Source organism: Natrinema versiforme (assembly GCF_005576615.1).
Taxonomy (GTDB): Archaea; Halobacteriota; Halobacteria; order Halobacteriales; family Natrialbaceae; genus Natrinema; species Natrinema versiforme_A.
The window spans coordinates 2,753,045-2,860,663 of the sequence record NZ_CP040330.1 but is presented as its reverse complement, the minus strand read 5'-3'; the positions used below and the strand labels follow the sequence as shown (position 1 = coordinate 2,860,663).

Annotated in this window: 128 protein-coding genes, 2 tRNA genes and 1 pseudogene (2 of these 131 only partly in view); 64 read left to right on the top strand and 67 right to left on the bottom strand. The window is 64.3% G+C overall.

Translation table 11 applies throughout. The features are described from left to right. A protein-coding gene (locus FEJ81_RS14150) for a Vms1/Ankzf1 family peptidyl-tRNA hydrolase (RefSeq protein WP_138245893.1) crosses the window boundary here: on the top strand, positions 1-402 show its 3' portion. 531 nt of this gene lie to the left of the window's left edge; the window shows 402 of its 933 coding nt (coding positions 532-933); its start codon lies off the left edge, out of view; its stop codon occupies positions 400-402. Between the two features lie 18 nt (positions 403-420). Here the strand turns inward: FEJ81_RS14150 and FEJ81_RS14145 are convergent, their stop codons facing one another. Both FEJ81_RS14145 and FEJ81_RS14140 read right to left on the bottom strand, forming a co-directional pair. Next, entirely contained in the window at positions 421-615 is a 195-nt protein-coding gene (locus tag FEJ81_RS14145) for a hypothetical protein (RefSeq protein ID WP_138245892.1), read from the bottom strand. 422 nt (positions 616-1,037) lie between these two features. After that, the gene (locus FEJ81_RS14140; protein WP_138245891.1) at positions 1,038-1,775 is read right to left on the bottom strand and encodes an NAD(P)/FAD-dependent oxidoreductase; all 738 of its coding nucleotides are present in this window, start codon (positions 1,773-1,775) and stop codon (positions 1,038-1,040) included. Between the two features lie 169 nt (positions 1,776-1,944). Here FEJ81_RS14140 and yqeC point away from each other — a divergent pair, with 169 nt between their 5' ends. The 4 genes from yqeC (at position 1,945) to trkA (ending at position 6,710) form a co-directional block, all read left to right on the top strand. Next, a complete protein-coding gene (gene yqeC / locus FEJ81_RS14135) occupies positions 1,945-2,664 on the top strand; it encodes a selenium cofactor biosynthesis protein YqeC (protein ID WP_138245890.1) in 720 nt (239 codons plus the stop codon). Positions 2,665-2,795: 131 nt separating this feature from the next. Further along, positions 2,796-4,577, top strand: coding sequence for an aldehyde ferredoxin oxidoreductase family protein (locus FEJ81_RS14130; RefSeq protein WP_138245889.1), 1,782 nt, complete (start codon positions 2,796-2,798; stop codon positions 4,575-4,577). A 114-nt stretch (positions 4,578-4,691) separates the two neighbouring features. Beyond that, on the top strand, positions 4,692-5,213 hold the full coding sequence (locus tag FEJ81_RS14125; RefSeq protein ID WP_138245888.1) for an SRPBCC family protein: 522 nt from the start codon (positions 4,692-4,694) through the stop codon (positions 5,211-5,213). 159 nt (positions 5,214-5,372) lie between these two features. After that, a complete protein-coding gene (gene trkA / locus FEJ81_RS14120; RefSeq protein WP_138245887.1) occupies positions 5,373-6,710 on the top strand; it encodes a Trk system potassium transporter TrkA in 1,338 nt (445 codons plus the stop codon). Here the strand turns inward: trkA and FEJ81_RS14115 are convergent. Next, the gene (locus FEJ81_RS14115; RefSeq protein WP_138245886.1) at positions 6,705-7,835 is read right to left on the bottom strand and encodes an NAD(P)/FAD-dependent oxidoreductase; all 1,131 of its coding nucleotides are present in this window, start codon (positions 7,833-7,835) and stop codon (positions 6,705-6,707) included. The genes trkA and FEJ81_RS14115 overlap by 6 nt on opposite strands. Before the next feature lie 143 nt (positions 7,836-7,978). Here FEJ81_RS14115 and FEJ81_RS14110 point away from each other — a divergent pair, with 143 nt between their 5' ends. The 10 genes from FEJ81_RS14110 to FEJ81_RS14070 all read left to right on the top strand — a co-directional run bounded on the left by FEJ81_RS14110 (position 7,979) and on the right by FEJ81_RS14070 (position 15,130). Further along, positions 7,979-8,704: a plastocyanin/azurin family copper-binding protein gene (locus tag FEJ81_RS14110; protein WP_138245885.1), complete on the top strand. Its 726-nt coding sequence runs from the start codon at positions 7,979-7,981 to the stop codon at positions 8,702-8,704. A gap of 115 nt (positions 8,705-8,819) precedes the next feature. Continuing rightward, complete coding sequence (locus FEJ81_RS14105; RefSeq protein WP_138245884.1) at positions 8,820-9,605, top strand: prephenate dehydrogenase/arogenate dehydrogenase family protein; 786 nt, start codon at positions 8,820-8,822, stop codon at positions 9,603-9,605. Next, positions 9,602-11,191, top strand: a complete 1,590-nt coding sequence (locus FEJ81_RS14100; RefSeq protein ID WP_138245883.1) for a small ribosomal subunit Rsm22 family protein — start codon at positions 9,602-9,604, stop codon at positions 11,189-11,191. Before FEJ81_RS14105 ends, FEJ81_RS14100 begins: the two co-directional genes overlap by 4 nt. A gap of 69 nt (positions 11,192-11,260) precedes the next feature. Then, positions 11,261-12,049, top strand: coding sequence for a 5'/3'-nucleotidase SurE (surE, locus tag FEJ81_RS14095; protein ID WP_138245882.1), 789 nt, complete (start codon positions 11,261-11,263; stop codon positions 12,047-12,049). 316 nt (positions 12,050-12,365) lie between these two features. Next, on the top strand, positions 12,366-12,761 hold the full coding sequence (locus tag FEJ81_RS14090) for a helix-turn-helix transcriptional regulator (RefSeq protein WP_138245881.1): 396 nt from the start codon (positions 12,366-12,368) through the stop codon (positions 12,759-12,761). 252 nt (positions 12,762-13,013) lie between these two features. Beyond that, positions 13,014-13,193: a hypothetical protein gene (locus FEJ81_RS14085; RefSeq protein ID WP_138245880.1), complete on the top strand. Its 180-nt coding sequence runs from the start codon at positions 13,014-13,016 to the stop codon at positions 13,191-13,193. A 99-nt stretch (positions 13,194-13,292) separates the two neighbouring features. Continuing rightward, positions 13,293-13,484 (top strand): hypothetical protein, encoded by a 192-nt coding sequence (locus FEJ81_RS14080; protein ID WP_138245879.1) that lies wholly within the window; start codon positions 13,293-13,295, stop codon positions 13,482-13,484. Positions 13,485-13,663: 179 nt separating this feature from the next. Continuing rightward, positions 13,664-13,792 carry a hypothetical protein gene (locus FEJ81_RS24225; protein ID WP_267877913.1) on the top strand — a complete coding sequence of 43 codons (129 nt, stop codon included), beginning with the start codon at positions 13,664-13,666 and terminating at the stop codon, positions 13,790-13,792. Between the two features lie 323 nt (positions 13,793-14,115). Further along, entirely contained in the window at positions 14,116-14,547 is a 432-nt protein-coding gene (locus FEJ81_RS14075; RefSeq protein ID WP_138245878.1) for an SWIM zinc finger family protein, read from the top strand. Between the two features lie 130 nt (positions 14,548-14,677). Beyond that, positions 14,678-15,130 carry a ribbon-helix-helix domain-containing protein gene (locus FEJ81_RS14070; RefSeq protein WP_138246797.1) on the top strand — a complete coding sequence of 151 codons (453 nt, stop codon included), beginning with the start codon at positions 14,678-14,680 and terminating at the stop codon, positions 15,128-15,130. Between the two features lie 32 nt (positions 15,131-15,162). Here the strand turns inward: FEJ81_RS14070 and FEJ81_RS14065 are convergent, their stop codons facing one another. From FEJ81_RS14065 to FEJ81_RS14020, 10 genes are all read right to left on the bottom strand, one after another. Further along, a complete protein-coding gene (locus tag FEJ81_RS14065) occupies positions 15,163-16,062 on the bottom strand; it encodes a DUF2971 domain-containing protein (protein WP_138245877.1) in 900 nt (299 codons plus the stop codon). Between the two features lie 89 nt (positions 16,063-16,151). Next, positions 16,152-16,805 carry a hypothetical protein gene (locus FEJ81_RS14060; protein ID WP_138245876.1) on the bottom strand — a complete coding sequence of 218 codons (654 nt, stop codon included), beginning with the start codon at positions 16,803-16,805 and terminating at the stop codon, positions 16,152-16,154. Positions 16,806-16,808: 3 nt separating this feature from the next. Continuing rightward, the gene (locus FEJ81_RS14055) at positions 16,809-17,804 is read right to left on the bottom strand and encodes a hypothetical protein (RefSeq protein ID WP_138245875.1); all 996 of its coding nucleotides are present in this window, start codon (positions 17,802-17,804) and stop codon (positions 16,809-16,811) included. A gap of 2 nt (positions 17,805-17,806) precedes the next feature. Next, positions 17,807-18,283: a hypothetical protein gene (locus FEJ81_RS14050; protein ID WP_138245874.1), complete on the bottom strand. Its 477-nt coding sequence runs from the start codon at positions 18,281-18,283 to the stop codon at positions 17,807-17,809. Beyond that, complete coding sequence (locus FEJ81_RS14045) at positions 18,280-18,495, bottom strand: hypothetical protein (RefSeq protein WP_138245873.1); 216 nt, start codon at positions 18,493-18,495, stop codon at positions 18,280-18,282. The genes FEJ81_RS14050 and FEJ81_RS14045 overlap by 4 nt, the downstream gene beginning before the upstream one ends. 1 nt (position 18,496) lies before the next feature. Then, positions 18,497-19,276 (bottom strand): phage tail protein, encoded by a 780-nt coding sequence (locus FEJ81_RS14040; RefSeq protein ID WP_175416430.1) that lies wholly within the window; start codon positions 19,274-19,276, stop codon positions 18,497-18,499. A 77-nt stretch (positions 19,277-19,353) separates the two neighbouring features. Further along, positions 19,354-19,584 (bottom strand): hypothetical protein, encoded by a 231-nt coding sequence (locus FEJ81_RS14035; protein ID WP_138245872.1) that lies wholly within the window; start codon positions 19,582-19,584, stop codon positions 19,354-19,356. Between the two features lie 6 nt (positions 19,585-19,590). Then, positions 19,591-20,328, bottom strand: a complete 738-nt coding sequence (locus tag FEJ81_RS14030; protein ID WP_138245871.1) for a hypothetical protein — start codon at positions 20,326-20,328, stop codon at positions 19,591-19,593. Beyond that, positions 20,328-20,819 (bottom strand): hypothetical protein, encoded by a 492-nt coding sequence (locus FEJ81_RS14025; protein ID WP_138245870.1) that lies wholly within the window; start codon positions 20,817-20,819, stop codon positions 20,328-20,330. The genes FEJ81_RS14030 and FEJ81_RS14025 overlap by 1 nt, the downstream gene beginning before the upstream one ends. Next, positions 20,820-21,095: a hypothetical protein gene (locus tag FEJ81_RS14020; protein WP_006429449.1), complete on the bottom strand. Its 276-nt coding sequence runs from the start codon at positions 21,093-21,095 to the stop codon at positions 20,820-20,822. Positions 21,096-21,308: 213 nt separating this feature from the next. Between FEJ81_RS14020 and FEJ81_RS14015 the strand changes: the two genes are divergently transcribed. After that, positions 21,309-21,872: a hypothetical protein gene (locus FEJ81_RS14015; protein WP_138245869.1), complete on the top strand. Its 564-nt coding sequence runs from the start codon at positions 21,309-21,311 to the stop codon at positions 21,870-21,872. A gap of 238 nt (positions 21,873-22,110) precedes the next feature. On the opposite strand, the gene FEJ81_RS14005 is transcribed toward FEJ81_RS14015, so the two are convergent. Genes FEJ81_RS14005 through FEJ81_RS13980 form a run of 6 tightly spaced genes read right to left on the bottom strand, consistent with a single transcriptional unit; the run spans position 22,111 to position 25,730 of the window. Then, positions 22,111-22,896 carry an ATP-binding protein gene (locus tag FEJ81_RS14005; protein WP_138245867.1) on the bottom strand — a complete coding sequence of 262 codons (786 nt, stop codon included), beginning with the start codon at positions 22,894-22,896 and terminating at the stop codon, positions 22,111-22,113. Then, positions 22,893-23,480, bottom strand: a complete 588-nt coding sequence (locus FEJ81_RS14000) for a hypothetical protein (RefSeq protein ID WP_138245866.1) — start codon at positions 23,478-23,480, stop codon at positions 22,893-22,895. The genes FEJ81_RS14005 and FEJ81_RS14000 overlap by 4 nt, the downstream gene beginning before the upstream one ends. Beyond that, on the bottom strand, positions 23,477-24,004 hold the full coding sequence (locus tag FEJ81_RS13995; RefSeq protein WP_138245865.1) for a hypothetical protein: 528 nt from the start codon (positions 24,002-24,004) through the stop codon (positions 23,477-23,479). The genes FEJ81_RS14000 and FEJ81_RS13995 overlap by 4 nt, the downstream gene beginning before the upstream one ends. Beyond that, positions 23,988-24,647, bottom strand: a complete 660-nt coding sequence (locus tag FEJ81_RS13990; protein WP_138245864.1) for a hypothetical protein — start codon at positions 24,645-24,647, stop codon at positions 23,988-23,990. The genes FEJ81_RS13995 and FEJ81_RS13990 overlap by 17 nt, the downstream gene beginning before the upstream one ends. A 4-nt stretch (positions 24,648-24,651) precedes the next feature. Then, positions 24,652-25,407: a hypothetical protein gene (locus tag FEJ81_RS13985; RefSeq protein WP_138245863.1), complete on the bottom strand. Its 756-nt coding sequence runs from the start codon at positions 25,405-25,407 to the stop codon at positions 24,652-24,654. Continuing rightward, the gene (locus tag FEJ81_RS13980) at positions 25,407-25,730 is read right to left on the bottom strand and encodes a hypothetical protein (protein WP_138245862.1); all 324 of its coding nucleotides are present in this window, start codon (positions 25,728-25,730) and stop codon (positions 25,407-25,409) included. Before FEJ81_RS13980 ends, FEJ81_RS13985 begins: the two co-directional genes overlap by 1 nt. Positions 25,731-26,106: 376 nt before the next feature. On the opposite strand from FEJ81_RS13980, the gene FEJ81_RS13970 reads away from it, so the two are divergent. Next, a complete protein-coding gene (locus tag FEJ81_RS13970) occupies positions 26,107-26,874 on the top strand; it encodes a hypothetical protein (RefSeq protein ID WP_138245860.1) in 768 nt (255 codons plus the stop codon). Here FEJ81_RS13970 and FEJ81_RS13965 read toward each other — a convergent pair. After that, entirely contained in the window at positions 26,871-27,332 is a 462-nt protein-coding gene (locus FEJ81_RS13965; protein WP_138246795.1) for a PadR family transcriptional regulator, read from the bottom strand. The genes FEJ81_RS13970 and FEJ81_RS13965 overlap by 4 nt on opposite strands. 187 nt (positions 27,333-27,519) lie before the next feature. After that, positions 27,520-28,671, bottom strand: coding sequence for a restriction endonuclease (locus FEJ81_RS13960; RefSeq protein ID WP_138245859.1), 1,152 nt, complete (start codon positions 28,669-28,671; stop codon positions 27,520-27,522). 172 nt (positions 28,672-28,843) lie between these two features. Here FEJ81_RS13960 and FEJ81_RS13955 point away from each other — a divergent pair, with 172 nt between their 5' ends. Continuing rightward, positions 28,844-29,101, top strand: coding sequence for a hypothetical protein (locus FEJ81_RS13955; protein WP_138245858.1), 258 nt, complete (start codon positions 28,844-28,846; stop codon positions 29,099-29,101). 144 nt (positions 29,102-29,245) lie between these two features. Beyond that, entirely contained in the window at positions 29,246-29,833 is a 588-nt protein-coding gene (locus tag FEJ81_RS13950; protein ID WP_138245857.1) for a tyrosine-type recombinase/integrase, read from the top strand. 24 nt (positions 29,834-29,857) lie between these two features. Here the strand turns inward: FEJ81_RS13950 and FEJ81_RS23270 are convergent, their stop codons facing one another. Further along, positions 29,858-30,454, bottom strand: coding sequence for a hypothetical protein (locus FEJ81_RS23270; protein WP_175416429.1), 597 nt, complete (start codon positions 30,452-30,454; stop codon positions 29,858-29,860). Positions 30,455-30,746: 292 nt separating this feature from the next. Between FEJ81_RS23270 and FEJ81_RS13940 the strand changes: the two genes are divergently transcribed. Next, positions 30,747-30,947 carry a hypothetical protein gene (locus FEJ81_RS13940; protein WP_229504717.1) on the top strand — a complete coding sequence of 67 codons (201 nt, stop codon included), beginning with the start codon at positions 30,747-30,749 and terminating at the stop codon, positions 30,945-30,947. A gap of 6 nt (positions 30,948-30,953) precedes the next feature. On the opposite strand, the gene FEJ81_RS13935 is transcribed toward FEJ81_RS13940, so the two are convergent. After that, positions 30,954-31,532, bottom strand: a complete 579-nt coding sequence (locus FEJ81_RS13935) for a hypothetical protein (RefSeq protein WP_138245855.1) — start codon at positions 31,530-31,532, stop codon at positions 30,954-30,956. Between the two features lie 344 nt (positions 31,533-31,876). Here FEJ81_RS13935 and FEJ81_RS13930 point away from each other — a divergent pair, with 344 nt between their 5' ends. Then, positions 31,877-32,497, top strand: coding sequence for a hypothetical protein (locus FEJ81_RS13930; RefSeq protein WP_138245854.1), 621 nt, complete (start codon positions 31,877-31,879; stop codon positions 32,495-32,497). Positions 32,498-32,810: 313 nt separating this feature from the next. Here the strand turns inward: FEJ81_RS13930 and FEJ81_RS13920 are convergent, their stop codons facing one another. Then, the gene (locus tag FEJ81_RS13920; protein ID WP_138245852.1) at positions 32,811-33,122 is read right to left on the bottom strand and encodes a helix-turn-helix domain-containing protein; all 312 of its coding nucleotides are present in this window, start codon (positions 33,120-33,122) and stop codon (positions 32,811-32,813) included. Between the two features lie 210 nt (positions 33,123-33,332). Here FEJ81_RS13920 and FEJ81_RS23265 point away from each other — a divergent pair, with 210 nt between their 5' ends. The 4 genes from FEJ81_RS23265 to FEJ81_RS13895 are packed head-to-tail and all read left to right on the top strand — an operon-like array spanning position 33,333 to position 35,437. Continuing rightward, positions 33,333-33,914, top strand: a complete 582-nt coding sequence (locus FEJ81_RS23265; protein ID WP_175416428.1) for a helix-turn-helix transcriptional regulator — start codon at positions 33,333-33,335, stop codon at positions 33,912-33,914. Then, positions 33,911-34,231, top strand: coding sequence for a hypothetical protein (locus FEJ81_RS13905; protein WP_138245851.1), 321 nt, complete (start codon positions 33,911-33,913; stop codon positions 34,229-34,231). The genes FEJ81_RS23265 and FEJ81_RS13905 overlap by 4 nt, the downstream gene beginning before the upstream one ends. Then, a complete protein-coding gene (locus FEJ81_RS13900; RefSeq protein WP_229504716.1) occupies positions 34,218-34,433 on the top strand; it encodes a hypothetical protein in 216 nt (71 codons plus the stop codon). The genes FEJ81_RS13905 and FEJ81_RS13900 overlap by 14 nt, the downstream gene beginning before the upstream one ends. Further along, on the top strand, positions 34,430-35,437 hold the full coding sequence (locus FEJ81_RS13895) for a tyrosine-type recombinase/integrase (protein WP_138245850.1): 1,008 nt from the start codon (positions 34,430-34,432) through the stop codon (positions 35,435-35,437). Before FEJ81_RS13900 ends, FEJ81_RS13895 begins: the two co-directional genes overlap by 4 nt. A 114-nt stretch (positions 35,438-35,551) precedes the next feature. Here FEJ81_RS13895 and FEJ81_RS13890 read toward each other — a convergent pair. Next, positions 35,552-35,623, bottom strand: a tRNA-Ala gene (locus FEJ81_RS13890). Between the two features lie 266 nt (positions 35,624-35,889). Here FEJ81_RS13890 and FEJ81_RS13885 point away from each other — a divergent pair. The 3 genes from FEJ81_RS13885 to FEJ81_RS13875 all read left to right on the top strand — a co-directional run bounded on the left by FEJ81_RS13885 (position 35,890) and on the right by FEJ81_RS13875 (position 38,065). Then, positions 35,890-36,573 (top strand): class I SAM-dependent methyltransferase, encoded by a 684-nt coding sequence (locus FEJ81_RS13885; RefSeq protein WP_138245849.1) that lies wholly within the window; start codon positions 35,890-35,892, stop codon positions 36,571-36,573. A gap of 308 nt (positions 36,574-36,881) precedes the next feature. Next, a complete protein-coding gene (locus FEJ81_RS13880; RefSeq protein WP_138245848.1) occupies positions 36,882-37,826 on the top strand; it encodes a WD40/YVTN/BNR-like repeat-containing protein in 945 nt (314 codons plus the stop codon). Between the two features lie 168 nt (positions 37,827-37,994). Further along, positions 37,995-38,065: transfer RNA gene (locus FEJ81_RS13875), tRNA-Gly, on the top strand. 177 nt (positions 38,066-38,242) lie between these two features. Here FEJ81_RS13875 and FEJ81_RS13870 read toward each other — a convergent pair. From FEJ81_RS13870 to FEJ81_RS13860, 3 genes are all read right to left on the bottom strand, one after another. Next, complete coding sequence (locus tag FEJ81_RS13870) at positions 38,243-39,013, bottom strand: ABC transporter permease (RefSeq protein ID WP_138245847.1); 771 nt, start codon at positions 39,011-39,013, stop codon at positions 38,243-38,245. Then, a complete protein-coding gene (locus FEJ81_RS13865; RefSeq protein ID WP_138245846.1) occupies positions 39,010-40,098 on the bottom strand; it encodes an ABC transporter ATP-binding protein in 1,089 nt (362 codons plus the stop codon). Before FEJ81_RS13865 ends, FEJ81_RS13870 begins: the two co-directional genes overlap by 4 nt. Before the next feature lie 114 nt (positions 40,099-40,212). Next, complete coding sequence (locus FEJ81_RS13860) at positions 40,213-40,758, bottom strand: hypothetical protein (RefSeq protein ID WP_138245845.1); 546 nt, start codon at positions 40,756-40,758, stop codon at positions 40,213-40,215. A 119-nt stretch (positions 40,759-40,877) separates the two neighbouring features. On the opposite strand from FEJ81_RS13860, the gene FEJ81_RS13855 reads away from it, so the two are divergent. After that, complete coding sequence (locus tag FEJ81_RS13855; RefSeq protein WP_138245844.1) at positions 40,878-41,456, top strand: GNAT family N-acetyltransferase; 579 nt, start codon at positions 40,878-40,880, stop codon at positions 41,454-41,456. A gap of 61 nt (positions 41,457-41,517) precedes the next feature. Here the strand turns inward: FEJ81_RS13855 and FEJ81_RS13850 are convergent, their stop codons facing one another. Then, entirely contained in the window at positions 41,518-42,375 is an 858-nt protein-coding gene (locus tag FEJ81_RS13850; RefSeq protein ID WP_138245843.1) for a hypothetical protein, read from the bottom strand. Beyond that, positions 42,365-43,756 carry an outer membrane protein assembly factor BamB family protein gene (locus tag FEJ81_RS13845; protein ID WP_138245842.1) on the bottom strand — a complete coding sequence of 464 codons (1,392 nt, stop codon included), beginning with the start codon at positions 43,754-43,756 and terminating at the stop codon, positions 42,365-42,367. The genes FEJ81_RS13850 and FEJ81_RS13845 overlap by 11 nt, the downstream gene beginning before the upstream one ends. 123 nt (positions 43,757-43,879) lie before the next feature. Here FEJ81_RS13845 and fen point away from each other — a divergent pair, with 123 nt between their 5' ends. Both fen and FEJ81_RS24415 read left to right on the top strand, forming a co-directional pair. Then, positions 43,880-44,857 (top strand): flap endonuclease-1, encoded by a 978-nt coding sequence (gene fen, locus FEJ81_RS13840; RefSeq protein ID WP_138245841.1) that lies wholly within the window; start codon positions 43,880-43,882, stop codon positions 44,855-44,857. 113 nt (positions 44,858-44,970) lie between these two features. Then, positions 44,971-45,989, top strand: a pseudogene (locus FEJ81_RS24415) (zinc-dependent alcohol dehydrogenase family protein). Between the two features lie 55 nt (positions 45,990-46,044). Here FEJ81_RS24415 and FEJ81_RS13830 read toward each other — a convergent pair. The 3 genes from FEJ81_RS13830 to FEJ81_RS13825 form a co-directional block, all read right to left on the bottom strand. After that, positions 46,045-47,193, bottom strand: a complete 1,149-nt coding sequence (locus FEJ81_RS13830) for an NAD(P)/FAD-dependent oxidoreductase (protein ID WP_138245840.1) — start codon at positions 47,191-47,193, stop codon at positions 46,045-46,047. A gap of 144 nt (positions 47,194-47,337) precedes the next feature. Further along, positions 47,338-47,475, bottom strand: coding sequence for a hypothetical protein (locus tag FEJ81_RS23260; RefSeq protein WP_175416427.1), 138 nt, complete (start codon positions 47,473-47,475; stop codon positions 47,338-47,340). A gap of 101 nt (positions 47,476-47,576) precedes the next feature. Further along, positions 47,577-47,798: a hypothetical protein gene (locus FEJ81_RS13825; RefSeq protein WP_138245839.1), complete on the bottom strand. Its 222-nt coding sequence runs from the start codon at positions 47,796-47,798 to the stop codon at positions 47,577-47,579. 150 nt (positions 47,799-47,948) lie between these two features. On the opposite strand from FEJ81_RS13825, the gene FEJ81_RS13820 reads away from it, so the two are divergent. The 5 genes from FEJ81_RS13820 (at position 47,949) to FEJ81_RS13800 (ending at position 52,590) form a co-directional block, all read left to right on the top strand. Continuing rightward, positions 47,949-48,503: a GMP synthase subunit A gene (locus FEJ81_RS13820; RefSeq protein ID WP_138245838.1), complete on the top strand. Its 555-nt coding sequence runs from the start codon at positions 47,949-47,951 to the stop codon at positions 48,501-48,503. Between the two features lie 127 nt (positions 48,504-48,630). Continuing rightward, positions 48,631-49,128, top strand: coding sequence for a YciE/YciF ferroxidase family protein (locus tag FEJ81_RS13815; protein ID WP_138245837.1), 498 nt, complete (start codon positions 48,631-48,633; stop codon positions 49,126-49,128). Between the two features lie 125 nt (positions 49,129-49,253). Then, positions 49,254-49,760, top strand: a complete 507-nt coding sequence (locus FEJ81_RS13810; RefSeq protein ID WP_138245836.1) for an LUD domain-containing protein — start codon at positions 49,254-49,256, stop codon at positions 49,758-49,760. Position 49,761: 1 nt separating this feature from the next. Beyond that, positions 49,762-52,086 (top strand): LUD domain-containing protein, encoded by a 2,325-nt coding sequence (locus FEJ81_RS13805; protein ID WP_138245835.1) that lies wholly within the window; start codon positions 49,762-49,764, stop codon positions 52,084-52,086. A 78-nt stretch (positions 52,087-52,164) separates the two neighbouring features. Further along, a complete protein-coding gene (locus tag FEJ81_RS13800; RefSeq protein ID WP_138245834.1) occupies positions 52,165-52,590 on the top strand; it encodes a hypothetical protein in 426 nt (141 codons plus the stop codon). 70 nt (positions 52,591-52,660) lie between these two features. Here the strand turns inward: FEJ81_RS13800 and FEJ81_RS13795 are convergent, their stop codons facing one another. The 10 genes from FEJ81_RS13795 to surE (FEJ81_RS13755) form a co-directional block, all read right to left on the bottom strand. After that, entirely contained in the window at positions 52,661-52,918 is a 258-nt protein-coding gene (locus tag FEJ81_RS13795) for a DUF3194 domain-containing protein (protein ID WP_138245833.1), read from the bottom strand. Next, the gene (locus tag FEJ81_RS13790; RefSeq protein ID WP_138245832.1) at positions 52,919-53,317 is read right to left on the bottom strand and encodes a prefoldin subunit beta; all 399 of its coding nucleotides are present in this window, start codon (positions 53,315-53,317) and stop codon (positions 52,919-52,921) included. An 83-nt stretch (positions 53,318-53,400) separates the two neighbouring features. After that, positions 53,401-53,949, bottom strand: a complete 549-nt coding sequence (locus FEJ81_RS13785; RefSeq protein WP_138245831.1) for a DUF2243 domain-containing protein — start codon at positions 53,947-53,949, stop codon at positions 53,401-53,403. 122 nt (positions 53,950-54,071) lie between these two features. Next, the gene (locus FEJ81_RS13780) at positions 54,072-54,338 is read right to left on the bottom strand and encodes a KEOPS complex subunit Pcc1 (RefSeq protein WP_138245830.1); all 267 of its coding nucleotides are present in this window, start codon (positions 54,336-54,338) and stop codon (positions 54,072-54,074) included. Positions 54,339-54,344: 6 nt separating this feature from the next. Beyond that, a complete protein-coding gene (locus FEJ81_RS13775) occupies positions 54,345-54,479 on the bottom strand; it encodes a DNA-directed RNA polymerase subunit P (protein WP_006181151.1) in 135 nt (44 codons plus the stop codon). 19 nt (positions 54,480-54,498) lie between these two features. Then, positions 54,499-54,762, bottom strand: a complete 264-nt coding sequence (locus FEJ81_RS13770) for an eL43 family ribosomal protein (protein ID WP_006429482.1) — start codon at positions 54,760-54,762, stop codon at positions 54,499-54,501. 83 nt (positions 54,763-54,845) lie between these two features. Beyond that, positions 54,846-55,052, bottom strand: coding sequence for a hypothetical protein (locus FEJ81_RS13765; protein ID WP_138245829.1), 207 nt, complete (start codon positions 55,050-55,052; stop codon positions 54,846-54,848). Positions 55,053-55,211: 159 nt separating this feature from the next. Further along, the gene (locus FEJ81_RS13760) at positions 55,212-55,961 is read right to left on the bottom strand and encodes a DUF2103 domain-containing protein (protein WP_138245828.1); all 750 of its coding nucleotides are present in this window, start codon (positions 55,959-55,961) and stop codon (positions 55,212-55,214) included. Between the two features lie 132 nt (positions 55,962-56,093). After that, positions 56,094-56,219: a hypothetical protein gene (locus tag FEJ81_RS24220; protein ID WP_267877912.1), complete on the bottom strand. Its 126-nt coding sequence runs from the start codon at positions 56,217-56,219 to the stop codon at positions 56,094-56,096. Positions 56,220-56,362: 143 nt separating this feature from the next. After that, positions 56,363-57,199, bottom strand: a complete 837-nt coding sequence (surE, locus tag FEJ81_RS13755) for a 5'/3'-nucleotidase SurE (protein ID WP_138245827.1) — start codon at positions 57,197-57,199, stop codon at positions 56,363-56,365. A gap of 120 nt (positions 57,200-57,319) precedes the next feature. Between surE (FEJ81_RS13755) and FEJ81_RS13750 the strand changes: the two genes are divergently transcribed. Continuing rightward, positions 57,320-57,838 carry a hypothetical protein gene (locus FEJ81_RS13750; protein ID WP_138245826.1) on the top strand — a complete coding sequence of 173 codons (519 nt, stop codon included), beginning with the start codon at positions 57,320-57,322 and terminating at the stop codon, positions 57,836-57,838. Between the two features lie 22 nt (positions 57,839-57,860). Here FEJ81_RS13750 and FEJ81_RS13745 read toward each other — a convergent pair whose 3' ends face one another. The 5 genes from FEJ81_RS13745 to FEJ81_RS13725 all read right to left on the bottom strand — a co-directional run bounded on the left by FEJ81_RS13745 (position 57,861) and on the right by FEJ81_RS13725 (position 61,902). Beyond that, positions 57,861-58,187 (bottom strand): hypothetical protein, encoded by a 327-nt coding sequence (locus FEJ81_RS13745; protein ID WP_138245825.1) that lies wholly within the window; start codon positions 58,185-58,187, stop codon positions 57,861-57,863. A gap of 46 nt (positions 58,188-58,233) precedes the next feature. Continuing rightward, positions 58,234-58,530 (bottom strand): hypothetical protein, encoded by a 297-nt coding sequence (locus tag FEJ81_RS13740; protein WP_138245824.1) that lies wholly within the window; start codon positions 58,528-58,530, stop codon positions 58,234-58,236. 145 nt (positions 58,531-58,675) lie between these two features. Further along, entirely contained in the window at positions 58,676-60,055 is a 1,380-nt protein-coding gene (gene truD, locus FEJ81_RS13735; RefSeq protein WP_138245823.1) for a tRNA pseudouridine(13) synthase TruD, read from the bottom strand. 90 nt (positions 60,056-60,145) lie between these two features. Beyond that, entirely contained in the window at positions 60,146-60,919 is a 774-nt protein-coding gene (locus FEJ81_RS13730) for an ABC transporter permease (RefSeq protein WP_138245822.1), read from the bottom strand. Next, positions 60,916-61,902 carry an ABC transporter ATP-binding protein gene (locus FEJ81_RS13725; RefSeq protein WP_138245821.1) on the bottom strand — a complete coding sequence of 329 codons (987 nt, stop codon included), beginning with the start codon at positions 61,900-61,902 and terminating at the stop codon, positions 60,916-60,918. Before FEJ81_RS13725 ends, FEJ81_RS13730 begins: the two co-directional genes overlap by 4 nt. A gap of 223 nt (positions 61,903-62,125) precedes the next feature. On the opposite strand from FEJ81_RS13725, the gene FEJ81_RS13720 reads away from it, so the two are divergent. The 4 genes from FEJ81_RS13720 to FEJ81_RS13710 all read left to right on the top strand — a co-directional run bounded on the left by FEJ81_RS13720 (position 62,126) and on the right by FEJ81_RS13710 (position 64,865). Next, on the top strand, positions 62,126-63,079 hold the full coding sequence (locus FEJ81_RS13720) for a TIGR03557 family F420-dependent LLM class oxidoreductase (protein ID WP_138245820.1): 954 nt from the start codon (positions 62,126-62,128) through the stop codon (positions 63,077-63,079). Continuing rightward, on the top strand, positions 63,079-63,255 hold the full coding sequence (locus FEJ81_RS23255; RefSeq protein ID WP_175416425.1) for a hypothetical protein: 177 nt from the start codon (positions 63,079-63,081) through the stop codon (positions 63,253-63,255). The genes FEJ81_RS13720 and FEJ81_RS23255 overlap by 1 nt, the downstream gene beginning before the upstream one ends. 58 nt (positions 63,256-63,313) lie before the next feature. Beyond that, on the top strand, positions 63,314-64,330 hold the full coding sequence (locus FEJ81_RS13715) for an aldo/keto reductase (RefSeq protein ID WP_138245819.1): 1,017 nt from the start codon (positions 63,314-63,316) through the stop codon (positions 64,328-64,330). Between the two features lie 112 nt (positions 64,331-64,442). Next, positions 64,443-64,865 (top strand): sterol desaturase, encoded by a 423-nt coding sequence (locus FEJ81_RS13710; protein WP_138245818.1) that lies wholly within the window; start codon positions 64,443-64,445, stop codon positions 64,863-64,865. Positions 64,866-64,926: 61 nt separating this feature from the next. On the opposite strand, the gene FEJ81_RS13705 is transcribed toward FEJ81_RS13710, so the two are convergent. Beyond that, the gene (locus FEJ81_RS13705) at positions 64,927-66,123 is read right to left on the bottom strand and encodes a M24 family metallopeptidase (RefSeq protein WP_138245817.1); all 1,197 of its coding nucleotides are present in this window, start codon (positions 66,121-66,123) and stop codon (positions 64,927-64,929) included. 100 nt (positions 66,124-66,223) lie between these two features. Here FEJ81_RS13705 and FEJ81_RS13700 point away from each other — a divergent pair, with 100 nt between their 5' ends. Both FEJ81_RS13700 and aroA read left to right on the top strand, forming a co-directional pair. Continuing rightward, the gene (locus FEJ81_RS13700) at positions 66,224-67,363 is read left to right on the top strand and encodes a LolA family protein (protein ID WP_138245816.1); all 1,140 of its coding nucleotides are present in this window, start codon (positions 66,224-66,226) and stop codon (positions 67,361-67,363) included. Positions 67,364-67,518: 155 nt separating this feature from the next. After that, complete coding sequence (gene aroA, locus FEJ81_RS13695) at positions 67,519-68,823, top strand: 3-phosphoshikimate 1-carboxyvinyltransferase (RefSeq protein WP_138245815.1); 1,305 nt, start codon at positions 67,519-67,521, stop codon at positions 68,821-68,823. 1 nt (position 68,824) lies between these two features. Here the strand turns inward: aroA and FEJ81_RS13690 are convergent, their stop codons facing one another. Further along, positions 68,825-69,805: a hypothetical protein gene (locus FEJ81_RS13690; protein WP_138245814.1), complete on the bottom strand. Its 981-nt coding sequence runs from the start codon at positions 69,803-69,805 to the stop codon at positions 68,825-68,827. 312 nt (positions 69,806-70,117) lie between these two features. Here FEJ81_RS13690 and FEJ81_RS13685 point away from each other — a divergent pair, with 312 nt between their 5' ends. Next, positions 70,118-71,260 carry a thiolase family protein gene (locus FEJ81_RS13685; protein WP_138245813.1) on the top strand — a complete coding sequence of 381 codons (1,143 nt, stop codon included), beginning with the start codon at positions 70,118-70,120 and terminating at the stop codon, positions 71,258-71,260. Positions 71,261-71,690: 430 nt separating this feature from the next. On the opposite strand, the gene FEJ81_RS13680 is transcribed toward FEJ81_RS13685, so the two are convergent. Both FEJ81_RS13680 and FEJ81_RS13675 read right to left on the bottom strand, forming a co-directional pair. Then, on the bottom strand, positions 71,691-72,266 hold the full coding sequence (locus FEJ81_RS13680; protein WP_138245812.1) for a DoxX family protein: 576 nt from the start codon (positions 72,264-72,266) through the stop codon (positions 71,691-71,693). Positions 72,267-72,439: 173 nt separating this feature from the next. Beyond that, positions 72,440-73,612, bottom strand: a complete 1,173-nt coding sequence (locus tag FEJ81_RS13675; protein WP_138245811.1) for an MFS transporter — start codon at positions 73,610-73,612, stop codon at positions 72,440-72,442. A 279-nt stretch (positions 73,613-73,891) separates the two neighbouring features. Here FEJ81_RS13675 and aroC point away from each other — a divergent pair, with 279 nt between their 5' ends. Both aroC and FEJ81_RS13665 read left to right on the top strand, forming a co-directional pair. Continuing rightward, a complete protein-coding gene (gene aroC, locus FEJ81_RS13670) occupies positions 73,892-75,043 on the top strand; it encodes a chorismate synthase (RefSeq protein WP_138245810.1) in 1,152 nt (383 codons plus the stop codon). 220 nt (positions 75,044-75,263) lie between these two features. Beyond that, positions 75,264-77,741, top strand: a complete 2,478-nt coding sequence (locus tag FEJ81_RS13665) for a PAS domain-containing sensor histidine kinase (RefSeq protein ID WP_138245809.1) — start codon at positions 75,264-75,266, stop codon at positions 77,739-77,741. A gap of 248 nt (positions 77,742-77,989) precedes the next feature. Here FEJ81_RS13665 and FEJ81_RS13660 read toward each other — a convergent pair whose 3' ends face one another. Continuing rightward, entirely contained in the window at positions 77,990-78,646 is a 657-nt protein-coding gene (locus FEJ81_RS13660) for a lactate utilization protein (protein ID WP_138245808.1), read from the bottom strand. Between the two features lie 201 nt (positions 78,647-78,847). Between FEJ81_RS13660 and FEJ81_RS13655 the strand changes: the two genes are divergently transcribed. The 3 genes from FEJ81_RS13655 to FEJ81_RS13645 all read left to right on the top strand — a co-directional run bounded on the left by FEJ81_RS13655 (position 78,848) and on the right by FEJ81_RS13645 (position 82,708). Continuing rightward, the gene (locus FEJ81_RS13655; protein ID WP_138245807.1) at positions 78,848-79,624 is read left to right on the top strand and encodes a PHP domain-containing protein; all 777 of its coding nucleotides are present in this window, start codon (positions 78,848-78,850) and stop codon (positions 79,622-79,624) included. Positions 79,625-79,864: 240 nt separating this feature from the next. Next, a complete protein-coding gene (locus tag FEJ81_RS13650) occupies positions 79,865-81,769 on the top strand; it encodes a 2-oxoacid:acceptor oxidoreductase subunit alpha (protein WP_138245806.1) in 1,905 nt (634 codons plus the stop codon). 3 nt (positions 81,770-81,772) lie between these two features. Next, positions 81,773-82,708 (top strand): thiamine pyrophosphate-dependent enzyme, encoded by a 936-nt coding sequence (locus FEJ81_RS13645; protein ID WP_138245805.1) that lies wholly within the window; start codon positions 81,773-81,775, stop codon positions 82,706-82,708. Positions 82,709-82,828: 120 nt separating this feature from the next. On the opposite strand, the gene FEJ81_RS13640 is transcribed toward FEJ81_RS13645, so the two are convergent. Together FEJ81_RS13640 and FEJ81_RS13635 are read right to left on the bottom strand one after the other, a co-directional pair. Then, positions 82,829-83,998, bottom strand: a complete 1,170-nt coding sequence (locus tag FEJ81_RS13640) for a LolA family protein (protein WP_138245804.1) — start codon at positions 83,996-83,998, stop codon at positions 82,829-82,831. A 73-nt stretch (positions 83,999-84,071) separates the two neighbouring features. After that, the gene (locus FEJ81_RS13635) at positions 84,072-84,386 is read right to left on the bottom strand and encodes a hypothetical protein (protein ID WP_138245803.1); all 315 of its coding nucleotides are present in this window, start codon (positions 84,384-84,386) and stop codon (positions 84,072-84,074) included. A gap of 154 nt (positions 84,387-84,540) precedes the next feature. On the opposite strand from FEJ81_RS13635, the gene lrpA1 reads away from it, so the two are divergent. The 5 genes from lrpA1 (at position 84,541) to FEJ81_RS13610 (ending at position 88,475) form a co-directional block, all read left to right on the top strand. Then, a complete protein-coding gene (gene lrpA1, locus FEJ81_RS13630; protein WP_138245802.1) occupies positions 84,541-84,969 on the top strand; it encodes an HTH-type transcriptional regulator LrpA1 in 429 nt (142 codons plus the stop codon). 73 nt (positions 84,970-85,042) lie between these two features. Then, a complete protein-coding gene (locus FEJ81_RS13625; protein ID WP_138245801.1) occupies positions 85,043-85,522 on the top strand; it encodes an SRPBCC family protein in 480 nt (159 codons plus the stop codon). Between the two features lie 90 nt (positions 85,523-85,612). Further along, positions 85,613-86,203: a nitrous oxide reductase accessory protein NosL gene (locus FEJ81_RS13620; RefSeq protein WP_138245800.1), complete on the top strand. Its 591-nt coding sequence runs from the start codon at positions 85,613-85,615 to the stop codon at positions 86,201-86,203. 56 nt (positions 86,204-86,259) lie between these two features. Beyond that, the gene (locus tag FEJ81_RS13615) at positions 86,260-87,162 is read left to right on the top strand and encodes a DMT family transporter (RefSeq protein ID WP_175416424.1); all 903 of its coding nucleotides are present in this window, start codon (positions 86,260-86,262) and stop codon (positions 87,160-87,162) included. Between the two features lie 197 nt (positions 87,163-87,359). Then, positions 87,360-88,475, top strand: coding sequence for a CobW family GTP-binding protein (locus tag FEJ81_RS13610; RefSeq protein ID WP_138245798.1), 1,116 nt, complete (start codon positions 87,360-87,362; stop codon positions 88,473-88,475). A 183-nt stretch (positions 88,476-88,658) separates the two neighbouring features. On the opposite strand, the gene FEJ81_RS23250 is transcribed toward FEJ81_RS13610, so the two are convergent. Beyond that, positions 88,659-88,817: a hypothetical protein gene (locus FEJ81_RS23250; RefSeq protein WP_175416423.1), complete on the bottom strand. Its 159-nt coding sequence runs from the start codon at positions 88,815-88,817 to the stop codon at positions 88,659-88,661. Between the two features lie 151 nt (positions 88,818-88,968). Here FEJ81_RS23250 and FEJ81_RS23245 point away from each other — a divergent pair, with 151 nt between their 5' ends. Then, on the top strand, positions 88,969-89,136 hold the full coding sequence (locus FEJ81_RS23245; RefSeq protein WP_175416422.1) for a hypothetical protein: 168 nt from the start codon (positions 88,969-88,971) through the stop codon (positions 89,134-89,136). A gap of 53 nt (positions 89,137-89,189) precedes the next feature. On the opposite strand, the gene FEJ81_RS13600 is transcribed toward FEJ81_RS23245, so the two are convergent. Further along, the gene (locus FEJ81_RS13600) at positions 89,190-90,350 is read right to left on the bottom strand and encodes a glutathione-independent formaldehyde dehydrogenase (RefSeq protein ID WP_138246793.1); all 1,161 of its coding nucleotides are present in this window, start codon (positions 90,348-90,350) and stop codon (positions 89,190-89,192) included. Positions 90,351-90,549: 199 nt separating this feature from the next. Between FEJ81_RS13600 and FEJ81_RS13595 the strand changes: the two genes are divergently transcribed. Then, positions 90,550-90,969 carry a GlcG/HbpS family heme-binding protein gene (locus tag FEJ81_RS13595; protein ID WP_138245796.1) on the top strand — a complete coding sequence of 140 codons (420 nt, stop codon included), beginning with the start codon at positions 90,550-90,552 and terminating at the stop codon, positions 90,967-90,969. 63 nt (positions 90,970-91,032) lie between these two features. Here the strand turns inward: FEJ81_RS13595 and FEJ81_RS13590 are convergent, their stop codons facing one another. Genes FEJ81_RS13590 through FEJ81_RS13580 form a run of 3 tightly spaced genes read right to left on the bottom strand, consistent with a single transcriptional unit; the run spans position 91,033 to position 95,076 of the window. Further along, positions 91,033-92,433: a cupredoxin domain-containing protein gene (locus FEJ81_RS13590; protein ID WP_138245795.1), complete on the bottom strand. Its 1,401-nt coding sequence runs from the start codon at positions 92,431-92,433 to the stop codon at positions 91,033-91,035. 24 nt (positions 92,434-92,457) lie between these two features. Beyond that, the gene (locus FEJ81_RS13585; protein WP_138245794.1) at positions 92,458-94,167 is read right to left on the bottom strand and encodes a pyrroloquinoline quinone-dependent dehydrogenase; all 1,710 of its coding nucleotides are present in this window, start codon (positions 94,165-94,167) and stop codon (positions 92,458-92,460) included. A gap of 6 nt (positions 94,168-94,173) precedes the next feature. After that, complete coding sequence (locus FEJ81_RS13580) at positions 94,174-95,076, bottom strand: hypothetical protein (protein ID WP_229504713.1); 903 nt, start codon at positions 95,074-95,076, stop codon at positions 94,174-94,176. 322 nt (positions 95,077-95,398) lie between these two features. On the opposite strand from FEJ81_RS13580, the gene FEJ81_RS13575 reads away from it, so the two are divergent. The 3 genes from FEJ81_RS13575 (at position 95,399) to FEJ81_RS13565 (ending at position 98,513) form a co-directional block, all read left to right on the top strand. After that, entirely contained in the window at positions 95,399-96,253 is an 855-nt protein-coding gene (locus FEJ81_RS13575; protein ID WP_138245793.1) for a hypothetical protein, read from the top strand. A gap of 99 nt (positions 96,254-96,352) precedes the next feature. Then, complete coding sequence (locus FEJ81_RS13570) at positions 96,353-96,991, top strand: molybdenum cofactor guanylyltransferase (RefSeq protein ID WP_138245792.1); 639 nt, start codon at positions 96,353-96,355, stop codon at positions 96,989-96,991. Between the two features lie 307 nt (positions 96,992-97,298). After that, entirely contained in the window at positions 97,299-98,513 is a 1,215-nt protein-coding gene (locus FEJ81_RS13565; RefSeq protein WP_138245791.1) for an inorganic phosphate transporter, read from the top strand. A 1-nt stretch (position 98,514) separates the two neighbouring features. Here the strand turns inward: FEJ81_RS13565 and FEJ81_RS13560 are convergent, their stop codons facing one another. Next, positions 98,515-98,847: a hypothetical protein gene (locus tag FEJ81_RS13560; protein ID WP_138245790.1), complete on the bottom strand. Its 333-nt coding sequence runs from the start codon at positions 98,845-98,847 to the stop codon at positions 98,515-98,517. A gap of 387 nt (positions 98,848-99,234) precedes the next feature. Between FEJ81_RS13560 and FEJ81_RS13550 the strand changes: the two genes are divergently transcribed. Then, entirely contained in the window at positions 99,235-100,182 is a 948-nt protein-coding gene (locus FEJ81_RS13550; RefSeq protein WP_138245789.1) for a 2-dehydropantoate 2-reductase, read from the top strand. Positions 100,183-100,244: 62 nt separating this feature from the next. Continuing rightward, positions 100,245-101,471 carry an iron-containing alcohol dehydrogenase family protein gene (locus FEJ81_RS13545; RefSeq protein WP_138245788.1) on the top strand — a complete coding sequence of 409 codons (1,227 nt, stop codon included), beginning with the start codon at positions 100,245-100,247 and terminating at the stop codon, positions 101,469-101,471. A gap of 10 nt (positions 101,472-101,481) precedes the next feature. On the opposite strand, the gene FEJ81_RS13540 is transcribed toward FEJ81_RS13545, so the two are convergent. From FEJ81_RS13540 to FEJ81_RS13520, 5 genes are all read right to left on the bottom strand, one after another. Beyond that, positions 101,482-101,958 (bottom strand): hypothetical protein, encoded by a 477-nt coding sequence (locus tag FEJ81_RS13540; RefSeq protein WP_138245787.1) that lies wholly within the window; start codon positions 101,956-101,958, stop codon positions 101,482-101,484. Between the two features lie 89 nt (positions 101,959-102,047). Continuing rightward, positions 102,048-102,794, bottom strand: coding sequence for a 7-cyano-7-deazaguanine synthase QueC (gene queC, locus FEJ81_RS13535; protein WP_138245786.1), 747 nt, complete (start codon positions 102,792-102,794; stop codon positions 102,048-102,050). Between the two features lie 15 nt (positions 102,795-102,809). Continuing rightward, positions 102,810-103,613 carry a 7-carboxy-7-deazaguanine synthase QueE gene (locus FEJ81_RS13530; RefSeq protein WP_138245785.1) on the bottom strand — a complete coding sequence of 268 codons (804 nt, stop codon included), beginning with the start codon at positions 103,611-103,613 and terminating at the stop codon, positions 102,810-102,812. Position 103,614: 1 nt separating this feature from the next. After that, the gene (locus FEJ81_RS13525) at positions 103,615-104,094 is read right to left on the bottom strand and encodes a 6-pyruvoyl trahydropterin synthase family protein (protein WP_138245784.1); all 480 of its coding nucleotides are present in this window, start codon (positions 104,092-104,094) and stop codon (positions 103,615-103,617) included. 219 nt (positions 104,095-104,313) lie between these two features. Continuing rightward, complete coding sequence (locus FEJ81_RS13520; RefSeq protein WP_138245783.1) at positions 104,314-104,670, bottom strand: winged helix-turn-helix domain-containing protein; 357 nt, start codon at positions 104,668-104,670, stop codon at positions 104,314-104,316. 164 nt (positions 104,671-104,834) lie between these two features. On the opposite strand from FEJ81_RS13520, the gene FEJ81_RS13515 reads away from it, so the two are divergent. Next, positions 104,835-105,518, top strand: coding sequence for a competence/damage-inducible protein A (locus tag FEJ81_RS13515; protein WP_138245782.1), 684 nt, complete (start codon positions 104,835-104,837; stop codon positions 105,516-105,518). Between the two features lie 13 nt (positions 105,519-105,531). Here the strand turns inward: FEJ81_RS13515 and FEJ81_RS23240 are convergent, their stop codons facing one another. Further along, a complete protein-coding gene (locus tag FEJ81_RS23240; RefSeq protein WP_175416421.1) occupies positions 105,532-105,672 on the bottom strand; it encodes a hypothetical protein in 141 nt (46 codons plus the stop codon). Between the two features lie 157 nt (positions 105,673-105,829). On the opposite strand from FEJ81_RS23240, the gene FEJ81_RS13510 reads away from it, so the two are divergent. Next, positions 105,830-106,975: an ATP-NAD kinase family protein gene (locus tag FEJ81_RS13510; RefSeq protein WP_138245781.1), complete on the top strand. Its 1,146-nt coding sequence runs from the start codon at positions 105,830-105,832 to the stop codon at positions 106,973-106,975. Positions 106,976-107,130: 155 nt separating this feature from the next. Beyond that, on the top strand, positions 107,131-107,619 hold the start of the coding sequence (locus FEJ81_RS13505; protein ID WP_138245780.1) for a phosphate uptake regulator PhoU. 543 nt of this gene lie beyond the right edge of the window; 489 of the gene's 1,032 nt are visible here — the first part of the coding sequence; it begins with the start codon at positions 107,131-107,133; the stop codon falls past the right edge of the window.

The window sequence follows — 107,619 nt, the reverse complement described above, 5'->3', positions numbered from 1 at the left end:
CCGACCGGCCGCCACGCGATCGCGCTCGTCCGGACCGACCTGTTCGCCCTCGGAGTCTACGAGGGCGCGGACCGCGTCGACTACCGCGGATTCGAGAGCGATGTCAAGGGCAGCCACTCGAAAGGCGGCTTCTCTCAGGCTCGATTCGAGCGGATTCGCGACGGCCAGATCGACGACCACCTCGAGCGCTGCCGGGAGGCCCTCGCCGGGTACGAACCCGGCGGCGAGGCCGCCGACACGCCGCTTTCTCTCGTCGGCCAGCGCGGCATCGTCGACGCGCTCGTCGAGGAATCGGCCCTCGAGCCGACCGCGACGGCCGCCGTCGACGCGACCGGCGACCCGAAGCCGGCGCTCGAGGACGCCGTTCGATCGTTCTGGACGACGGAGTTGCGGGTGTTGTAAGCCCGTTTCGACTGGTTGTCAGTAACTGCCGTCGTCGGCAAAACAGCGACCGCACCGGTTCGCGTCGCCGTCGCTGACTGCCTGCTCGACGGGAATCACGCGGAGGTGTTCGTGAGCGATGTGAGCGGTCGCTCCGCAGGTCGTCTGGAAGTCGGACCGGCCCGATTCGTGCTTGTGGATCTTGTTCGTCGTCTCGTTCAGAACACCGTTCATGATGTATGTTGTCATTGGCCACCAACATAATTGCATCGTCCGTTGCGCAGTGGGTCCGACAGGAGATCGAACCGTTTCAGAGGGAGAACGGTCCGGGTGACCGTATCGGTACGAAACGAGCTGTTTCCGGTCTCGAAACGATGCGGTTCGAACTGGGGATCGACCGGGTACGGGGCGATTCCGATACGTTTTCGGCTCCGGACGCCGAAGGTACGACCGAGTATGTCTGACTTCGAATCCATCACGTGCGAGCAGTGTGGTGGCGATTTCAAGGCATATCCGGACGCCAACGCGGCCCAGCGCGGGTTCTGTAGCCCCGCGTGCGCCCTCGAGGCGAACTAACCGAGAGACCGGCCGATCGGAAGCCGTTTTTTGTGCTGACCGCGTGAGACCGAGCGTCGGCCGCGAAAGCGGCGAGTGGCTCAGTCCTGCTCGACGCTCGGATGCATCGTCGGCTCCTCGTCGAGCGGCTCCGCGAACGCCTCGAGCATCGTCTCTCTCGCCTGCTCGTCGCGCTTTCGCCGTTCCTCGGCATCGATCTCTTCACAGCCGGGCGGCACCTCGCGGCCGCGACCGGTGAAGTAGCCCTCGGGGGCGACCCAGTCGTGGTAGAAGTTCGCGTCCGAATCGTGGACGACCGCGAGGCCGACCTTCGCGCCGTGACCGGCGGCGACGATGGTCTGGTGGGGCTCGTCCGCGACCCGGCCTGCGGCGTAGACGCCGTCGACGGCCGTCCGCCCGCCGTTATCGACGTTGACGAAGTGTTTGCTCCCGCGTTTGGTTCGACCGACATCCAGCGGGACGAGGTAGTCGCTGTCCGACCACGAGGCCGCGATGAGCCGTCGGGCGTCGAGGGGTTCCCCGCCATCGGTCTCGAGGACGAAGCCCTCCTCGAGATCGCTCTCGACGACCGGTTCGGCGCGCGTCACGCGGCCGAGTTCGAACTCGACGCCCGCGTTCCGGGCCTGTTCGCGGGTCAGTTGTAAGTACCGGCGGGCGTCGATCCCGTCCGGGAAGCCGGGATAGTTCTCGAGGCTGGCGTTGCGCGCAAGGATGGATTCCCCGCCGTCGACGACGAGGGTGTCCAGTCCGGCGCGGGCGGTGAAGATCGATGCGGCGAGGCCGGCGACGCCGCCGCCGACGATACAGACGTCTCGCATGACCGCCCGTTGACTGGCCCGGGTATAGAATGTTATCGTCTGTCGCGGTCCCGAACCGGTTCGATCACTCCTTTGCGTACCGGTCCTCGGAGCCGTCCATCTCGCTGCCAACCACCGTCTTCCGTTCCGGGGAGTAAACCGTTATGGCGAGCCGTGCGGTGTGTTCGGTATGGACGTTGTCGAGGCCCTCGAGGCGCGGCGCGATATGACCTGTTTTGTCGGGGCTGGCGGCAAGAAGACGACGATGGCGACGCTCGCGTCGGTCCTCGAGCGCGCGGTCGTCACCGCCACCGTTCGCATTCCCATCTTCGACGACTGGGTCGAGCGGGTCGCGGTCACGGACGACCCGGTCGCGGCCGTCGAGGGGACCGCCGACTGGCCGCTCGGCGTCGTTCCGGAGCGGGAACGCGAGGACCGCTATCTGGGGTACGACCGCGCGACGGTCGATGCCCTCGCCGACCTCGACGTGCCCGTGCTCGCCAAAGCCGACGGCGCGCGGATGCGGCGGTTCAAAGCCCCGAACGAGCGGGAGCCACAACTGCCCTCGAGTGCGAAGACGGTCGTTCCGATCGCGAGCGCGCACGTCGTCGGAGAGCCGCTGACCGAAGAGCGAGTGCACCGGGTCGATCGGGTCGCGGCCCTGACCGGGCTGGAGCCGGGCGACGAGATCCGGCCGGCCGACGTGGCGACCGTCCTCGCCAGCGATCGCGGCGGCCGCAAGGACGTTCCGGACGGCGCGACGGTGATCCCGCTCCTCAACATGGTTGACGACGAGGCGCTCGCGGCGACCGCGCGGCGGGTCGCCGCCGAGATCCACGAGCGGGCGGACGTTCCGCGGGTCGTCCTCGCGGAGATGCGCGCCGACCGCCCGCTCGTGGACATCGTTTAGCACTGGGTGTCACTCTCCCGTCGTCCGCGAGTCGGAGAGACCACCGGGCACAGTCACACGCACGATTGCCCCTCGAGGAGGCCGACAGATGCCGTGATAACGCTTTTTCCCGTCCGCGGTGATCGTCCACCGTGGCACTCGCTACTCCCGACCGACTCCTCCGGGTCGATCTCTCGGCGGAGTCGGTCGAACGCGTCCCCGTCCCGGAGCCGTGGCTCCGCCGGTACGTCGGCGGGAAGGGGCTGGGCGCTCGATACCTCTACGCGGAACTCGAGGCGGGGACCGATCCGCTCGGGCCGGCGAACGCCCTCCTGTTCATGCTCGGCCCGCTCTCGGGCTACCTGCCCGGCGAGTCGCGATACGCCGCCATCACGAAATCGCCGCTGACCGGCGGCTTCCTCGATTCCTATGCCGGCGGCTCGTTTCCGGACGCGCTCGTCGGCGCGCTCGGTCCCAGTATCGGACTGCTCGTCACGGGGCGGGCGGACGAACCCGTCCGTCTCGTCGTCGAGGACGGGACGGCGACCGTCGAACCCGCCGACGCGTGGGGCGAGGACACCCTCGAGACGGCCGCGGCGTTCCCCGACGCGTCGGTCGCCTGCATCGGCCCGGCGGGCGAACGGCGGGTCGCCTCCGCGACGATCGCCTCCGACGAGGGGGACCACCACGCGGGCAGGGGCGGTGCCGGCGCCGTGATGGGCTCGAAGCGGTTGAAGGCCGTCGTCGCGCGGGGGGAGCCGCCCGAGGGACTTGCGGACCTGCGCGAGGCGTACGCCGAGCGGTACCGCGACGCCGAGACCGGACGGTGGCTCGAGGCGAGCGGGACGGCCGAAACCGTCGATTTCGCGAACGAGATCGGCGCGCTCTCGACCCGCGGCTGGGAGGACGGCCGGTTCGAGGGAACCGACGGGATCGGCATCGCTGCGGTCAGGGAGCGAATGACCGGGCGAGAGTACGACGGCGGCGACAGTAATGACGACAGCGCCGGCGAGCCCGGCGGCTTCCGCGTCGAGACCGACGACGGCGACTACGTCCCGCGCGGGGCCACCGCGATGTCGCTGGGCGCGGGGCTTGGCATCGACGAGTTCGACGCCGTCGCGGAACTCGGCCGCACCTGCGACCGGCTCGGCATCGACCTCATCAGCGCCGGCAGCGCGGTCGCGTGGGCGATCAAGGCCGCCGACGCGGACCTGCTCGAGCGCTCGATCTCCTTCGGCGACCCCGACGCTGCTCGGGAGTTGCTCGAGGAAATCGCCGCGCGGGACACGCCGGTCGGCGACGCGCTCGCAGACGGCGTCGACGCGGCGGCGGAACGGTTCGGCGGGGACGACCTCGTCCCGACGGTCAAGGCGATGGCGCTGCCGGCGTACGATCCGCGCGGCGCACGGAGCATGGCGCTCGCGTACGCCACCAGCGACCGCGGGGCCTGTCACCGCCGAGCCCGCCCGATCGAGCGGGAGGCGTTCGACGGGCGGTGGAGTCCCGACCGCGCGGCGGCGGCCGTCATCGAGGAGCAGAACCGGCGCTCGGCCCTCTGGTGTCTCATCGCGGACGATTTCGTCGGCGAGGCGTTCGACGACCTCGGCGCGGAGTGGTTGGACGCGGTCGGACTCGAGACGGCGGGCGGCCCCCTGACTGTCGGAGAACGGGTCTGGACCCTGACTCGCCTGTTCAACGTCCGGGAGGGGCTGGGGCGGGCAGCTGACGAACTGCCCGCACCTCTCCGCGAGCCCCTCGAGTCGGGGCCCAACGCCGGATCGGCCGTCGACGACGAGTGGTTCGAGACGGCCCGCGAGCGCTACTATCGGAAGCGAGGCTGGGGACCCGACGGCCGGCCGACTCGAGCGACCGTCGAGCGCTTCGGACTCGCCGACGCGGTCGCGGACGACTCGCTCCTCGCGGACCCGCGCTGAGGGCGGCCGAGTTCGCAGACCCGACCTGAGCGGCCGAGCGACTCGAGCGGGGCCCGTGGCGGAGCCGATTGATAGTATGCCAATCCTTACTTTCGGACCCGTCGTACGACCGGTGTGGACAGAATTCTCCTCAGCACGCTCGCCCACCGGTCGCCGGAGGAGGTTTTCCCGTACGTGCGATCCTTTACCGACTACCCGCGGTACACGGACCACCTCAAGGAGGTTCGAGTCGACGGGGACGGCGGAGCCGGCTCCGTCTACGACCTCGAGTTGGCGTGGTGGAAGCTGAGCTACACCGCTCGCTCGAGAGTGACCGATATCTCGGCCCCCGAATCGCTCACGTGGGAACTGGTCAACGACCTCGACGCCCGCGGCCAGTGGCGCGTCGAACCGGAGCCGGAATCCGCGCCGGCCCACGCGGAGACGGCCAGTCGGATCTACTTCGAGGCGCGCTACGATCCCCACTCGGCGAACGAAGACGCCATCTCGCTCCCGCGGTTCGTCTCGCTCGACTGGGTTGTCAAGAAGGTCGAACCCAAACTGCTCGGCGAGGCCCGATCCGTCGTCGAACGGCTCGTCGCGGACATCGAGGGGCGGCCGCGGGACGTGGAATTGACGGTTCACGAGATGCCGTAGCGCTCGCGCCGCGCGGAGGCCGTCGGCGGCGGCCGCTGTTCTCGTCTCGCAACCGGTTCGCTGGCAGGGCAAACCCACTTACTGCTCGGCGGCCGACACTGCTGATATGAGCGGACGCTGCACCGGTTCGAGTCCTCGCTACCCGCGGGTGAGACGCTGATGCGCGTCCTCGTCGTCGGTGCGGGCGAGGTGGGTTCGAACATCGCCGAGAGCCTCGACGACGACCACCACGTCGTCGTGATCGATACGGATCCCGATCGCATCGATTCGATCACCTACTCTCACGACGTGTTGGCGATTCGGGGCGACGGCACCTCGATCGAGACGCTGCGGGAGGCCGGCATCGAGAACGCGGATATGGTGATCGCGAGCACCGACGTCGATGAGACGAACATCGTCATCTGTGGCGCAGCGAAGGCCGTCGGCGGTCCGTTCACGATCGCACGCGTGAAGAAGACGACCCTCCTGCGGACGTGGGAGCAGTCGACGGGCGCGTTCGGCGTCGACTTCATGGTCAGTACGAACTTACAGACCGCCGAGACGATCGTCAGAATCGCCGGCCTGCCCAACGCTCACGACGTCGAGGCCTTCGCCGGCGGACTCGTCCAGATGGCCGAGTTCGAGGTTGAACCCGACAGCCCCGTCGCCGGCGAGACGGTCTCCGAGGCCGACCGGTTCGAGTCGCTGACCTTCGCCGCGTTGCTGCGCGAGGACGACGTCATCATTCCGCGGGGCGACACGGTCATCACGGCTGGCGACGCCGTCGTCGTCATCGGGTCCAGGGAGAGCGTCCGCGCCTTCGCGAGTTCGCTGACACCCGAACCGACCCTCGAGGACGCCCACGAGGTCGTCATCGTCGGCGGGACCGACATCGGCTATCAGACGGCGCGGCTCTTCGAGGCGGAGGGTCTCGAGCCGCGACTGGTCGAACGCGACCCGGACCGGGCGCGGGAACTGGCCGAGCAACTGCCGGGGACGCTTGTCTTAGAGAGCGACGCGACGGACATCGACTTCCTCGTCCGGGAACACGTCGACGAGTCAGATATCGTCGTCTCCGCCCTCGAGAGCGACGAGAAGAACCTGCTCGTCTCCCTGTTGGCGAAGCGGATCGGCGTCGAGCGCACGATCGGACTCGTCGAGTCCGGCGAGTACGTCGACCTCTTCGAGACGGTCGGAATCGACGTCGGCGTCAACCCTCGGCTCGTCACTTCCGAGGAGATTACACGATTCACGCGCAAGCGCCGCGCGGAAAACGTCGCCATGCTCGAGTCCGACCGCGCGGAGGTCCTCGAGATCGAGATCGGCGAGGACAGCGCGCTCTTCGAGGCGCGGATTCAGGACGCGATCGCCGACCTGCCGGACGGCGTCGTCGTCGGCGCGATCAGCCGCGACGGCGACCTGATTACGCCCCGCGGCGAGACGGTCGTCCGAGGGGGCGACCACGTGGTCCTCTTCGTCGATACCGCCGTGTTAGACGAGATCACATCGGCGTTATGAGCCGCAGCCGTCGGCTCCGCGCCCGTGCTCGATCCGCTCGCCGACCTCGAGCCCGTTCCGGAGCGCCGCGTGGAGCCGCCCCTCGCCGGCGACCCAGTCGCCGAGACAGTATAGGCCCTCGCGTTCGGCGCGGCGCAGCGGGTCGTCGTCGACGCCGTCTTCGGGTAAGGCGTACCGCCAGCCCTGCTGGTCGGCCCAGTCCGGGTCCCGCAGGCGCTCGTCCCCGATGAGGTCGGCGGTCAGGTCCGCGAGTCGCTCGCGGTTCTCGGCCGGCGACTCGTCGTAGTGTTCGACCGACCACTCGTGGTTTGCCTGCACGACCAGCAGTGACTCGCCGTCGGGAACGTGGCCGGGCTTGCACTCCTCGCGGCCGATCCAGCCCACCGCGTGGGCCTTGTCCGTGTTGACCAGCGCGTAGTAGGGTCGCTCGAGTTCGAACGGATAGTGGAAAATCTCGGTCCAGATCGTCCGGAAGGGGACCGCCTCGACGGCGTCGACCAGATCGTCGCGCACGTCAGCGTCCCACTCGGCCGACCGCAGCAGGTCGGCGGTCTGGGGTGCCGGCGGGTTCAGGAGGAGCACGTCGAAGGGGCCCCACCGGGTTCCGTCGGCGTCCTCGAGGTGCCAGACGCCGTCCGCGTCTCCGTGTCCGCCTGCGACTCCGCGCCTGCCCGCGTCTCCGCTCCCCTTCTCGCTCTCGCCGCCGTCACTCCGGACCACCGTTTCGATCCGCGTCTCTCGGTGAATCGTTGCGTCGGTGCGCGCGAACAGCCGTTTCGCGATCTGTGTCAGTCCCTGTCGGTAGGTCCACTTGTGCCTGTCGCGGTCGTCGCCCTCTGACACCGCACCGTCGCCGTCGAACGTCGAGACCGGGTCCGTCACGTCGACCAACCCCTCGGTGTCCAGCGTCTCGGTCAGTAACTCGACTACACGCTCGTCGTCGGACGTGACGTAGTTCGCGCCGTAGTCGTAGACGACGTCGTCGTGCCGCCGCGTCGCGGCCCGACCGCACAGGCCGCGGGACTTCTCGAGGACCGTGATCTCCGTTTCGGCGGGCGTTTCCTCGAGGGCGTACGTCGCCGCCGCGGCGGCCGCACCTGCGCCGACGATTCCGATTCGGGTCATGGGTGTGTCTCGGGCACGGTCCTGTAAGAATCCGGGCACGGAACACGTCGATTGCCGGTTGTGCCGATAGCGATCGCCGGAACGGTTCAGGAACTGTGACAGTCGCGAACGCTTTTCTTCGGGAACGTGATCATCACGAGAAAATGGACACCTCGAATCCGACGCGGCGGCGACTACTGGCGTCCGGCGGTAGCGGTCTCGCAGTCGGCCTCGCGGGCTGTCTCGGCGGGAGCGACGATACCGCCGAGGAGAACGAGGACGACCCCGGAGACGAGACTCCCGACGTGGGCAACGAGAGCGACGACGGAGACGACACTCACGAGCACGACCACGACACCGATCACGAAATCGGGCAGCCAGTGTCCGAAATCACGGTCGAGATGACCACGAACGACGCGGGCAAGCACTTCGTCCCGCACGTCGTTCACGTCGAACCGGGTGGCACCGTCGAGTGGGTGTTGAAACGCGGATCCCACGACACCACCGCGTACCATCCGGACGTGTACAACGGCCAGCAGCGCATCCCCGACGAGGCCGAGCCGTGGGCGAGCGATCACCTGAGCGATGACGGCGATACGTTCACGCGGACGTTCGATATCGAGGGCGTCTACGACTACGTCTGTGCGCCCCACGAACGGGACGGCATGGTCGGCACCGTCGTCGTCGGCTGGCCGGACCCCGAGGGCCAACCCGGGCTGGAACCGCCGGCCGACGACCGCCCCGACGCCGCCGTCGAGGGACTCGAGCGGTACAACGAACAGGTACGCGAGGTGCTCGAGGCGGGGCCGGACGGGCAGAGTGGCGACGGCCACGGCGACGGGGGCGGTCACGATCACGACCACAGCGGCGGCAGCGATCACGGTCACTGAGTCGCCGGTTCGGGATCCGAACGCGAGCCGCCGCCGTGACCGTTCGACCGCAGTGACGGTCTCGCGAGCCGTCGGATCGAACGGCTTTTGCGACGCCGGCGGGTAAGAGCGGGCGATGGACGTACTGATCGTCGGCGCGGGGTCGATGGGGACGTGGTTCGGGGACGCGATCGATGCCCGGGTCGCGTTCGCCGATGTCGACCGGGACGCGGCGATAGCCGCGGCCGAGCGGGCCGAGGGCGACGTCGCCGACCTCGAGGGCGAGACGACGTACGACGTCGTCTGTCTCGCCGTGCCGATGACACACGTACGCGATGCGATCGCCGCGCAGGCCGACCGAGCCGAGCGGGCGATCGTCGATGTCTCGGGCGTGATGGAGCCCGCGATCGCGGCCATGGAGCAGGCCGCACCGGACCGCGAGCGAGTGAGCCTCCACCCGCTTTTCGCGCCCGAGCGGGCACCCGGCTCGATCGCCGTCGTCCGGGACCGGGCGGGGCCGGTGACCGACGACCTGCTCGCCGCGCTCGCTGAGCGGGGCAACGAGTTGCTCGAGACGACGGTGACGGAACACGACGAGGCGATGGAGACGGTCCAAGCGGCGACCCACGCCGCGGTTCTGTCCTTCGCGCTGGCGGCGGAGTCGGTCCCGGACGGGTTCGAGACCCCGATCTACGAAGGGTTGGAACGGCTCGCTGAACAGGTGACCGCGGGCACGCCGCGAGTTTACGCCGACATTCAGGCGACCTTCGACGGCGCGGACGCGGTCGCCGACGCCGCGAGCGAGATCGCGGCCGCCGACGCCGACGACCTCGAGGCGCTGTACCGGGAGGCGGCAGCGAACTGGCACGGCGACGGAGCGGGGAGCGACGAGCGGCGCGATACCGGGGGTGAACCAACGTGAGTGAGCAACGAGAGGCGATCCGATCGAACGCGAAGTATCTGCGCAACGTCCGGCCGATCGATCCCGAGGAGATCTGCGAGTACGTCGAGGGGACTCCGCACCCGGCGGTCGTCCGGCAGCACCTCCGCGAGGACGCCGCGCTGCTGGGGTTGATCGAGCGAGACGATGGCACGTTCGTCCCCGTCGACGACGAACCCGTCTCCCCGCGGCGCGGGCCGGTCGAGCGGTTCCCCGCCGAGTACGAGCGTCGGCTCGAGGACCTGCTCGTCGAGCGCTACGGCCCCGACTGGGAGGAGGGCGTCTCCGGGGACCTGCTCCGGTCGACGATCCGCCGGTTCAAGGCCGACTACCTCGACGGCCGGCCGGTCGAGTACGACGAGGACGTCGCGGCCGGCTACGCGATCTATCACCTGCCGGGTTACTACGCGGCGATCCAGTACGCGTTAGACGACCTCGCGGACCGGGGGCTGCTGGGCCGCAATCTCCGGGTCCTCGACATCGGTGCCGGCGTCGGCGGCCCCGCGCTCGGCCTCTGTGACTACCTCCCCGACGACGCCTTGCTCGAGTACCACGCCGTCGAGCCGAGCGCGGCCGCGGACGTACTCGAGGACCTGCTCGCGGAGACGGGGCGGAACGTCCACACGACGATTCACCGGGAGACCGCGGAGGCGTTCGATCCGAGCGAGGCCGTCAACGGCGGTGGCAGTGATGGCGACGATTCCGGCGAGGAGTTCGATCCCACCGCCCCCGACGACGGCTTCGATCTGATCTTCGCCTGTAACGTGCTGAGCGAACTCGAGGATCCGACCGCCGTCGCGCGGTCATATCTCGAGACGCTCGCGCCCAAGGGGACGTTCCTCGCGATGGCACCCGCCGACAAGAACACGAGCGTGCAGTTGCGCGCAGTCGAACGCGAACTCGAGGATGAACGGCTCTGGAAGCGGACGGCGGTAGCGTTCGACAACGAGAGCGGCGGCGACGCGGAGCAATACCGCCGCGGTCAAGTCACCGCCTACGGCCCCACCGTCCGTCTCTGGCCCGGCGAACGGCCCTCGGATCGGGGCTGGTCGTTCGACGTGCGGCCGGCGTTGGCCGTCCCGGAATTCCAGCGCCGACTCGACGAGGCCGCGCCGGCCGACGACGAGGACCACGCGCCCGGCGAGTTCGTCAACGTCGACGTGCAGTTTTCCTACTCCCAGCTCCGTCTCGACGGCCGCCGCCGGATCGACATGGCCCTCGAGACGAACGAGTGGGCGAAGATGGACGAGATGGAACGCCACGTCACCGAGCGGATCGACCTCGTCGCGGCGAAGCTCAGCCGCTCGCTCTCCGACGGCGGGAACGGCGGGGGCGGGAGCGACGGTCGCGGCGGGCGATCAAACCCGCTGTTCAAGATCAGCGACGGCAGCGAGGAGATCGACCACTACGCGGTCCTCACGAGGGAAACCGCGCTCAACCGCCCGCTGCTCGAGGCCGAGTACGGCGATATCTGTTCGTTCGAGGGGATCCTCGCGCTCTGGAACGACGACGAGGAAGCCTACAACTTGGTCGTCGACGAGGAGACGATCGTCGACCGGCTCGGCTGAGATCGGCGACCGACGGCGATCCGTCGCGGAAGCGGTGGGCTTTTCGCGCCGCCGCCCGACCGCCGTGACATGAGCGACGACCTCGAGATCCTGTTGACCAACGACGACGGGATCGACAGCACCGGTATCAGGGCGCTGTACGACGCCCTCTCCGAGCACGCCAACGTGACCGTCGTCGCCCCGGCCGACGACCGAAGTGCCTGCGGCCGGTCGCTCTCCCACGAAGTCGACGTCGACGAGCGCGAACTGGGCTACGCGGTCCACGGCACGCCCGCCGACTGCGTCGTCGCCGGCCTCGCCGAACTCGGCCCCTATCCCGACTTGGTCGTCGCGGGCTGTAACAAGGGCGCGAACCTCGGGGAGTACGTCCTCGGGCGATCGGGAACGATCAGCGCGGCCGTCGAGGCCGCCTTCTTCGACGTCCCCGCGATCGCGACGTCGCTGTACGTTCCCGTCGACGACACGCCCTTCGAGGACGTCGAACTGACGGCCGACGAGTACGCGGAAGCGACCCGCGTGACCTCGTATCTCGCCGAGCGCGCGCTCGAGGAGGGCGTCTTCGAGCACGCCGCGTACCTCAACGTCAACGTCCCGCTGCCCGACGGGGAGCCCGCGCCGATCGAGATCACGCGCCCCTCGAAGCGCTACGAGATGGATGCCGAGCGCGAGGGTGCCCACGTCACCCTTCAGGACCGCGTCTGGGACGATATGGACCCCGAGTCGCTCCCCGACCCCGAGGGGACCGACCGCCGCGCCGTCGTCGAGGGCCGCATCAGCGTCTCGCCGCTGACCGCCCCGCACACGACGAACCACCACGAGGCGCTCGACGCGCTCGCCGACTCCTACCGGAGCCGCTGAGACCGTGTCCGCTCGAGTCATGACCGGTCGTGAGTCGTCGGTCGTTTCGGGACTCGAGGCGCGGAAACCATCGATTACCGCGGTATCGGACACGTGGTACGTGTGCTCGATCGGCCGGGTGCGGTTGTCGGCGAGCCTGTCGGTCGCTGAAAGTGATAACTGACTTGCGGGTCGCAAGGCGGTTGCTATTCGACAACGGCACCGTCACGATAGTCACAACGTAACCAACGGAGCGCAACCATGTCATATATGGAACATAAAATCAAGGTAGGTGGGCGTTCAAGCTGTGATAGTCCCAACGGAGCGTGATCAATAGATGGTATTCAATACACTCTGGACTCGCCTCTCGTCTCTCTGGACCGGGTCGTCCGACGAGTCCCCATCGGACGAGTCCGAGACAACAGCGGCCGAGGAACCGACCGAGGAAACCGACGACGAAACGTTAAGCTACGCCGAAGACATCGAATACGGCGTCGACGAACGCGAACTGCCGGACGAGGACAAGGTTCTCAGACTGCTCGTCAAACGCGGCGGCCGCGTCGATCAATCGACCGTCCGCGAGGAGACCGGCTGGTCCCAGGATCGTCTCGCGGACGTCATCGACCGCATGGAAGACGACGACCAAGTCAGTGCGATTACCGTCGGTCGCAAGCGCGTGATCTGCCGACGCGGTTTCGAACCCAAGGGCTACCGCGGCCATCTCAACGAATAACGTTCCCGTTATCCGACCTGCGAACGGCGACGACGATTCTACGCCGAGACTGTTTCGACTCGAGCGGCGGCGGGATCGACCGAACTGGGGACTCAGTGGTGTTCAGTCCGGTCGTTCTCGAGCGGGTATGGTTCTGGTTTCTCTCCGGGCGCTTCGGCGTTACAGTCGGGCGACGATTCGCGGCCGACCGCTACCCGGCCATCTCCCGGCCCAGCTTTTTGGGCGGCGTCGGCGTAGGTGGGGCCGATTCCGATGGATCTCACGATCGAGGACGCGCAGGTCGTGGTCGACTACGAGGGAACCGACTACTCGTTCGAGGTCGTCGGCGAGACCGAACTCGCGTACGACGACACGAGCGGCCCGGAGTCGACGGTTCCTGACGCGGTCCTCGAGGAACTCGAGACTCGCGGGTACATCGTTTACCGCGATTGAACGCGTCGCTGCCTCGGTCAGCGTCGTGGTTGTTCTCCGCAATGAACTTCATCCAAGTGGAAAGGTTCATTCCGTAGTTTTGCTACCTTTCCACTGGGGATGGCACACAAAGATGACGTAACACGGGTGCTTGCAGCATGTACCGCGTGTGGATCGATCTATGCGGCTCGACAGTGGCCCGACGGCGAGATACGAGTCATCGGCCAAGAAAGTTGCTCGTGTGGCTCGACCGATTTCGAACTCGTCGAAGACTCCGACGACGATTCGGAGGTGGGACCCGACGAGGGGTGAGTATCCGCTTTCCGCCGTTCGCTCGAGCATTGCCCCTCCATCGGTCGGCGGGTGATCGGTGCGTTGCGACCTGCCTCGAGTAGCGCGTCTCTAGCCGATCGATCAGCCCGTTCGTGGTCGCGACTGTCCGCCTCACGGGACCATCATGTTTAAGCGACCGAGTTGCGAAGACAGCACTCATGCCTTCAGACGAATTCCTCGACGGGGAATCGCTCACCGGACGCCAAGCAGGACTCATCTTCGTCGGTTTCCTCAGTTTCATCGTCCTCTCCGGTGTCGCGCTGTATCTCTTCAGAGGCCTCTTCTGAGACCGACTCGAGCGGCGGTTTGTAACTGCCTCTGACTGTCCTGTTTAGCGTGGCGTTTCTCTGCTCGAGGCTCGAGAAGTTTTGGAGCCTCAAACACAGTGCTGTCGGCTCCGTGGGAACCGAGTGATAGAGAAGTGGACTCGCCGGGCGGGCAACTGTAATCCGCGGTCGTAATCAATCGCAGTACAGCGGAGGTGTCGGAGCGTGACCCGGTACTGCCCGCACTGCGGTGGTCGGATGGTCACCGAAACCTCGACCGGCGGCCTCCCCCGTCGCGTTTGTGAGAACGGTCCGCACGATCTTCAGGAGGTGTCCCACGGCCGATGAGCGCCTTCCCAGAGCCGACCGACGGTGAGGACATCGACTTCCTCGAGGAACGGGACGCAGACACCGAGTCGTGGGCTCGAGCGGATCCACGCGAGGCACTGATCGAGTCGTTCGGTCGGTTCGGCTACAAGGTCACGCTCAGAGACGGCGAGAGCGTCCACTACTGTGCGCTCGGCCTCGAGGACGGCGAGTACATCGGTCGATGCGACTGCAAGGGGTGGGAGTACCACGACGGCCCGTGCGCCCATCTCTGCACGCTCCGGAAGGCTGCCTTCCTCGAACTGATAGACGTGAAGTTGACCGACGGCACTCCCGACGACGAACACGAGATGCGCCACGCGACCAACGAGGCGCTCGAGGGCGAGCCACATGATGGGGCGATCGAGAAGACACGACGCCACGAGCGGGAGGCAGAGGTGCGGCCATGACGCGCACGCACACCCGCGCGATAGCCGCCTCCGTAGGCATCCCCTCCCCCCTTGCATACGAACTGCACAACCCGACGCCGCCCCCGTATTCACGGGATATGCAAATCGGGGTGAGCCACTGATGGGGCGGATGGATCACGACCCCTCGAGCCGCGTCTCGTTCGGCTGTCCTGACGAACTGCTCGAGACGCTCGACGAGATCGCCGACCGCGAGGATAAGAATCGGAGTGAAAAGCTTCGCGAGCTAGTCCAGAAAGAAGTCGAAGCGAAGGGCGATCTCAACGCGCCCCAACCGGTGCTGCCCGACGATGAGCGACTCGCCGAGGCGTACCGGATGCTCCACGAGCGAGCGTCTGCCCGCCACAAGAGCAAACGACGTGTGAAACTCGAGACCGCGAAGAACAAGCTCTACGACAACAGCACGCCGAAGAGTGCCGTCCTCGACGAGATCATCAAGCCCCTCGAGAGCGAAGGCTACGTCTCGGTGTGGGCAGGGAATCAGCACGTCTGGGTGATCGTCCCGCCGATGCGGTACACCGACGGTAAAGATATTGTTGAATCTGAGGAAAAGATAATCGTATAATAGATTCTGTTATCATTTATGTTTCATAGCCCCTATCTTTTAGGATCATGAACATCGGCCACAGATGGTTGAACTAAATCAGAAGATATCCCTGATGAACCAACTTCGTCAACCACCTCACATACAGTTTTGTAGAACCACTCTCCTGCTCCAGGTGCGACTCTTATTTCATCTATTAACGTAGATAGATTGACTTCAAGTTCTCTTTTCCAGCCTTCTGGTGTTTTTGTGAAATCAACACAAACAGGCACACCAGATTTCTGAGTGAAGGCAGGATATTTCTCTTTTTCTCCGTCAATACGAATGTTGTACTCTCGGTCTTCGTACTCTTTTATAGGAAAATAGGATAGATCCGGCTGTAATATCCGGAATTCTCTCTCATACTTGAAGCTACCTCTTTTAACAAAATTAATAGCAGCAAATTCGTCAAGTATTTCGCTTCCAATTCCCTTAAGCTCGGTGCGCTCTTCACCAGACAGCGTTTCAAATGATTTGAAATAATCAATATATCTCACAGGTCTTGCGAACAGCAACTTATCTTGGTTTTTAAAAGAAGGGATAAAATTATCAACGCTAGATATTATTGCGATCCCCTTATCACCATACTTCTGCCACATAGCCTCTGACTCATTACTATTCAGGTGCCAACAATTAGCGTACGAGCATTTTCGGGCATGGTCATTTATTTCAGAATAAACTTTCTCGAAGCGTTCCGGAGGGATATTAGCCATCCTCGCATCTTTTTTCCTAATTTCAGTCAACGAATGCGGGATGGATCCCTCGTACGGATCGGGAAATTTTGAGACTTTTCTAAAGAATAATTCCTCCGTTCTCAAAAGCTTCGTAAATGCTGGAAAAGACAGATATCTCCAAGCACGTTCGTTCTGTTCTATACCACCCCACCAGTGGCGTTCGCTTTCTTGAATGGGCACATGTAGATCCCATGAGATATAGGTTCAAAAACCATTGGAAACCAAGTTTCGTCAAAGAGTGTTTTTCTGCTGTGCAACGCGCTCGAATATCATCCGAGATGTACTCCCACATCGCTGGCAAGACCGTTCGTCACCTGTGATTCCTCGAAGACGAGGACGACTTCGGCCCGCGTCGAATCGATGACCGTCCGCCGGTACTGATACCAGACGTAGTCGAGCCCGCTGTAGTCCTCTGCTTCGACGAGCAGGGCGAAGTTCTCGTACTCGTTGCGGAGCAGGTTTATCTGGAACTCGCCGTTGTCGTCGACCTTCCCGGCGGTCGGCAGACCGTCCTGCGCGATGACCCATTTCCCGTTGGTGATCCGTTCGCCCTTCGGGTTGATCGCAACGCCCTGAACCCGTCGGAAGTACGCGCTCGGGATGTACGCGGCTGTTGGAGACTCGATTCCGCCGGCGACGCCGTCGAACGTGGTGCTCGAGGACTTCGACGCTGCCGCGACGCCTTCCGGTTGGACGCCTTCGACATCCTGTACCGGAGTTACGAACTGACCCAGTCGATGCTCGAGGTTGTGGTCGGTCGTCGCGGCTGCCCCTTCGACCGTGACGCCGCCACGATCGACGAGCGACCGACTCGAAAGGGTGACGCCACCAGCGACGGTCGATCCGCTCGAGCGGTCCGTCACGTCCTTGGTGCCGAAGCCGTCGGAATCGCTCTGTTTGCTGGTGGTTGCGTAGGAGGCCATCGCTTACTCGTACCGCAGTGCAGCCGAGATCGTCTTGTCGGTGCCTGCTCCGGACTGGCGAAGCGCGCGGTAGGTTTCACCGCTGTGGTCGATCGTGTCGCCGTGGGCACCGCCCTCGTTGATGTCGTTCCCGATGATCGCCTTGATGTAGGCGACGGGGATGCTCTGGCTCGAGGTCTGGTACATGACTCCTCGGCGGAAGAAGTAGGTGTCATCCGCCGAATCGGGATTGACGACACACCACTCGGGTCGATCGAATCCGGCCGCACTGTACGGGTAGCTGGTGTTGTTGTTGGCCCGACCGTAGTAGACCTGAAAGCTCGCGAGGGCCGTTTCGCTTCCTCTGCTGGTGCTCGACTGGGCGTAGGCCGCGAACGGCTGGTTGCCGTCGGCCCAGAACTTGTCTTGGATGTACTCAGCCGTGTAGTACCCGCAACGCCCGTTTTGGCCGTCTTTCGTGTTCCACGCACCGAAGTTGATCCAGTTGTTCGTCACGGACCCGAAGTAGGTCACGTCCGTCTCTTGGAGGGTTCCGATACCGTCGCCCGTCTCGAGGACGTAGACTTGGGTCGAGCCGTTCGCGTTCCCGTGGGTCCAATTGTATTCGCCAGTGTCGGTGTTATACGTCGTGAACGAGGCTGACGCGTTGTTTCCGACATCGCCGCTCCATGGGTCAGCGCTCCGAACGTCGGTGTTGCCGGCGGGAACGTTATTCTCGGTGTCCCAGTCCGATGAGTGAACAACTCGGATACCGCCCGCGTTGGCGTTGTTGTAGTCGTCTTCGTGGCGAGCATACCTCGAGTTCTGGAGGAACAGCCCGACGTACAGCCCGCTCGAGGAGTGCTGTAGAACGCGCCCGTTGTCGACGTAGTTGGTCGAACTGCCGTCGTTCGTGACGGCGGGATCTGCGTCGGACCACTCGCTGAGAGCGGTCGCGGCCGATGCGATACCGTCGATGAGGTCGGGGAGTTTCCCCGTCGTTTCTTCGATTGTCGTCATTTTCACTTGTACGCTTTAACCTTCACAGTCGTGTCTGCTGTCTCGCTACTCTGTTTCCGAATCCACGCGGCTGACGCTCCGAGCCCACCTTCCGGACCCGCATGATACGGAGCGTCTGAGGGCTCGAGAGGGATCTTTCGATAGTCGCCTTCCGACCGGAATGCGACATAGATCGGCTCGTCGAATCCCCAGACGGTGACCGAGGTCGCCGGGAATCCCCATTTGAGACGATTCTCTTCGGCCGTCGTTACCGGAAGCGGATCTTCTGTCACGAAATACGCGGCCTCCTGGCTGTCCTCCGCTTCGGGGTTGAGCGCCTCGACCGCGTTCTCGCCGCGGTGTTCGAGGAGCAACGCGAGCAGTAGCCGCTCGGTGTCGCTCTCGACGAGGTCCTCGCCCCACGACGAGACTCCGACGCCGTAGTCCTCGAGGACGCGCTCGATGGGGCTGTTCGGGCCGACAGTCGACGAGCCGATCACGGTGCATCCCCCTCCTGCTCGCCGCCGTCGGTCGCGACAGTCTTGACATCGCGCCGGAGATCGCGCACGGCGGCCGTGTGCTCTTGGATTGCCTCGAGCCACTTGCTACGCTCTTCCCGGCGCTCGTTACGTTCCTCGCGGTAGAGACGCCACATGAGTCCGAACGCAACGGCAGGGAAGCCGAAGTTGTTGAGCAGGGCGACGGGCTCCATCTTAGATCAGCCCTCCAGCGAAGTCGGTTGCCCCGTCGACGAGATCGCCGCCAGCGTCGGCTGCGCCGTCGATGACATCTCCTCCGGCATCCGTTGCGCCATCGACCACGTCACCACCAGTGTCGGTGGCCTCGTCGGCCGCATTCCCGCCAGCGCTCAGGAAGCCATCGAGTAGATCACCACCAGTGTCGGCCGCACCGTCGGCTGCGTCGCCACCGGTATCGACGATACCACCGAAGAGGTCACCGCCAGCGTCGATCGCGTCGCCGACCGCATCGCTGGCACCGTCCGCGACATCGGTCGACCCTCCCCAGATATCGCCGAGTGCACCGGTCGATCCACTCCACACATCGCCGACAGCATTGCCAATCCCGCCGGCTGCGTCTGTTGAGCCACTCCAGATATCACCAATCGCACCACCGAGACCGCCGGCTGCGTCGGTTGAACCACCCCAGATATCGCCGATCGCGCCGCCGATTCCACCGGCTGCATCGCCAGCCCCACCGGCTGCGTTGGTCGTCCCGTCGACGATGTTGCCAAGCGAGTCGCCGATTCCGTCGACGGTCTGACCGGGGGCACTCATCATCTGCAGGACCCGGTACATCATGTAGCCGATGACGATCGCGCCGATCACCATCGCGATGTTGAAGCCGCGGCTATTCTGGGCGGCTTCACTCATGCTGTCCGAGATATCGCTCGCGGCCTCTGCAGCAGGCTCCGCGACATCTCCAGCCTTGTCGGCCGCCTCGCCAGCGGCCATCGCTGCAGCAGGTCCCGCCATCGGTCAGCTCACCTCCGTGCCGATTCCATCAGGAGGGCCCGCGACGGTCACGCCAACGAGCCCCTGCGTGTGTCCGTTCATGATCGAATTGTGACGAAGACCAGCAGCACCGCCTGCAGCGCCAGCAGGCCGATCATGATGTCGTCCTGCGTCCACTGCGTGCCGTAGACAAGCCGCGCTGTCGGGCTCTCCGGGGGCTGCTGGGGTTGGTTCTGGTTCTCCGGACTCGAGGTCGCAGTCGACGCCGACGTAGCCGTCGTCATCGCTAACTCTCCGGGTTCGGTACCGTCGGATAAGCCGCCCTGCACGGGGGATCACCCCCGGACTCCGATCATGTCCTGCTTGACCGCCGCGCCCAGGCCCTCGATTCGGGCCTCGGTCTGGAACCGCGGCAGCGACAGCAGGGCATTACGGGCTCGAGGCGTCCCGTTGGCTCGCTCGGGAGCCTCGAACGCGACCGTATACGGAGCGTCAACGACGACCTGTAGCTTGAACTTCCGCGGGAGGTACGGCTGCAGCGGAGTTCGGTCGAAGCCGAACTGGATCTCCTGCTGAGCCTGATCGCGAGTGTGCAGGATCGCCGTCTGTGCCTCCTTGAGCGTCTGATTGACCTTACCGCCTGCTCCCGGTGCGGTCTTCCGAATCTCGACCGACGCCGGATTCCGAGGCACGTAGAAGACGTCGAGGTCCGTCTCCGTCCCGCTCGAGGTGTAGTCGAAGGAGTTGTCGTCGTAGTCAACGCTGTCGGGCTGCACGACGTTCCCGTCCTCCCATAGCAGGAAATCCTGCGTCGACGGGCTCTCGATCAGATTATGACCGAGTTCGAACGTCTCCTGCTCGTCGGCGGTCCCGTTGGTCGTGAAGTGTTCGTGTGCCGGGAGAACGAGTCGCAGCTCGCTGTCGGGATCGTCGCGAAGCTGAAGCGGCCGACCGAGTTTGATCTCGGCGACGACGCTCGCTTCGCCGGGCGTGCCCGGCTGGGTGTCGAACTCGCGGAGGGTGATACTTCCGGGGACCCAGTCGGCCGCCTTTAGTTTGTTCTTGATCGTCATTACTCGAGGTCCACCTCCGCGAGCGCGGCTTCCTCGAAGTAGATCTCGCTCTGGGCGTGGTCGATCTGCTCGGAGGAATCGACGAGGATGTACGCTTCGTCGATGTCCCGCACCTCGAGCTTCTCGCCCTTGAGCTGGTGCTTGACGGCGTCGACCTTCCGATCGTCCTGCTGATCGGAGACACTGTTCTTGATGTAGCTCGCGATCGTGGCCTTGGGATCCGAGACGACCTGGATGCTCTCGTCGGTCGGAGCCTTGTAGCCGAGCGCGACTCGAGTGTTCGCCGGAAGCGGATTTCCGTTCGAGTCGTTGAACTTGCCGTAAATCGGGAGACCGGATTTGTCACCGACACTGACGGCGTTCCGGATGAGTACTCCGATACCGTCTTTGGGACTGATTGTGAGGACCGGCGTTAGCTGATCGGTGATGTTCGTCTCCGTCGAGATGTATTTCGAGGTATCACCGAGCGCAGCGTACAGCGAGAGGCTCATCTACGCCAGCACCTCGTTGATCATTCCCTGGGCGTTGAAGCGCTCGGCCGCCTCGCGAACGACAAACGCGCCCGAGCCGAGGGTGAACGCTCGGTTGCTAACGACCATCTCGCCGAGGGCCATCCCGCCGATGCCGAAGATTTCGGACGGGAGCATCGTGCCGGTTGCCGTGTCGACGAGGTACGGGGCAAGGTAGCCGCCCGCGACCATGCCGACATCCATCCACACGTCGCTGTCAGTCAGGGCCTGCGTGGCCTGATCGAAATTCATCGCCATGCGGTTCTGATCAACCGGCTGAATTCGGATATAAGAGCGCGTTAAATACTCAGTCAGCAGACGCGTGTAGTGTCGTCCTGCGTCGTTCTGCGGCGTCTCGCCGTTTCAGTCACAATCGATACCGATCTTGCTTTCTCTATTGGACTTCTATTCTTTAGGAAGAAAGTCTGATAAATCCCAACATCTACAATTGTGAGATACTAATATCACATAATGAATTGGATTCCCGTGGTTGGTCTGGTATTAGGAATAGTAGGGTCCGGTCTTGTTATACTACCCACCTTTCCATCACTCAAACCGTGCTTTGTCAACCAAGAAAAAATTGAAGTACTGAAATCTGGAAGGGTGAAATTATCTAGACAAGGCCAACTAACCGTGGAAGATCCCTCTTTCGAACTAATTTACAAAATTATAGAGAAAGAGTTGGGTAGAGAACTATTGCAAAATAATGACACTAGTTGTCAAGGTTTTCATACTTCTGAAATCAATTTTAGTCTTGAGGGAGGAGAAGATCTGGCTGATAGAGGATCAATAGTATATGCGATTGATTCAGCAGGAGTAGAGGCGCTGAAGGCCGAAGAGTTGAAGAATCCAATCACTGAAGGAGAATCAGAAAAAGTTGGCCCAATACAGGTTATTGACATCTGGATAAATGAAGAGGCTAATAGGTTAGAGGAGGATCCAATCCAGCGGTGGCGTGGCATTGGCTTCTTTCTTATAGTTTTATCAACATTTGTACAATCTGAATTTGTATCGTCCTTAATTCCGGTATTATAATTGCTCACGAGCTTATAATTCACAATTATGTGCGTGAGTATTAGGTTCGCTATCCACTAAGTGGTTTGATAGAACTATCACGGTTGTCCTCGAGGCTCTGTTCGAACTCGGCCATCAGGATTCCGGCCACTTCGGTTCGCGAAAGGTCGTGACCGCGACGCTCTTCGAGATGCTCTTTAATCCGTTCGAACTGATCGGCTTTGCTCCCGCGGAGTGAAACATCAATGCGCATCGTGTGTTAGTCGAAGGGGTGTTTGATCCGGACTCGATCGCTGCCGTAGTGCGTACTCTTGAGCGTCCATTCGCGTGAATCGATACGTCTGAGGGTGGTGTCATCCGAGTAAATCCACTCGGAGCCGATCGTGTTGCCCGCATCATCGCTGAATCGCCGGAGTGTGAGCGGTTCGCCGTCAACGAGCAGTTCACCGGGGAGCGTTCGCGGACACGTTTCGGCGTCGGCCTTGTGGACATCAGCCGGATACTCGACGATTCCGCGGACCTTGTCGAGGTCGTTCCCTGAGCCGAACCCGCCGAGCATTGACGCCTGACACTGCGAAGCGATGTCTTCATCGAGCTTCGCGAAGCGCTGGGTGACCCACGCAACGCCCATCCCATCGCCGTGCCAGGTCGTCGCGAGCGTATCGAACTCGTCGGGGTAGCCGTCCCGTTGGGGAGCGAGGCGGTGGGCCTCGTCCAGCCCCAAGAACGTGCGTTCCTCGAGCTGGGCAAGCGCGGCGATGGCGGTCGCGATCGCCTCGCGCCAGGCGTCATCGGTCATGCCATCGCGGGCGAGTTGGAGGCTGCTGTTGTCCTCGAAGATCCGTTGCCACTCAGCCCGCGAGAGATCGTCAGTTCCCACTCGGAGCGGGAGTCGCTGCAGGAGTCCCGACTCGACCAGGCCGGTGTACTCGTCCTTGTAGTCGACAAGGACTGTCCGGTCGTACTCCGGCGCGTTCCGCTCGGTGTACGCCTGTAAGCCGTACGATTTGCCCCAGTTCGTTCGGGCACCGAACGCGAGGTTCATCTGTCCTCCGAGTCGACGGCGTCGGTTACGTCGCGGATCCCCTGCTCGGCCATCTCGAGGCCGCCAGCGAGTGCCTCCTCGAGGACGGCTTGCTGTCGCTCATTCGGCCACTCGACGACGGCCTCACGGAACGTCTCGAGGTCGTCGACATCGAATCGGGTCCGGACGTGAGCCGTGGCGAGTTCGTCGACGCCGCCCTCGACACCTTGCTCGCGGTAGCGGTCAGCCCACGTCTCTTTGGTCGTCTGCCATTCCTCGTCCGTGAGGTCGGCGTACTGGGCGGCTTCCTCGGCGTTGTCGATGTCGATCGCTTCCTCGACGTACCAGGCGGGGAGCGAATCATCGATCATCGCGAGTGCCATCGAGCGGATTTGCTCGACGCGGTCGTCGACGGACGGGAGTCCCTTGAGGGGTTCAATGTCGTCATCGTCGACGGCCTGCTGGAGATCGGCGACGGCTTCCATGATCCGACGCTCGCGGTGAGCGACGATCGAGAGGAAGGCTTCGGCCTGCTTACTCTGGAAGAACTTCGTCGCGAGGGCCTTCCGGGGGTCGCCGCCGGTCGCGATCTCGCGGAGGTTCATGCCTCTACCTCCGCGGTGGCTCCGCTCATGGAGTCGATCGCCCCGTCGAGCATCTCCGTGTCCTCGACGAGGACCATCACGGCGAACAGCGAGGTCATCGCGACGAGCCCCTGACCGGGTCCAAGTTCCGAGCTGCCGCTCAGGTTCTCCCGGTACCACTGGTCCATGTACTCGTCGAGGTCGAGTTCCTTCGCGAGGTCGGCGTACTCGTCGATCACCGCCGATCGGTCGTCAACGCCCGAGCCCATTCGATCCTGGCTGATCGCCGCTCCGGCACCGAGGGCCCGGCAGTAGACGTGGCCGACCGTCTTCCGGTCGCCGGTACTGGTACTGTCGTCGGTGTCGTCCTGCTCCTCTGCCGGGTCGTCGACGTCTACCTCCTCGTCGGGGTCCTCGGCGTCGGCTTCCGCGACCTGTTCGGCGATTTCCGGATCGATATCTGCGTACGCGTCTTCCTCGAGGGACTCCTCGGGCTCGGGATCGTCCTCGCGATCTCCGTCTCGGTCGTCAGTCAACGAGACCACCCCCGGCCTCGCGGTCGATGCCGTTGCCGCTCGAGTCGTCCTCGTCGGGCGTCGGCTCGGCCGAGTCGGCGTCGATCGTGTTCGACCGGCGACGGCGCCACAAGAGGATCAGGAGTGCCACGGCGACGGCCGCCCCGATCAGGACGGCAGTGGTCCGTAGACTCGGCCCACCGATCGAGGCGCTGCTCGAGGGGGTAGAGCCACTGCTTGGGGCCCCTTGAGCGGCCCCTTTTTGCTGGTCATCTGCCTGCTCGTCTGGGTCCCACGGGTCGGTGCTGTCTGCGGGTTTCACTTGCTCGTCTCCCTGGTCGTCGTTGCTCTCGTCAGGGGTGTCGCTGCTCGAGGGGCTGCTTTGGCCCCCTTCGTCGCTGCTTTCTGCCTGCTCGTCTGGCCGGTCGTTGCTGCTCTCGGTCCCTTCGGGTTGCTGCTCGTCACTGCTCTCGACCCCCTCGCTGTCTGCGCCTTCGCTGCTAGTCGGGGCCCCTTCCCAGGCCCCTTCGTCCCTTGCTCGCTGGTGGTCGTCGCCGCTCATCGCATTGATGTGGCTCCTGACCGCCTCCTTCGAGGCAAAAGGAGGTTGCTCGTCGTTCCATTCATCGTCGTGTTTGTCGCACCCCTCGACGGGGCAGAAATAGCCTGTCATGGTGTTACCAGTCGATGTCGTCTTTCGTCAGTTCGCGCTGACCCAGCTCGCGGAACGCCGTCGCCGGCTTCCCGAGAAGGTCGTTCAGTTCGTTAATCGCGGCCGCGGCCTCTTTCGCCTCCGCGACGGCGATCTGGTAGCGTCGCCAAGCCAGATTCTTCGCGCCGTAGAGTTCGCCCGGTGGGTCGTCTGCTCGAGCGTCGCCGACGAGTGCCTCAACGTCTTCCTCATCGAAGCCGCACGACTCGACGAGGAACTCACAGGCCTCGTCCTCGCCGTCCTCGCAGTGGTCGCGAGCGTGGCCGCACTGCTCGTCCTGCGCCCCCTCGAGATCGGCGAGGCGATCGTCGACGTTGGTCTCGGCGTCGAGCCGATCACCGCGTTCGTCGCGGGTCGCTCGCTCGGCTACCTCGCGGTGTTCGTCGACGCTGAGCGTATGGTCGTAGTACGCGAGCCAGTCGTCGACGCCCTCCTCGAGCATCAGGCCCTTCACGCTCCTGGCATGGGGCATCGAGGTTCGGGAGAAATCGATCGACTCGCGTTCGTGGTCGGTCAGCTCGGCCTGGCCGCCGCGGCCACCGCGTTCGGAGCGCCCCGCCGCGGCCTCGATCGTCGCCGTCTCGAGGACGTGGTCGGGAGCGCTCGAGGAGATCGCGACAGTCTTGAGCCGGCGATCATCGTCACTGCAGAGGTGGTCGGTGTACTTCTCGCGGAACCGATCGGCCCCCGCTTTCGATCCGAACCCGATCCGTTCCGTCATCAGTAGGACCCGGTGATGTAGCGGGCGAGCCGGCAGTTCTTGAGCGTCCGCGAGTGCCCGTCGTAACCGTTTTCCGGGTCGGTCTGTTGGAGTGACGAGCGCTCGAGGACATCCTCGAGGTCGGGCGTGACGTGCCAGGACTTCTGTCCGGTCGGTGTATCGACCCAGACGACTGGCCACCCGTCGTGCCAGTACCAGCCCGCGGTGTTCGGGCCCCACGTGAGCCGGATCGCTCTCGCGAAGGCGATCGCGAGGAGATTCCGGTCGTGGTAGACCTCGTCGATAGGCTTCTCGTCAGTCGGTGGCGGATTGTCTGCACCCATGCTTCGATGGGACTCGAGAGCGGGTGATAGCGGTCGGGAATATCATAGTCTCGTACTGGTGAGACCAATGTTTAAACAGACTCAGAACGTTTTACGAAACGAGCGCCATGCCTATCCACAAGTTGGTTCAAGTTGGTAGAACGTCGGGCGGTGTTGTGCTCCCGAAGAGTGAACTTCGGGCACTCGGTTGCGTTGATGAGGATGGAAATGTGAAAGATCAACCAGTTCGGGTGACTCGAACAGAAGATCGAACATGGAAAATATCACTAATTGACTCAAGTGATTTCCCTAAAGACATGTGAATGAAATCATCTTATAATATCCCATAACCGATTCTTTTACATGTATACTATAATGACTCTCTGTAAGTACTCTCATGCCAGGTGGTATTTCAATAGGATTCAATCTAATCACAATAACTCTATTTATACTTCCTGGGATAGCTGGAGTGAAATACGGATTATTGATTGCAGATCGTGCAGATTGGCTTAATCGGACAGATACTATTGCTTTGAGCTTCGGCGTAAGTCTCCTTTCAGCCACAATCGCTTACTTCTTATATAGTGGTATCTCGGTAGATATCTTGACCTATACTGACCTCTTGCCTATCTTGGATACTCCATTAAATACACTTTCTGTGTATTTCCACCTCATGATCATTTCACTTCTGATTGGGAATGTGCTAGGAATGTTTGAATTCGGTGGAGAGACCATCGCTAGCCGCCAAGGACTTTGGTATGAGTTCTTTTCAAGGATTGAATCTGAATCTGAATCTGAGAAATATCAGGTCCGCGTTCGCATGCAATCTGGTGATGAGCTTTGGGGAAGGGTTGAGGATAAGGGTGAAATCAGTCTAGACCGAGATATTCTTTTAGAAGAACCTCGTCGCATTATTCGAGAAGAAAACGGAACAATCTCTGAGAATTATAACTACACGGGCTATGCATACCTTCACAACCAAGGGATCTCTCACGTAGAATTTGACAGTATATCCGATGCGGACAGGGCAGAAGCGATAAAGCAACAGAATGACAACTCAGACTCCAAGTCAACGGAGGAAGACGACCAGGAGATGAAAGAGTTAAAATTCATCGCAACATCCACCGAGTCGAGTGAAGAAAAAGAGGATAACAACCCGGATTAAGCCGCTTTCCCAACAGGGATATCAAGAACGCTATTTTCAGCCATTCCTGGATACTCCGCATAAACATACTCCAGTAAGTCCCAGAGATCCATTGAGTTATATTCTTCTTTCAGATCTTTCAAATTATCTAATATTTCTGGGAAAGCTTCCTCTGGTAACGCCCTTGCCTGTCTGAGCGTTCTCTCCCCTTTCTCTGTCAAACGATATACTTGCTTATCGTTTCCTTTGGCTGTCGTTTGATCAACCCGTTCTATGAACCCTTCCTCTTCTAATTTATCTATATCGTCGTAGAGGTCCTTGGAGAAAGGGCCATACTGGCCGGGATTGTACTCGTAAATCTCTCTATCGAGATGCTCCTTCTGCGCAAGGAAAACCAGTTTCATGTATCTGGTAATCCCCTCAATTGGCTCTCCACCATCTGCTTCTAAGAGCACCAGTGGAAGGAGCTTCGAGTTCATCATGTTATTCTATAACTTCAGGCTATAGTATTCTTTTGGTGTATAGTGCTGTCCGCGAAGCCGGTCCTCGAGGACATTTTGAACCGAAGGACGGCTAGTATGTGCGCCCTCTGCCCGATCATTCATGTTCTGTAGACTCAAAACTGGAGATCGAGGACACACGGATTCAGTTCAGTACAGTGGTAGCTCAGGCCGACTCCTTGATTTCGCTAACAATCTCGTCATTGAGGCGGTGACTTTCGACAAGATCGGTTTGGAGAAGCATCTCAACTAAATCAGCAGCTGCGAACAACCGAACCGGATAGGTGGTCGAATTCTCTTTTTGGGCGCTGTGAGTGAAGTGGGATGTAGTAAAAAACAATCCAATCTCACCGTCATCGATTCTAGAGGCCAATCTGCTGAGTTCTTTCCCAGAAATACTGCTGGCCGTGTTTTTTGCCTGAGCCTTGAAATCGACTGTTGTTGCAGTTCCACTCAGATGGGTATCTGCGAGGAGATCGATACTGCCTGTGAGATCTACGCCTCTGTCACCGCTTGGGGGAGTCAACTCTACATTAGTGAATGTGGGGAGTTGTTCGAGAAGGAATTTGAGGAGATACTCGAGTTGGACCCCCTTATTCGGACCATCGAGACGGTCTCGGATATCATCGAGCAGTTCTTTCTCGTGTCCGTTTGGGTATTGAGTCTCCTTTGCGCGGATGCTGTCTTTGTATATGGAGTACCGTTGAATTCGTCCATCCGACACCCACTGGTTCCAAGCGTCAGGCCCGCCGGTATCGACACCGGTTCGCGCCTTTCGATGAATCCATTCCAGACTAATGGCATCGGTATCGAGAATCGCAAGCTCAATCAGATAGTTGACGGCTGTTTCGCCCTCATCTTTGTGACGTTCGATTCGGAGGTCAGTAATCACGCACACTCCACGGAAGGTGACTTCACCTGATTCTGGCTGTTCGAATAATAACACTGGTGGTGCGTCTGCACGCTTGCCCTGAGCGTAGGTTTCCGTATAGTCTATTTTGACCCAGCCGTTACCCGTGGGTGCGTCTGGATCGGGACGGTGCCTTGCTTTAGCGTCGCCCCAGTAATGAGCAATCCCATCAGACATGTTGATGACGTCCTCCCATGGGTTTTGAGTTTGAGAGGAACTGGAATCGGAGTAGAAGACTAAGAACTCGCGTTCACCGGTGTTCGGATTGTTAATCGAGCGGATGCCGCCTGAATTTCTTATTCCCGTCTCGATTGGTCCGTTTAGCCATGTCTGGAATTCATCTTTCGCTGGATCCATCGAACTCCGGTATGTCTCATTGACGACGTACTTGTCGCCATAACTGGTCATAGAACATAGATTCTGCTAGGGGTGTTTTGCTCTTGTCGTTCATCGACTATCTCTCTTCACTTCGTATGTAACCTCACTGCGTTTCTGTGTCCGAGAATCAGGTCTTTGTGGTTCCAGAAATCTGCGAAGGAATTATCATAACCGATAACATGTTTTTGCTCTTCAGAGAAAGATGTACCAGATGCGATCAAGAATAACAGTACAACTCCCTGAGGAACTGTATCAGAAACTGAACGAAGAGGCTGAAGAGCATGACAAGTCTCTCTCTGCATATGTACGAATGATTTTGGACGCTCGTCATTCTTTGAGATTGTCAGAAGACCCACTCAGTACCTCTTCTAAGGAGAATACGGGAGATCTAAACAACATGGATGATGTCGTTCAGCGAATTGAGGAACTTGAAAATAGAGTAGCTGACCTGGAGAGTTAACGATATCGTCGTCTGTCCCGCTTCAACGCCATGTCCGAGAATTCGATGAGAGTCGGACAGAATCGGCCCGATTTCCCTCTTGAGCACCACCGAAAAAACTAGATTCCCCGCGGTTCTTGTCCGGGATGCAGGCAACCCGGACGCATGAATCTCCAACAGCACGAGAACCGCGACGACATGAAGGTCTGGCTCAGCCAGAACGAAGTAGAACAGTTGCTCGAGGCAGCCGACGATACCCAGCAGCGGATCGCGTTCGCACTCGGAGCGCGGTGCGGACTCCGCTCACACGAGGTCCTCGATGTTGCACCGGAGGACGTCGTCGACACCGACGCTGGAACGATGCTCCGCGTCTGGCACGGGAAAGGTGACAAGTTCCGAGAGACGCCGGTCCCGCGCGATCTCGCGACGACCATCCGAACGGTCGACGACGTGCGCGACGCACCGACCAGCTCGTCGCTCGTCGAGATCACGAGTACGCGCTCACTCCGGCGGTGGGTTCGATCGTCTGCCGACCAACTGTACGACGAGACGGGAGACGCCGGCTGGGATCACCTCGGGTTCCACGATCTCCGTCGGACCTGGGCGACTGCACTCGCCTCAGACGATGTCGATCCGCTCTTGGTCTGTGACTGGGGCGGCTGGAACGACCTCGAGACCTTTCTCGAGCATTATAGAGGGAGTTACAGCCCTGAGGCTCAAGAACGTGAGCGAGCTAAGGTCAATTGGCTATAACTAAAATCAGTAGAAGTTGACAGCCTACTTGAACTGACCCTTATTATCTCGTTGCTGCTTGTCCTCGTTCTTTTCTATTCCGTCACCCAGAATCGCACCTAACACTGCACCACCAATTGCACCACCTGGTCCGAAGGCGGCACCAATCGCACCTCCAGCGATCGCTCCGCCTATTGCACCCCCTCCGGTCGCGTCACCCCCATCGTCAGAGTCTCTCAACTCAATTTCTCTTCCTCCATCAGTTTGGGGGGACCTTGGAGTCATATCCTCCACTTCATCGCCAACCATGTTAAGTTGTCGGGAAACTCTCCACTGAAGTCCTGCAATTACACCGACAACGACCAAGATAACGTGATTTATTGTAAACGAAACGGTACCGACAGTTTGTGCTAGTAATCCTGCAACGACATTAATCGCTGCAGCGATTTGGGATCCAAAATAGATCCCGCCAAGGAATGTAGACGTTCCAATAACACCTCTCTGCCATTCTGGACGGTCTGTGAGGAAACGGTAACACCATGCAGTAATTCGTTTTAGCCCGGCTGGAACATCACTTAGCTCTGCACTTTCTATTTCAGGCTCATCGTCCTGACTACTGCTTTTTGGCTGCTCAGGTTCCATACTTATTCAATGTTTATTCTTCTCAGTGAGTTACCATACCCATCGTTTATTCGTTACGGTGACTATTCTACTAGTCGAAAGTAGGCTGAGAGAATAATCGATACATCAATCACCTCATTGTTCACTGAGGTCACGAGTACGCGGTCACTCTGGTGGTGAGTGCCATCAGCGACCGCCCAGCGGTACGACAAGATGGGAAACGCGGGATGGGATCAATTCGGGTACCACGATCTTCGTCGCGAGTCTGTCGAAGGTCGAAGCCGACGCTCGAGAAACCTTACAGGACGAGGGCGTGAAGGTCATCACCGACAAGGACCTCAGAATCCAGCTTCGAACGTGGGACTACCACAAGCAGAACGTCGCGCTGCAGGGGATGGTTCACTTCCTCGAACATATTGAGGAGAATCCGACGGCAACGCGACGGCTGCTACGGTTCGTCGAAGATATCGATCCGAATAATTCGGCGCTCGCTCATCTCGATGATGAAAATTAACTCTCGCTAATTACTCCCAGAACTTAATCTTGCCTTCGCGGTTCTCGGAGTTATTTCGTATTCAGTTTCTGAACCCAGCATACTGATTGATATCACCTTCTCTTCTTCAATTACGTATTCGTATAAATCCTCTACTAATCCCATTGTATGTAGATGCACAAAATCCGCATAAGTGCCGTCCCCTCGCTTTATTTTCCTAAATAGTCTATCCTCATCTGGTTTTTTCCTTTCTACGTTAATACTGAAGTCTACATCGTAGAGTTCTCCTCTTTCATTTGTGCACACGTAGTATGCCACACCAAGAGATTCCATAAACAACTTGTCGGGATCTTTTCGGTCAACGGGTGAATCCTCAATTCCTAGGTAGATTAATGCAAGAGTTGCCGCAATGTGGTCAACTTCTTGCTTGAGTAAGTCATCGAATATTAATTCTCTATCCTTTTCACCAAGATTATCCATTAGAAAAGACATATCGTCAAAGCCTTGTTTCACTTTTTCTCTTATTCGATATTTTGCGTCTCTTTCTGCACTTCGTGTCAGGTCAGAACCACCACTTAATACCTCTCGATCTCTGGCTGTAAGCATACCCGTATTTCGGCGACTGCTCCCATTATCTTTATCTGTCATCGGTATCAGTCCAGATGTCTGTACCTATACAGACGAAGACTTATTATATAAACGCACCTATTAGCAGTTAGATCAGATGTAACTCAAGAAAGGACAACCTAAACAGGTTGAGTCGCCCTGCGCAGCACCCAACCGGCTGCCACACAGGACGGGTGCCGCCCAGGTCGTAGAAATTACCTTACGGACCGGGTTTACAGAACCGCAAGGTAATCTATTGCGAGTGGGGCTTGTATCTCACCCAATATAGATTTTGCCCTCGCGGTAGATCCGCAAGCGACTGGAATGGTCGCAGATTCAGAGAAATGGGTCGGCAACACGTAAAACGAGTGATCCGCTTCCTGAAAGGAAGCAAAGACTGTAGTGAAGAGATGATCGCGATTGCATATCGGTTCCTTCGTAATGGAATCGGTCCCGCTCATGAGGGGATCAAATCCAGTGATACTGAGACAGAACTCAACTTATCACTGACTTATGATCCAAAAACCTCACTAGATCATCTACAAGAAATCGGACTCGTAGAGTCTGATCCAGAAGTAGCTGATGATCTACGTACTTTCGTTATCGCAGAATGGTTAGGAACCGATGGCGAAATCATCAATGGAGAGGTAGAAGATACAGCAGAAGACGCCCTTGAGGCACTTATCGACCATATGCACGCTACTGATACCGGCGATTCGGCCGCAGTTGCAGATGGTGGAGTGACTCATCGAAGTGTTCTCAAAGACGAGTTCGGAATCAACCCAGCAAGAATCGAAAATCGACTCCGAACAGGTGATCCGGTGAAAACATTGCGGACCGCTGTTCCAGCGATCCAAGACCATCCAGGTCTCTCTACTCGAGGAGACTACGGGATGATAACTTTCCGGTATGAGGCGTACCGCTATACACTCACAAGTGAAGCGGTCAATCTCTATCGGCTATAGGCGCTGAGAACCAGCGATCTATCTTATTCTTGCAATATTTTAGGAGACGGGTCTGGCCGATTTTCGGCATCAAGCTCGCCATCGAGGTACCCCTGTCCTTCGCCGGTGATTTCGTACATGTTGCTATCCTCGAAGATCGGAGCGACTAGTCCGACCTGAGAAAGCATCAGACATCGCTCTTCGACCCGCCCACGTGACGCAGTGAGTTTGACAACTTGAGACATATGCCGTGGTGTCGACCACGAATCCTCCGAGAGATGCTCGAGAATCCGTTCATCAAGCGTACACATCCAGCAGGCGGGCTTTCGGCTCATTAGGGTTGGGTGGTTCCACTGGCGCTCGGTCCATCACTCGAGTCGCCGCCGTTGAGGTAGGTCTCGTTTTCGGCGTCGTACTCCTCATCGAGATAGGCTTCCCCAATATCGGAGATATCGTAGACGCCGTTCCCGATCGGGATCAAGAGTCGGTGATCCGCCAGTTTCTGGCACCTTCGAGAAACTGATGACTGACTAATTCGAACCCCATCACGTTCCGTTAATTTACCTACTGGTGTTGGCCCTTCGTTACGAATGATTTCGAGAATCCGGTCATCCCAGATTGTCATCCAAGTACCCGACTGCCTCATTAAATCCTAATACAGGATGGGGGAACCTATTTCCCAGTATTTACCCATATCTCTATCTTGGATTGCTTTTCGAGTCTGCGATGCATTTATGCATATTGGATACAAAGGTGGAGTTGCGGAGTTACCAACTCGGATGAAGATGACTCTTGTTGGTATGTGAGATTGGGCGGCGTTGGAGCGCCGCCCGGAAGGTAACTCCGGTGATCCGGAATGAATCTCGGAACTTCCGTGGGGCATACACCCCACGCACGGCAAGAGGCATCGCCAGCCAAAAGGTCTGACGCTCGCTGCGCCTGCGGCGCTCGAGCGGACGGCTACGACGCTCGGAGCAACGAACCGGTCTGTCGCTCCTGTGCGCACCTCCGAGCTGACGGTGGCCCTGCATCGGGCTCGCCTGAAGGTCGGCAGCAAGCGAACGAACTCGCTGAGGACTACGAAGCCGAGCCCGAGCTGGTCGCCGACGGCGGTATCGCGTGGGGCGACCTCTCCGGCTTCCAGCGGGACATCCTCGAGGCGATCGCTGGACTCGAGTCAGTCGGAAAGGACCCCTACGGGCTCGCGATCAAAGACGACCTTCAGGAGTACTACGGCGAGATCGGTCACAGCCGGCTGTACCAGAACCTCGATAGACTGATCGATGACGATCTCCTCGAGCGCGACGAACTCGACGGTCGGACGAACAGCTACACGCTGACGGCCGACGCCGAGGCGATGCTTGGGGAGAGCGTTCACCGACGCGCGGACGCCTGCGGGATCGAGATCGCCGCGACCGACGGAGGTGAGGAGGCGTGATCGAAGTCACGGCACTCTCCGACGAGGAGATCGAGGCCGTTGTCAACACCCGCAGGTTCCAGAAGATGCTCGCCTACCGGCGACTCTCTGACGGGATCGACGTGCTCGAGGACGAAGACCAGATCTTCGAGTCGATGGTCGCCTCGATCACAAAGCAGCATTCGCAGGTCCGCTCGGAGGAAAGCACGCGCGAGTTCTTCCGCCTGTTCCGCGACGAAGTCGCGACGTTCACCGAAGGACTCGCCGACGAGGAACACGCCGCCGATCGAAGCGACCTCGAGGACCTGATCGTCGAGGACGGTGATGGCGATGCGTGACGACCCCGAGACGGTCACCTGCAAGACCTGCGGCGCGACCGCACGGCGAACCACCTGGGGTTCGACAGACACGACCTGTTACCGCTGTAGCGAGTGTCATGCCGGCGGTCACATCGTCTACACCGATGACGGAAGAGAGCTCCGGCGCGGTGGCGTCTTCTGCCAACTCCAGAACTACGCGACACGGAGGGTGACGGCATGAGCGACGGCCTCGAGCCGATCTCGCCCCGTGAGGCGGTCGACCTCTACGTCTCGCACCGCGAACTCGAGATCAGCGCGAAGACGCTGCAGAACCACAAGTACCGGCTGAATGCCTTCGTCGAGTGGTGCAACGAGGTTGGAATAGACAACCTCAACGATCTCACCGGTCGGGATCTCCACCGCTATCGGGTGTGGCGACAACAGGACGTGAACATCGTCACGCTCCGCGGGCAGCTCGCGACGTTGCGCGTCTTCCTCGAGTTCTGCGCCTCGATTGATGCCGTCGAACCGGGAATGCGCGAGCGAGTGAAGCTTCCGGATGTCGACCGCGGTGACGAAGCGCGCGACGAGATGCTCGACGCCGATCGCGCCCACAAGATCATCGGCTACCTCGAGCGGTACAAGCGCGCGAGCCGCGAGCACGTCATCATGGCGATCCTCTGGCACACGGGGATCCGCCTCGGGAGCCTTCGAGCGGTCGACCTCGAGGACTACGAACCCGAGGACCAGTGCTTCTGGCTCCGACATAGGCCGGATACCGACACACCGCTCAAGAATCAGGAGCCGGCCGAGCGGGCGATCGCGCTCGACGATTACTACTGCGATGTCCTCGACGAGTACATCCGCTTCCACCGCCACGATATCGTGGATGACCACGGCCGCGAGCCGCTGGTAACGAGCGATCAGGGCCGGCTGAGTTCCGGCCAGATCCGGTCTGAAGTGTACCGACTCACACAGCCCTGCATGATCGAGGGGTGTCCCCACGACCGCGATCCGAACGACTGCGAAGCCACGGAGTACGGGCACTACTACGACTGCCCAAGCAGTCTCTCGCCGCACACGATCCGGCGCGGCGCGATCACGTACCAGCTCCGCGAGGACATCCCCGAGAAAATCGTCAGCGACCGCTGTGACGTTTCCTCGGAAGTTCTCGATCGCCACTACGACCGCCGTACAGACCGTGAGAAGATGGAACAGCGACGCGACTTCATCGAAGGCCTATAACAGGAACATGACTCTCAAGCAAGCCGCTGTCAGCACTGTCGTATCGATAGCCGTCAGAACACCCTTAGGGAACGGAATTCAGCAAGTAGAACGTCTGAAACGCAAAATTTCGAGTGGACTCGCCGGGATTTGAACCCGGGGCCTCTCCCATGCCAAGGGAGTGATCTACCCCTGATCTACGAGCCCTCGTACGCATCCCACAGTTCCCGTCGGGAGTAGATAAACCCCTCGAATCCCTCGAGCCCCCGTCACGGTCTCACATTCACACGGTCACGTCCCGGCGCCCGATGGAGCATTGGGGGCCCTGTGGCTGCCGACTCACGCCCGATGAAGCGCATCGACCCCGATACCCCACAGTAGCGACACACTACAGCCGCTCGCCGGGGGACCCCGAGTGGAAATCCGAGCGGCTTTGCGAACGCTTTTTCCGGATACCCCGACGAAATCCGACGATGGCCGGGGATCAGGAGCGAGCACACAGCCGAGACGACGTGCGCGACACCTACGACCGGATCGCGACACACTTCGCGTCCACGCGGGAGTACGCGTGGCCCGAGGTCGAATCCTTCGTCGCGAGCGCGGCCGACCACGGAGCCGGCGGCGTCGGACTCGATCTCGGCTGTGGCAACTGCCGGCACGCCGAACTCCTCGCCGCCGACTGCGAGTCCGTCGTCGGCCTCGACGTCAGCCGCGGGCTACTCGAGACGGGGCGAAACCGTGCCCTCGAGCGCGAGTTCGATGTCGAACTGGTACAGGGCGACGCGGCGAGGCTTCCGGTGGCCGACGACGCGATCGACATCGCGGTCTACGTCGCGACGCTGCACCACCTGCCGACGCGAGCGGCCCGCCGGGCAAGTCTGGACGAACTCGCGCGGGTGCTCTCGCCCGACGGCCGCGCGCTGGTCAGCGCGTGGTCGACCGCCCACGACCGGTTCGAGGAGCCCGAGGGCTTCGACACGACGGTCGAGTGGACCCTCCCCGGCGGCGAACCGGTCGACCGCTTCTACCACATCTACGCGCCCGACGAATTCGAGGCCGATCTCGAGAACAGCGACCTCGAGCTCCGCGAGTGGGAACTCTCGAGCGGCAACTGTTACGCGACGGTGGCGGGACACGGCCGATCGCGGAGTCGGTAGCCCATCGGATCGCGATCGGGACGAGTTCCGCGCGCGGCGTCGAGAACTCGCTCGAGGGGCCCTCCGCTATACCGTTTCGATACCAGTGCCGTCGAAACCCACGAAGTGTGTAGATTTCCCGTGGTAGCCAGAGCCAATCTCCACCGGAAACCGTTTTTCGCGGGTTGGCCCAGTTACGCGCCGAATATCCGGCCGAGTGGCAGTCACTGAGAACGAAATAAAATGGAATGAAAGGTCCGGAATGGACTGGAATGGTCTGAAGAACATCCGGCTTTTATGATCGTCTCGCTGCCAGCCCCGGATACGCTATGACGCGTCTCACCCGACGTTCGGCACTGAAGGCCGCAGGCGCATCGCTTGCCGCAGCTACCGTTCCCGCGACGGTTTCCGCCGCCGAGTCCGACTGGACGGTCGTCGAGACCCCGGTCGACAGCACGATCCACGACGTCGCCTACACGGCGACGAATCCGCACGCGGTCGCGGGCTCCGGACTGGTCATCGAACGCACCGCCGGCGGCTGGGAGGTCGTCCTGCAGGGCGGTCCCACCGGCAACGGCAACGACCTCTACGGCGTCGACACCACCGACGACGGCGAGCGCCTCTGGCTCGTCGGCTCGAGCGGTGCGATCGGCGAGTACGACGTGACGACCGGCAACCTCGTCGACCGCTCGGCGCCCAACGACTTCACGGCGAACTTCAACGACATCGCCGTCACCGGCCCCGCGGGCGAAGCGGACGTGTACGTGGCCGACGACTCCGGCTCCGTCCACTACAGCTTCGACAACGGCAAAGAGGGCACGTGGAACTACGAGGTCCCCGGCAGCGGCTCCGGACTGAAGGCGATCGAGTTCTACGACGCCCGCTCGGGCCACGTCGTCGACACCAACGGAAAGGTGTTCGCCACCGACGACGGCGTCACGTGGAACCCGATCGGCATCGAGGACGCCGGGGTCACCTACTACGGCCTCGACAGCGACGCCGCGGACGACGTCCGTGTCAGCGGCGGTAACGCCTCCGTGTTCACGTACAACGGGAGCCAGTGGGTCCCCGAGAGCCTCGGTGACGCCGCCCTCTTCGACATCGAGACCGACGCCGGCACCGGCTACACCGTCGGCAGCGGTGGCGCGGTCTTCGAACTCGAGGACGGCAAGTGGACCCGGAACGAGACGCCGGTCGGCGAGAACCTCCGAGCCGTCGCCACCGGCCCCGTCGACATCGCCGTCGGCTCCTCGGGTGCCCTGCTCGAGCGATAGGCGTCCCGACTTGCCGATTCCATTGTGGAGCGCGCTCGTGACCACCATCCGCTGGCTGATGCGACACCGTTTTTTCGCGTAACCCGGTCCTCGATGCGGGCTAATCGCTAGCCGTGACTCGAGCGGAAAAGGAAGAGCCTTAAACGTGGGACGAAAACCGGGAGATGCGCGCGGATGGTCTAGTGGTAGGACCTGAGCCTTCCAAGCTCATGGCCCGGGTTCAAATCCCGGTCCGCGCACTTTTCGACGAACGAACGTGAGGAGAAAATGCGCGATAGAGGGATTTGAATTACGGAAGACGCAGTGCGTGAGCGGAGCGGACGTGACCGTCTTCAGATGGTTCAAATCCCGGTCCGTGCACGTTTCGACGAACGGCTGTTGAAGTTCCCGAAACCAACCTTCTCGAGCACCCGCTCTCACACCGCTTCGACGCGCTCGAACAGCGATGCACCGATCGCGACCATCACGACCGACGAGAACCCGAGCGCGCCGAGATCGACCAGGACGGAGAACGACGACGTGCCGACCAGCACCGCCCGCAGGCCGTCGACCCCGTAGGTCAGCGGGTTCGCGTACGCCAGATATCGCACCGAACTCGGCAGTCCCTCGAGCGGGTACAGCGCGCCGGAGAGGAAAAAGAGCGGGAAGATGACGAACTGGACGATCAGGCCGAACCCTTCGCTGTCGCTGAACTGGGACGCGAGCGCGATCCCGAAGCCGACGAAGGTGATCGCGAGCAGCGCGAGGAAGACGACCGCGAGGGGTACCGAGAGCAGGCTCACCGGCGCGAACCCGAGCGGGATCGAGAGCAGGAGGATGAGTAGCGCTTGGACGAGCGCCGTCGTCGAGCCGCCCGCGATCCGGCCGAGGACGATGGACGTACGGCTGACGGGTGCGACGAGAATCTCCTTGAGAAAGCCGACCTCCTGATCCGCGAGGATCGAGAGCCCGGCGAAGGAGGCCCCGAACAGCATGGTGAAACCGACGATACCGGGGACGAGGTACTGGAGGTAGTCCACGTCTTCGGGGAGGCCGGGGATCGCCGCGCCCTGAAACCCGAAGCCCATGAAGACGAGGAACAGCAGCGGCATCGCGAGCGAGCCGACGATCCGCGACGGCGTCCGGAGGAACCGTTTGGTGTCGCGCAGCCAGAGCCCATAGATGGCCTGCCAGTCGACGACGTTCACGGCTGCTCCTCCGTCGAGACCGTACTCGAGCGATCGGCGTCCGAACTCGAACCCGAGTCACCGGCTCCCATCGCCGCGCTCGAGCCGTTCGCGGCCGATCTGGTGCCCTCGCTGCCGGTGCCGAACTCGAGGCCGGTCCCGCTCCGCTCGTCGCTGGCCGAGTGATCGGTCAGGTCGAGGAAGACGTTCTCGAGGGTCGGCTCGCGCAGGTCGACCGCCGAGATCCGAGCGCCTGCGTCGTCGGCGAGACGGACGAGGTCGGCGATCCGCGCGTCGCCGTCGTCGACCGTGACGTGGACGCCGGTGTCGACGACGGCGTGTTCGCGAATCCACGGCTGTTCGGGGAGTCGCTCGAGCAGTGCGGCGGGAACGTCGTCCGCGAACTCGAGGGCGACGACGTCGCCGCCCAGCGAGTCTTTGAGCGCCGTCGGCGAGTCCATCGCGACGATGTCGCCCTCGTCGACGATCGCGACGCGGTCACAGAGACGTTCGGCCTCCTCAATGTAGTGGGTCGTCAGGACGATCGAGACGCCGGCCTCCGCGTTCAGCCGCTCGATGTACGCCCACATGTCCCGGCGGGTGCGTGCGTCGAGACCGACGGTCGGCTCGTCGAGGAAGAGGACCGCGGGCTCGTGCAACAGCCCGCGGCCGATCTCGAGGCGACGTTTCATGCCGCCCGAGTAGGTGCCGACGGGGTCGTCCCGCTCGGCCTCGAGGCCGACGAGCGCGAGCACCTCGTCGATGCGGTCGTCCCGTTCGGTCGCGTGCTGGCCGTACAGCCGCGAGTGAAAGGCGAGGTTTTCCGCGCCGGTGAGTTCCTCGTCGAGCGCTGGTTCCTGAAAGACGATTCCCAGACTGGATCGGACGGCTCCCTTTTCGGCGCGGATATCGCGGCCGTTGACGGTCGCGGTTCCCGCGCTCGGTGGCAACAGCGTCACCAGCATGTTGATGAGCGTGGATTTGCCGGCCCCGTTCGGTCCGAGCAGGCCGAACAGTTCGCCCTGCGCGACCGTAAACGAGAGGTCGTCGACGGCGGTCACGCCGTCGAATTCCTTGGTTAGTCCGTCGACGCGTATCGCGTTCATGGTGTCATCTCGTATACTGACTGAACGGTCAATCAATAAACAGTCGTCGGTTCTGGTTGGATTTTCGAAACGAAAACGATAGCAGACTCGGAACGGCGCTGCGGAGGGTCCGCGCTAAAACGGCGTTTCGGCCGTCCGGTCGTGGAGATCCACGGTCACCGCGAAGACGGCCCCGAGGACGGTTCCGAACAGCAGGTGGCCGAACAGGCTCCCCGCGGCGGCCGTCGTGAGCGGTTCGGCCCCGCTACCGCCGACCGCGTCCAGCCAGACGGGGAGGACGATGAGGGGGAGGACCGTCCAGACGAGCAGCCCGAAGACGAACCCGGCGGCGGTCGTTCGGAAGACGATCCCGGTTCGGGAGAGCGCATCCGTCTCGACATCGGTTCGAAGGGCACCGAGGATCGGCGGGCGCGTGACCAGCACCCCGAAGACGATTCCGAGGACGACCCCGTGTGCGACGTGGACTGCCCAACCCACGGGGCTGACGGGATCGAGCCCGTAGATCGACGGGATCGCGGCCGAGAGGACGTCCGGGTCGAGCAGCCACATGACGATGCCGAACGCGACCGCACCGATCGCACCGCCGAGCGCGCCGCCGACGAGCCATCCGGTGTTGCCGCTGAGTCCGGTCGTAGCCACGGTGTTGGATTCGCTACTCATCGTGTCATCGATACCACAAACGAGTCCAAAAGTGTTCGTTCCGTCGGTTTTCCGGCATCTCAGGGCTGACGGAACGTCCCGATCCGTGCATTGTAGTGGCTCGCTCGCCAAGCGCTCCCGTGGAGTACGAACTGCTCGAGTGGCCGCCCGACGGCCCCAAACTCCGACTCGATCACGAACGGTTCAGCTACGCCGGGAAGTTCGTCATGACGAACACGGGGAAAGCGGTGGCTCGAGCCGAGGACGGCCGGATCGTCGCGGCCGTCGCGTTCAACGAGGACCGCACCGACGGCGACACGCTGTGGCTGCGTTACGTGACCGTCGACCGCGAGCGCCGCGGCGAGGGGATCGGCCCGCGGCTCTGTCGACTGGTCCGCGATCGGGCCCTCGAGCGCGGCTACGACCGGCTCCGGATCGCCGTCAACAACCCCTTCGCCTACGAGGCGCTCTACCGGACCGGCTTCGCCTACACCGGCGAGACGACGGGCATCGCCGAACTGATCCTCGAGTATCCGAGCCCGGACTCGGACCCGGGGACGGATGCGGACGCAACCCCGGATGCCGACGCGGACTGGACCCCGCGCGAGCGGTATCAGGCGGGACTCGAGGAGTACCGCGCTCGCGACCTCTCGGCGGACGAGGAGGCGTTCCTCGAGTCGCGGCTCGGCAGTGAGCCGCCGGAGACTGGCGGTGAGTGAACGGACGGCGAGGCCGTATCGACGACGGGTCGCGACACAACGGAGTCCCCAGCCGACAACCCTACTGCGGCCCCGCCGAGTGGAGCGCGGCGACCGCGACGGCGTGGACTGTTCCCGCGACGGTCACGCTGACGACGGTCGCCAGCACGGCTCCAACGGGCGACGACGCGAGCCGCGAGACGCCGGTCAGTGCGTATCCGACGGAGCCGAGCCCGACCAATATCACCAGAATCGTGCCGGGACTTGCGACCGCGTACTCGAGGCTCTCGCGTGCGGCCGCGACCAGATCGTCGCCGTCGATCACGATGGCCGCGGGAGCGACGAAGAGCGCGACGAAAACGGGAGCGATCAGGAGTAGCGCCACGAACGCGAGCCCGATGCCGAACCCGGTCCACGCGCCGGCCAGGACTACCGTGCCGAGCGAGACGCCGTCGACGACCGCGACGAACGCGACGAGTCGGGCGACCCGATCGAGCGGCGGGACAACCCCGTTCGTGTCCGCGGCCGCCAGCCAGAGACACCAGGCGAACGCGACCGCCGTCGCGGCGCTGAGCAGCGCCTGCCAGCCGATGAAGGCGACGAGAAACCGGGGTTTCATCCCGGACAGGATCGCGGAACTGATTTCGACCGTCGGCTCGAGCCGCGGGACAAGCGGCAGCGAAAGCTGGACGAGGCCACGGTCGGGGAACGGCGCGAGGCCAACGGGGTACGGCGACGCGAGCCTAGCGACCGTACTTGCGGCACCGAGCGCACCGGCGACGGCGAAGGGGACGAGCAGCGACGGCCGTCCGCGGAGCAGGGCGACCGCGGTCGCGAGAATCGACCCGAGACCGGGACCGGCCCCGAGGCTCGAGACGACCGGCTCCGACCCCGTCTCGCCCCCGTTCACCGCGTCGGAATCGGAGTCGTCAGTCGCCATCGTCACCCAGCCCGTAGAGCATCAGCGTCGTTCCGATGACGATTCGATCGCCGGCGACGACCGCCGGTGTCAGGGCGGCGCGTTCGGTTTCGCCGCCGCCTGAGGTCCCGACCGTTTCCGTGAACGTCCACAGTCGTTCCCCGTCCGCCGTCGCGAGGGCGTGGAGACCCGCACGGCTGGGGACGAGCAGGAGGTCGCCGGCGACCGTCGGCGGTGGGCCCCCTTCCGTCAGGATGCTGCCGGGCGCGTCGTCGATGGTCTCCGTCCACCGAACGCCGCCGTCCGCGCGGTCGATGGCCGCGACGCCGATCGGGTCAGCCCCCTCGTCGGCTTCGATCACGCCGACGTGGTAGACGGTCGTCTCGTCAACGGCGAACCCGACGTGTGCGTCGCGCTCGAGCGGGCGAGTCCAGCCGCGACCTCCCGACGCCGCGTCGAGTTCGCGGATCCGAACCGCCCGGCTCGAGTCCGATTCCGTCCATCCGACGGTGTAGACCGTCCCGTCGCGTGCCGCCATACTGTCGCCGGCCTCGACCCGCCACTCGGGGGTCCGCCCCTCGCCGACGGTCCACTCGAGAGTGCCGTCCGCGAGGTCGAGTCCGACGAGCACCGGTCCGCCGAGGACGCGCCCTTTCACGACGACGGTCCCGGTCGCGGTGTCGACGACGTGGTCGATGGGAACGAGCGAGTACTCGTCGTCGGGGTTGGCGGCCGCGAGTCCGTATCGCCAGCGTTCGCCACCATCGTCGGGCGTGACGGCCGAAACGGTTCCCTGCGGATGGAGGCTAACGACGGTCCCGTCCGCGACGACCGGTGTGCCGGACTGCGCCGCGTCCGCACCGAACCCGCCGGGCGGCGCCGTACTAACGCCCTCGCCGTCGATCCACCAGCGCGCCCGGTCCTCGCCGATCCCCGAGACGGTCTCGGGCCAGCCGTCGGGTTCGGCGGCGTAGCCGGCGACCGCGTTCCCGTACGGGACGAGCAACACGCCGTCCCGGTAGACCGTCGTCGAGGCGAACGCCATCGGGCCGGCACCCCGACCGAAGCCGCCGTAGGTATTGGCGACATCTCCGTCGCCGGTCTCGGCATCGACGACGAACAGCCCGTTTGCGTACTGGCAGTAGACGGTCCCGTTCGCGACGACCGGCGGGAGCCACCCGGACGCGCTGACCGAGCGCGACCAAGCGATCTCGACGCCGTCCCGTGGCAGGTCAGCGTCCGAGACGTACCGCGTTCGGCCCGGATCGCGGCCGTACATTCGCCAGTCGGTCTCGCTCGCGGCGGGCGTCCGGTCCGCGCCGAGACAGCCCGCGCCCGCGCCGAGCAGCGTTCCGACGCCGGCGAGCACTGCCCGACGACCCGGGCTCGAGGCGGTATCCATGCTATCAGTTAGTGTATATTCATTTCATCCCCGGAATAAAACTTCGTATCGACGCCGATCGACTCGGTACGCGGGCGGGTCGAAGCCAACGATTCAAATCCCGGTCCGCCCAAATGGCTGCCAATGGGAAACGCCGCACTTCGGGATATCGCCGTCATCGAGGAGATTCCCTTCGACGACATCGAGGGGACCGTCGCCGTCGACGCGCACAACTGGCTCTACCGCTATCTGACGACGACGGTCAAGTGGACCGACAGCGCGACGTACACGACCGGGGACGGAACCGAGGTCGCCAACCTCGTCGGGATCGTCCAGGGGCTGCCCAAGTTCTTCGAACACGACATCACGCCGGTGATGGTCTTCGACGGCGGCCCCTCCGAACTGAAAGACGACGAGATCGAGTCCCGCCGCGAACAGCGCCGGAGCTACGAGGCGCAACTCGAGACCGCCCGCGAGGAGGGCGACGCGGTCGCCATCGCGCAACTCGAGTCCCGAACGCAGCGGCTGACGCCGACGATCCAGGAGACGAGCCGCGAACTGCTGCGACTGCTTGACGTACCCATCGTCGAAGCGCCGGCGGAGGGCGAGGCCCAGGCCGCCCACATGGTCAAACGGGGCGACGCCGACTACGTGGGGTCGGAAGACTACGACGCCCTCCTCTTTGGCTCCCCGCTGACCCTGCGCCAACTGACGAGCAAGGGCGATCCCGAACTGATGGATCTCGAGGCCAGCCTCGCCCACCACGACCTGACCCTCGAGCAGCTGATCGACGCGGCGATCCTCATCGGGACGGACTTCAACGAGGGCGTTTCCGGAATCGGACCGAAGACGGCGATTTCGGCGATCACCGAACACGGCGACCTCTGGAGCGTCCTCGAGGCGCGTGGCGATCACGTCGAGTACGGCGACCGCGTTCGCCAACTGTTCCGCGATCCCGACGTGACCGACGACTACGAGTTCGACGCGAGCGTCGATCCGGACCTCGAGGCCGCGAGGGCCTACGTCACCGACGAGTGGGGCGTCGACGCCGGCGAGGTCGAACGCGGCTTCGAGCGCATCGAGGAGAGCGTCACGCAGACGGGGCTGGATCGGTGGACGTGACGCCGACGCTCGCGGCCGCTCGGTGCCGGACAGCCGATTGCCGGTAGCGCTGGGAGCCAGCAAAACGGTCGCCGGGCGGCAGACCGAAGTCCGGCAGGGCCATTGCTCCGGTGATGAAACTCTACGAAGTTCAGGAAGCCACGAGTGACTACGAGGGGATCGTCCGAACCGACCGCGACCGGCCGACGCCAGACGACGACGAGGCGCTCGTCAGGATTCACGCGGCCTCGCTCAACTACCGGGATCTGGCGATCGCGAACGATCAACTCGCCTATCCGGGCGCGGCGTTGCCGGTCGTCCCGCTCTCGGACGGTGCCGGCGAGGTCGTCGCGGTCGGCGAGGACGTCGATCGACTTTCGGAAGGCGACCGGGTCGCGACGCCGTTCGCTCCCGACTGGATCGAGGGGGAGGGGACACGAGAGAAAATGGCGCGGACGACGGGCGGGAACGTCGACGGCGCGCTGGCCGAATACGCGACGTTTTCCGCGGAGAGCCTCGCGGTACTTCCCGAGCACTTCTCCTACGAACAGGGCGCGACGCTGTCGTGTGCCGGCTGACCGCGTGGCGTGCCCTCGTCGAGGACGGCGACCTCACCGCCGGCGAGAGCGTCCTCGCGCTCGGAACCGGCGGCGTCTCGACGTTCGCGCTCCAGTTCGCGACGATGCAGGGGGCCGAGGTCATCGTCACCTCCTCGAGCGACGACAAACTCGAGCGCGCTCGCGACCTCGGCGCGTCGCGGACGATCAACTACGAGGCAACTCCGGAGTGGGGCGAGGCCGTCCGAGAGCGGACCGACGGCGGCGTCGATCACGTCATCGAAGTCGGCGGCCCGGGAACGCTCGAGCGGTCCCTCGAGGCCGCGGCGGTCAACGGCCACGTCCATCTCATCGGCGTGCTCGCCGGGCAGGACGGGCAGGTGCATCCAGGACTGATGCTCCAGAAGGCGCTCACCGTCGAGGGCGTGATGGGCGTCGGCAGCCGCGCGATGTTCGACCGGATGAACCGCGCGATGGCCGCGACCGACATGGAACCCGTCATCGACCGCGTCTTCGACTTCGACGAGGTTCGAGAGGCCTACCGCTACGTCGAAGCCGGCGACCATCAGGGGAAGGTCGTCATCTCGCTCGAGTGAGGACGGCTCGATCGCGACGGCGTCCCGCGAGCGGACCGCCGCGGAACGTCTCCGCTCACCGGTCGCGCTGGAACCGCTCCGGGACGAGGTCCCGATAGGCGAACCCCGCCGCGGTTTCGGCGTCGCTGACCGCGGAGAGATACCCCAACCCGACCGTCGTTTTCAGGCCGTTCGCTGCTCGGCCCGTGAGGACGCGGTCGCCGACCGTCGCGACCGCGTCGTCGCCCACGCTGACGACCCAGCCGGGCGACTCGAAGGTGAACGCCTCGAGAGCGGCGTCGACCTCGATCCCGTCGCCGTCCGTAGCGAGGGTGGTGATACTCTCCGCGACCGTCCGCGCTTCCCGCACGGCGGCCTGTGCGCTCGCCGGCACGGGCTCCCCGTCGGCGCCAACCGCGCGGACCGCGTCCCCGAGCGCGAACGTCCGGTCGTCGAGCCGGAGGTCGCTCCGGACCGTCGGCCGCTCGCCCTCGAGCGCGTCCGCGCCCCGAATCCCGCCGGTCCAGACGAACCGGTCGTAGAGGACCCGGTCGCCCGACTCGAGGTGGACGTGCGTCTCGTCGGCTCGCCGGACGGCCGCGTCGGTCCGCACCTCGACCCCCTGCTCCTCGAGTGCGGTCCGAACCGCGCGCTGGAAGGGGTCCGAGAACCCCGGTGCGACGTGCTCGCATTGCTCGAGGACCGTAATCGTCGCGTCGGCCCGTTCCTCGCGAGCGAGCGCCGCGAGTTCTCCCGCGACCTGCACTCCGGAGAGGCCGGCCCCGCCGACGACGAGCCGCGGGTCGTCGCCGCGGAACGTCTCGAGCGCGCCCGACCGAATCCGATTCGCGTGCGAGAGCCGCTTGAGCGGCGTCGAGTGCTCCCGGACGCCCTCGAGCCCGTAGTAGGCGGTCCGCGCGCCCAGACAGATCGCCGCCGCGTCGTAGGAGAGCGCGCCGGTCGAGAGGGACACGACCCGCTCGTCGCGGTCGATTTCCTCGACGCGAGCGACGCGGACGGCGGCCCGCTCGAGCACCTCGGGCAGCGGGACTGTGATCGCCGCGGCCAGTTCCGGCCGGCGGATCACCCGGTGGAGTTCGTGCTGAACGAGGTGGTCCGGCGACCGGTCGACCAGCGTGATGTCGACCGTCTCGGGGAGGTCTTCCTCGAGCAACCGCGTCAGGGTCAGCCCCGCGTAGCCCGCACCGAGAACGACGACGTGCATGGGTAGGCGTAGGGACTCGAGTCGCATAGTGACCGGTGGACGATCGACCCGATCGAAACGATATCTAGAGACCCGGCTCGAGTCGACGATTCGGTCCTACCGAAGCGGGAAAACGAGTGCGAACGACAGCCAGTGCTCGCGGCGCTACAGGGCGGAGAAGACGAGCCACGGCACGACGAACATCGCCAGCGTCAGCACGGCGAGGATCAGTCCGTAGCCGATACCCGTTCCCACGACAGTGAGCCACGTCGGATGGTCGAATTCGCTCAGATCGACAGCCATGTCTCTGTCATCCGGTGACGAACGCATAAACGTACCGGAACGCCGACTCACGGGTTACATCGGCGGAATCGATGGGCCTCGAGCAGCCCGTCGTAACCCGACTACCGGTAGATGTTCTGATACCGCTCGCGGTACTCTCTGAGGGCGAGTCTGGCCTTGCGTCGCGAGGTGAAGCCAAAGCCCACCGCCTCGCACGACTCGTCGTCACACTCCCATCGGAACGTCTCGGACTCGGGATCCCTCGAGACCGAGGCGTCCGTCTCGCACAGCGGACAGGTCCATCCCCACCGCATATCGCCGGCATCGATACTCGGGCGAGTCATACTCTATGCCGGGATTGTACTGTGCACTGAAAAGGCCGCGCCTCGAGTCGTTCATCGCTTATGACGGGGCAGCGATAGCGTTCCGCCTCGCGTGCGAGCCGAGCGCGGTTTTCGGACCGTTTTTACCGAGTGAGCCGCTACGAGCACGCAATGACGAAGATCGTCGTGGTGGACAACCACGGACAGTTCACCCACTTGGAACGCCGAGCGCTTCGCGACCTCGGCGTCGACACGGAACTGATCGACAACGACACGCCGCCAGAAGCCGCCGACGCCGACGGTGTCGTCCTCTCGGGCGGTCCCGACATGGATCGGATCGGCGCGTCGGCCGAGTACCTCGAGGCCGATATCCCGGTCCTCGGCATCTGTCTGGGGATGCAACTGATCGCCGAGGAACTCGGCGGGAGCGTCGGCAGCGGCGACTACGGCGGCTACGCGGACGTCACCGTCGACATCGTCGACGACGACGACCCGCTGACCGGCACCCTGCACCCCGAGACCCGCGTCTGGGCGAGCCACGCCGACGAGGTCACGGAACTGCCGGACGGCTTCGAACTGACCGCGAGAAGCGACGTGTGTGACGTCGAAGCGATGAGCGACACCGACCGCGACCTCTACGGTGTCCAGTGGCACCCCGAGGTCGCCCACACCGAGGAGGGCGACGAGATTTTCGAGAACTTCGTCGCGATCTGCGAATCGCGATAGTCCCGGTCCCGCCACACCGCTATCATACGTGCTCGTGTGGGTTCGGACGATTGCGGCGACCGGCGACCGTCTCATCTGCAAGCCACCTGTTTATTGAAATCAGCGCTGTCGACTCACACGAGCGCCTATGACTATCGACTCAACCGAAGACCTCTTCGTAGACGGACTGAAACACGCGTATTACACCGAACAGCAACTCGTCGAAGCCCTCGACGAACTCGAGCAAACTGCCTCGAGCGAGGAACTCAAGTCGGGCTTCGCCGAGCACCGCGAGGAGACGCAAAATCACGTCGAGCGCATCGAAGACGTGTTCGAGCAACTCGACGCCGACGCGGAGGCCGAGACGGATCCGGTCGTCGACGGGATGATCGAGGCCCACGAGGAGTTCATGGACAAGGATCCCAGTCAGGAGGCCATCGACCGGTTCAACATCGCCGCCGGCCAGAAGTCCGAACACTACGAGATCGCCGTCTACGGGAACCTCATCCCGATGGCGGATCAGCTCGGCATGGACGACGTCGCGGACACCTTAGAGGAGACGCTCCGAGAGGAGCAGGACGAACTCGACAGCCTCTCGGAGATGGGCGAGGAGTTCGATTACGGCGAACTGTCGGTCTCGGAGTGAAAGCAGCCCGGCATTCAGTTTCTTTTTCGCCACCTGAGAGATCGAACACGCACTCGAGCAGCGCGGCTCACCACGGCCCCGATTGACCGTCAGTCTCTTGCCCGTCCGCCGGGATGTGGGTGACGATGACAGTTGACACTATCGGCCGGTTCGAACGCGCACTCGAGGGACTCGAAGTAGAATTCGAGCGCGTCGCGGCCGCCGACGCGAGCGAGCGGATCGACGCGGTCGCCGACGCGCCGGCCGTCGGCGCAGCGCTTCCCTACGAGGGCGTTTCGCTCCCCGAAGCGGTGACGATCGAGCCGACGACCGCCGAACTCGAGGCGGCACGAACGGGCGTCACTCCCGTCGGGTTCGCAATCGCGGAGTACGGCAGCGTCGCCGTGGAGTCGACGGCCGACGGCGCGGAACCGATCGCCCTCTACCCGGATCGTCACGTCGCGGTTGTCCCGGAGAGCGATGTCGTCCCGAATCTCAGCGCCGGTTTCGACCGGCTCGCGGACGGGTTCGACGCGGGCCGGGACAGCGTCGTCTTCGCGACCGGGCGGAGCGCGACGGCGGACATGGGCGACCTCGTCCACGGCGTCCACGGGCCCGGCGAGGTCCACGTGATCGTTCTGGAGGACCGATAGGATGGCCCAACGAACGCGATCCGAGCGGGCCGAGCGGATCCGGCACCTGCTCGAGACCGAGGGGCCGGCGATCCACGCCCAGGCGAGCGCCTCGAACGACCGCCGGAAGGAGACCTACGGCGGAACCGACGACCTCGAGGCACTGCGAACCGACGCGCGGGCGATCAAGGAAGACGCTATCGAGCGACTGCCGGAGTTGATCGAGACGGTCCGGGCGGCCGTCGAAGCCAACGGCGGCACCGTCTACGTGGCGGACGACGCCGCGGACGCGAACGCGTACGTGGCAGACGTGGTCCGGAACGAGGCCGACGCGGCCGATACGGCCGACGCGAGCGGGACGACAGGCGACGCCGACGCGCCGTCGGTCGTCAAATCCAAATCGATGACGACCGAGGAGATCGATCTCAACGAGGGACTCGAGGCCGCGGGGATCGACGTCACCGAGACCGATCTCGGCGAGTGGGTGTTGCAAGTCGCCGACGACACGCCCTCCCACATCGTCGGCCCGGCGATGCACCTCGATCGCGGGCAGATCGCCGACCTGTTCAACGAGCGGTTCGACCCCGACGAGCCGTTCGATACCGCTGAGGAACTCACGCGGTTCGCTCGCGACCATCTCGGCGAGATCATCACCGAGGCCGACGTGGGGATTACGGGTGCGAACTTCGTCGTCGCCGAGAGCGGGACGATCACGCTCATCACGAACGAGGGCAACGCCCGCAAGTGCGCGGTCACGCCCGACACCCACGTCGCGATCGCGGGCGTGGAGAAACTGATCCCGACGCTGTCGGACCTCGAGCCCTTCGTCGACCTGATCGCCAAGAGTGCGACGGGCCAGCCGATCTCGCAGTACGTGACGATGCTGTCCCCGCCGACCGACTCGCCGACGCTGGATTTCGAGTCGCCGGACGAGCCGATCACGGGCGACGGTAACGGAGCGGCCGACGGACCCGGGAACTCGGACCGCGATTTCCACCTCGTCTTGCTGGACAACGGCCGCACGGACATGCGCGAGGACGATCAGCTCCGGGAGACGCTGTACTGCATCCGCTGTGGAGCCTGCTCGAACTCGTGTGCGAACTTCCAGTCGGTCGGCGGCCACGGGTTCGGCGGCGAGACCTATTCGGGCGGCATCGCGACCGGCTGGGAGGCCGGCGTCCACGGACAGGACTCGGCGGCCGAGTTCAACGACCTCTGTACCGGCTGTACGCGCTGCGTCGACGCCTGTCCGGTGAAGATCGACATCCCGTGGATCAACACCGTCGTCCGGGACCGGATCAACCGCAGCGGCGACGCGGAGTCGTACGACTTCCTCGTCGACGGGCTCACGCCCGACGAGGAAGCAGGCGGGATCGACCCCGGAAAACGCTTCTTCGGCAACATCGGCACCGTCGCGAAGGCCGCCAGCGCGACCGCGCCCGTCTCGAACTGGCTCGCCGACGCCGGCCCCGTCCGCGCGGCCCTCGAGCACGCCCTCGGAATCGACCGCCGGCGCGATCTGCCGACGTTCCGGCAGGAATCGCTCGTCGACTGGTTCGAGGAGCGAGGTGGCCCGGACGCCTCGAGCCGACGGGCGGCGCGAGCCGCTCGAGACGGCGGGGCCGAGATCGACCGCGAGGTCGTCCTCTACCCGGACGTCTACACGAACTACGTCGACACAGAGCGCGGGAAAGCCGCGGTCAGGACACTCGAGGCGCTCGGCGTGCCGGTTCGAGTCCCGGACTTGCCCGAGAGCGGGCGTGCGGCGCTCTCACAGGGGATGATCGCGACGGCGGACCGGCAGGCCAGCCGGCTCTTCGCCGCGCTGGCCGAAGACCTCGATGCTGGCCAGGACGTGGTCGTCATCGAGCCGTCCGATCTGGCGGCCATGCACCGCGAGTACGAACGCCTGCTCCCCGAGCAGTCGTTCGATCGGCTCCAGGAGAGCAGCTACGAGATCTGCGAGTACGTCTACGGCCTGCTCGAGAACGGAGCCGAGCCGTCGGCCCTGTCGACCGGCGACGGATCGGAGCCGGTCGCCTACCACTCCCACTGCCAGCAGCGCACGCTCGACCTCGAAGCGCCCACCGTTGCCGTCCTCGAGCGCTGTGGCTACGCGCCCGAGAGCTCCAGCGCTGAGTGTTGCGGTATGGCGGGCTCCTTTGGCTACAAGCAGGAGTACTACGAACTGAGTATGGACGTTGGCGAGCGGTTAGCGACACAGGTCGAGGACGCGGAAACCGTCGTCGCGTCCGGAACGTCGTGTGGCGACCAGCTCGAGGCGCTGCTCGAGCGCGAGGTTCCGCATCCGATCGAGTTGCTCGCACCCGGTCACTCTCGGCGGTAGGGAACGAAACTCGAGCCCGCACAGTTACGGGGGTCGGCTCGGTAGCTAAACTGTCGCAGTAGAATGACTTCGGTGTCCATGCACGACCATCTCCGCCCGACCGATAGCGACTATCCCGACGGAATCTACCGCGTCGTCGGAACGAGCGGGAAGACCGCGACGTTACTCCGCGTGGGGGACCCGGACGGTCGGCGAGTCAACACCGGCGAACTCGAGCGGGTCGCAGAGGCCGAACTCGAGGTGTTCGAACCGGCCGCAAACCCGGACGGAAACCGCCCGTTCGGGGCCGCCGTCGCGTCGAGACTCGAGATGGGATACTGGTCGCTCCGGGCCTTCGGACAGCAACTGGTCGCACGGCCGCTTCCCGCCGCAGTCGCCGGACTGCTCGTCGTCGTGGGCGTCGTCGGCGAACAAATCGATACCTTTCCGGAGCCCGCGCTCAGCGCGTTGATACTCGTCGGTGCCCTCGGGCTCGCAGTCATCGGGAGCGGGCGGTTACGGTAGTGAGACGGTCACTACTCGAGCGGATCGCTCACCAGTACAGGAGTACAGCGAATCGAACGAAACCGCGTGCCTACGCCTCGAACAGTTCATCGACCGCGTGTCGCGCCGCGAGCGCGGCGTCGTCGGCGACCTGTTCGGGGTCGGGATCGGCCTCGTCATCCTCGGGCGCGTTGAGGTAGACGTCGACCTCGAGGACGCCGTCCTCGAAGACGACGGTCACGTCGTAATCGCGCACGTCGGACTGTTTGTACTGTGAGAAGATGACGCCTTCCGCGGCGTCGGCCGCCGTCTGAACGACGGTCTCGTCCGACGGCTCGTCAGTCGGCATTTACGCGCCGCCAGCGCCCGGACCGCCGGGGCCGGCCGGACCGCCGCCCATGCCGCCGCCGCCGAGCATGTCCTCGAGTTCCTCCTGCAGGCTCTCGAATTGGTCCTGGACGCGCTCTTCTTGCTTCTCGAGGGTCTCGAGACGGATCTCGAGCGAGTCGACCTTGTCCTCGAGGTCCTCTTCGGCCTGATCGTAGTCGGTCTCGACGAGGAGTTCGCCGACGTTTCGGTACATCGTCGTTCCCTCGTCGATGTTCTCGAGCTCGTCGAGGGCGTTCTGTGCCTCGGTGAGACCCGATTCGGCTTCCTGTTTCTGGACGGCGACTTCCTGTGCCGTCTCCTGTAGGTCCTGAAGCTGCTCGATTTTCTCCTGTGCCTCGGGCGGCAGGTTTCCTTGCATATCTCGACCGTCGCCCTCCGGACTGATAAAGACCAGCTTTGTCTTCCGGTCGGCGGTCGGCACCGACTGCCGATCGTCCTGCCCTAGTTCGAACCGCGTCCGTCGGTTGCGACCGCGTCGTCGCCGGCCGTCGGCGTCGCGGCGCTGTCGGTTCGGATCACGAGGTAGCCCCCGACGAGGAAAAGCGCGCCCCAGAGCAGGAAGACTGCGTCCCAGAGGACGATCGGGCCGGGACCGGCGGGCCAGACGTGATGCAGCCCGAGCAGGTGGTGATCGACGATCCCCTCGACGAGGTTGAACACGCCCCAGCCCATGATCACCGCGCCGAACAGCGCCCGCCCGGAGTTCGGGACCGAGTGGAACCGCCACGCTCGAGAGAGCAACACGACGCCGATGATCGTGAACACGTACGTCCCGAGGTGAAAGAGCCCGTCGGCCATCACGTTGAGCTCCAGATCGGTCGCGACGCTCGAGTCGGGATAGGACGAGAGCATGTGATGGATCTGGAGAATCTGGTGGAAGACGATTCCGTCGAAGAAGCCGCCCAGACCGAGTCCGAGCGCGAGGCCGGCGATCACCAGCGGCTTGGCGTCCCGCCGCAGTCCGAGCCACGTCCCCTCCCGTTCGGCCATACCGCGAATTCGGAAACGAGGACGAAGACCGCGTTGCCTGCCGGTACAGGGTCGGGTCGATACGGGTCGCTCGAGACGGGATTATCTATGAGGGCGAGAGCCACGGGACGGAGAGCCACGACCTACTGGGACTCGAGAACGGCTGCACCCACGTCGGCGGTCCGTTCCGCGACATCGATCAGCGAAAACCACGTGTTCAGCGCCGCTCGAAGCGCGATTACGTCGTCGGCGTCGATCTCGATGTGAACGCGGGCACCCTCCCGTTCGATGGTCGTCCGCGAGCGCTCGTCGTCGATCTCGCCGATTTCGCGGCCGACGCTCTCGGCGACGAGTTCGGCGCGCGACGCGGTCTCGTAGTCGAACTCGAGGGTCGCATCGTGAGAAGACACGCGCAGTTACTGGACGTCGACTTCCTTGACGTCGCGGCTGCGTTCTTTCAGGAGCACGCGGTGGCCGCAGTAGGGACAGCGGACGCCGCCGTACTCGTCGAGCTGGACGTCGCGTTTACAGCGAGAGCATTTGTAACTCATGCGGGACCTGAATGACGCGTTATTCGTCGTCCTCTGCGAGGGCAGCGCGGATGGAGCGCTGGACGGTGCGGCCGGCGGGGGTCTCCGGGCGGTACGCGCCGCCGGTGAAGACCTCGCCGGTCTCCTCGTTCTTCCAGATGCCGGTGCCGACGCGGGTGACATCGTCGCCGTCGACTTCGGCGTTTTCCATGTCGTCTTCGATCTCGCTGACGCGACGTCGTGCGACGCGGCCGTAGCGGGCGCCGAAGCGGCCAGCGCTACCGACCTGTCCTTTCTTGGCCATAGTAGTCCTCACTATCGCCAGCGGATTCTTAAACCTGTTGAGTCGTGACGGCTCTCGGACGGCACTTCGTCGCTCGGCCCCGATCACGACCCGCCGATTCGCTCGGCGACCGGCCACGCCAGCAGTTCCAGAAAGACGAGCGCGAGCGCGGCGAGATACCCGGCGATCGCAAGCGGCGCGGTAAGCAGTCCCGGGCCGATACTCGGGGCCGCGAGGAGCGTGCGGACCGCGAGACCGCTCATCGCCAGCAACGGGATGAGGGTCAGGACGGCGTCCGGTCGCTCGAGCATGGCTAATTATATCTAATTACGGCTGTCCCGATAAGGCTCGGACAACCAGCAGCAACTGACACTTCCATCGATTCGGCACAATATTTGCCTCGAGAGTCTCCCGACTGCGGAATCGACATCGACGGCTAGCGGTCTGGGACGGCGATACACGACGAGCGACTACTGGAACTCCGCGTCCGCGAGCACGTCGTTGAGATCCTCGCGAATCCGCTCGCCCATTTCGCGGTCGCGAGCGGTCGTCACGACGCGGTTTTCCTGCACGCTCGAGCCGTCCCGCAGGAGCATGCGAACGTTGCCGCCGTCGTCGGCGCGGGTCACCTTCGCGCGCATGCCGGATTGGGAGCCCTTGCCGCCGGCGTCGATGGGGCCCGGAATCACCTTCTTGACGTGGGGGTGATCCGCGACGGTGTGAATGGCCCGCATTCCCGTCCGGCCGCCGATGAGCGTCGAGTGACTGCCGCTGATCTTCTCGGCCGGCGGCGTCTCGACCACGTCGAGCGCGCGGTTCCCGCGGCGCTCGAGGACCGCCGCGACGGGCTCGTCGTCGTCGACGCGGTAGAACGGGTGGTGAACGTCCTCGCGAACGGCGCGGATCACCGCTCGCACGCCGCCGGCGTAGACCTCATCCGGGCGTTTCCGCCGGATTTCGTCGCCGATCAGCCCCGCGAAGTTCCGGAGTTCGATCGGCTCGTTCTCGCCGTCCTCCGGCGTCGTCGTGATCGTCGTCTCCCCGAGAACCTGTTCGTCGGCGTCTCGCTCGCCCGGCTCGTCGGGCTCGCCGGCGAGCATCGTGATGGTCGCCCTGTCGCGCGCCGCCTCGAGGACGATCGCCTCGGTGTTGGCCTCCCGACAGACCAGACAGAAGTCACCGGGTTTCTCGAGCGGCGATGCGCAGTGACGACACTCCATATCGAGGCATCGGGCGACACAGGTAAAACAGGCCTGTTTTCGACGGCGGCGGGATTCGGCTGCGTTTCACCGGACGAACGGACCGGAATCCGGCGATTCCGGGAGCAAAGTCGAACGGACGCTGGGGCCGAGCTACGGCCCGCTCCCGCTCACGGTCGTCTCGTCGCTCCCGACGTTTCCGTCCGCGTCGATAGCGGTGACGACGATTCGATACACCGCGAGTTGTTCGCTCCCTCGAGCGCGCAGCGTCCGGGTCACGGTCTCGCTGTCACCGCCGAGAGCCGCCGTCGCCGCGTCGATAGCCTCGCCCGTCTCGGGGTCTCGGAGTTCGAACTCGGCCCGCTCGAGGCTGTTTCCATTAGTAGGGTTCTCGAGAGAACCGCGTTCGAGATGGTCAGCAACTACAGAATGTCGGTGAGAACGGTCCGAACCGGCTCCGTGTCGACGACCTCGTAGGGCACTCTGAGCGGCGAGACCGACACCTGCTCCTCGAGCAGCGCGTGCCGGTCGGTGTCGTCGGGGTCGGGAATGTCCCGGTTCGCCATCTGCTGCCAGAGCCGGTTGGTCAGCTGAAACCGGCCGTTCTCGAACGTCGCGTCCATCTCGTAGACGTCGGTCGGCCGAGTCAGTTCGACGCCATTGGGCTTGCAGTCCGGCCGCGGCACGTTGACGTTCAGGTAGTCCACGCGGTCGAACAGCCCGGTTCCGGGCGCGCCGTCAACCAACGTCGCGGCGATCTCGCCCGCGCGTTCGAAGTCCGCCGGCTCGAGGTCGCCGTCGTGGCCGAGCGTGTCCATCGAGACGGCGATCGACGGGGTGCCGAGGAAGGCCGCCTCCATGGCGGCGCTGACGGTCCCCGATCGGGAGAACACGTAGGTCCCGAGGTTCGCCCCCGAGTTACAGCCCGAGACGACGATATCGGGGGCCGGCTCGAGGGCCTTGACCCCGACGATGGCGCAGTCACAGGGGGTGCCGTCGACGGCGTAGCCGAGGTCGTGGTCTGTGTGCGGGACCAGCGAGGTAAACGAGTCGGCCTCGAGATCCAGCGAGCGGTCGTCGTCGGCCGACCGCGTCCGGCCGTAGGACAGCGACCGGCCGACCGCGCTCCGGTTCCGGTCGGGCGCGACGACCGTGACCGTGCCGACCGCCGAGAGCGCGTCGTGTAATGCTCGGATGCCGGGCGCGTCGATTCCGTCGTCGTTCGTCAGGAGAATGTGGGGGTCCGAATCCAGTTCCATTGCCTGTTCGTCCGGTGGCGGGCGAGCTACGTATCAGTTCGGTCCCCCGCGGGTTCGGTCCCGACTGTCCGCGGGCTCCGTGACAGTTCGGTTTACGTACTCGTCGCTCCTACGGGATGCATGATCGGATTCGACTACTGGCCACGGATTGCCTCGCTGCTCGCACAGACTGACCCCGGCGTCAACGTCGATATCGGGACGACGAACGGACTTCTCGGCGGCGCGATCGGCGCGTTCCTGTCCACGCTGGTCGTCGGCGCGATTTTGGTCGCCGTTGCCCCCGAGTTCACCGAGCGGATGATGGGGGACGTGCTCGAGGACCCGGTCGGAACCTTCGCGTACGGGATCATCTCGCTGCTCGCGTTCGGGTTAGTGATACTGCTCCTGGCCATCACGATCATCGGCATCCTGCTCGCAGTGCCGCTCATCGTCGTCGCGTATCTGGTGTGGGCGATCGGCGGCGCGATCGCCTACCTCGCCATCGCCGACCGACTGGTCGGTCGCAACGACGGCTGGTTGAAGCCGCTGCTGGTTGCTGCCTGTCTCAGCGGGGCGCTCGCGGTGACCGGAATCGGCGGCCTCCTCGCGGTCTGTATCGGAGCCACCGGCTTCGGTGCGATACTCCGAACCTTCTTCTGAGAAGGACGACTCAAGGCGGCAGTCAGTGCAGGCGCGCCGAAACGCGGTCGATCACCGGGCTGTGTGAGACGCCCATCGCCCGGTACATCCGCCCCTGAACGACGATCTGGACAAACAGCCCGCACGAGAGGATCGTCGGATACCAGATCGTCGGGAGTCCGCTCAGGCGAACCCAGAACGCGCTGGCGACGCCGACGACGGTGATCGCGATCGAACTGAGGAGATGGACTCTCGAGAGCAGCGGTGCGCGCGCTCGCTGCGTGTCGGTGTAGAGCCGCTGTTCGAAGAGGCCCAGTAGCCCCTGTACGACGTATAGCGCCGACAGGAATAGCGAGTAGGACTCGAACATAGGTCCCAAAACACCTGATAGTTACTTAACAATACTGGTCGGGCCGTCACCACGGTAGGTACCGTCGCAGACGAGCCACTAGCGATCGCTGGCGGCGGACCCGAAGCGTACTTCCGTCGACCTCGAACGCCGCCTCGGTCGCGGCGATTTGTTCGCCGTCCGGAAGCTGGTAGTACTGCTCGCCGGCCGGGACCGTTCCGCCGCTGCTCGCGCCGAACAGCGACTTCGATCGGCCCGTCAACTCCGGCGCGGGCCCGTCGTACTCGATCTCGTACACCGTCTCCCCGTCCTCGGTCGTCTTCCGCCAGTCGACGATCTCGCGGTCTCCGTGGGTCCCGATCATACGTGGGGAAGTTCCCGATTCGGCGCGTGGTGAGTCGCGGTGTCCATTCGTCGCGTCGATACTCGTGACAACGACCTAAAGATTGTGTCATGTCGCCGCTCGCGTCGGTGCTGGTCGCCGGGAACTGGCGTCAGTCCCATTGCTCTCAGCCGAGGTCGACCGGATCGACCTTCAGGTACTCCCGCAGGACGACCGTCGCGTACGACCCCTTCGGCAGCGCGAACTCGAGGGTCAGCGGCTCCGTCTCGAGGGCCAGATCCGTCCGGAGGAGCACGGCTCGCCGGGTACCGGTCGAATTGAACTCGCCGGGAAGATCGAAGTCCGCGGGCTCGAGGCCGAGGTCGTCGAGAACGCTGCGCTCGATTTCGCCCTGCTCGCCGTCGGCGAGTTCGGTCTCGGTGCCGACCAGCGGCGCGGTGACGAACGCCCGGCCGCGCTCGCAGTGGCGGGTCACCGAGTCGACCCGGCGCTCGTCGACCCGCTGGAGCCGATCGGTGTCGGGCAGTGCGAGCCCGTCGGGAGCGTCGGTGTCCGAGAAACAGACCACGTCGCCCGCGACGGGGCGGTCGAAGGGGAGCCCGCGCTCGAGGCGCTCGGAAAGCATCAGGTTGAACGCGTAGGACTGGGCTGCGTGGACGAACAGCCGCTGGAGGTTCGAGGGCACCCGCTCGAGGGCCGCTCTGAACTGCTCGGGACCCGGCTCGCCGTCGTACTCGGCGAGGGCGTGGATCATCGAGCGCTCGTAGCGCAGTCGGTGTGGCACCCGCTCGAGGGCTTCCTGCCAGTCTCTCGTCTCCTCGACGAAGGCTCTGGCTTCCTGCGTTCCCTCGGGTTCCGCGTCCGTCGGATTCCCGAGGTAGGCCATCACCGCGCCCTCCCAGTCGTCGCGGGCGATCGCGAGGCCTACTTTATGGGTCACCGGCCGGCGGCTCCCGAAGCGCTGCTGGCCGAAGAAGTTGGGGACGCCGATCGAGACCGCTCTCTCGTCGTCGGAATCGCCGTTCGACGCCCCGCCACCGCCGCTCTCGAGCCCGCCGAACGCGCGCAGTTCGTCGGTGATCGCCGCGGCGTTTTCCGGCCGTTCGGGGTCGGTGACGACGAGTTCGAACGCGTTGCCCGCGAGGTCGCCGAACTCGAGGTTCCGCCCCGCGCGGCCCAGAACCTCGAGATCGACGCCGTCGATTTCCGGCAGGTCCGCGGGATCGGCTCCGTAGACCGAAAACAGCTGGGTGGTCACGGCATACTTGTCCTTCGTGCCGGCCCAGTTGACCCGCTCTCTCGAGAGGCCGAGCGCGTCCGAGAGCCGCGAGGCGAAATCGTTGGTGTCCCACCCTCGCAGCGTCGCCCGGAAGACGAGGTGGGGGTAGGCGTCCGTCGGCGCGTCGACGGGTTCGGTGTCGAAGCGCTCGAGTTCGCGCACCCGGAAGTCCGCGTCGTCCTCGCGCAGGCGACCGCCGACGCCGTCGGTCTCGCTGACGTAGTGGTCCATGCCGACGGCCTGCTCCGTAGGGTGGGCTGAGCGCATACTGATGGGCGGCGATTCGAGTGCCGGGCGTAAATCGGTTCGTTCTCGCGGCGGAGAATCGTTCGCTGTCGATTCGTCTCGGCCCCGCAGTCAGTCCGTCCGCGGAATCGACCACGCACCGATTACGAACGCGACGACAGCGAGGACGGCGAGGATTCCGAGATTCGCGATCGCGGGATCGACGCCGGCGACAGCGGGCGTCCCCGCGTCGGCGTCGGTCGCGGCCCGCACGCCCCGCGCGAAGTAGGTCAGCGGCGAGAGGTTCACCAGCGGCTCGAACCAGCCGGGCAGTTGGGACAGCGAGATGAACGTCTCCGAGAGGAAGAGCAGCGGGAGGCCGATCGCGTTGCTGGCGGCGACCGCGCCGTCTTGGGAGTCGGTGAAGCTGCCGAGCATCGCGCCGACGCTACAGAAGCAGACGACGCCGACGAGGATGTACGGCACCAGCAACGGCGAGAACGCGATCTCAGCGCCGGTCAGCACGATCACCAATCCGAGGATGAGCAGGCTCGCCAGTCCGATGATGACGGCGTTGACGACGATCTGGGCGAGCAGCCACTCGCCGCGGGAAAGCGGCGTCGTCGCGAGCTTCTCGAAGCGACTGCCCTCGCGGTGGCGCGCGACCTCGCTGCCCATCCGCGACAGGGGCGTAAAGAGGACGACGACGGCGAGATAGCCCGGCACGTAGTACGCCGCCGGCTCCGTGAACAGCCCCTCTCCGGTCGGATCGGTGCGAATGAGCGCCCCGAAGATGACGATCAGGATTACCGGGAAGAAGAAGGTGAAAAAGACCGCCGTCCGCCGGCGGACGAACGACCGCCACCCGGCGCTCGTCTCGGCCCCGACACGGCCCATCCGACTCATGCCGTCTCACCCGCACGTGCGAGATCGGAGTCGTCGGCTCCGCGCTCGCCCTCGAGACGATCAGTCCGCTCGCGTTCCGCCGTATCGGCCAGGGAGAGATAGACATCCTCGAGGTCGGGTTCGGCCCACGAGAGTTCGGTGTACTCGATGTCCCGCGCCTCGAGGTAGTCGACCACCGCGCCGATCGCGGCGGGATCGATGTCGCGGACGACGACCGCCTTCTCCGGATTGCGGCCCCGGCCGCGGTCCGGGCGTTCGACCGGGTACTCGAGGTCGGCGAAGGCGTCCAAATCGGCGGCCGTTTCGACCGTGAGCCGGCTCGAGCCGCCGTGGTCGCGGACGAGCGCCTCGGGCGTTCCCTGCGCGACGAGGCGGCCGTCGGCGAGCAGGCCGACGCGGTCGGCGAGGCGTTCGGCCTCGGCCATGTCGTGGGTGGTCAGGACGACGGTCGTCCCGGCGTCGGCGAGGTCCTCGATCAGCCGCCAGACGGTGCGGCGACCGGCGGGGTCGATGCCGGTCGTCGGCTCGTCGAGGAAGAGCAGGTCGGGGTCGTTGACCAGCGTGGAGCCGACGCAGGCCCGACGCTGCTGGCCGCCCGAGAGATCCTCGTACCACGTCTCGCCGGCGTCGACGAGGCCGACATCCGCGAGGACGTCGTCGGGGTCCCGCGCGTCGTCGTAGAGGCCCGCGTAATAGGCCAGCAGTTCGCGCGCGCTGAGCCGGGCGGGCGGCGAGAACTCCTGTGGCAACACGCCGAGCCGGTCGCGGTCGACGGCCGACGGCGTCTCGCCGAGAATTCGTGCCGTTCCGTCGTCCGGGTCGGTCGTTCCCGTCAGCGCGCGGACGAGCGTCGTCTTGCCGGCCCCGTTCGGGCCGATCAGCGCGAAGACCTCGCCGGCCTCGACGGACAGCGACGCCCCCGCGAGCGCCGTCGTCTCGCCGTAGCGCTTCTCGAGATCCGTCGCGTCGACTACGGCTTCCATACGGAGCGGTTCCCGCGCATCGCGGGTAAGGGGTTCGATTCTCGCAAGGACTCACGGACGGTGTCGTCCACGTTCGAATACGGATATCGCTCACGGCGTCGCCGTTCGCATCGCGGTTCTCACTCACTTCGTTCGTTCCGAACCGCGCACCTCCGAACCGCGCCCGCGCTCTTGCCCTCGCAGGCTCAACCGTTACCGGTCAGTTCGTGGTAGCGAGCCGAGAATGGTCAAACTCGGATACACCCTCTCGAGCGAGGAGTTCGGTCCGCAGGAACTGGTCGATATCGCCCGCAAGGCGGAGGACGCCGGCTTCGACTTCCTCTCGATTTCGGATCACTTCCATCCGTGGGTCTCCGCGCAGGGCGAGTCGCCGTTCGTCTGGTCGACGCTGGGCGGGATCGCGACCGCGACCGACGAGATCGAGGTCGGCGTCGGCGTCACCTGCCCGACGATCCGGATCCATCCGGTCAACGTCGCCCACGCGGTCGCCACCGTCGACGAGATGCTCGGCGATCGCTTCACGTTCGGCGTCGGCACCGGCGAGAACCTGAACGAGCACGTCACCGGCGAGCGCTGGCCCGAACACGACGTTCGCCTCGAGATGTTGGACGAGGCGATGGACGTGATGCGGTCGCTCTGGACCGGCGAGACGACGAGCCACCACGGCGAGTACTACACGGTCGAGAACGCGCGGCTCTATACGGTTCCCGACGAGCAGCCGACGACGATCGGGAGCGCGTTCGGCCCGCAGACGGCCCAGTGGGTCGCCGAGACCGCCGACGGGCTCTGGTGTTCCGGCCCCAAATCGGAGCCGGTCGAGGCCTACGAGGAGGCCGGCGGCGAGGGGCCGAAGTACACCCAACTCCACGGCTGCTACGCAGACAGCGAGGAGGAGGCGATCGAGACGATCTACGAGCAGTGGCCAAACGGCTCGATTTCGGGCGAACTCGGGCAGGAACTCCCGACGCCGGCCCACTTCGAACAGGCCGCCCAGATGGTCGAGAAAGAGGACATCGCCGAGGCCGGCACGGCCACCGAGCCGGACCCACAGGCCCACATCGACAGCATCGAGCAGGCAATCGACGCCGGCTACGATCACGTCTACTTCCACCAGATCGGCGAGGAACAGGAGAAGGCGATCGAGTTCTACGAGGAGGAGGTACTGCCGTCGTTCTAGTGAGCGTTTTCCTGTTCGAACCCAAACACGGAGACGTGACCGGACTCGAGGAGTACTACGGCACCCTGACCGACGAGACAGCGACCGAACTCGAGCGGATCATTTCGGAACGACGAGAGGACCGCTCGCGGTCCCATCGCGTCCGCGTTCGACGAATCGTCACCGCGCTCGAGTGACCGACGCTCGCTCGCCGCTTCCCCATCCGTTTTGCACCCTGCGGACGAACCTGTGCCCATGGAGTACACCACGCTCGGCGATACGGGTACGACAGTCTCGAAACTTTGCTTCGGCACGTGGCGCTTCGGAAAGGAGAGCGACGGCACCGTCGAAACTGACCGCGAGGAGGCCCACGAACTGCTCGACACCGCCTGGGATCGCGGCATCAACTTCATCGACACCGCGAACGTCTACGGCGATCCGAACGGCACCAGCGAGAAGTGGATCGGCGAGTGGCTCGAGGACCGCGATATCCACCGCGAGGACGTCGTCCTCGCCTCGAAGGTCTACTTCCCGTTCGACGGTCGCGGCGAACCCGGACCGAACGACTCCGGGCTCGGGCGCAAGCACATCCGCGCCCAGATCGAGGGCACCTTAGAGCGGCTCGGAACCGACTACCTCGACCTGTACTACATCCACCGCTGGGACGAGACCACGCCGATCCGGGAGACCATGCAGACGCTGACCGAACTCGTCCGGGAGGGGAAGGTCCACTATCTGGGGGCCTCGAGCATGGCCGCCTGGAAGCTCACCAAGGCGCTGTGGACGAGCGACGCCGAGGGCCTCGAGCGCTTCGACGTGACTCAGCCGATGTTCAACGCGGCCGATACGGACGACGTGGGCGATTACCTCGACGTCTGTGCCGATCAGGACATCGCCGTCTGTCCGTACTCGCCGCTGGCCGGCGGCTTCCTCACCGGAAAGTACGAGCGGGCCGACGACGGGACCGTCATCGCACCCGACGGCGCCCGCGGCAGCCTCACCGACCTGTTCGAGGACCGCTACACGAGCGACACCGCGTGGGACGTCCTCGAGGCCGTTGAGACCGTTGCCGACGAAATCGATGCCACACCCGCACAGGTCTCGCTGCGCTGGCTGATGGAGCAAGACCGGGTTACCTGCGTGCCGATCGTCGGCGCGCGGACGACCGACCAACTCGAAGAGAACGTCGGCGCGGTCGACCTCGAGTTGAGCGACGAGCAGTTCGAGCGGATCGACGCCGCTCGCGGGGCAGACGACGGCGGCTATCGCTGACTCAGGATCGTCGTGGCTCGACTCCGTTTCGGTACCCGAAGCGAGGGTCACAGCGAGTACCAATAACGTATATTCGATTACATTTATCTGACAGTCGAACGTTTCCGCCACTATGCAACGCGCCCGTCGACACACCCTCATCGCTCTCTTGCTCGGAGGCGGAATCGGGGCCGGGATCTACTGGCTCAGCGGATACGCCAGCCTCGCGCTCGTAGCCGGGCTGTGCTGGGCCTGCGGGCTCGGACTCACCTTCCGCATCGGCCGTCTGTATCCAGCATACGCCACGGGCGAAACGTGGGCCGATAAGCGGTGGACGGGGCTCAGCATCGGACTCGTTACCCTCGCCGCTCTCACGGGGGTGAGTCCGGCGCTCCCGGTTTCCGAGGAGCTACGGCTCGGACTCGGGTTCCTCGTCACGGGTGCCGGCGTAGTCGCGTACGCCGCGGGGACGATCGCCGTGCTAGAACGGGTCGAAGACTCATCGACCGGCGCTTCCTCGAACGCCCGCACGTCGTATTCGGCGGACGACGACTGACGCCGCAGTGTCAGAGACGACATTCCGGTCCGAACCGATACATCACCGAACCCGCGGCGGTCTACCGTTCCCCGTCGGCGGTCGGCTCGAGCCCGATCCGATACTCGGTCAGGTTCTCGTAGCCGTCTTCGGTGACGACGATCAGGTCCTCGATGCGGACGCCGCCGACCGCGGGATCGTAGATGCCGGGTTCGATCGAGATGACGTGACCCGGCTCGAGGTCGCCACCGGCGGGCGAGACGCTCGGCTCCTCGTGGATGTCGAGGCCGACGCCGTGGCCCGTGCTGTGGATGAAGCCGGTCTCGGCGTTCGGATCGCTCCGCAGGGTCTCGTAGCCCGCGTCCTCGATCACGTCACAGGCTGTGCCGTGCACGTCGGCTCCCGTCACGCCGGCTTCGACGGTCTCGAGGGCGGCCTCGTACGCGTCGCGAGTGACCTCGTAGCGCCGGCGGGCTTCCTCGCCGGGGTCGCCGCGGGCGAACGTTCGGGTCATGTCCGCGAAGTAGCCCGTCTCCTTGTCCCGCGGGAAAATGTCGATCACGATCAACTCGTCGGGCTCGAGCGGGCCGCTGCCGCGGTCGTGGGGATCCGCGCCGTCGGCTCCGCAGGCGACGATAGTCTCGTCTAACCCACAGCCGTGGCGGAGCAGGGTGACCTCGATCTCCTCCGTGACTCGCTCGCTGGTGAGCGGGTCGCCGTCGCGGACGAGAATCCCGTCCTCGATATCGGCGGTCGCGATCAGCTCCTCGGCTCTCGCCATCGCGGCCTCGTTGGCTCGCTGGCTCGCCCGGATCTGGTCGACCTCCCAATCGGTTTTCGTCGCGCGGATAGTCGCGATGATCCCCTCGCGTTCGACCGTCACGCCGAGGCCGAACTCCCGCAGACCGTCCGCGGTCCCCGTCGGAAAGTTCCGCGGGACCGCGATCGATTCGACGTCGTGGGCCTCGAGAAAGGCGGCGAGCGTGCGGATTTTGCCCTCGTACTGGCCGTGTTCGGCGACCAGCCGCTGGTAGTCGTACGCCGCCCGCCGGGTGACCGAATCGGCGTTCGCGTCCGCGCTCGCCCGCCCGTACTCGAGTCCCGAGACGAGCAGGTGGACGCCGTCTCGGGTCACCAGCGTCTGGTAGGGGTCCGGGGCGGTAAAGCCGGAGACGTACCGCTGGTCGGAGTCCGAGGCGTCGTCATCGATGAGATAGCCGTCTACGCCTTCGGCCTCGAAATACTCGCGAAGCGCGGAGAGGTCGACATCGACGTTCATGTGCGAATCTGTAACGTCGGCGTACATAATCCCGTGGATCTCAGCCGTTCGGATCGATTCGAATCCACAAACTTATCAATAAAGGAGGTAATCACCGCGTATGAACCGTCGCCGGATTCTGGCAGCGGGGGCCGCGATCGCACTCGCCGGCTGTGTCAGTTCGCCGGCCGACGACTCCCCCTCGAGTGCTGATTTCGTCCGGGACGCGATCGAGACGCGCCGTCACATGACCGACCTCGAGGCCCGACGAACCGTGACGGTCGAAACCCCGGACGAGACCGTCGAGCGCACGGAGCGGGTCGCCCGGAAGCCGCCGGCCAATCAGCGGATCGAGGTCATCGAGTCGACCGATCCGGACGTACCGGCCGACTCGGTCATCGTGACCAACCGGGAGGTCACGTGGGAGTACAACCCGGAGACGGACATGGTGGACGTCCAGTTTCACGGGACCAAGGTCGACGCCGACCGCACGCTGCAGGTACTCGAGACCCTCCTCGCGGACTATCGGCTCGGCTACGGCGGGACGGCGACCGTCGACGGACGCGACGCCCACATCATCGAAACGCGGCCGCCGCTCGACGAGACGGGGCGGCGGATCGATCTCGTCGTCGGGGACACGACGTACGCCGTTCCGCTGTCGCCGGGCGATCTCGAGGAGCTAGACGTCTCGCGGACGGTCTGGATCGACGACGAGTACCGGTATCCGGTCAAGGAGCGAAACGAGGTCAGCGACGGCGAGGAGACGCGCTACAGTCTGACCGTCACGTACGAGGACCTCGCGATCGACGAGGGGCTGAAGCCGAAAACGTTCACCTACCAGCCGCCGGCCGACGCCGATGTCGTCACCGACGGGTCGAAGCCGGCGGGGATCTTCCGCTCGGTCGAGGTCGCCGAGGATGCAGTCCCGTACGACCTGCCGGACTCGGACGTTCCCGACGCGTATCTCTCCGATCGAATCACCGTCGTCGAGCGGGCCGACGAGTACGGCGGCACGACGACGACGCTGTGGTACGACGATCCGAACGTCGTCGCCCGCGAACTCTTCGTCGTCGTCCGCGAGGAACCGCGATTCAAACCGACCCTCCTCGAGGAGATTGAGATCGACGGCCGGACGGCCTACTACCGGGACGGCCGGATTCAGAGCATCTTCTGGGACTGTGGCGACGTGAGCTACGAAGTCTCGAGTCTGGTCGCGGACGACCCGCTGCGGGAGATCGCGGCCTCGATCGGCTGTCCGTAATTCGGCGTCGTTTTCGCCTAAATCGGATTCTTCCATTTGCCCTCCGATCGACGGACACAGACGCGCTCTGACCGAATTCGGACCCGAACCGCTCGCCTCGAGTCGATACTGCTGGGATCGGTATCGGTAAGGCGCGGCCACTCCACAGAGCGAGCATGAACGTCACGATCACGCCCTCGAGCGTCGCCGGCACGGCGCGGGCACCGCCCTCGAAGAGCTACACCCACCGGGCGATCCTCGCCGCGGGCTACGCCGACGGCGCGACCGTCCGCGACGCCCTCTGGAGCGCGGACACGCAGGCGACCGCTCGCGCGGTCGAACTGTTCGGCGGCGACGTCGACCGGGCTGCGGACGGCACGCTCGCGGTCGACGGCTTCGGCGGCCGTCCCGACGTGCCGGCGGACGTCATCGACTGTGCGAACAGCGGGACGACCATGCGACTCGTCACCGCCGCGGCGGCGCTGGCCGACGGGATCACGGTCCTGACCGGCGACGAGTCCCTGCGCTCGCGGCCGCAGGGCCCGCTGCTCGAGGCGCTTTCCGCCCTCGACGCCGAGGCCGAGAGCACCCGCGGGAACGGGCAGGCCCCGCTGGTCGTCACCGGCCCCCTCGCGGGCGGCGAGGTGTCGATCCCCGGCGACGTGTCCTCGCAGTACATCACGGCTCTGCTCATGGCCGGCGCGGTCACCGACGAGGGGATCGAAATCGACCTCGAGACGGAACTCAAGTCCGCGCCCTACGTCGATATCACGCTCGAGGTGCTCGCAGACTTCGGCGTCGAGGCCCGACAGACGGAGACCGGGTTCGCCGTCGACGGCGGGCAATCGTACGCGCCCGCCGACGGCGAGTACGCGGTCCCCGGCGACTTCTCGTCGATCTCGTATCCGCTCGCGGCGGGTGCGATCGCCGGCCGCGACGGCGACGGCGTCCGCATCGAGGGCGCACACCCCAGCGCGCAGGGCGACAGCGCCATCGTCGACATCGTCGAGCGGATGGGTGCCGACGTGGACTGGAACCGCGACGAGGGGACGATCGATGTCTCGACGGCCCCGCTCTCTGGGATCGAGGTCGACGTCGAAGACACGCCCGACCTGCTCCCGACGATCGCAACGCTGGGCGCGGTCGCGGACGGTGAGACGAAGATTACGAACGCCGAGCACGTCCGCTACAAGGAGACCGACCGCGTGAGCGCGATGGCCGAGGAGTTAGGAAAGCTGGGCGTCGAGACGACCGAAGAGCAGGATTCGCTGACGGTTCACGGCGGCGACTCGGTCCTCGAGGGGGCGACCGTCTCCGGGTGCGACGATCACCGGATCATCATGGCGCTCGCACTCGCCGGCCTCGCGGCCGACGGCGAGACCACCATCGAGGGTGCCGACCACGTCGACGTCTCGTTCCCCGGCTTCTTCGGCGTGCTCGAGAAGTTAGGCGTGGCCCTCGAGCGCGACGACGGACGGTAGCTCACTCCGGAATCTCGACGCTACCGAGCGGAATTCCGTCGTCCGTTTCGGGACCGGTCCAGGCGATCATGAGTACGTCACCCGGGCTCGCGTCCGTCACCGCGACGGTGAGCTGATCGCCGGGTGCGATTTCGCCGGAGAACTGCTTGTCGGTGGGATCGCCGCCGAGGACGGTCCACGTCGACTCACCGTCGAGCGTCTCACCGCTCTCGTGAGTAATCGTGACTCGCTGGGCCGCGTCGTCGTACTCGAACGAGAACTCGACGGACGGAACCTCGGGCGGATCGCGGTCGATGACGTTCGGATTCAGGAAACCGCCAACTTCGGGACCCGTTTCGTCGCTATCGGCCTCCTCGATGGTCATGTTCGAGACGTGAACCATGCGGGGGTCCTCGGAATCGCCCGGCGTCGGGCCGAACTCGACGGTCGCTCGGTAGATGCCGTCGTGGTGTTCAGTGAACCCCGCGTCGTGTTCCTCGATCTCCCGGTCGTCGACGGCCCCCATGAACTTCCCGAGGTGGATCTGGTGGTTCTCCCGTGTCTCGTAGTAGATCTCGTCGGCGTAGGCGTTGATCGTCCAGTTCCCGGCGTCGGCGTCGTAGACCGGTGCCACAAAGAGGTTCTCCGCGTCGTCGGTCGTGTTGAGGACCGGGTCGATCTCGAACGACTCTGGGACATCGGCGTCCCGGAGGTGACCGTACATCCACTCGATCCTGATCGGGGAAACGTACGACACTGTCCCCTCTGTGACCCCTCCCTCGTGGAGCTGTACCTGCCCGTCGCTGATCGCGCCGATATCGACCTCGTAGATACCGTCACCTCGACGTTCGAGATCCGCCGGAGTTCCGTCGTCGTCCGGTTCATCGTCCTGTTCGTCGGTGGGTTCGGTACTGTCGTCGGAGGTATCGTCGTTCGTACAGCCCGCGATACCGGTCGCTCCGGCGGCGAGTGTCGTGAGCAGAATCTGGCGGCGGCGAACCATAGTACTAGACTGGTAATCTATGCAATAAGTTTTGTGATACAATATATTCAAAGCGGAAAGTAGTGGCGACGTTCACCACTGACAGCTCGGCATCTCGCCCTCGCGCTCGCGCTCCGTCGCCAATGGAAGACCCGATCATGGGCGTCGACACAGTTGGTCTCCGGACATCGCCGTCTTCGGACTGCTCGAGGAACTGGCTGTTTCGCTCGAGCGGCACGACTGGTGTTTCTCGAGGTCTCCATTCTTCGCTGCTTGCACCGATCGCTTTCCGGCAGAGATAGCTATTTACGACACGAACAATGATGTCATACAATGGCAGATAATACACCAGTAATCGTTAGCGCTGTTAGAACGGCACAGGGGAGAGAAGACGGTGCGCTCGCGGATATTCGCAGCGAAGACCTCTCGATCCCGCTGGTCGACGAGATGCTCGCCGAGACGGGCGTCGAGGGCGAGGGCGTCGACGACCTGATGTGGGGCTGTGCCCAGCAGCGCTCGGAGCAGCGGACGAACATCGCACGACAGATCGCGCTCTTCTCTTCCCTCGGCGAGTCGGTTCCGGCGACGACCATCGACCGCCAGTGTGCCTCCTCCGCGCAGGCGATCATCAGCGCCGCGGACTCGATCGCCGCTGGCCGCCACGACGCGGTCATCGCCGGCGGCGTCGAGAGCATGAGCCGCGTCAAGATGGGTGCGGCCGACAGCGGCGAGATGTATCCGAAACTCGACGAGAAGTACGGGATGCAGAACCTCCAGATGGGGATGACCGCCGAGAAGGTCGCCGAGGAGTACGATATCAGCCGCGAGGAACAGGACGAGTACGGCGCTCGCAGCCAGCAGCGCGCGGTCGAGGCCACCGAGGAAGGCAAGTTCGACGACGAGATCGTCCCGATCGAAACCGACGACGGCGTCCACGACGAGGACGAAGGTCTCCGCCCCGGCACGACCCCCGAGAAACTCGCCGAACTGCCGACGGTGTTCAAGGAGGACGGCACCGTCACGCCCGGCAACGCCTCCCAGATCGCCGACGGCGCGGCCGGCGTCATGCTCACTAGCCGCGACTTCGCTGACGACAACGACCTCGAGGTCCTCGCCGAAGTCGGGACCAGCTACGTCGCCGGCGTCGACCCGACGATCATGGGTGTCGGCCCGGTGCCGGCGACCGAGGGGCTGCTCGAGCGCGCCGGCCGCGAGATCGACGACTACGGGCTCGTGGAGATCAACGAGGCGTTCGCCAGCCAGACGCTGTATTCCCAGCGCGAACTCGGGATTCCGGACGACAAACTCAACGTCAACGGCGGTGCGATCGCTATCGGCCACCCGCTGGGGTGTTCGGGCGCGCGACTGCCGGTGACGCTGGTTCACGAAATGAATCGGCAGGGCGTCGACCGCGGCATCGCGACCGAGTGCGTCGGCTTCGGACAGGGTGCGGCGATCGAGTTCGAACTGCCCTGACGTAACGGAGTCAGTTCGGTCGAGAGAGACTAATTCCGTCGGCTGAATCCCTGGCCTGACCGACGGATCGGACTCGAGTTTCAGTATCTGAATTTGATCCCACAGCCCGGGCAATACTCCGCGCTATCGAACCGTTCGCCGCAGTTCCGACATTGATACTCTCCGCCCCGATTCCTGTTCGACCAGGCTTCGATCAGTGCAACGAGTACGATACAAGCGAAAAACATCGCCATAATGATCACGATCACATTCATCGTTTTCTGTCACCTCTCCGGAAACGCGCCCGTCTCATATCGGTTCGACAGAAATACTCGTTCGACTTAATGATTCCTGCAGCGGAGCGACATCTCGAGGGGACTGATAGCGGTTTCCGCGCCAAAAGCGATTCGAGTACCGAAGTGGGCGATAGTGAGAGAAAGAGTAAGACCGCTTATCCGAGCACGTACTCGAGGCGCGGGTAGCGCTCGAGGAGCGTTTCGCCGCCGAGGTCGTAGGTCTCGAGTCGGGCGTCGAGGCCCAGAATCCGGCCGGCACCGAAGGCGGCGACGGCGAAGAAGACGAGCATGTACGCGAAGTCCCCGTTGATGAACCCGTGGGCCATGTCCCAGTTCCCGAAGTAGAACATGAGCATCATGAACGCGCCGAACAAGGCCGCGAGGCGGACGAACGCGCCGACGAGGAGCCCGAGTCCGATGAGGAGTTCCTCCCACGGGACGGCGACGTTCGCGAACTCGGCGACCCACGGGGTCGACCCCATCCACGCGAAGACGCTCGCGAGGGGGTTGCCGTTGGTCGCCACGACGTTCGCTACATAGCCGCCGGCGCTGAACGGTTCGGCCGCGACGAGTTTCGTGAACCCGGAGTACGCGAACGCGTAGCCCATCATGAGCCGGAGCGAGAGGACGAACCACGCCGAGAGGCTGTGGGCGCGACCGCCGACCGTGTAGCCGCGAACGGTGCTTTCGAACGTGTTGTGCGTGTCTGGGGAGATAGCGGGTGCAGTCATGGTAACGGAAGGGAATTTCCTACTTCCTAGAAGGACTGCAGTGCATATATAATTATATTCATACGTGTTAGCATAGTTTTCTGTAAGTTATACCGATCACACGCAGTCGCGAGACGAACGGTGGGGCGGTCGCTCCGAGACGAATCGCGTGGCCTCCCCGCGACGACGTGCGGTCAGTAGCCGAGACCGAACGCCCGGTTTACGGCGAGCGAGCAGACGGTAATCGCGAACAGTCCGCCGAGGACGAGAAACGACGGTCCCCAGCCGAACAGGTCGGCCAGCAGCCCGACGCCGACGGAGCCGGCGGAGCCGACGACGGTGTAACACGTCCGGACGAGCCCGAAGCCGGCACCGCGTTCGGCGTCGCCGAACTGGTCGAGGAATCGCGGATCGAGCGCCGCGAAGAAACTCGAGCCGAGGCCGGCCAGCAGGACGGCGACGCCGACGACGACCCGCGATTGCGCGGCGACCAGTCCGAAGAGGCCGATCGTCCCGGCGAACATCGAGCCGCCGATCGCGAGGTCGCGCCCGTATCGGTCGGAGAGGTCGCCCAGCAGGAACTGGCCGACGGTACGCACGACGAAAAACGCGGAGAAGGCCGTCCCGGCAACCGTCGCCGAGTAGCCGCGGTGCTGGACGAAGAAGGTCGGGAGGAACGTAAGCAGTCCCTGGACGATGAACGTCCCGAGCATGGCGATCGCGAGCGTGAACGCGACCGCGGGCCGCGAGACGAGGTCGAACAGCGTCGCGACCTCGAACCGGTCGCGCATCGGTTGGTCCGGCCGCCGTGGCTCGGTCGGTCGGATCCGCCACGCGAACAGCGCGAAGACCGGAACGCCGACCGCGACGGTGAGCGCGAGCGCCGGCCGCCAGCCGAACCGGGTCCCAACCCACGCCGCCGCGACGGGGGCAACAAGTCCGGCCAGCGGGCCGCCCATCGAGTGAATTCCGACCGCGCGGCCGAGTTCGTCGTACGTCCGCGAGAGCAGCGTCGTCGCGACGGCGTAGTGCAGCCCCGCGACCAAGCCGAGGACGACTGCGAGCACGACGAACGCGGCGAAGATCGGCGAGAACGCCAGCAGGACGCTCGCGATCACGGTGCCGCCGACGGCGACGAGAATGACCGGTTTCTCCCCGTACCGGTCGCTGAGGACGCCGCTCGGGAACTGCGAGAGACCGTAGGCGAGCCACATCCCTGTCAGCGCGAGCCCGATTTCCGCGTTCGAGACATCGAAATCCGCGACGATGAACGGGATGACCGGACTGATCGCCATCCGCGCGAAGTAGGTGACGAAGAAGGCGAGCAGACAGAGCACGAGCACCGTCGTCCGGTACTGCCAGCGCATTGGTTCTACTCGCGGACTTTCGCGGTGAGCCGTATAAGCGTGGTGACACCGGAGTGTCCGGGGGTACCAAAGTGCAGTCCGGTAGTGTATCCGGCATCATTCATTGATATATTCGGTATCTTTCACGCTCGAGGACGGTCGCGAAACCGTTCGGACGCGACGGCGACGGACGAGATGGGCAGCCGGCTCCACCTCGAGTGATCGCTCGAGCGACGACGCGAGATCGGACCGCGTTCGAACCCTGCACCGCTAAGTGGCCCCGCCTCCGACGACGTGGTAATGAACGGCAACCGCTTCGGTCGCCTCTTTCAGGTGACCACGTTCGGCGAGAGCCACGGGGAGGCGATGGGCTGTACCGTCTCGGGCTGTCCCGCCGGCCTCGAACTCTCCGAAGAGGACATTCAGGCGGATCTCGACCGGCGAAAGCCGGGCCAGTCGATGATCACGACCAGCCGCGGCGAACCTGACGACGTCTCGATCAAATCGGGGATCCAGGACGGTTACACGACGGGGACGCCGATCGGGCTGGTCATCCAGAACAAGGACGCCCGCTCGGGCAAGTACGAGCCCTTCATCACCGCGCCGCGGCCGAGCCACGGCGACTTCACCTACTCGGCCAAATTCGGCACGCGCAACTGGGGCGGCGGCGGCCGCTCGTCGGCTCGCGAGACCGTCAACTGGGTCGCCGCGGGCGCGATCGCGAAAAAGATCCTCGCACGGGAGGGAATCGAACTCAAGGCTCACGTCAACCAGATCTGCGATATCGAGGCCCCCGACGTGAGCTTCGAACAGATCACGGAACACTCGGAGGAGAACGACGTCCGCTGTGCCCACCCCGAGACGGCCGAGGCGATGCAAGAGCGGATCGCGGAGTACCAGGAAGAGGGCGACTCCATCGGCGGGAGCATCTACTTCGAAGCGCAGGGTGTCCCCGTCGGCCTCGGCGCGCCCCGCTTCGACTCGCTGTCCGCGCGACTCGGACAGGCCATGATGGCGGTGCCGGCAACGACGGCCTTCGAGTTCGGCCTCGGAACCGAGGCGGCGGAGTGGACCGGCAAGGAGCGCAACGACGACTGGGAGTTCGACGAGGACGGCGATCCGACGCCCGTCGAGAACGACCACGGCGGGATTCAGGGCGGCATCTCGAGCGGCGAGCCGATCTACGGCGAAGTGACGCTGCACGCGCCGACCTCGATTCCCAAGTCCCAGCAGACCGCCGACTGGGAGACGGGGGAGCTCAAGGAGGAGAAGGTCATCGGCCGCCACGATCCCGTCCTCCCGCCCCGCGGCGTCCCCGTCGTCGAGGCGATGCTCGCGCTGACGCTGGTCGACTTCATGCTCCTCAGTGGCCGGATCAACCCCGACCGCGTCGACGACCAGCCCGGGGAATACGACACGGACTACCACCCGAGCAACCCGAACAACGAGTAGCTACGAGTCAGGACGAAGTCTCAAAGGTTCCGTTCTCAGAACGATACGGGATGGGTTACGGAACGATATGGGATAGGATGCTGAGATAATTCAGAAGCGAAACGATCGACTCTGTCTCCCATCCGTTTTTCAGATACTCATCTCGAGAAACGAGGCGCACACTATCCATGTGAACTGAACAATCATCACACATTTGTGGGACCGACTTCTGCTAGATGCCATGGCTGGGTCACCGCCGGATGTAACCTGTGAGGATATATGGGATCTTTTTACGGAAGTCGACCACCCGTGCACGCCAGTTACTGCCACTGAAGTCGCTTCCAAACTGGACTGTCCTCGGCACAGAGCGCGGAATACCTTAACAGAACTCACAGAACGAGGTGATCTGCGGTCGAAACAGATCGACGGCGCGACACGGGTCTGGTGGCGTTCCAGCGGCATTACAGCGATCGATCAGCAGTTCGACCAAGAGGAGTTCACTGCTATTGTCAATGCGGTTGAGGATTACGCCATCTTCATGCTGGATGTCGATGGCACCGTCGTTAGCTGGAACAACGGGGCAGAACGAATCAAGGGGTACGAGGAAGCAGAAATTATCGGCGAACACTTCTCTACGTTCTACACTGACGAGGACATCAATGAGGGGGCGCCCGAACAGAACCTTGAAACCGCAGCGCGAGAGGGAAAAACGGAGGATGAGGGTTGGCGCGTCCGCGAGGACGGCTCCCGGTTCTGGGCGAACGTCACCATCACCGCTATCCGCGATGAGGACGATACGCTTCAGGGGTTCACGAAGGTCACGCGTGATATGACGGAGCGGCGAGAATACGAACAACAATTGCGTCAGGAACGAAATCTCACAGAGCAGATTTTCGAAACCGTGCCAGTGAGTCTCTATACGGTCAATTTTGACGGTAACTTCATTCAAGCGAACCAGCGGGCGCTGGAGCGTATCGATAGCGATGAATCAGAACTTACGGAATACGCTGTCGATTCGTGGGAGATCTATGATAGTGAGGGCGAGCCGATTCCTCTCGACGAATATCCGTGGGCTCGAGTCGTCGAAACTGGTGAGCCCGTTTATGATTACGAGTGTCAAACTGACGTTCCGGACGGCCGTCGTCGATGGCTTTCGATCAATGCGGCTCCGATCCGAGTAGATCACCACGACACTGACCGAATCGTATCTGCTATTGACGATATCACCGAGCAGAAAGAGCGCGAGCAGAAACTTCGCCGCGAGTACAAGCAAACTGAGAAGTTGTTGCGTACGGCACCGATCGCAATCGCCGTTCAAGGTACCGAAGGCGATACTGTGATGGCAAACGAGAGGGCCCAAGAGGCGCTCGGGCTTTCCGAACAAGAAATCATCGAGGAGCCTTCCAATGCCGATAAGTGGGAAATCTATGATACGAACGGGGAGTTGATTTCCCCGTCTGAAACGCCATCAGCGCGCGCTCTGGCGACCGGCGAGTCAGTACTCCATGAAGAAATTATTATCGACCCACCGAACGGCGAACGGATGCAGTTCCGTCTCAATGCCACTCCCCTCTTCGGTTCTGATGGGACAATCGAACGCGTCATTACGACCGGTGAAGATATTACTGAACTCAAAAAGCGCGAACGACAACTCGAACGACAAAAGACGGAACTCGAAACTGAATTGAGTGAAGTTTTCGATCGGGTTTCCGACGCCTTCTATGCGCTTGATAACGAGTGGCGGTTCACTCACCTTAACGAGCAGGCTGCTGAGATCCTGCAACGATCTAGAACGGAGTTGCTTGATCGGGAGATTTGGGAAGTGTTACCTGAGGCACCCGAGGTCTATCGTGAGCAATTCAAGAAAGCACTGGAAACACAAGAGACGGTAACTTTCGAGAGGTATATCGCGGATATCGATAGCTGGTTAGGGTTCAACGTGTATCCGTCCGAAACCGGATTGTCGATATATTTCCGAGATATCACGGAACGAAAGGAGTACCAACAAAAACTCGAAGAGTCCAACGAACGCTTAGAACAGTTCGCCTACGCCGCTTCCCACGACCTGCAAGAGCCGTTACGAATGGTCTCTAGCTATTTGAAACTGCTTGAACAGCGGTACTCTGATGATCTCGATGAAGACGCTCAGGAGTTCATCGAGTTCGCTGTTGATGGTGCCGAACGGATGAGTGAGATGATCGAGGCATTGCTTGAATATTCGCGGATCGAGACACAGGGCGATCCGTTCCACCCGATCGACCTGGATGCAGTCCTATCGGACGTGCGTGCTGATCTCCAATTGCAGATTACGGAAAGCAACGCCGAAATCACGGCCGAATCACTCCCCCGCGTTGAGGGGGATCGCAGTCAATTGAGGCAGGTCTTTCAGAACCTGTTGGACAACGCAATCGAATACAGCGGCGACGAACCGCCTCACGTACAAATCACTGCTGAACGGAACGGTACGATGTGGGAAGTATCCGTTCACGATAACGGAATTGGAATCGATTCCGATGATAGCGATCGTGTTTTCGAGGTATTTCAGCGTCTTCACAGTCATGAGGAACATTCCGGAACGGGAATCGGACTTGCTCTCTGTCGCAGGATCGTCGAACGGCATGGCGGGAAGATCTGGGTCGAGTCGAGTCCGAATGAAGGAGCGACGTTCTCGTTTACAGTGCCGGCTACGAAAGCGGGCAGGGATAATCGGGTGCAGTAAGGGTACCGAACCTTTGGTGCCGAGAAGCGAGAGAGCGTCGCGAGCAAACCCGATGCACAAAAACCGACGCTACAAAGACCCCTCCGCGGGCGTCGCCCGCTTCGGCAGTGAACCGCTCGCTTCGCTCGCGGATGCTCGGCGTGGTACCTGTGTCACCAGTACTGATCAGTGGGGAATTCGATAGAGAGAAAATGCCGTGTTAGGTGGCATCTCTGTACTGCAACACCTTCCCCGAGCGCGACCGGTCGTTAGTACCCCAGCTGCTCGCGGACGAGCACGACGGTCGTGCGCCCCTCCTCGAGTTCCTGCCGGAAGATGAGTTCCTTGGCGATGGCCGAATCGACGCCGTAGGCCTCCTGTGCGCGTTCGTTCTCGAGGGGGTAAGCCACCGACTCGAGGCGCTCGAGCGCGTCGTCGAGCGTCGGGACGATCTTGTTGACGCCGCTGACGATGACGACGTTGCTCGCGGCGAAGGGGTACGCGCCGATCCGACTACCGGAGCGGTCGGCGGCGACGAGTTCGCCGGTCTGGGCAATCGCGTTGATGCCGCCGAGGAAGTAGTCGGCGGTCTGTGACGCTCGCCGCGCGGCTTGGCGCTTCGCGTCGTCGTCGATGCTCCAGATTTCGTCGGCCAGACTCTCCCACTCGTGGTCGCCCTCGGAGAGGTAGTCGGCGAAGCCGATCTCCTCGAGCGTCGTGGAGTGGCCGTTCATCACCGACACGCCGGCGGGGATCTGTGACTGGATCGCTTCGAGGGCTTCCTCGGCCGAGTCGGCGACGACGACATCGAAGCCGTTTTCCTCGAGGTTTTCGACGGCCTCTTCGACGGCCTCGTCGGTCGGGAGTTCGTCGAGCGTCGCGTCGATCTCGGCGTCGTCTACGTAATCGGATTTCTGCTGTGACATTTGAATGTATCCGTATCCTTGAATGGGGACGTATCGGACTTAAGCGCTCGCGGATACCGGTGTTAGGTGATTACCCCGGTGTTACTTCCCTTGAGTAGCGAATATGTATGCTGTCAGACAGGGTAAGGCGGCGGTTCACCGCTCGTTCGAAACGTGTTCCGCGAGCGAAACTACTAACCGACCCTCCGTGGTCGACGGCGTATGCGCGATTTTCACGTCCACTCGAACTACTCGGACGGCGACTTTCTCAGGGGGATGGTGCGCGCCGCCGAGGCGGCCGGGCTCGAGGGCGTCGGCGTCGCCGACCACTGTAACGTGGCCTCGCGCGCGGGACCCGAATCGATGCGTAGCCTCTACGGCTTCAACCTCGATCTCACCTACGAGCGCCGGCGACGGGGGATCGAGCGGCTCCGCGAGGAGTTCGACCTCGAGATCTACGACGCGGTCGAGATGGACTACGATCCGCGCGACGAGGACGCGATCGATGCGTTTCTCGACGAGGCGAACTTCGACTACGCGATCGGGAGCGTCCACGGGATCGGCGGGAACAACGTCCAAGTCGCGTCGAACTTTGCGGCGATGTCCGACGCCGAGCGCGACGCGGTCACGGACGAGTACTTTGAGACGCTGATCGCGCTCGCCGAGTCCGAACTGTTCGATATCGCGGCTCACGCCGACCTGCTCGAGCGGACGCCGCCGTTGCGGGGGCGAGCGACGGAGGCGCAGTACCGGGAGGTGGCGCGGGCGTTCGCCGACTCCCGAACGGTTCCCGAGATCAACGCCGGCCGGGCGCTGACCGACGCCGAGATCGTCCACCCCTCCGAGCGATTTCTCACCGTCCTCCGCGAACACGACGTAGCCGTGACCGTCGGCACCGACTCCCACCACCCGAGCGAGATCCCCGACCGCGCCGACTTCCTCGACGACTTCGTCGCGGAGACCGGACTCGAGCCGGTCGTACCCGACGGCCTCGAGTAGCGATCAGAGAAACGGTCGAGCACGGCGTAGCAGTTCAATAGCGACAAACGCGACTTCCGTTCCCCGAACGAATGTGGACAATTATACGCACAAGGCCCGAATATAGTAATGATCTTTCATACATATTCTTCAATGGCTGTCCATTCTTCACGAAAGTTCCTTGGTAATCTATAGCAAAGGCTTTAGGTACGGTAGGACGAAAATCCGGGTACGGTTGGCCCATCGGCCACTGATCCACCTATGAGCAGCGACGAACTCATCTGGCGAATCGCGGGCGGTTCCGGAGACGGAATCGACTCGACGAGCCAGAACTTTGCCAAGGCGCTGATGCGCTCGGGGCTCGACGTATTTACACACCGCCACTATCCGTCGCGGATTCGGGGTGGCCACACCTACGTCGAGATCCGGGCCGCGGACCGCGAGGTACAGTCACGTGGCGACGGCTACAACTTCCTGCTCGCGCTGGGCGACTCCTTCGCTCGTAACCCACAGGAAGAAGCCTACTACGGAAACGAAGAGATCAAACCCCTCTCGGAGAACCTAGACGACCTCCGCGAGGGCGGGATCATCGTCTACGACGAGGGTCTCGTCAGCGAGGAAGACGTCGAAGCGATCAATCTCGAGGAACGTGCCGAAGCAAACGATTGGCACGTCTTCCCGATGGACCTTCGGTCGCTCGCCCGCGATCACGGCCGCGAGGTCATGCGAAACACCGCCGGTGTGGGTGTCACCGCGGCGCTGCTCGAGATGGATCTCGAGCACATCGAGGACCTGATGTCGGACGCCATGGGCGGGGACATCCTCGAGTCGAACCTCGAGATTCTCCACGAGGCCTACGATATCGTCACAGAGGAGTACGACTTCGAGCACGACCTTCGTGTCCCCGAAGGCTCCCACGAGACCGAGCAGGCGCTTCTGTCGGGCTCGAACGCGATCGCCTACGGCGCGATCGACGCCGGTTGTCGGTTCATCGCCGGCTACCCGATGACGCCGTGGACGGACGTGTTCACCATCCTCAGCCAGAACTTCCCCGACATGGGCGGCGTCTCCGAGCAGGTCGAAGACGAGATCGCCGCAGCCGCGCTCGCAGTGGGCGCGAGTCACGCCGGCGTCAAGGCCATGTCCGGGTCCTCGGGCGGCGGATTCGCCCTGATGAGCGAACCGCTCGGTCTCGCCGAGATGACCGAGACGCCGCTGGTCCTCATCGAGGCCATGCGCGCCGGTCCCTCGACCGGGATGCCGACCAAGCCCGAACAGGCCGACTTAGAGCACGTGCTCTACACGAGTCAGGGTGACTCCCAGCGCGTCGTCTTCGCGCCGGGCAACATCGAGGAGGCCTACGAACAGACCAGACTCGCCTTCGAGATCGCGTGGGACTACCAGATCCCGGCGATCATCATCTACGACCAGAAGCTCTCCGGGGAGAACACCAACGTCGACGTCGAGTTCTTCGACCGCGAGCCCAAGCCGGATCTGGGGTCGACGCTGACCGAGGACGAACTCCGAGAGGCCGCACACGACAACTCCGGGAAATTCAAGCGGTTCAACCACGAGGACGCCGAGAACGGCGTCAGCCCGCGGTCGCTGCCCGGCCAGAAGGGCGGTCGATACCTCGCGACCGGTAACGAGCACTCGCCCGTCGGTCACATCAGCGAGGACCCCGACAACCGCGTCGCCCAGATGGACCGTCGCCTCGATAAACTCGAGTCGATCCGTCGGGAACTCGACGAGGAACGCGAGTCCACGCAGACCTACTTCGGCGACGAGACGGCCGAGTACGGGATCATCACGTGGGGCTCGAGTCAGGGTGCCGTCGAGGAGGCCATCGAGCGACTCAACGAGAACGGCCACTCCGTCAAGGGGCTCAGCGTCTCCGATATGATGCCGTTCCCCGAGCAGGAGGTGACCGAATTCCTCGAGAGTGTCGACGAGGCGATGGTCGTCGAGATGAACGCCACCGCGCAGTTCCGCGGACTGCTCCAGAAGGAACTGGGTCGCTTCGGCGAGAAGCTGACCAGCCTGCTGAAGTACAACGGCAACCCCTTCGAGCCCGCCGAGATCGTCGAGGGCTACGAAGTCAACCTCGCCGACGAGGACCGCGAACCGACCGCACAGGTACGAATCGAACCCGCTGCAGGTGACTGAACCATGAGTGCATTCAACGCTATCGGAGAGGAACGGGAGATCGACCGGGACGAGTTTACCCCCGGCGTCGAACCGCAGCCGACGTGGTGTCCGGGCTGTGGTGACTTCGGCGTTCTGAAGTCACTGAAACAGGCGCTGCCGGAGATCGGCAAGACGCCCGAAGAGGTGCTGACCGTCACCGGGATCGGCTGTTCCGGCAAGCTGAACAGCTACCTCGACACGTACGGCTTCCACACGATCCACGGCCGCTCGCTGCCCGTGGCTCGCGCCGCGAAGCTCGCCAATACCGACCTCGAGGTCATCGCCGCCGGCGGTGACGGCGACGGCTACGGGATCGGCGGCAACCACTTCATCCACTCGGCGCGGGAGAACCACGATATGACCTACATCGTGTTCAACAACGAGATCTTCGGCCTGACGAAGGGCCAGACCTCGCCGACCAGCCCGAAGGGCCACAAGTCCAAGACCCAGCCCTCGGGCAGCGCGAAGACGCCGATTCGGCCGCTGTCGCAGTCGCTGACTGCCGGCGCGAGCTATATCGCTCGCACCGCTGCGGTCAATCCGAATCAGGCAAAGGAGATCATCAAGGAGGCCATCGAACACGACGGCTTCGCTCACATCGACTTCCTGACCCAGTGTCCGACGTGGAACAAGGACGCCCGCCAGTACGTCCCCTACGTCGACGTTCAGGAGTCCGACGACTACGACTTCGACGTCACCAATCGCGAGGAAGCCGCCGAGATGATGCGCGAGACCGAAGACGTGCTCAACGAGGGCACCGTCCTGACCGGCCGCTACTACGTTGACGAGGACCGACCGTCCTACCAAGCGGAGAAGCAGGCCGTCGGCGAGATGCCCGACCAGCCGCTGGCGGAACGGTACTTCGACGACGACGTCGAGTGGGAGCGTAGCTACGACCTGCTCGAGCGCCACACGTAGACTCGATCCGCGCGATCCCTGCGGTTCGGTTTTTCTAGTTCGTCTCGCCCCGACTCGAGAGTGTCACAACCGCACGAGTGCGACGAGCAGGGATAGAGATAGAAGTGGGCCCCGACTCCGTTAGCAGCCAGTCGGGAGCGACTCGCCGACCATCACGGCCGTGCCGTCGTCGAACGCGTCGTCGGCGAAGACCGAATAGGTCCGCTCGCCGCACGACCACTGTAGCTCCGTTCCCGCGTCGGTTTCGGCGATCGTTCCCGTCGCGGCCCCCACCGCGACCGCGTCGCCGCCGACCGCGAACTGGCGCGGGCCGTCGCTCGTCGTGACCGACACCGTCTCGTCGTCCGGCGTTCGGTACTGGAGCGAGACCTGCGTCCGGTTCTCGTCGGGGAACTCGTAGCTCGTGATCGAGTCGAGTTCGACCGCGTCGGGCAGCGTATCTGCCGGCGGCTCGGCGACCGCGAACGGGACGGCCGCGTCGGCCGCCTCGAGGGTATCGTAGGTGTCGATCGACGGGAATTCGACCGTCTCGACGTGTGTGCCGTTCGCGCCCGCCGCCTGTGGGTCGAACGCGAAGCGCTCGTCGTCGATCCCGCCGTCGATCGAGAGGTTTCGATAGGTTCGCTCGAGGGCGATCCCGTCGCCCTCGATCGCGTGTTTGACCGGGAACAGCGTCTCCTGATCGTACCAGACCTTGACGCGGTCGACGCTGCGGTCGGCGGGCTCGCCCTCGCTGGTCGCCAGCGGAATGACGTACTCGGTGTCCTCGATTAGGATATTGATCGATCGCTCGATCGTCTCGTTGTCCGGCGGATCGAACGTCACGCGGTAGGTGTCGCGGCCGTCGACCGTCGTCGCTTCGGCCGTCGTGATCTCGTAGGACTCGAGGTAGCGCTCTTGCTGTGCGTACAGCCCCTCGAGGTACGACATCGCGTTCGGGTCGGTCTCGAGACCGGTCGCCCAGTCGTGGCCCGCGTCGTAGTGCCAGCGTTCGTCGCCGTCGTCCACGATGACGGTGTCCGTGCCGCCGGCGCTGGTTTCGATTCGGCTCTTCCCGTCACTTCGGAGCCAGACGGCTTCCGTATACTGAGTCGTCTCGCCGTCCACGGTCCGGGTAACCTCGACGGTCGCGGCGACATCGTCCGGCGGCTCGGCGTCGCTGATTTCTCGCTCGAGGTCGTCCGGGGTCGGGCCGCTACTCGGCAGCGTGGCACAGCCCGCGGTCAGGAGGACGAGCGCCAGCGCGACGGTGAGAAGGGTGGATCGGGGGTCGCGATCGCTGGCCAACATGTTATCTACATCACTTTTCAGCAATCATTAACTCGTCGGTCCGGGTTCCGTCGTCATCGGATCGGTCGCCGGTCTACTCGCGAGCACCGAACCCGCCGGCGAACAGGTTCGAGAGGAACCGCAGGACGAGCAGAGTGACGATCAGCCCGGCGAGGAAGCGGGGGTCGAAGCCGGACCGCATCTCGCGGACGCCGTACGCCACCACGAGTACACCCATGAGCAGGGCCGTCCCGCCCGCCCATCGGGCGACGTGTGCCGGGTCGACCGACTCGTCGTAGTTCGCGTGAAGGTCGACGCGCCCGCGGAACGCGATGAGGGAGCCAAGACCCAGAATCGCGAGTCCACAGAGGATCCAGACGAAGCCGCTGACGAGGTTCGGATCGACCATTTCGGTGCCGGATCTGTGCCCAGCGGGCGAATAAGTCCGACGGTTATCTGTTCGAACTGCGGCCCGCATACCCGCCGTTTCGCCTGCTTCCGTTCGGATATCCGTCGTTTTCGTATACAAAAGATATTTTTCCGCCCGAGCAAAACATACTCTCATGAGTACGCAGGCGACGGAAGACCGAATTCTCGACGTTCTCGAGGAGGACGCACAGGCGTCCTACGCCGAGATCGCCGAGCGGGCGAACGTCTCGAAACCCACAGTTCGCAAGTACATCAATCAGCTCGAGGACGAGGGCGTCATCGTCGGCTATTCGGCCGACGTAGACCCGAAGAAGCTCTCGAGCCAGACGATTGCGCTGGTCGGGATCGACGTGGCCAGCGAGCGCTACGTCGAGGCGACGCAAGCGCTCAAGTCCCTCGACGAGGTCGAGGCGCTGTACAGTTCCAGCGGCGACCACATGCTAATGGCCGAAGTACGCGCCGAGGACGGCGACGCCCTCGGCGAGACCATCTCCGAAGAACTCCTCGAGATCGACGGGGTCACCGCGGCCCATCCCTCGTTCCTGCAGGAGCGACTGAAGTAAGCCCCTCGGCGCTCTCCGTCGTCGCCGTCGGGATTCACGTTTTCACGCTCGCCGTCGTAGACCCAGTCAGTTCATGCAGACGTACGAACGCGAAACGACCGTCGACTCGCCGTTCGAATCGGTCTGGGCATTCAATTCGCGGATTTCCGGGCTCGAGGCGGTCACGCCCGACTGGCTGCACTTACGCGTCGAGCGCGTGATCGGTCCCGACGGCGAGCCGGAGCCGGACGTGCTCGAGCCCGGATCGGAGATCGCGCTATCGATGCGCCCGTTCGGCGTGGGGCCGCGCCAGCACTGGACGTCGGTGATCACGGACCGCGAGCGCGGCGAGGGGTCGGCGTACTTTCGCGACGAGATGGTTCACGGCCCGTTCGACCACTGGGAGCACACCCACACCTTCTACGCCGACCGCGATCGGACGATCGTTCGGGATCGCGTCGAGTACGAACTCCCGTTCGGCGGGCTCGGCGACGCGGTCGAACCCGTTTCGACGCTCGGCTTCGAGGCCATGTTCCGGGCGCGCCACCGGCTGGCGAAAGCCCAACTCGAGTGATTGGCGAGATCGATCGCGACGAACGCCGTTCCGTTCGGGTTCGAGAGGTGTACCACGCTCGTTTTGGCGGTCGCGGCGCTAGAGCGGCGCATGACTGAACGCGACGGACTCGAGCGACGGGGGCTGTTGGGTGCGCTCGGAGGAGGCGTAATCGCCGGCATCGCGGGGTGTCTCGGCGGCGACGACGAGGACAACGACTCGCAGGCGCAGGTGTACGAACCGACGATGGAGGGCGTCGAGGAGGGACCGGTCGAGTTCGCGGACGACGACTCCTGTGCGGTCTGTAGCATGTCGGTCCAGAACTATTTCGGCGGTCGGGGGCAACTCGTTCACGAAAACGGGTTGGGAGCGACCGTCGAGTCGCCGGGCTGTCTGTTCGCCTACATCGCCTCGTCGACGCCGGACTCGCCGATCTCCGGGGCGTGGACGGTCGACCGCCGGACCGGCGACCTCATCGACGCGACCGAGGCCCACTTCGTCCTCATCACCGACAAAGAGGCGGCCGACGATCCGATGGGGATCGACCCGCGTCCTTACGCCAACCGCGAGGACGCCGTCGCCTTCCTCGAGGAGTGGGACGCCGAATACCTGAATCCCGAGGAGGACATCATCGTCGGACTGGACGAGGTCGACCTCGAGATCGCATCGATCTATCGCGGCACGTGGCTCCCGGACGAGTAACGACCCGACGATTCGTTCCGGAACCCGTTTGGCCCTTCGAGCGAGTGCGATCACGTGTGAAAACCGACCTCGAGGTCACGCCGGCGGTCGCGCTCGCCGTCGCGGTGTTCGCGACGAGTACCAGCGCGATTCTGGTCCGCTGGAGCGCGGCCCCGAGTTCGGTCGCGGCCTTCTATCGGGTCCTCTTTACGACGATACTCGTCGCGCCGCTCGCCGTCACCCGACACCGCGCGGCCTTCGCGCGACTCTCGCGGCGCGACCTCGCGGGCGCCGCCGTCGCCGGCCTCGCGCTCGCGGTCCACTTCGCGGCGTGGTTCGAGAGCCTCGAGCACACCACGGTCGCCGCGAGCGTCACGCTCGTCCAGAGCCAGCCCATCTTCGTGGCCCTCGGTGCGAGCCTCGTCCTCGGCGAGCGGATCGGCCGCGAGACGGCGGCGGGAATCGCCGTCGCGATCGTCGGGGCCGCCGCGATGTCGCTGGGCGACGCCGAGGGCGCGGCCCTCTCCGGTGCGACGCCGTACGGCAACGCCCTCGCCGTGCTGGGCGCGGTGACCGTCGCCGGCTACGTGCTCGCCGGTCGCTCGATCCGCCAGCGCGTGCCGCTGTTTCCCTACGTGACCGTCGTCTACGGGGCCTGCGTACTCGCGCTGTTCTGTCTCGTCGGCGTGCAGGGCCACAGCTACGTCGGCTACCCGCCCCGCGAGTGGTTGCTCTTTCTCGGGCTGGCCGTCGGCCCCGGCGTCTTCGGCCACACGGTGAGCAACTGGGTCCTCGAGCACCTCGAGTCGGTCGTCGTCAGCGTCGCGTGGCTCGGCGAGCCGGTGGGCGCGACCCTGCTCGCGCTCGTCTTGCTCGCGGAGGTCCCCGACGCGGTCACGATCGCCGGCGGCCTCGTCGTGATCGCGGGGGTCTTCGTGACGACCCTCGAGCGCGAGCGAGGGCACGGAACGGCGGACTGACGGACTCGGCCGCGAAGCGTCGCCTCGTGAATCGTCTCCGATCGACTTCGGTAGCGAATTCGGACGGAAGGCGATTCCGGAATCGACAGCGCCTCGAGAGTGAGTCTCGGTCGGTAATAAACAGTCTCGCATCCGAGACTATCGGCGAGAACTGCCCGGTCACTTAGTAGCGCTCCGCTCGTGGTGCCCGACATAGCATGGCACGAAATGGCACGATTCCCGTCACCGTCGTCAGCGGCTATCTCGGTGCGGGAAAGACGACGCTGATCAATCACGTGCTGTCGAATCCGGGCGACCGACGGGTGGCGGTGATCGTCAACGACATGGGCGAGGTGAACGTCGACGCGGAGCTGATCGCGCGGGAAAACGACGAGGACGGAATCGTGGACCTCTCGAACGGCTGCATCTGCTGTCGGTTACAGGGCGACCTGCTCGAGGAGGCAGCGCAACTGGCAGAGAGCCGAGCGTTCGACTACCTGCTGGTCGAATCCTCCGGGATCAGCGAACCGATTCCCGTCGCGCAGGTGTTCACCGAAGGGACGGACGCCAGCGACGTTGACCCGACGACGCTGTTTCGGCTGGACACGATGGTGACCGTCCTCGATACGTACGGCTTCTGGAAGGAGTTCGACGCCGGGGAACGGCTACCGGAGGCCGCTCAGCCCGACGAGGACCGACCGCTGAGCGAGGTCCTCGTCGAGGGAATCGAGTTCTGCGATGTCTTGCTGCTCAACAAGTCCGATATGGTCCCCGACGACGTCCTCGAGGAGATCGAATCGGTCGTCGAGACCCTCCAGCCGCGAGCGAAACGGCTCCGAACGACCTACTGTGAGGTGGATCCGGATGTCATTCTCGACACCGGTCGATTCGACTTCGAGACGGCAAAGCGCTCCCAGGGGTGGAAACGCCACCTGCGCGGGGAGGGCCACGACCACGAGGTGCACACCCGCGACGAGGAGCGACGCGCCGCCGAGCGCCACGGCGTCTCCTCGTTCGTCTTCCGGTCCGACCGACCGTTCCACCCGGAGCGACTCGCGGCTTGGCTCGAGGACTGGGACGGATCGATCATCCGGGCCAAAGGCGTCTGTCACGTCGCGAACCGCGAGGCGGTGATCGGCGTCAGTCAGGCCGGGCCGTCCGTCAGGGCCGGTCCGATCGGCGAGTGGCGGCCGGACGACGACCGTCGTACGCAACTGGTGTTCATCGGCCGAGAAATGAACGAGGAACGGATTCGCGAGGAACTCGAGGCGTGCGTACTCGATGGCGACGAGCCGGAAGCGGCGGAAGCGGTGGCCGATCCGTTCCCGCTGTAGCCGTTACGAAGTCAGGCTGATGGCACGGCCCGTGCGATTCGAGTGGGACGACCACGACTGGTCGGGGAAACCACACCCTCATGAAAGTCCCAAAGAAGTGCGCACGAACCCGCAAGTTGCCTCCGTAGGTCGGTAGCTGAACCCCCAACGGAGGAATCCTCGCGCTTTAGCGCGGGGAGGATGTCAAGACTCCAGTTGGTCACTGAGTTCCGCCCAGGACTCGTGAAAACCGTGCGTCGACTGATCCGCCGTCCGGTCGGGAAGGGCGTCCTGATAGATATCGTCGTACTCGAGCAGCCGCGTCCAGCCGTCGTGCAGGGAGTAGCTGCAGTACTGGCACATGCATCGGGTTACGTCGGTCGACGACATACCAGTTGTGCCGTTCGAGACACGCTCGAGTCGGTCGCAAGCGACAGAGCGAAGGTGCGACGGCATTGAACGCGAGTGATCGCCGAATGGGACAGCAAAATTCGGTCGTCGCGAGGGAGCGGCGATGAGCACGAATCGACGAGGCGGATACGTTAGTAGCACGAGCGACACGGTCGAACGGGAGTGCGATCGCTGCGAGTGGCACGCGACTGCGGGATCCTATCCGGAACTGATCAAACGGTATCAGGATCACCTCCGTGTCGAACACCCGACGGCGTGGCTGCGAAGCTAGCGTCGGAGTCGCTGGCGGACCGGGCGAGATCCCGGTCCGATCCGGCGGAACGGCTACGGCTCGAGCAAGACCTTGATGACGCCTTCCTCGCGGTCGTCGAACTTCTCGTACATCTCCGGCGCACGGTCGAGGTCGACGCGGTGGGAGACGACCCAGCTGGGGTCGGCGCGCCCCTCGATGATCATGTCTCGTAGCTCCCGATTGTACTCCTTGACGTTCGTCTGGCCGGTGCCGAACTTCAGTCCCTTCTCGAAGGCCTTGCCGAAGTCGATACCGAGTCGACCCTGGGCTGCCATCTCGTCGGGCGCGCCGGGGTCAGACGGGACGTATAGTCCCGGAATACCGAGTTCGCCGGTCGGTCGGACGGTCTGGATGAGCTGATTCAGTACGACCGCGGGGTTTTCTCGGGCGGGATCATAGGCATCGTCAGTCGGATCCGTCTCGGGGTCGATCGCCTGATAGCCCACCGCGTCGACGCCGTTGTCGACGCCCCCACCGTGCAAATCTTTGATCTGTTCGACCGGGTCGCTCTCCTCGAAGTTGATCGGGCGGGCGTCGCAGTGATCCTCGGCTAGCTCGAGGCGGCTCTCCACGCGGTCGACGATGTAAATCTCCGACGCGCCCTGGAGCTTGGCGCTGTAGGCGGCCATCAGGCCGACGGGGCCGGCCCCGAAGATCGCGATCGACTCGCCGGGTTGCAGGTTCGCGAGTCGGGTACCGTGCCACCCCGTCGGAAAGATGTCCGCGAGGAGCGCGAAGGAGTCCTCGTACTCGTCGCCCTCCGGGAGCTTCAGCGCGTTGAAGTCGGCGTAGGGGACCCGGAGTTTCTCGGCCTGGCCGCCCTTGTACGGCCCCATCGCGACGTAGCCGTACGCGCCGCCGGCGAAGCCGGGGTTGACGTTGGTACAGAACCCGGTGTAGCCGTTCTCGCAGTTCCGGCAGAACCCGCAGGCCACGTTGAACGGCATCACGACGCGGTCGCCCTCCTCGAGCGACGTGACCGCGTCGCCGGTCTCGATCACGTTCCCCATGTTCTCGTGGCCGAAGACGATTCCCGGATCGGCCGAGGTCCGGCCCTCGTACATGTGAAGGTCCGAACCGCAGATGCACGTCGTCGTGATGTCGACGATGATGTCGTTCTCGTGTTCGATCTCCGGTTCGTCGACCGCTTCGACGGCTACTTCGTTCGGTCCCTGGTAGACGACGGCGTTCATTGACATTTGGTATCAATCCTCGCTAAACGGACCACGGTCTCCGTTGTAAATGTTCGCCCGCCGTCCGACGAGAAACAAACAACACCCGATCTGAGAGTGGCTTCGGCTGGTAGTTTCAACCGCAGATAGATTTCGATCGAACGTATGATTATTTTTATAGAGGGTGTTTATATCCCCCACTGGTGTGAGAAAAGATCGCATGGTAGATACAGTGAGTCTCGACACGGCGAAGGAAGTCATCGACGCGGCCGAACGACGGGCGAACGAGATCGACAATCCGATGGTGATCACGGTCGCGAATTCCGAGGGCAACCTCGTCGCCCAACACCGGATGGACGGCGCGTGGCTCGCGTCGGTCGACATCTCCAGGAACAAGGCCTACACGGCTGCCGCACTGGACATGCCGACGCACGAGCTGGAGGAGCCGACGAAGCCCGGCGAATCGCTGTACGGCCTGCAGAACACCAACCAGGGGCGGATGGTCATCTTCGGCGGCGGCTATCCGCTGGAGCGGGACGGCGATATCGTCGGCGCGATCGGCGTCAGCGGGGGCGCGGTCGAGCAGGATATGGACGTCGCGGAGGCGGGCGTCGACAAATTCGACGACCTCTCCGCGTAACGACTCGCCTCGAGGTCGGATCGCGCCGAAGAAAAACGAGGGGCGACGGCCGCAGCAGTCGGTTCAGTCGGCGTCGGTCGTTTCGTTGCCGCTCGCCTCCGTCTCGTTGCCGCCAGTCTCCGCTCCGCTGCCGCCAGTCTCCGTCTCGTCATCGCCCCGTTCAATCTCTTCTTCTTGGATTTCTCCCGTCTCTTCACTTTCTCCCTCGACGGAGATCTCGCCGACGGCGTCGAGCTGCGACTGGTCGAGGTAGACGCCCATGTCCTCGTTGGCGACGAACTCGACGCTTTGCGTCGCGCCTGCCTCGTCAGTGAAGTTCGACCGGACGTAGGTGTTCCACTGGTTCGTGTCGCCACCGCTGGCGATCACGAAGTTGTGACCGGGCAGCGGTTCGAAGGTCCTGTTCTCCCGCTCCGGCTGCTGGCGGCCGATGGCGTTCTCCCACTCGATCGCGTAGGTCTCACCCGCCTCGAGGTCGAGCGTCGGGTTCGCCTCCTCGGCGATGTCGTCGGGTTCGACGCCGACCCACTGCCCCTCCTGAAGCTGGAGCGAGTACGTCTCGGTCGGGTCGCCGGGTTCGACCGCCGGCAGCGTGACGGTGACCTCCTGATCGCTGCCGTCGATCGTCACCGTGTCGGTGACCTGCTCGTGGCCGTAGGTCCAGACCTCGAGGTCGTACTCGCCGTCCTCGAGCATGTCGAAGCGGGCCATCGCCGGCGGGTCTTCCTGGCCCTGTTCGTCCCCGGTTCCGTCTCCGTCCTCGTCCTCCGAGGTCTGGTCCGCTTCCGGCGTCGTCTCTTCGGCTCCTTCCTCCGCGTCCGTCGCCTGATCCGGGTCCGTCTCTTGTGCTTCCGATTCCTCCGTTTGCTCTTCGGGTGGACTCGGCCGCGCAGACGGGTCGGAGAAGGAGTGGTGATCCCCGACGAACACCTCCGCGCCGAGGGGCTCGCCCTCTTGGTCTTCGACCTGGACCCGCAACTCGTGGACCTCGTCCGGATCGATCAGTTCGACCGGACCGCGCATCTGGACCGGGTGCGGAACGCAGTAGTAGCCCGCCATCTCCCCTTCGGGCGTGATCGTGAGCGAGGTCGACTCGCCCTGTTCTTCGACGAAATCGGTCGCCTCGATCACGTCGCCGCTCTCGTCCTCGAGGGTGAAGTTGTGACGCGAGCCGTCGCCGTTCGTCCAGACGATCTCGTTCTCTTCGCCTTCGATCAGCCGCAGCGGCGGGTTCGATGCGCCGTCGATCTCTGCGGGTGCGACGCCGACCCAGCCGCCGACGATGCCGAGCAGCGAGAGCGTCCGGCCCTCGCCGTCGTTCTGTGTGGCCGGCAGTCGGAAGTCGATCTCGTCGCGGTAGGCACCGGCGGTACCGGCCATCGCGGCCGTCCCGGCGAGCGCCGCCGTGCCTTTCAGCACGCCGCGACGGGAAACGTCGTCGCGAGATTGGTTTTCGTTTGACATTGTTGTGTTGATGCTGTCTTGTGTTCAGGCGTCCATCGAGAACACGGCGAGCGTGTCGCCGCGCGGTCCCTGACGGAGCCAGCCGCTGCCGCCGACCTGGACGGCCACGTACTGCTTCTCCTCGCCGGGATCGTACCAGCTCATCGGCGAGGCGCTGATCGGCACGTCGAACTCGTACTCCCAGAGGCGGTCGCCGCTCTCGCCGTCGTAAGCGACGAAGTTGCCGTTCTGGGTGCCGTTAAACACGAGTCCGGTCGCAGTCGACAGCGACCCGCCCCACATGTAGTGGTTGTCCTCGCTCTCGGTCCACTCGCGCCAGACGCGCTCGCCCGTCGCGGGATCGACCGCGGCGAACGCGGTGATCGACTCGTTCCACTCGTCGGGGAACTCCTCGGCCGGGTCGGAGAGATCGCCGCCCCAGTAGGGGTTGCCCTCGCTGTACTCCTCGTAGCGCCACATCAGGTCCTGTGGGAAGTTCTGATGGACGACGTACACGTACCCGGTTTCCGGGTTGTACGACGGCGGCTGCCAGTCGTTGCCCCCCGGCGCGCCCGGGACGAACGGGATCCGCTCGTCCGAGCTGAGGTGGGGAATCATCTCCCACATATTGATGTGCTGGCAGATCTCCTCGCTGCGCTCGTGGAGCCGGCCGGACTCGGCGTCCATCATGTACACCCAGCCGGTCTTGTCCGAACCGACGACCATCTCCGACGGTCCGTCGTCGACGTCTACATCGCGAATCAGTACCCGCGGCGCGACCGCGTCGTAGTCCCAGACGTCGTGCGGGCTACTCTGGAACCCCCATTCCCACTCGCCGCTCTCGAGGTCCAGCGAGATGGTTCCGCAGGTGGGGAAGTTCGGTCCCGGCCGCACCGTGCCGTCGAAGTCCGGTCCGGGGTTCGCGACCGCCGTGTAGAGAACCTCGCGGTCCTCGTCGATCGTCGGCGTCATCCAGGTCGTCCCGCAGCCGTGCTCGCGGCTCGCGCCGACCCACTCGTCCTCCGGGAGCGTCTCGGTCTGCCACTGGATCTCGCCGCTCTCCGCATCGAGCGCGGCCATGAATCCGAGCACGCCGTACTCGCCGCCGGCGCTGCCGGTGTAGATCGTGCCGTCGTGGATCACCGGTGCCCACGTCGCGGAGTACCCCTCTTCGTGGTCGGCCGTGCTCGTGTACCACTCCTCCTCGCCGGTGTACCGATTCAGCGCGACGACGCCCGAGTCGAGCGTCGTCATGTACACCTTGTCGCCGTAGACGGCGGCCCCGCGGTTGTTGTCGTCACAGCAGAGTTCGACGCCCATCGGGACCGCGTAGGTGTAGCTCCAGAGGACCTCCCCCTCGCGGGGGTCGATCGCCTTCATGTGATTCGGCCCGTTCGTCTGGTACATGACCGGCGGGTCGCCCGGGATCACGATGGGCGTCCCCTCCATGCTCGAGCCCGTCCCGACCGACAGCTCGTACTCGAGCTCGAGGTCGGAGACGTTCTCGGGCGTGATCGTGTCGGCGGGCGTGGCCCGGTGTTGTTCGTAGTTTCCGCCGTACATGAGCCACGACTCGGGGTCGTCGCCGGTCCCGCTCAGCATCTCCTGATCGACGTCGACCTCCGGAATGCGGTCGGTATCGTGCTGTTCGGTGACCGAGTCGTCTGGACCCCCGACCAGCGTGTAGCCGTCCTCGATCTCTCGCAGTTCGATCTCGCGTGCGGCCTGAACGGCCCTGTCGTTGCGTAGTGCCATGCGTGATCACCTCAGTTCGCTGGGAGCGCGCATCTCGTCCGTGACGTAGAAGACGGTGTGCAACAGCTCCTCCTGACTGACGATCTGGACGGCCGAGCCCGCGGTGAGCGCGGCCGCCAGCTGTTCGTCCGTAAAGCGCCCGTCCCCGGCGAGGTCGCAGGCGGCGGTCGCCGAGACGAACAGCCCGCCCAGCATCGCCTTGACGTACCTGACCGCCGCGTCGAGGAGGTCGTCGGTGACCAGCACCTCGTTCTGCCAGAGGTGTCTGTCGAGCCCGCGGATCCACAGCAGCGCCCCGCCCATCGCGCGCTGGTGGAGCGGCGGCACGGTGTCGGTCTCGAACTCGACGCCCGCCGGGATCTGATTCGACGGCACCCACCGGGCCAGCCGCTCGTCGTTGTTCGCGACGTCGACCAGCAGCGCCGTCTTCTCCGACTCGTCGAACCCGACGTCGTCGAGCGCCGACGACAGCGGGTCAGTCAGGATCAGTTCGCGCGTCGTCGTCTCGACGTGATCCGCCGTGAACCGCGGCAGGTTCTCGTCGAGGCTCTCGAAGAAGCCGATCTCGAGCAGGTGGTCGTAGAGACGCCACCCGGGTTCCGCGACCGCCGTATACAGTCCGTGTTGCTCGTCCGGTACGCCCGCATCGCGAACGGCCGGTAACCGACCGATTTCGTCCGCGATAGCCGCCCGCTCCCGCTCGAGCAACTCCCGATCGAGTCGCCCGGCGAGATCGGCCCGAATCGCGTCGCCTCGAGAGGCGAACGTCGAGTCGGACCGCGGTTCGATCTGTCCCGCGAGTAGCTCCCACGTTATCGCCCCGTCCCCTGGGGTCTCAACGCCGAGGGCCGTCGCCAGATCGCGTTGTTCCGCGACCGTCATGTCTGACGCAGTGGATATTTGTGCCATGATACCACGGCACAATTGCCGCCACCTCGTGATTTGATAATACTTGTCAATGAATTCAGTGGTTCTCGAGACAGGCTAAATGAGTATGATTATTGAATAGATATAATTCTGTGGACGCGTTATCTGTCGGCCGTTCCGCGCCCCCAGTGAGGGCGACGAGAGTGACTCGGACGGGCCCTAGAGGGCACCCGTCCACCGGTGGCGGGGAACACCGGGTTCCCGACCCGTTCTGGCTCGAGTCGCCTCCGTCGGCCGATGGTGCTCGCCGGAGCTTACGGTGGCGCTTTTTCACCGTTCGACGCGTACCACGGGGTGACCGGTGATGGTCGACATTCCAGCGGTAGTCGCTCGGCTCGAGCAGCCCGCGTACACCGGTGATAATCGGTGTTTGCCGTGTACCGCCGTGAACGTCGCCATCGCGCTCGCCCTCGCGGCCGGCCTCGCCGTCGCGGGGTCCGCGATCACCGGCGCGCTCGCGTTCGGCGTCTGTCTGGTTCTCATCCGCCTCCGGGGCTACCTCGTTCCGGGCACCCCGACGATCACCCGACGGTACCTCCCGGACCGCCTCCTCGAGCGATTCGGCAAGTCGACAGCGGACACTCCGACGATCGAGACGGTCTCCCCCGACGGACTCGCGAGCGTCCTGACCGCCGCCGGCGTTGCGACGGCCGACGAGGGAGGGGTCCGACTCGCCCCCGCGTTCCGACGGCGGTGGAACGACCGCCTCTCGAGCGGCGACGCGGCCGACCCGAGCGCGGCCGATATCGGATCGATGCTCGGGGCCGACGAGAGCGAGCGAGTCAGCGAGACCGCGTTCGTCCTGGATGGTCAGAAGCGGGTCCGGTGGGAATCGACTGCGGCGCTCGCGGCCGACAGTGCCGCGGCGGCCGAACTCCGAACTCGAATCGACGGCTGGGACGCGCTCGAGGTCGGCGAGCGGCGCGACCTCTTGATGGGGCTGCGACTGTTGCGGACCGACTGTCCGACCTGTCGCGAGCGGCTACCGACCACCGCCGAGCGTCTCGAGCACTGCTGTCGGCGGCCCCGCGTCGGTATCCGGTCGGTCTGTGAGGAGTGTGACCGCCCGGTGGTCGAACGCGTCTGTTCGGAGGCGAGCGCCGACCCGTGGCTCGAGTTGGCCGGTGCGACGGCCGACGACTCGGGAGTTGACCGGTGACGGCCATCCCGTGGTGAACGGGCCGACCGGGTTGCTCGAGCCGTGCCGACCCACCGCCGGGACCGCACACTTTTGCGATCGGTCGACCAACAGTCGCCCATGCCCCCCGAGACCGAGCGAACCGAGCGCGCGGGCGTCGTCATCGCCGGCGGCCACTCGACCCGCTTCGGCGACGACGACAAGGCCGTCGCCGACCTCGCCGGCACGCCGATGCTCCGCCGCGTCGTCGATCGGCTCGAGCCGGTCGTCGACGAGATCGTCGTCAACTGCCGGGACGAGCAGGTGCCGGCGATCCGCGAGGCGCTCGACGGCGGGCCGGCGGCGTCCGTCGCGGTCGATCCGGTCCCCGACCGCGGGCCGATGGCGGGCATCATGACCGGCCTCCGGGACGCCGCGGGGGAGTACGCCGCCGTCGTCGCCTGCGACATGCCGTTCGTCGACCCCCACCTCGTCGACCACCTCTTCGAACGGGCGGCCGGCCGCGAGGCCGCGGTGCCCCGACTCGACGACCAGTGGTTTCAGACGACACAGGCCGTCTACCGGACCCAAGCGATGGTCGAGGCCTGCGAGCGCGCCCTCGAGCGCGGCGAGCGGCGGATCGTCGAACCGCTGTTGGAACTCGACTACGTCGTCGTCGACGAGGACGAGGTCCGCGAGCACGCGACCCTCGAGACCTTCGAGAACGTCAACACCCGCGAGGAGTTCGCGGCGGCGGTCGAGCGACTCGCGGGGGAGTGATCCCGTCGGACAAATCAATGCACACACCGATCGCACTCGAGACGCGATCGAGTGGTTACTGACCGTCGTCCGACAGTGCGAGAATCGGGCCCGCTCGGGGGTGCCCCGTGAGCCGAGACGGCGCGGCGGCCGTCCGCTCTCGGTCATATGTTATCTCGAATAGTGGCAGAATAAACGGTGATATAGGGGAGATCGACGGATTCATCGGTTCCAGATAGTACCCTGTAGCCAAATGAGAGGACGGGGAGTCCGGACCGCTTCGACGGGTGGCGAACGACGCGGTGACCGATCGAGCGTGGTCTAACGAATGGCTTCGGTACTGCTCGTTCTGAGTATCGCGCTCGTCGCGGCGCTCTTCATGTCGTACACGGTCGGTGTCAATAGCAACTCCGCACCCGTCGCGCCCGCCGTGGGCGCGAACGCGTTGTCAGTCCTTCGAGCGGCGTTACTCGTCGGTCTCGTGGCCGGGCTCGGCGCGGTACTGCAGGGCGGGCGCATCTCCGAAACGATCGGGAAGGATCTCGTCACCGGCGTCACCATCACGCCGCTGGCGGCGGCCGCGGCGCTGGTCACCGCCGCGACGCTCATCACGGTCGGCAACTCGTACGGCTACCCGATCCCGTCGGCCTTCACCGTCACGGGAGCGATGATCGGAGCCGGAATCGCCCTCGGCGGCGGCTTTGCAGTACACGAATACGCCGTCATTCTCGGATTCTGGTTTGCGATCCCAATCGTCGAGGGGATCCTCGCGTACGGACTCGCTCGCGGGCTCCGGAGCGACGCGATTCCGGACGATGTCGGGATTCCCGCGCTCGCCGGTGCCGTCGGCTACACACTCGCCAACATCCAGTTGACGATCATTCCGACCGAATCGGGCGCACAAGGCTCAGTCGCGCGGTTCGTCGCCGCTCGGTACCACCTCGTTTCGACCCGACTCGTCGGACCGTACACGGTCGGGATGGCGCTCGTCAGCGCCGTCGTCGGGATCGCCGCGCTCGGGACAACGCGGCTGCTCCTCCGGCGGGACGAGACCGCGGGCATCGATCAGTTCCTGATCGCCCTCGGCCTCGTCGTCGTCTTCACCAGCGGCGGCACGCAGGTCGGGCTGGCGACCGGTCCGCTGGAAACCGTCTTCGAATCGGATCTCCGACTCAGTTCGATCTACCTGCTCGCGCTCGGCGGGGGCGGCATCCTCCTCGGCGCGTGGACGCGCGGGCCGCGGCTCATCCAGGCCGTCTCGAACGAGTACGCCTCGCTCGGCCCGCGACGGTCGATCGCCGCCCTCATCCCGGCGTTTCTCATCGCCCAGCTGGCGATCGTCCTCGGCATCCCCATCTCGTTCAACAAGGTGATGATCGCGAGTATCGTCGGCAGCGGCCTCGCAGCGAACTCGTCCGGCGGCGGCGTCTCGGGTCGAAAAGTCGGCTACACGGTCGGATCGTGGGTCGGCTCGATGGTCGGCGCGGGAATCCTCAGCTTCGGACTCTATTACGGCTTACACGCCGTTCCGGGACTCGCGTGATTCACGAAACGTCCGAGACGGCCTGATCGATGATCTCTTCTTCGGCGGCCTGCGTCTTCATCGCCTCCCAGCTCTCGAAGTCCGTCGTCTCCGCGACGTAGGCGTCGAGTCGCCGTCTGTTCACCCGTTGGATGGTCCGCGGCCTCTCGAGCGACCACGGACTCGCCTCGCAGAACGCGGGAAACGAGCGAAACTGCGTGTGCTCGCACATGAACGGGTCCGAGAAGAATTCGTCGGACGTCACCCGCATTCCCGCCTGCAGTTCACTGATTCGGCTGATCGCCGTTCGGAGTCGCCCCTCGAGGTCCTCCAAGCCGCCTCGTTGAAGGTCCATACTAGCTCACCACGGGTCGGGCGTTGTAAGGGTTGGGCCGAAGCGTTCCTCCGGGTCCCTGACGGACCGCCGTCGAACGCTCGCTCTCAGTTCCCGACGATCTCTCGCGCCCGCGCCGGCATCGCGACCTCGCGGCCCAGTTCCTCGGCGACGCGGACGAGTCGTCGCGGTCGGGATCGGCCGATCCGTCCCCGTCTTCCAGATCGGGACCGCCCATACCGTCCGTTACGTCGCGGGGTGGTAACGGTCGCTGCAACACGGGCGGTTCGGGGCGGTAACGCCAACGCGAGCAAACGACTCGAGCGCCGGGTTCCGACGACCGGTACTGACGCTCGAGCGAGCCCGGCAGCCCACAACCCCTTTGACCGATCTGTCCGTACGGAGCGTATGAAATTCGCTGTCTTCGGTGCCGGCGGCGTCGGCGGCTACCTCGGAGCACGCCTCGCCGACGCGGGACACGAGGTCCACCTCGTCGCGAGGGGCGACCATCTCGCCGCCCTCGAGTCCGACGGACTGCGCCTCGAGAGCGTCCGCGGCGACGCGGCGATCGACCTCCCGGCGACCGACGACCCGGCCGATATCGGGCCGTGCGACTGTGTCCTCTTCTGCGTGAAAGCCCACGACACGCGCGACGCAGCACCGGACCTCGAGCCGCTGCTCGGCGACGACACGGCCGTCGTCTCGTTCCAGAATGGCGTCGACAACGAGGAGTGGCTGGCCGAGGAAATCGGCGCGGACCACGTCGTCGGCGGCGTGGCCTACATCTTCTCGACTATCGGCGAGCCCGGGGTCGTCGAACACACCGGCGGCCCGGCGCGGTTCGTCTACGGCGAACTCGACGGCGAGCGGACCGCCCGAATCGAGGAACTCGACGCGGCCCTCTCCGAGAGCGAGGGCGTCGACGCAGTGCTCGCCGCGGACATTCGCGTCGAACTCTGGCGCAAGTTCGCGTTCATCTGCGCGCAGGCGGGGATGACCGCGACGACCCGGCTCCCCGTCGGCGAGATCCGCGAGACCGACGCCTCGTGGGCGATGTACCGCCGGCTCATCGAGGAGGTCTGTGCCGTCGGCAGGGCCGAGGGCGTCGACCTCCCCGAGGACACCGTCGACGAGTGGCTCGAATTCGCGCGCGACCTCGAGCCGGAGATGTACTCGTCGCTGCACTACGATTTGACCCACGACAAGCGACTGGAACTCGAGGCGCTGCACGGCTCCGTCGTTCGCCACGCGGACGCGGTCGACATCGACGCGCCGATGAACGAGGCGGTCCACGCAATCTTGCGGCCGTGGGCCGACCGGGCCGAGCGGCAGCTCAGTATCGATTTCAGCGTCTGATAACCGCCTCGAGCGGAGCACCGCCGCGTCCCTTTAACAGCACGTCGGTCGTACGGACAGCCATGACTCCGTCCAGTTCGAGCGACCGCGACCGGTCCTTTCGGTTCGAGTACGAGCCGTCGACCATCAGGTTCGGTGCCGGCTGCGTCGACGACCTCGCGGCCGAACTCGAGGCACAGGGCCTCGAGCGCGCGCTGGTCGTCTGCGGCTCGACGGTGGGTGAGACGCCCACGGTGATCGAACCGGTGAAATCGGGGCTCGGGGATCGGCTCGCCGGCGTCTTCGACGAGACGACGCCGGAGAAGCGCCTCGAGACGGCCCTCGAAGGCCGCGACCGGCTCGAGGACGTCGACGCCGACGCGCTCGTGAGCCTCGGCGGCGGCAGCAGTCTCGACGTCGCGAAGGTCATCAGCGTCCTCGCGGCGACCGGCCGGGGCCCAGCGGCCGTCGGCCGGGAGTTCGCCGAGTCGGGCACGCTTTCGGTCCCCGACGACGGGTTAGTACCGATCGTCGCGGTGCCAACCACGCTGGCGGGCGCGGACCTCTCGATAGTGGCCGGCGTCACCGCCTCGCCCGATTCGGGGGTGGTCGACGAGGAGATCGGCGGGGGATTCTCCGGTCCCGGACTGATGCCCGCGGCCGCGGTCTACGACCCAGAACTGGTCGCGACCACGCCCGAGTCGGTGCTGGCGGGCTCGGCGATGAACGGCTTCGACAAGGGAATCGAGACGCTCTACGCGAGCAACGCGACGCCGGTGACCGACGCGACGGCCAGACACGGCCTCGAGAAACTCGCGGACGGACTCGGTGCGTTCGGCGACGGGCGCCGCGATACCGGCACGTTCGAGACGATACTCGAGGGGATCGTGCTCGTCCAGTACGGCATCTCGCGGCCCGGCGAGACGACGGCCTCGATCATTCACGCCTTCGGCCACGGGCTCGCACGAACGGACGACGTCCAGCAGGGAGTGGCTCACGGCGTCGTCGCGCCCCACGTCCTTGAGTACCTGTTCGATCGGGATGGCGTGGACGCGCGGGCGGGGATGCTCGCGACCGCGCTCGGCGTCGACAGTGCCGCAGACCACGGCGCTGCAGTCGTCGAGGCGGTCGCGGCGATCCGGGACGGGCTCGACCTCCCGTCGCAACTCCGCGAGGTCGACGGCCCGGAGCCCGCGGCGTTCACCGCGGTCGCGGAGTCGATCCTGAACGACGCGTTCATGGCGAACGCACCGCCGGGACTGGACCCCTCAGTCGACGAAATCGAAGCGGTGCTCGAGGCGGCGTGGTAAGACGATCGTCTCAGCGATCGACGCCGGGGTCCGTCCCATCGACCGCCGGCGGCGGTTCAGCCCCGCGGGGCGGCGGCTCGAGGCCGGGGTGGACCGGCGAGCACAGTCTGACGGCGTAACACAGCAGGACCGTACCGCACGCCGAAAGCAGGAACACCAGCGTCGGATCGGCGATGTGAACGAGCCTGAGGAGGCTCAGACCGGCGCCGCCGAGGAGGAGCGAGAGGAGTTGCCCCGCGTCGGCCCAGTCAGGGGTGTAGTCGGGAACGCGATCGGCGATGCGGTCCCGATAGGTGGTCACGTAGAGCAGCCCGCAACACGCCCCGAGGAGCACCGCCGGCCAGTACTCGAGGGGCTGCGGGAGTCCGATATCCCAGCGGAGATACGCGATATATAACGGGAGTCCGACGAGCAGCGCGACGAACTCGCCGCGTCGTCCGTCCGGAATCTGCCAGCCCCCGTCGTCGTCTCGGAACCAGTCACGCATTGCGAGCCCTTAGCGGTCCGTTCGACGTGTCGGATGGTGAAGGTTTCCATTGACTGCCGAACGCGAAGGCGAGTGCGGCGACGCGGTCGCTACGAATCGTCGACGTACGACGGCCGCTCGGCGTACTCGATCGGGTCGCGCACGCCAATATTCTGGAACGCCTGCAGCCGGAAGGCGCAGGCGTCGCAGGTGCCACACGCGGGTTCGTTCTCGCGGTAGCAACTCCACGTGTGTTCGTAGGGGACCGCGAGGTCGACGCCGCGCTCCGCGATGTCGGTCTTCGAGTGCTCGACGAACGGCGCTTCGATCGAGATTTCGGTGTCGGGTTTCGTGCCGACGTCGACCACGTTCTCGAAGGCCTCGAAGAACTCGGGGCGGCAGTCGGGATAGCCAGAGAAGTCCTCGCTGTGTGCCCCGATGAAGACCGCCTCGCAGTCGTTCGCCTCGGCGTAGGAGACCGCCATCGCGAGCAGGTTCGCGTTCCGGAAGGGGACATACGAGGTCGGAATCTCGTCGCTCTCCATGTCGGCGTCCGCGACGGCCATCTCGTCGTCGGTGAGACTCGAGGCCCCGATCGCCGAGAGGTGATCGGTCTCGAGTCGCAGGAAATCGGCCGCGTCGAGTTCGTCGGCGAGCCGGCGGGCGCACTCGAGTTCGCGGTCCTCGGTGCGCTGGCCATAGGAGGTATGCAGGGCGTAGATCTCGTAGCCCCGCTGGCGGGCCTCGTAGGCGGCGGTGGCGCTGTCCATGCCCCCCGAGAGGAGGACGACGGCGCGGTTGCGTTCGGAAGTCGATTCGTCGGTCGCGGTGTCGTCGGTGTCAGTGGTGTCGGTCATGAGTCGCGTGCAGTCTCAGGTTTCGGGCGCGTCGTTCCAGAGGTCGACGTGCAGTCGCGGCGTGTACCGGAAGCCGTGTTCCATCGCGAGGTCGGCGACGCGGGTGCGGGTCTCCGCGAGCCGGTCGCGGGTCGCACCCTCGGGCATCAAAAGCACATCGTCGTCGCGGATCGGCACGTCGGCGGCGTCACGGAGCGCGGCAAGCAGATCGAGGATTTCCGGCATGTCCTCGGCGTCGGTCACGACGAACTTGAGTTGGAACTCGTAGTCCTCGACGAGACCGGCCAGCGCGTCCATGTCGGTCCGGTCGCGCTCGTGGCGCTCGGCCCACTGCTCCGCGTCGGCCTCGTCGACGCCGTCCGGCGCGCGCTCGGGCGTCGGCGTACTGCTCTCGAGTTTCGGGCTGATCGAGGCGAGATCGATCGGCGCGTCGCGGTGGATCGTGCCGTTGGTTTCGACGGTCGTATGGTAGCCCCGGTCGTCGAGGGCCTCGAGCAGGGCGACGCTCTCCTCGTGAATCAGGGGTTCGCCGCCGGTCAGAACCACGTGATCGGCGTCGTAGGACTCGATCTCGGCGAGGATGTCCTCGAGTCCCAGCCACGCGTGGGTCGGTTCCCACGACGTGTGATAGGAGTCACAGAACCAACATCGGAGGTTACAGCCGCTCGTGCGGACGAACACTGACGGCACACCGGCGAGGGTACCCTCGCCCTGCAGGGAGGCGAACAGTTCGTTGATCGGCAGCCCCTCGCGGTCGCCGCTGGTTCCCGAATCGGTCTCGGTCCCGGCCTCGCGATCGACGGAATCGGAAACCGGCATCTCAGCGCTCGCTCCCTCCGCAGAGCTCGCTCGTCTCGCTGACCCGGACCGCCACGTCGGTCACCGTCTCGGGCAGCGCCGCCGCGAGTTTTCGCTCGAGGAGCACGCTCATCACCTCGGCCGTCGGCGGCTGCTCGAGGACGACGACCCCGTCGTCGTCCCCGGCCGCCTCGAAGGCCTCGACGAGGGGATCGCCGGCCTCGAGCAGGAACATGTGGTCCCACTCTGAGATCACGTCGGTAATATCTCCTTTATCGGCGATCCATCCCTCCTCCGTCAGGCGACCCGTGACGGTGACGGCGATCTCGTAGTTGTGCCCGTGCGGTCGCGAACACTTGCCGTCGTGGTGTTGGAGCCGGTGGCCGGCACTGATCCTGATCGGTTGATCGTGCCCGACACGGAGGACGCGCGGGGTTCCGACGACCCCGTCGTCCGCCGTGTCGGTGGGTACGTCGTCGCGCTCCGCGGCTGATTCGGTCATACCTTCATATTCTCGAGAGAATACTTAAAGATGGCCGAGTGCGATCGAACGCAGGTCGGCCGCCCACGAGCGGACCAGAGATTCACCAACGGGATTGGGCGCTCTATGGCGTAATCGACGTTCTCTCGAGAGAGATACTGCAGCAACAGCGATCCGCGGCGACGACGGTACGACTCGCTCGAGCGGCGTGTGACGTTCCGACGGGACACCCGGTCGATCTCAGTCCGTGAGCTGGTCTTGCAGTCTGTTCTTGGCTTCCGTGCGACGCTTCCGCGAGAACGCGGGCGTCTCGTCGGAGAAATCGATTTCGATCTCGTCGAGTGTGCGTCGGTAAATGTTCGTCCGTCGCCCTTCGTCGGAGAGCTGTCGCCCCTCACAGGTCAGCAGTCCGGCGTTGACGAGTTCTTCGATCCGGCGATAGCAGGTCGCGATCGGGATCTCGATGTCTTCGCTCAACGCCTGCGCAGATTTCGGCGTTCCGGCCGCACAGAGGATTTCCGCACTGTATTTGTTACCCAGCGCGGCGAGGATCGCGGCCGAATCCGCGTCGGTATGTTGTGTTCGACTCCGAGACATACTCTCTTCGTTACTAATTACCTAAATTGAATCTTGTGGTTATCGCGGCTACTACTTTATGTGATATCCGTCAGTGATCACTCGCCAGGAGGACAGAACACTGACAATAGTGACGATCGACTCGAGGACGAGACCCATTTGAGGAGCGGGCTCGAACGACCGGTATGAACGTCGCGGTCGTGACCGTCGGGGACGAACTGCTCGCCGGACGAACGACGAATACGAACGCCACGTGGCTCTGTGAGCGACTCGCCGATCGCGGCGTCACCGTCGAGCGCGTGACCACGGTCCCGGATCGAGTCGCCGATATCGCCCGCGTCGTCAACGAGTACCGCGCCGAGTACGACGCCGTGATCGTCACCGGCGGCCTCGGGCCGACGCACGACGACATCACCATGGACGGCGTCGCGGCCGCGCTCGGTCGGTCGGTCGAGGAACACAAGGACGCCCTCGCGTGGCTCGAGGCGGACGGCTACACTCGCGACGACCTCGCATCCGGGACGGCGGAGCTACCGGCTGGCGCGCGGGCGCTCCACAACGAGCCGGGCGTTGCCCCCGGTGCGGTGCTCGAGGGCATCTACGTACTGCCCGGCGTGCCCTCGGAGATGAAGGCGATGTTCGAGTCGATCGCCGAGGAGTTCACCGGGACGCCGACCTACCGGGAGGCGGTCGTCGCCGACGAACCGGAGAGCGCGCTGCTCGATCGGATCGCCGAACTCCGCGAGCGGTTCGACGTCTCCGTCGGGAGCTATCCGGGCGAATCGGTCCGGATCGAACTGAACGGGACCGACGAGGCGACCGTCGCGGAGGCGGCCGCGTGGCTCCGCGAGCGGGTCGACTCTCGGTGAGCTCCGCGAGTCCTCAGCGGTAGAAGTAGGCGAGCCACGCGATCGTGACCAGCAGGCCCAGCGCGAGTGCCCCCCAGCCGACGACGGCCATCGGTAGCTCCGGTTCGGCTCCCGTTTCCGTCGCGAGAACGGCGGCGTCGATCAGTGCAGACATGATCGGCGATCCGTCCGCATCCCTCTTAACCTTTCAGAAACCGAGTTGGTCCCGCAAACCGGACTCGAGTTGCGCACGCGGCGGCATCTCAGAGCGGCACACCGGCCCCGACGAGCCCTGCGATACGGCTTTCCGGCTGGCGTTCCCATCTCTCGCTATGGAGTCCATCGGCGTCGTCGTCAACCCGATCGCGGGGATGGGCGGTCGGGTCGGGCTGAAGGGAACCGACGGGAACGTGGCGGAGGCACGCCGCCGCGGTGCGGAGCCGCGAGCGCCGGACCGAGCGCGGGAGGCGCTGCGATCGCTGCACCGCCGTGCGCCCGATATCACCGTCTACACGGCCGCCGGCGCGATGGGCGAACGTGCGGCGCGAGACGCGGGCTACGACCCCGATGTCGTCTACGAACCGGCCGACGCCGACGGCAGCGACACCGAAACCGCGGCGACGACGGCGGCCGATACCCGAGCGGCCGTCCGCGCGCTGCTCGAGCGCGGAGTCGACCTCGTGTTCTTCGTCGGCGGCGACGGGACGGCCGTCGACGTCGCGGAGGTGCTCGAGGCGGCCGAGGGCGAGACGCCGATGCTCGGCGTGCCGGCCGGCGTCAAGATCTACTCGTCGGTCTTCGGCGTGACGCCGGCCGACGCCGGCCGGATCGCCGCCGAGTTCGACCGGGTCGAGGCCCGCGAGGTCAACGATATCGACGAGGACGCCTACCGCGAGGGGGAGGTCCGGACGGAACTCAAGGCCGTCGTCCCGGTGCCCGTCGCTCCGGCGGTCCAGTCGAGCAAGCAGGTCTCGAGCGGCAGCGTCGACTCGCTGGCCGCGGGATTCGCCCGCGAGGTCGAGCCGGGGCGAACCTACGTCTTCGGGCCCGGAAGCACCGTCGGTGCGATCGAGGAAGAACTGGGCATCGATCCCTCACCGCTCGGCGTCGATGTCTGGCGTGCGGCCGAACGCGGTGAGTCGGAGGTGAACACGGCGGACTCGAACACGGAGCGCGGGGAACTACTCGCCCGCGACGCCGCGGAGTCGGACATTCTCGCGGTCGTCGCGGACCCGATCACGATCGTCGTCTCGCCGATCGGCGGGCAGGGATTCGTTTTCGGTCGCGGAAACCACCAGATTTCGCCCGCGGTCATCCGGCGAGCCGACGAGATTTCGGTCGTCGCCGCCGCCGAGAAACTCGACGAGATCGATTCGCTGCGCGTCGATACCGACGACGAGGTGATCGACGAGGAGCTCAGAGGCTGGCTGCAGGTCCGAACGGGTCGATTTACGACCCGTCTTGTGAACGTCGCCTAGGGTACGTCCCCGGAAGTGTCTAAGGACCACCCTGTCAGCGAGCAAGCATATAAGGTGTTCGTCAGAACAGTCACGGAAGTGAACCATATAACGATTCGGTCGTGTATAATGACCATATAGTCAAGATTAAGGTCGGGTCGATCGTAGGGTGTCCTATGGAAACGCGGAAAGTGCAACGACTCGGCCCGTCGACGCTGGCGATGACACTCCCCGCGGAGTGGGCGTCCGAACACGACGTGGAGAAAGGCGACGAGGTGTCCCTGCGGACCAGCGGCAAGGGGACCCTGACCGTGATGCCCGAGTCCGCGAGTTCGGAGGAAACGGAAGCGATCATTCACACCGACGACCTCGACGCCAACGCCGTCGAGCGCGCGATCGTCGCCCAGTACGTCCTCGGCCGGCGGATCATCCGCATCGAGCGCGAAGACGGTGCCCTCGAGTCAGACCACATCAACGCGGTCTATCAGGCCGAAACCCAGCTGATGGGGCTAGGCGTCATCGAGGAGACCCCCGAGAGCATCTCGATCCGCTGTTCGGTCGACCCCGAGGACTTCACACTCGACAACCTCCTCGAGCGCCTCGAGCGAACCGGCCAGACGATGCGCGGCGAGGGGATCAAGGCCCTGGCCCACGGCAACCCCGAC

Coding starts and splice junctions, on each gene's coding strand:
- FEJ81_RS13690 (WP_138245814.1), bottom strand. CDS start 69,805: ATGGTTCGCCGCCGCCAGATTCTGCTCACGACACTCGCCGCCGGAGCG.
- FEJ81_RS13740 (WP_138245824.1), bottom strand. CDS start 58,530: ATGATCGGGACCCACGGAGACCGCGAGATCGTCGACTGGCGGAAGACG.
- FEJ81_RS13565 (WP_138245791.1), top strand. CDS start 97,299: ATGGCTTCGGTACTGCTCGTTCTGAGTATCGCGCTCGTCGCGGCGCTC.
- FEJ81_RS13805 (WP_138245835.1), top strand. CDS start 49,762: ATGGCCCAACGAACGCGATCCGAGCGGGCCGAGCGGATCCGGCACCTG.
- FEJ81_RS14015 (WP_138245869.1), top strand. CDS start 21,309: ATGAATTGGATTCCCGTGGTTGGTCTGGTATTAGGAATAGTAGGGTCC.
- FEJ81_RS13550 (WP_138245789.1), top strand. CDS start 99,235: ATGAAATTCGCTGTCTTCGGTGCCGGCGGCGTCGGCGGCTACCTCGGA.
- FEJ81_RS23250 (WP_175416423.1), bottom strand. CDS start 88,817: ATGTGCCAGTACTGCAGCTACTCCCTGCACGACGGCTGGACGCGGCTG.
- FEJ81_RS13520 (WP_138245783.1), bottom strand. CDS start 104,670: ATGTCTCGGAGTCGAACACAACATACCGACGCGGATTCGGCCGCGATC.
- FEJ81_RS13640 (WP_138245804.1), bottom strand. CDS start 83,998: ATGTTGGCCAGCGATCGCGACCCCCGATCCACCCTTCTCACCGTCGCG.
- FEJ81_RS14020 (WP_006429449.1), bottom strand. CDS start 21,095: ATGGCGATGAATTTCGATCAGGCCACGCAGGCCCTGACTGACAGCGAC.
- FEJ81_RS13830 (WP_138245840.1), bottom strand. CDS start 47,193: ATGCACGTCGTCGTTCTCGGTGCGGGCTACGCGGGGCTGACCCTGACG.
- FEJ81_RS13715 (WP_138245819.1), top strand. CDS start 63,314: ATGGAGTACACCACGCTCGGCGATACGGGTACGACAGTCTCGAAACTT.
- FEJ81_RS13685 (WP_138245813.1), top strand. CDS start 70,118: ATGGCAGATAATACACCAGTAATCGTTAGCGCTGTTAGAACGGCACAG.
- FEJ81_RS13745 (WP_138245825.1), bottom strand. CDS start 58,187: ATGTTCGAGTCCTACTCGCTATTCCTGTCGGCGCTATACGTCGTACAG.
- FEJ81_RS13635 (WP_138245803.1), bottom strand. CDS start 84,386: ATGGTCGATCCGAACCTCGTCAGCGGCTTCGTCTGGATCCTCTGTGGA.
- FEJ81_RS14040 (WP_175416430.1), bottom strand. CDS start 19,276: ATGGCGGGACCTGCTGCAGCGATGGCCGCTGGCGAGGCGGCCGACAAG.
- FEJ81_RS13730 (WP_138245822.1), bottom strand. CDS start 60,919: ATGAGTCGGATGGGCCGTGTCGGGGCCGAGACGAGCGCCGGGTGGCGG.
- FEJ81_RS13585 (WP_138245794.1), bottom strand. CDS start 94,167: ATGGCACTACGCAACGACAGGGCCGTTCAGGCCGCACGCGAGATCGAA.
- FEJ81_RS13560 (WP_138245790.1), bottom strand. CDS start 98,847: ATGGACCTTCAACGAGGCGGCTTGGAGGACCTCGAGGGGCGACTCCGA.
- FEJ81_RS13515 (WP_138245782.1), top strand. CDS start 104,835: ATGAACGTCGCGGTCGTGACCGTCGGGGACGAACTGCTCGCCGGACGA.
- FEJ81_RS13825 (WP_138245839.1), bottom strand. CDS start 47,798: ATGACTCGCCCGAGTATCGATGCCGGCGATATGCGGTGGGGATGGACC.
- FEJ81_RS13930 (WP_138245854.1), top strand. CDS start 31,877: ATGGGTCGGCAACACGTAAAACGAGTGATCCGCTTCCTGAAAGGAAGC.
- FEJ81_RS14075 (WP_138245878.1), top strand. CDS start 14,116: ATGAGCGCCTTCCCAGAGCCGACCGACGGTGAGGACATCGACTTCCTC.
- FEJ81_RS14105 (WP_138245884.1), top strand. CDS start 8,820: ATGGACGTACTGATCGTCGGCGCGGGGTCGATGGGGACGTGGTTCGGG.
- FEJ81_RS13880 (WP_138245848.1), top strand. CDS start 36,882: ATGACGCGTCTCACCCGACGTTCGGCACTGAAGGCCGCAGGCGCATCG.
- FEJ81_RS14090 (WP_138245881.1), top strand. CDS start 12,366: ATGGTATTCAATACACTCTGGACTCGCCTCTCGTCTCTCTGGACCGGG.
- FEJ81_RS13920 (WP_138245852.1), bottom strand. CDS start 33,122: ATGAGGCAGTCGGGTACTTGGATGACAATCTGGGATGACCGGATTCTC.
- FEJ81_RS23245 (WP_175416422.1), top strand. CDS start 88,969: ATGAGCACGAATCGACGAGGCGGATACGTTAGTAGCACGAGCGACACG.
- FEJ81_RS13750 (WP_138245826.1), top strand. CDS start 57,320: ATGATCGGATTCGACTACTGGCCACGGATTGCCTCGCTGCTCGCACAG.
- FEJ81_RS14060 (WP_138245876.1), bottom strand. CDS start 16,805: ATGGCCTCCTACGCAACCACCAGCAAACAGAGCGATTCCGACGGCTTC.
- FEJ81_RS14110 (WP_138245885.1), top strand. CDS start 7,979: ATGGACACCTCGAATCCGACGCGGCGGCGACTACTGGCGTCCGGCGGT.
- FEJ81_RS13600 (WP_138246793.1), bottom strand. CDS start 90,350: ATGAACGCCGTCGTCTACCAGGGACCGAACGAAGTAGCCGTCGAAGCG.
- FEJ81_RS13725 (WP_138245821.1), bottom strand. CDS start 61,902: ATGGAAGCCGTAGTCGACGCGACGGATCTCGAGAAGCGCTACGGCGAG.
- FEJ81_RS13545 (WP_138245788.1), top strand. CDS start 100,245: ATGACTCCGTCCAGTTCGAGCGACCGCGACCGGTCCTTTCGGTTCGAG.
- FEJ81_RS13590 (WP_138245795.1), bottom strand. CDS start 92,433: ATGTCAAACGAAAACCAATCTCGCGACGACGTTTCCCGTCGCGGCGTG.
- FEJ81_RS13935 (WP_138245855.1), bottom strand. CDS start 31,532: ATGCTTACAGCCAGAGATCGAGAGGTATTAAGTGGTGGTTCTGACCTG.
- FEJ81_RS13650 (WP_138245806.1), top strand. CDS start 79,865: ATGAGCAGCGACGAACTCATCTGGCGAATCGCGGGCGGTTCCGGAGAC.
- FEJ81_RS13980 (WP_138245862.1), bottom strand. CDS start 25,730: ATGGGTGCAGACAATCCGCCACCGACTGACGAGAAGCCTATCGACGAG.
- FEJ81_RS13530 (WP_138245785.1), bottom strand. CDS start 103,613: ATGCCGGTTTCCGATTCCGTCGATCGCGAGGCCGGGACCGAGACCGAT.
- fen (WP_138245841.1), top strand. CDS start 43,880: ATGGGAAACGCCGCACTTCGGGATATCGCCGTCATCGAGGAGATTCCC.
- FEJ81_RS14070 (WP_138246797.1), top strand. CDS start 14,678: ATGGATCACGACCCCTCGAGCCGCGTCTCGTTCGGCTGTCCTGACGAA.
- FEJ81_RS14085 (WP_138245880.1), top strand. CDS start 13,014: ATGGATCTCACGATCGAGGACGCGCAGGTCGTGGTCGACTACGAGGGA.
- FEJ81_RS13790 (WP_138245832.1), bottom strand. CDS start 53,317: ATGCAAGGAAACCTGCCGCCCGAGGCACAGGAGAAAATCGAGCAGCTT.
- FEJ81_RS23265 (WP_175416428.1), top strand. CDS start 33,333: ATGAATCTCGGAACTTCCGTGGGGCATACACCCCACGCACGGCAAGAG.
- FEJ81_RS14005 (WP_138245867.1), bottom strand. CDS start 22,896: ATGAACCTCGCGTTCGGTGCCCGAACGAACTGGGGCAAATCGTACGGC.
- FEJ81_RS13845 (WP_138245842.1), bottom strand. CDS start 43,756: ATGGATACCGCCTCGAGCCCGGGTCGTCGGGCAGTGCTCGCCGGCGTC.
- FEJ81_RS13680 (WP_138245812.1), bottom strand. CDS start 72,266: ATGACTGCACCCGCTATCTCCCCAGACACGCACAACACGTTCGAAAGC.
- FEJ81_RS13990 (WP_138245864.1), bottom strand. CDS start 24,647: ATGACAGGCTATTTCTGCCCCGTCGAGGGGTGCGACAAACACGACGAT.
- FEJ81_RS13950 (WP_138245857.1), top strand. CDS start 29,246: ATGAATCTCCAACAGCACGAGAACCGCGACGACATGAAGGTCTGGCTC.
- FEJ81_RS13720 (WP_138245820.1), top strand. CDS start 62,126: ATGGTCAAACTCGGATACACCCTCTCGAGCGAGGAGTTCGGTCCGCAG.
- FEJ81_RS13970 (WP_138245860.1), top strand. CDS start 26,107: ATGCCAGGTGGTATTTCAATAGGATTCAATCTAATCACAATAACTCTA.
- FEJ81_RS13965 (WP_138246795.1), bottom strand. CDS start 27,332: ATGAACTCGAAGCTCCTTCCACTGGTGCTCTTAGAAGCAGATGGTGGA.
- FEJ81_RS13865 (WP_138245846.1), bottom strand. CDS start 40,098: ATGAACGCGATACGCGTCGACGGACTAACCAAGGAATTCGACGGCGTG.
- FEJ81_RS13525 (WP_138245784.1), bottom strand. CDS start 104,094: ATGACCGAATCAGCCGCGGAGCGCGACGACGTACCCACCGACACGGCG.
- queC (WP_138245786.1), bottom strand. CDS start 102,794: ATGACCGACACCACTGACACCGACGACACCGCGACCGACGAATCGACT.
- FEJ81_RS13655 (WP_138245807.1), top strand. CDS start 78,848: ATGCGCGATTTTCACGTCCACTCGAACTACTCGGACGGCGACTTTCTC.
- FEJ81_RS14030 (WP_138245871.1), bottom strand. CDS start 20,328: ATGACGATCAAGAACAAACTAAAGGCGGCCGACTGGGTCCCCGGAAGT.
- FEJ81_RS13795 (WP_138245833.1), bottom strand. CDS start 52,918: ATGCCGACTGACGAGCCGTCGGACGAGACCGTCGTTCAGACGGCGGCC.
- FEJ81_RS13620 (WP_138245800.1), top strand. CDS start 85,613: ATGACTGAACGCGACGGACTCGAGCGACGGGGGCTGTTGGGTGCGCTC.
- FEJ81_RS14080 (WP_138245879.1), top strand. CDS start 13,293: ATGGCACACAAAGATGACGTAACACGGGTGCTTGCAGCATGTACCGCG.
- FEJ81_RS13540 (WP_138245787.1), bottom strand. CDS start 101,958: ATGCGTGACTGGTTCCGAGACGACGACGGGGGCTGGCAGATTCCGGAC.
- FEJ81_RS13810 (WP_138245836.1), top strand. CDS start 49,254: ATGACAGTTGACACTATCGGCCGGTTCGAACGCGCACTCGAGGGACTC.
- FEJ81_RS13815 (WP_138245837.1), top strand. CDS start 48,631: ATGACTATCGACTCAACCGAAGACCTCTTCGTAGACGGACTGAAACAC.
- FEJ81_RS13800 (WP_138245834.1), top strand. CDS start 52,165: ATGCACGACCATCTCCGCCCGACCGATAGCGACTATCCCGACGGAATC.
- truD (WP_138245823.1), bottom strand. CDS start 60,055: ATGCGCTCAGCCCACCCTACGGAGCAGGCCGTCGGCATGGACCACTAC.
- FEJ81_RS13770 (WP_006429482.1), bottom strand. CDS start 54,762: ATGGCCAAGAAAGGACAGGTCGGTAGCGCTGGCCGCTTCGGCGCCCGC.
- FEJ81_RS13960 (WP_138245859.1), bottom strand. CDS start 28,671: ATGACCAGTTATGGCGACAAGTACGTCGTCAATGAGACATACCGGAGT.
- FEJ81_RS13645 (WP_138245805.1), top strand. CDS start 81,773: ATGAGTGCATTCAACGCTATCGGAGAGGAACGGGAGATCGACCGGGAC.
- FEJ81_RS13820 (WP_138245838.1), top strand. CDS start 47,949: ATGACGAAGATCGTCGTGGTGGACAACCACGGACAGTTCACCCACTTG.
- FEJ81_RS13710 (WP_138245818.1), top strand. CDS start 64,443: ATGCAACGCGCCCGTCGACACACCCTCATCGCTCTCTTGCTCGGAGGC.
- FEJ81_RS13785 (WP_138245831.1), bottom strand. CDS start 53,949: ATGGCCGAACGGGAGGGGACGTGGCTCGGACTGCGGCGGGACGCCAAG.
- FEJ81_RS13595 (WP_138245796.1), top strand. CDS start 90,550: ATGGTAGATACAGTGAGTCTCGACACGGCGAAGGAAGTCATCGACGCG.
- FEJ81_RS13700 (WP_138245816.1), top strand. CDS start 66,224: ATGAACCGTCGCCGGATTCTGGCAGCGGGGGCCGCGATCGCACTCGCC.
- FEJ81_RS13575 (WP_138245793.1), top strand. CDS start 95,399: ATGGTCGACATTCCAGCGGTAGTCGCTCGGCTCGAGCAGCCCGCGTAC.
- FEJ81_RS14140 (WP_138245891.1), bottom strand. CDS start 1,775: ATGCGAGACGTCTGTATCGTCGGCGGCGGCGTCGCCGGCCTCGCCGCA.
- FEJ81_RS13625 (WP_138245801.1), top strand. CDS start 85,043: ATGCAGACGTACGAACGCGAAACGACCGTCGACTCGCCGTTCGAATCG.
- FEJ81_RS13775 (WP_006181151.1), bottom strand. CDS start 54,479: ATGAGTTACAAATGCTCTCGCTGTAAACGCGACGTCCAGCTCGACGAG.
- FEJ81_RS13955 (WP_138245858.1), top strand. CDS start 28,844: ATGTACCAGATGCGATCAAGAATAACAGTACAACTCCCTGAGGAACTG.
- FEJ81_RS13895 (WP_138245850.1), top strand. CDS start 34,430: ATGAGCGACGGCCTCGAGCCGATCTCGCCCCGTGAGGCGGTCGACCTC.
- trkA (WP_138245887.1), top strand. CDS start 5,373: ATGCGCGTCCTCGTCGTCGGTGCGGGCGAGGTGGGTTCGAACATCGCC.
- surE (WP_138245882.1), top strand. CDS start 11,261: ATGAGCGACGACCTCGAGATCCTGTTGACCAACGACGACGGGATCGAC.
- FEJ81_RS13665 (WP_138245809.1), top strand. CDS start 75,264: ATGGCTGGGTCACCGCCGGATGTAACCTGTGAGGATATATGGGATCTT.
- FEJ81_RS24225 (WP_267877913.1), top strand. CDS start 13,664: ATGCCTTCAGACGAATTCCTCGACGGGGAATCGCTCACCGGACGCCAA.
- FEJ81_RS13660 (WP_138245808.1), bottom strand. CDS start 78,646: ATGTCACAGCAGAAATCCGATTACGTAGACGACGCCGAGATCGACGCG.
- FEJ81_RS14055 (WP_138245875.1), bottom strand. CDS start 17,804: ATGACGACAATCGAAGAAACGACGGGGAAACTCCCCGACCTCATCGAC.
- FEJ81_RS23240 (WP_175416421.1), bottom strand. CDS start 105,672: ATGTCTGCACTGATCGACGCCGCCGTTCTCGCGACGGAAACGGGAGCC.
- FEJ81_RS13900 (WP_229504716.1), top strand. CDS start 34,218: ATGGCGATGCGTGACGACCCCGAGACGGTCACCTGCAAGACCTGCGGC.
- FEJ81_RS13850 (WP_138245843.1), bottom strand. CDS start 42,375: ATGGCGACTGACGACTCCGATTCCGACGCGGTGAACGGGGGCGAGACG.
- FEJ81_RS13760 (WP_138245828.1), bottom strand. CDS start 55,961: ATGGAGTGTCGTCACTGCGCATCGCCGCTCGAGAAACCCGGTGACTTC.
- FEJ81_RS13510 (WP_138245781.1), top strand. CDS start 105,830: ATGGAGTCCATCGGCGTCGTCGTCAACCCGATCGCGGGGATGGGCGGT.
- FEJ81_RS13610 (WP_138245798.1), top strand. CDS start 87,360: ATGGCACGAAATGGCACGATTCCCGTCACCGTCGTCAGCGGCTATCTC.
- FEJ81_RS13580 (WP_229504713.1), bottom strand. CDS start 95,076: ATGGCACAAATATCCACTGCGTCAGACATGACGGTCGCGGAACAACGC.
- FEJ81_RS14115 (WP_138245886.1), bottom strand. CDS start 7,835: ATGACCCGAATCGGAATCGTCGGCGCAGGTGCGGCCGCCGCGGCGGCG.
- FEJ81_RS14000 (WP_138245866.1), bottom strand. CDS start 23,480: ATGAACCTCCGCGAGATCGCGACCGGCGGCGACCCCCGGAAGGCCCTC.
- FEJ81_RS23260 (WP_175416427.1), bottom strand. CDS start 47,475: ATGGCTGTCGATCTGAGCGAATTCGACCATCCGACGTGGCTCACTGTC.
- FEJ81_RS14045 (WP_138245873.1), bottom strand. CDS start 18,495: ATGGAGCCCGTCGCCCTGCTCAACAACTTCGGCTTCCCTGCCGTTGCG.
- FEJ81_RS13985 (WP_138245863.1), bottom strand. CDS start 25,407: ATGACGGAACGGATCGGGTTCGGATCGAAAGCGGGGGCCGATCGGTTC.
- FEJ81_RS14145 (WP_138245892.1), bottom strand. CDS start 615: ATGAACGGTGTTCTGAACGAGACGACGAACAAGATCCACAAGCACGAA.
- FEJ81_RS13765 (WP_138245829.1), bottom strand. CDS start 55,052: ATGCTCGAGCGACCGGACGCCGTCCTGACCCTCATCCCGTTGCTGGCG.
- FEJ81_RS13705 (WP_138245817.1), bottom strand. CDS start 66,123: ATGAACGTCGATGTCGACCTCTCCGCGCTTCGCGAGTATTTCGAGGCC.
- FEJ81_RS14025 (WP_138245870.1), bottom strand. CDS start 20,819: ATGAGCCTCTCGCTGTACGCTGCGCTCGGTGATACCTCGAAATACATC.
- FEJ81_RS13860 (WP_138245845.1), bottom strand. CDS start 40,758: ATGAGTAGCGAATCCAACACCGTGGCTACGACCGGACTCAGCGGCAAC.
- FEJ81_RS23270 (WP_175416429.1), bottom strand. CDS start 30,454: ATGGAACCTGAGCAGCCAAAAAGCAGTAGTCAGGACGATGAGCCTGAA.
- FEJ81_RS13570 (WP_138245792.1), top strand. CDS start 96,353: ATGCCCCCCGAGACCGAGCGAACCGAGCGCGCGGGCGTCGTCATCGCC.
- FEJ81_RS13675 (WP_138245811.1), bottom strand. CDS start 73,612: ATGCGCTGGCAGTACCGGACGACGGTGCTCGTGCTCTGTCTGCTCGCC.
- aroA (WP_138245815.1), top strand. CDS start 67,519: ATGAACGTCACGATCACGCCCTCGAGCGTCGCCGGCACGGCGCGGGCA.
- surE (WP_138245827.1), bottom strand. CDS start 57,199: ATGGAACTGGATTCGGACCCCCACATTCTCCTGACGAACGACGACGGA.
- lrpA1 (WP_138245802.1), top strand. CDS start 84,541: ATGAGTACGCAGGCGACGGAAGACCGAATTCTCGACGTTCTCGAGGAG.
- FEJ81_RS13885 (WP_138245849.1), top strand. CDS start 35,890: ATGGCCGGGGATCAGGAGCGAGCACACAGCCGAGACGACGTGCGCGAC.
- aroC (WP_138245810.1), top strand. CDS start 73,892: ATGAACGGCAACCGCTTCGGTCGCCTCTTTCAGGTGACCACGTTCGGC.
- yqeC (WP_138245890.1), top strand. CDS start 1,945: ATGGACGTTGTCGAGGCCCTCGAGGCGCGGCGCGATATGACCTGTTTT.